The 115,343-nt window shown below is 56.0% G+C and carries 77 protein-coding genes and 1 tRNA gene (2 of these 78 cut by a window edge); 38 read left to right on the plus strand and 40 right to left on the minus strand.

All coding sequences use genetic code 11. The features are described from left to right. On the minus strand, positions 1 to 1,034 hold the 5' portion of the coding sequence (locus GSQ80_RS14625) for a family 43 glycosylhydrolase (RefSeq protein WP_158788305.1). It extends 295 nt beyond the left edge of the window; 1,034 of the gene's 1,329 nt are visible here — the first part of the coding sequence; it begins with the start codon at positions 1,032 to 1,034; the stop codon falls past the left edge of the window. A gap of 277 nt (positions 1,035 to 1,311) precedes the next feature. Here GSQ80_RS14625 and GSQ80_RS14630 point away from each other — a divergent pair, with 277 nt between their 5' ends. Next, positions 1,312 to 3,624 (plus strand): glycoside hydrolase family 2 protein, encoded by a 2,313-nt coding sequence (locus GSQ80_RS14630; protein ID WP_158788306.1) that lies wholly within the window; start codon positions 1,312 to 1,314, stop codon positions 3,622 to 3,624. A 396-nt stretch (positions 3,625 to 4,020) separates the two neighbouring features. Here the strand turns inward: GSQ80_RS14630 and GSQ80_RS14635 are convergent, their stop codons facing one another. Then, complete coding sequence (locus GSQ80_RS14635; RefSeq protein ID WP_158788307.1) at positions 4,021 to 4,215, minus strand: hypothetical protein; 195 nt, start codon at positions 4,213 to 4,215, stop codon at positions 4,021 to 4,023. A gap of 256 nt (positions 4,216 to 4,471) precedes the next feature. Here GSQ80_RS14635 and GSQ80_RS14640 point away from each other — a divergent pair, with 256 nt between their 5' ends. Beyond that, positions 4,472 to 6,505 carry a twin-arginine translocation signal domain-containing protein gene (locus GSQ80_RS14640; RefSeq protein ID WP_158788736.1) on the plus strand — a complete coding sequence of 678 codons (2,034 nt, stop codon included), beginning with the start codon at positions 4,472 to 4,474 and terminating at the stop codon, positions 6,503 to 6,505. Positions 6,506 to 6,535: 30 nt separating this feature from the next. Here GSQ80_RS14640 and GSQ80_RS14645 read toward each other — a convergent pair whose 3' ends face one another. The 7 genes from GSQ80_RS14645 to GSQ80_RS14675 form a co-directional block, all read right to left on the minus strand. Further along, positions 6,536 to 9,442, minus strand: coding sequence for a TIM-barrel domain-containing protein (locus GSQ80_RS14645; RefSeq protein ID WP_158788308.1), 2,907 nt, complete (start codon positions 9,440 to 9,442; stop codon positions 6,536 to 6,538). Positions 9,443 to 9,722: 280 nt separating this feature from the next. After that, positions 9,723 to 11,189, minus strand: coding sequence for a rhamnulokinase family protein (locus tag GSQ80_RS14650; RefSeq protein WP_158788309.1), 1,467 nt, complete (start codon positions 11,187 to 11,189; stop codon positions 9,723 to 9,725). A gap of 41 nt (positions 11,190 to 11,230) precedes the next feature. Continuing rightward, the gene (locus GSQ80_RS14655) at positions 11,231 to 13,438 is read right to left on the minus strand and encodes a bifunctional rhamnulose-1-phosphate aldolase/short-chain dehydrogenase (protein ID WP_158788310.1); all 2,208 of its coding nucleotides are present in this window, start codon (positions 13,436 to 13,438) and stop codon (positions 11,231 to 11,233) included. Between the two features lie 161 nt (positions 13,439 to 13,599). Continuing rightward, entirely contained in the window at positions 13,600 to 14,793 is a 1,194-nt protein-coding gene (locus GSQ80_RS14660) for a TIM barrel protein (protein WP_158788311.1), read from the minus strand. Between the two features lie 96 nt (positions 14,794 to 14,889). Continuing rightward, entirely contained in the window at positions 14,890 to 15,543 is a 654-nt protein-coding gene (locus tag GSQ80_RS14665; protein WP_158788312.1) for an LUD domain-containing protein, read from the minus strand. Beyond that, positions 15,533 to 16,978 (minus strand): LutB/LldF family L-lactate oxidation iron-sulfur protein, encoded by a 1,446-nt coding sequence (locus GSQ80_RS14670; RefSeq protein ID WP_158788313.1) that lies wholly within the window; start codon positions 16,976 to 16,978, stop codon positions 15,533 to 15,535. Before GSQ80_RS14670 ends, GSQ80_RS14665 begins: the two co-directional genes overlap by 11 nt. Continuing rightward, positions 16,975 to 17,715: a (Fe-S)-binding protein gene (locus tag GSQ80_RS14675; protein ID WP_158788737.1), complete on the minus strand. Its 741-nt coding sequence runs from the start codon at positions 17,713 to 17,715 to the stop codon at positions 16,975 to 16,977. Before GSQ80_RS14675 ends, GSQ80_RS14670 begins: the two co-directional genes overlap by 4 nt. 119 nt (positions 17,716 to 17,834) lie before the next feature. Here GSQ80_RS14675 and GSQ80_RS14680 point away from each other — a divergent pair, with 119 nt between their 5' ends. Beyond that, positions 17,835 to 19,028 (plus strand): L-rhamnose/proton symporter RhaT, encoded by a 1,194-nt coding sequence (locus GSQ80_RS14680; protein WP_158788314.1) that lies wholly within the window; start codon positions 17,835 to 17,837, stop codon positions 19,026 to 19,028. Positions 19,029 to 19,588: 560 nt separating this feature from the next. After that, positions 19,589 to 21,085: a hypothetical protein gene (locus GSQ80_RS14685; RefSeq protein WP_158788315.1), complete on the plus strand. Its 1,497-nt coding sequence runs from the start codon at positions 19,589 to 19,591 to the stop codon at positions 21,083 to 21,085. 447 nt (positions 21,086 to 21,532) lie between these two features. On the opposite strand, the gene GSQ80_RS14690 is transcribed toward GSQ80_RS14685, so the two are convergent. Both GSQ80_RS14690 and GSQ80_RS14695 read right to left on the minus strand, forming a co-directional pair. After that, complete coding sequence (locus GSQ80_RS14690; protein ID WP_254059652.1) at positions 21,533 to 22,864, minus strand: MFS transporter; 1,332 nt, start codon at positions 22,862 to 22,864, stop codon at positions 21,533 to 21,535. A 55-nt stretch (positions 22,865 to 22,919) separates the two neighbouring features. Continuing rightward, positions 22,920 to 26,414, minus strand: a complete 3,495-nt coding sequence (locus GSQ80_RS14695; RefSeq protein WP_254059653.1) for a carboxypeptidase-like regulatory domain-containing protein — start codon at positions 26,412 to 26,414, stop codon at positions 22,920 to 22,922. 751 nt (positions 26,415 to 27,165) lie between these two features. Here GSQ80_RS14695 and GSQ80_RS14700 point away from each other — a divergent pair. From GSQ80_RS14700 to GSQ80_RS14710, 3 genes are all read left to right on the plus strand, one after another. After that, positions 27,166 to 28,797: a glycoside hydrolase family 28 protein gene (locus GSQ80_RS14700; RefSeq protein ID WP_158788316.1), complete on the plus strand. Its 1,632-nt coding sequence runs from the start codon at positions 27,166 to 27,168 to the stop codon at positions 28,795 to 28,797. Between the two features lie 18 nt (positions 28,798 to 28,815). Beyond that, complete coding sequence (locus GSQ80_RS14705; RefSeq protein ID WP_158788317.1) at positions 28,816 to 30,510, plus strand: glycoside hydrolase family 28 protein; 1,695 nt, start codon at positions 28,816 to 28,818, stop codon at positions 30,508 to 30,510. A gap of 94 nt (positions 30,511 to 30,604) precedes the next feature. Further along, a complete protein-coding gene (locus GSQ80_RS14710; protein ID WP_158788318.1) occupies positions 30,605 to 32,284 on the plus strand; it encodes a glycoside hydrolase family 28 protein in 1,680 nt (559 codons plus the stop codon). Between the two features lie 345 nt (positions 32,285 to 32,629). On the opposite strand, the gene GSQ80_RS14715 is transcribed toward GSQ80_RS14710, so the two are convergent. Continuing rightward, positions 32,630 to 33,898 (minus strand): tagaturonate epimerase family protein, encoded by a 1,269-nt coding sequence (locus GSQ80_RS14715; RefSeq protein WP_158788319.1) that lies wholly within the window; start codon positions 33,896 to 33,898, stop codon positions 32,630 to 32,632. 476 nt (positions 33,899 to 34,374) lie between these two features. On the opposite strand from GSQ80_RS14715, the gene GSQ80_RS14720 reads away from it, so the two are divergent. From GSQ80_RS14720 to GSQ80_RS14740, 5 genes are all read left to right on the plus strand, one after another. After that, positions 34,375 to 35,466, plus strand: a complete 1,092-nt coding sequence (locus GSQ80_RS14720) for a hypothetical protein (RefSeq protein ID WP_158788320.1) — start codon at positions 34,375 to 34,377, stop codon at positions 35,464 to 35,466. Between the two features lie 86 nt (positions 35,467 to 35,552). Next, on the plus strand, positions 35,553 to 37,961 hold the full coding sequence (locus GSQ80_RS14725) for a glycoside hydrolase family 2 protein (protein ID WP_158788321.1): 2,409 nt from the start codon (positions 35,553 to 35,555) through the stop codon (positions 37,959 to 37,961). A 178-nt stretch (positions 37,962 to 38,139) separates the two neighbouring features. Beyond that, positions 38,140 to 39,837 (plus strand): hypothetical protein, encoded by a 1,698-nt coding sequence (locus GSQ80_RS14730; protein ID WP_158788322.1) that lies wholly within the window; start codon positions 38,140 to 38,142, stop codon positions 39,835 to 39,837. A 253-nt stretch (positions 39,838 to 40,090) separates the two neighbouring features. Then, positions 40,091 to 41,371: an MFS transporter gene (locus tag GSQ80_RS14735; protein WP_254059704.1), complete on the plus strand. Its 1,281-nt coding sequence runs from the start codon at positions 40,091 to 40,093 to the stop codon at positions 41,369 to 41,371. Between the two features lie 25 nt (positions 41,372 to 41,396). After that, positions 41,397 to 42,416 carry a LacI family DNA-binding transcriptional regulator gene (locus GSQ80_RS14740; RefSeq protein ID WP_158788323.1) on the plus strand — a complete coding sequence of 340 codons (1,020 nt, stop codon included), beginning with the start codon at positions 41,397 to 41,399 and terminating at the stop codon, positions 42,414 to 42,416. A 384-nt stretch (positions 42,417 to 42,800) separates the two neighbouring features. Here GSQ80_RS14740 and GSQ80_RS14745 read toward each other — a convergent pair whose 3' ends face one another. Further along, complete coding sequence (locus tag GSQ80_RS14745; protein ID WP_158788324.1) at positions 42,801 to 43,685, minus strand: alpha/beta fold hydrolase; 885 nt, start codon at positions 43,683 to 43,685, stop codon at positions 42,801 to 42,803. A gap of 455 nt (positions 43,686 to 44,140) precedes the next feature. Here GSQ80_RS14745 and GSQ80_RS14750 point away from each other — a divergent pair, with 455 nt between their 5' ends. After that, positions 44,141 to 46,003: a PQQ-binding-like beta-propeller repeat protein gene (locus GSQ80_RS14750; RefSeq protein WP_158788325.1), complete on the plus strand. Its 1,863-nt coding sequence runs from the start codon at positions 44,141 to 44,143 to the stop codon at positions 46,001 to 46,003. A 49-nt stretch (positions 46,004 to 46,052) separates the two neighbouring features. Here GSQ80_RS14750 and GSQ80_RS14755 read toward each other — a convergent pair whose 3' ends face one another. Beyond that, positions 46,053 to 47,555 carry a glycoside hydrolase family 125 protein gene (locus GSQ80_RS14755; protein WP_254059654.1) on the minus strand — a complete coding sequence of 501 codons (1,503 nt, stop codon included), beginning with the start codon at positions 47,553 to 47,555 and terminating at the stop codon, positions 46,053 to 46,055. A 256-nt stretch (positions 47,556 to 47,811) separates the two neighbouring features. Between GSQ80_RS14755 and GSQ80_RS14760 the strand changes: the two genes are divergently transcribed. The 7 genes from GSQ80_RS14760 (at position 47,812) to GSQ80_RS14790 (ending at position 62,399) form a co-directional block, all read left to right on the plus strand. Further along, entirely contained in the window at positions 47,812 to 48,822 is a 1,011-nt protein-coding gene (locus GSQ80_RS14760; RefSeq protein WP_158788326.1) for an ROK family protein, read from the plus strand. Next, positions 48,812 to 50,197 carry a sugar porter family MFS transporter gene (locus GSQ80_RS14765; RefSeq protein ID WP_158788327.1) on the plus strand — a complete coding sequence of 462 codons (1,386 nt, stop codon included), beginning with the start codon at positions 48,812 to 48,814 and terminating at the stop codon, positions 50,195 to 50,197. Before GSQ80_RS14760 ends, GSQ80_RS14765 begins: the two co-directional genes overlap by 11 nt. Positions 50,198 to 50,280: 83 nt before the next feature. Further along, a complete protein-coding gene (locus GSQ80_RS14770; protein WP_158788328.1) occupies positions 50,281 to 51,426 on the plus strand; it encodes a glycoside hydrolase family 76 protein in 1,146 nt (381 codons plus the stop codon). A 258-nt stretch (positions 51,427 to 51,684) separates the two neighbouring features. After that, the gene (locus tag GSQ80_RS14775; protein ID WP_158788329.1) at positions 51,685 to 55,236 is read left to right on the plus strand and encodes a glycoside hydrolase family 38 C-terminal domain-containing protein; all 3,552 of its coding nucleotides are present in this window, start codon (positions 51,685 to 51,687) and stop codon (positions 55,234 to 55,236) included. Positions 55,237 to 55,380: 144 nt separating this feature from the next. Continuing rightward, on the plus strand, positions 55,381 to 58,305 hold the full coding sequence (locus GSQ80_RS14780; protein ID WP_158788330.1) for a glycoside hydrolase family 2 protein: 2,925 nt from the start codon (positions 55,381 to 55,383) through the stop codon (positions 58,303 to 58,305). Positions 58,306 to 58,440: 135 nt separating this feature from the next. Further along, positions 58,441 to 60,579 carry a GH92 family glycosyl hydrolase gene (locus tag GSQ80_RS14785; RefSeq protein ID WP_158788331.1) on the plus strand — a complete coding sequence of 713 codons (2,139 nt, stop codon included), beginning with the start codon at positions 58,441 to 58,443 and terminating at the stop codon, positions 60,577 to 60,579. Positions 60,580 to 60,617: 38 nt separating this feature from the next. Continuing rightward, the gene (locus GSQ80_RS14790) at positions 60,618 to 62,399 is read left to right on the plus strand and encodes a hypothetical protein (RefSeq protein WP_158788332.1); all 1,782 of its coding nucleotides are present in this window, start codon (positions 60,618 to 60,620) and stop codon (positions 62,397 to 62,399) included. Between the two features lie 203 nt (positions 62,400 to 62,602). Here GSQ80_RS14790 and GSQ80_RS14795 read toward each other — a convergent pair whose 3' ends face one another. Beyond that, the gene (locus GSQ80_RS14795) at positions 62,603 to 64,240 is read right to left on the minus strand and encodes a glycoside hydrolase family 28 protein (RefSeq protein ID WP_158788333.1); all 1,638 of its coding nucleotides are present in this window, start codon (positions 64,238 to 64,240) and stop codon (positions 62,603 to 62,605) included. Between the two features lie 364 nt (positions 64,241 to 64,604). On the opposite strand from GSQ80_RS14795, the gene GSQ80_RS14800 reads away from it, so the two are divergent. The 4 genes from GSQ80_RS14800 (at position 64,605) to GSQ80_RS23925 (ending at position 72,853) form a co-directional block, all read left to right on the plus strand. Further along, positions 64,605 to 68,312 carry a carboxypeptidase-like regulatory domain-containing protein gene (locus GSQ80_RS14800; protein ID WP_158788334.1) on the plus strand — a complete coding sequence of 1,236 codons (3,708 nt, stop codon included), beginning with the start codon at positions 64,605 to 64,607 and terminating at the stop codon, positions 68,310 to 68,312. Between the two features lie 2,494 nt (positions 68,313 to 70,806). Continuing rightward, a complete protein-coding gene (locus GSQ80_RS14805) occupies positions 70,807 to 71,082 on the plus strand; it encodes a PqqD family protein (RefSeq protein ID WP_158788335.1) in 276 nt (91 codons plus the stop codon). Between the two features lie 638 nt (positions 71,083 to 71,720). Then, the gene (locus GSQ80_RS23425) at positions 71,721 to 72,461 is read left to right on the plus strand and encodes a phosphotransferase (protein ID WP_254059705.1); all 741 of its coding nucleotides are present in this window, start codon (positions 71,721 to 71,723) and stop codon (positions 72,459 to 72,461) included. 41 nt (positions 72,462 to 72,502) lie between these two features. Beyond that, complete coding sequence (locus tag GSQ80_RS23925; protein ID WP_158788337.1) at positions 72,503 to 72,853, plus strand: lasso peptide biosynthesis B2 protein; 351 nt, start codon at positions 72,503 to 72,505, stop codon at positions 72,851 to 72,853. Here GSQ80_RS23925 and GSQ80_RS14820 read toward each other — a convergent pair. Together GSQ80_RS14820 and GSQ80_RS14825 are read right to left on the minus strand one after the other, a co-directional pair. Beyond that, the gene (locus tag GSQ80_RS14820; protein WP_158788338.1) at positions 72,833 to 73,183 is read right to left on the minus strand and encodes a hypothetical protein; all 351 of its coding nucleotides are present in this window, start codon (positions 73,181 to 73,183) and stop codon (positions 72,833 to 72,835) included. The genes GSQ80_RS23925 and GSQ80_RS14820 overlap by 21 nt on opposite strands. Before the next feature lie 139 nt (positions 73,184 to 73,322). Beyond that, on the minus strand, positions 73,323 to 74,333 hold the full coding sequence (locus GSQ80_RS14825) for a LysR family transcriptional regulator (protein WP_158788339.1): 1,011 nt from the start codon (positions 74,331 to 74,333) through the stop codon (positions 73,323 to 73,325). A gap of 373 nt (positions 74,334 to 74,706) precedes the next feature. Here GSQ80_RS14825 and GSQ80_RS23930 point away from each other — a divergent pair, with 373 nt between their 5' ends. Together GSQ80_RS23930 and GSQ80_RS14835 are read left to right on the plus strand one after the other, a co-directional pair. Then, a complete protein-coding gene (locus GSQ80_RS23930) occupies positions 74,707 to 74,943 on the plus strand; it encodes a helix-turn-helix domain-containing protein (RefSeq protein ID WP_158788340.1) in 237 nt (78 codons plus the stop codon). Positions 74,944 to 74,961: 18 nt separating this feature from the next. After that, positions 74,962 to 76,131, plus strand: coding sequence for a site-specific integrase (locus GSQ80_RS14835; RefSeq protein ID WP_158788341.1), 1,170 nt, complete (start codon positions 74,962 to 74,964; stop codon positions 76,129 to 76,131). A 76-nt stretch (positions 76,132 to 76,207) separates the two neighbouring features. On the opposite strand, the gene GSQ80_RS14840 is transcribed toward GSQ80_RS14835, so the two are convergent. The 10 genes from GSQ80_RS14840 to GSQ80_RS14885 form a co-directional block, all read right to left on the minus strand. Beyond that, positions 76,208 to 76,283, minus strand: a tRNA-Ala gene (locus tag GSQ80_RS14840). A gap of 128 nt (positions 76,284 to 76,411) precedes the next feature. Further along, positions 76,412 to 77,050, minus strand: a complete 639-nt coding sequence (locus GSQ80_RS14845) for a uracil-DNA glycosylase family protein (RefSeq protein WP_371315719.1) — start codon at positions 77,048 to 77,050, stop codon at positions 76,412 to 76,414. A 266-nt stretch (positions 77,051 to 77,316) separates the two neighbouring features. Next, on the minus strand, positions 77,317 to 77,718 hold the full coding sequence (gene rpoZ, locus GSQ80_RS23935; RefSeq protein ID WP_371315720.1) for a DNA-directed RNA polymerase subunit omega: 402 nt from the start codon (positions 77,716 to 77,718) through the stop codon (positions 77,317 to 77,319). Further along, positions 77,609 to 78,286, minus strand: a complete 678-nt coding sequence (gene gmk / locus GSQ80_RS14855; RefSeq protein WP_158788344.1) for a guanylate kinase — start codon at positions 78,284 to 78,286, stop codon at positions 77,609 to 77,611. The genes rpoZ and gmk overlap by 110 nt, the downstream gene beginning before the upstream one ends. A gap of 47 nt (positions 78,287 to 78,333) precedes the next feature. Next, entirely contained in the window at positions 78,334 to 80,181 is a 1,848-nt protein-coding gene (locus GSQ80_RS14860; protein WP_158788345.1) for an ABC transporter ATP-binding protein, read from the minus strand. Positions 80,182 to 80,263: 82 nt separating this feature from the next. After that, positions 80,264 to 81,235 carry an RNase adapter RapZ gene (rapZ, locus tag GSQ80_RS14865; protein WP_158788346.1) on the minus strand — a complete coding sequence of 324 codons (972 nt, stop codon included), beginning with the start codon at positions 81,233 to 81,235 and terminating at the stop codon, positions 80,264 to 80,266. Between the two features lie 68 nt (positions 81,236 to 81,303). After that, on the minus strand, positions 81,304 to 81,624 hold the full coding sequence (locus tag GSQ80_RS14870) for an HPF/RaiA family ribosome-associated protein (RefSeq protein WP_158788347.1): 321 nt from the start codon (positions 81,622 to 81,624) through the stop codon (positions 81,304 to 81,306). A gap of 77 nt (positions 81,625 to 81,701) precedes the next feature. Further along, entirely contained in the window at positions 81,702 to 83,246 is a 1,545-nt protein-coding gene (rpoN, locus tag GSQ80_RS14875; protein WP_158788348.1) for an RNA polymerase factor sigma-54, read from the minus strand. A 149-nt stretch (positions 83,247 to 83,395) separates the two neighbouring features. Next, the gene (gene lptB / locus GSQ80_RS14880; RefSeq protein ID WP_158788349.1) at positions 83,396 to 84,124 is read right to left on the minus strand and encodes an LPS export ABC transporter ATP-binding protein; all 729 of its coding nucleotides are present in this window, start codon (positions 84,122 to 84,124) and stop codon (positions 83,396 to 83,398) included. A gap of 4 nt (positions 84,125 to 84,128) precedes the next feature. Then, entirely contained in the window at positions 84,129 to 86,642 is a 2,514-nt protein-coding gene (locus tag GSQ80_RS14885; RefSeq protein ID WP_158788350.1) for an LptA/OstA family protein, read from the minus strand. Positions 86,643 to 86,775: 133 nt separating this feature from the next. On the opposite strand from GSQ80_RS14885, the gene GSQ80_RS14890 reads away from it, so the two are divergent. Further along, entirely contained in the window at positions 86,776 to 87,435 is a 660-nt protein-coding gene (locus tag GSQ80_RS14890) for a hypothetical protein (protein WP_158788351.1), read from the plus strand. 106 nt (positions 87,436 to 87,541) lie between these two features. Here GSQ80_RS14890 and glyS read toward each other — a convergent pair whose 3' ends face one another. The 10 genes from glyS to GSQ80_RS14940 form a co-directional block, all read right to left on the minus strand. Then, a complete protein-coding gene (glyS, locus tag GSQ80_RS14895) occupies positions 87,542 to 89,635 on the minus strand; it encodes a glycine--tRNA ligase subunit beta (protein WP_158788352.1) in 2,094 nt (697 codons plus the stop codon). 21 nt (positions 89,636 to 89,656) lie between these two features. Further along, entirely contained in the window at positions 89,657 to 90,613 is a 957-nt protein-coding gene (locus GSQ80_RS14900) for a glycine--tRNA ligase subunit alpha (protein WP_158788353.1), read from the minus strand. A gap of 9 nt (positions 90,614 to 90,622) precedes the next feature. Further along, positions 90,623 to 91,174, minus strand: a complete 552-nt coding sequence (locus tag GSQ80_RS14905; protein ID WP_158788354.1) for a pyridoxamine 5'-phosphate oxidase family protein — start codon at positions 91,172 to 91,174, stop codon at positions 90,623 to 90,625. A gap of 49 nt (positions 91,175 to 91,223) precedes the next feature. Next, the gene (gene recO / locus GSQ80_RS14910; protein ID WP_158788355.1) at positions 91,224 to 91,973 is read right to left on the minus strand and encodes a DNA repair protein RecO; all 750 of its coding nucleotides are present in this window, start codon (positions 91,971 to 91,973) and stop codon (positions 91,224 to 91,226) included. A 46-nt stretch (positions 91,974 to 92,019) separates the two neighbouring features. Continuing rightward, the gene (locus GSQ80_RS14915) at positions 92,020 to 92,472 is read right to left on the minus strand and encodes a DUF1569 domain-containing protein (RefSeq protein WP_158788356.1); all 453 of its coding nucleotides are present in this window, start codon (positions 92,470 to 92,472) and stop codon (positions 92,020 to 92,022) included. A gap of 128 nt (positions 92,473 to 92,600) precedes the next feature. Continuing rightward, positions 92,601 to 92,861: a 4Fe-4S binding protein gene (locus GSQ80_RS14920; protein WP_158788357.1), complete on the minus strand. Its 261-nt coding sequence runs from the start codon at positions 92,859 to 92,861 to the stop codon at positions 92,601 to 92,603. Between the two features lie 138 nt (positions 92,862 to 92,999). Further along, positions 93,000 to 93,869, minus strand: a complete 870-nt coding sequence (locus tag GSQ80_RS14925) for an inositol monophosphatase family protein (RefSeq protein WP_158788358.1) — start codon at positions 93,867 to 93,869, stop codon at positions 93,000 to 93,002. Position 93,870: 1 nt separating this feature from the next. Then, entirely contained in the window at positions 93,871 to 94,155 is a 285-nt protein-coding gene (locus tag GSQ80_RS14930; RefSeq protein ID WP_158788359.1) for an RNA chaperone Hfq, read from the minus strand. Positions 94,156 to 94,189: 34 nt separating this feature from the next. Then, positions 94,190 to 95,128, minus strand: coding sequence for a VWA domain-containing protein (locus GSQ80_RS14935; RefSeq protein WP_174241329.1), 939 nt, complete (start codon positions 95,126 to 95,128; stop codon positions 94,190 to 94,192). Beyond that, positions 95,125 to 95,829 carry a molybdenum cofactor biosynthesis protein MoaE gene (locus GSQ80_RS14940; RefSeq protein WP_254059656.1) on the minus strand — a complete coding sequence of 235 codons (705 nt, stop codon included), beginning with the start codon at positions 95,827 to 95,829 and terminating at the stop codon, positions 95,125 to 95,127. Before GSQ80_RS14940 ends, GSQ80_RS14935 begins: the two co-directional genes overlap by 4 nt. A 139-nt stretch (positions 95,830 to 95,968) precedes the next feature. On the opposite strand from GSQ80_RS14940, the gene mscL reads away from it, so the two are divergent. The 3 genes from mscL (at position 95,969) to GSQ80_RS14955 (ending at position 99,328) form a co-directional block, all read left to right on the plus strand. Beyond that, complete coding sequence (mscL, locus tag GSQ80_RS14945; protein WP_158788362.1) at positions 95,969 to 96,367, plus strand: large conductance mechanosensitive channel protein MscL; 399 nt, start codon at positions 95,969 to 95,971, stop codon at positions 96,365 to 96,367. Positions 96,368 to 96,431: 64 nt separating this feature from the next. Further along, the gene (locus tag GSQ80_RS14950; RefSeq protein ID WP_158788363.1) at positions 96,432 to 98,597 is read left to right on the plus strand and encodes a M28 family metallopeptidase; all 2,166 of its coding nucleotides are present in this window, start codon (positions 96,432 to 96,434) and stop codon (positions 98,595 to 98,597) included. 80 nt (positions 98,598 to 98,677) lie between these two features. Beyond that, entirely contained in the window at positions 98,678 to 99,328 is a 651-nt protein-coding gene (locus tag GSQ80_RS14955; protein ID WP_158788364.1) for an energy transducer TonB, read from the plus strand. A 61-nt stretch (positions 99,329 to 99,389) separates the two neighbouring features. Here the strand turns inward: GSQ80_RS14955 and thiC are convergent, their stop codons facing one another. Further along, the gene (thiC, locus tag GSQ80_RS14960; RefSeq protein ID WP_158788365.1) at positions 99,390 to 100,859 is read right to left on the minus strand and encodes a phosphomethylpyrimidine synthase ThiC; all 1,470 of its coding nucleotides are present in this window, start codon (positions 100,857 to 100,859) and stop codon (positions 99,390 to 99,392) included. Positions 100,860 to 100,958: 99 nt separating this feature from the next. Between thiC and argJ the strand changes: the two genes are divergently transcribed. The 4 genes from argJ (at position 100,959) to GSQ80_RS14980 (ending at position 107,962) form a co-directional block, all read left to right on the plus strand. Further along, complete coding sequence (gene argJ, locus GSQ80_RS14965) at positions 100,959 to 102,185, plus strand: bifunctional glutamate N-acetyltransferase/amino-acid acetyltransferase ArgJ (protein ID WP_371315721.1); 1,227 nt, start codon at positions 100,959 to 100,961, stop codon at positions 102,183 to 102,185. A 93-nt stretch (positions 102,186 to 102,278) separates the two neighbouring features. After that, complete coding sequence (gene aceE, locus GSQ80_RS14970; RefSeq protein ID WP_158788366.1) at positions 102,279 to 104,963, plus strand: pyruvate dehydrogenase (acetyl-transferring), homodimeric type; 2,685 nt, start codon at positions 102,279 to 102,281, stop codon at positions 104,961 to 104,963. 115 nt (positions 104,964 to 105,078) lie between these two features. Next, positions 105,079 to 105,801, plus strand: a complete 723-nt coding sequence (locus tag GSQ80_RS14975) for a thiamine pyrophosphate-dependent enzyme (protein ID WP_158788367.1) — start codon at positions 105,079 to 105,081, stop codon at positions 105,799 to 105,801. Between the two features lie 184 nt (positions 105,802 to 105,985). Next, positions 105,986 to 107,962 (plus strand): capsule assembly Wzi family protein, encoded by a 1,977-nt coding sequence (locus GSQ80_RS14980; protein ID WP_254059657.1) that lies wholly within the window; start codon positions 105,986 to 105,988, stop codon positions 107,960 to 107,962. 35 nt (positions 107,963 to 107,997) lie between these two features. Here the strand turns inward: GSQ80_RS14980 and GSQ80_RS14985 are convergent, their stop codons facing one another. Together GSQ80_RS14985 and GSQ80_RS14990 are read right to left on the minus strand one after the other, a co-directional pair. Further along, positions 107,998 to 108,954 carry a UDP-glucuronic acid decarboxylase family protein gene (locus tag GSQ80_RS14985; RefSeq protein ID WP_158788369.1) on the minus strand — a complete coding sequence of 319 codons (957 nt, stop codon included), beginning with the start codon at positions 108,952 to 108,954 and terminating at the stop codon, positions 107,998 to 108,000. 54 nt (positions 108,955 to 109,008) lie between these two features. Continuing rightward, entirely contained in the window at positions 109,009 to 110,418 is a 1,410-nt protein-coding gene (locus GSQ80_RS14990; RefSeq protein ID WP_158788370.1) for a UDP-glucose/GDP-mannose dehydrogenase family protein, read from the minus strand. 170 nt (positions 110,419 to 110,588) lie between these two features. On the opposite strand from GSQ80_RS14990, the gene GSQ80_RS14995 reads away from it, so the two are divergent. The 4 genes in view from GSQ80_RS14995 to GSQ80_RS15010 are tightly spaced (at most 57 nt apart) and all read left to right on the plus strand, a layout consistent with a single transcriptional unit that may run on beyond the window. Continuing rightward, the gene (locus GSQ80_RS14995) at positions 110,589 to 112,850 is read left to right on the plus strand and encodes a polysaccharide biosynthesis tyrosine autokinase (RefSeq protein WP_158788371.1); all 2,262 of its coding nucleotides are present in this window, start codon (positions 110,589 to 110,591) and stop codon (positions 112,848 to 112,850) included. Positions 112,851 to 112,900: 50 nt separating this feature from the next. Next, positions 112,901 to 113,863, plus strand: coding sequence for a polysaccharide biosynthesis/export family protein (locus GSQ80_RS15000; protein ID WP_254059658.1), 963 nt, complete (start codon positions 112,901 to 112,903; stop codon positions 113,861 to 113,863). A 17-nt stretch (positions 113,864 to 113,880) separates the two neighbouring features. Continuing rightward, entirely contained in the window at positions 113,881 to 115,140 is a 1,260-nt protein-coding gene (locus GSQ80_RS15005; RefSeq protein WP_158788373.1) for a glycosyltransferase family 4 protein, read from the plus strand. A 57-nt stretch (positions 115,141 to 115,197) separates the two neighbouring features. After that, on the plus strand, positions 115,198 to 115,343 hold the beginning of the coding sequence (locus GSQ80_RS15010; RefSeq protein WP_158788374.1) for a glycosyltransferase. Its footprint extends 1,045 nt past the window's final position; only the first 146 of its 1,191 coding nucleotides appear in the window; the start codon lies at positions 115,198 to 115,200; its stop codon lies off the right edge, out of view.

A 115,343-nucleotide genomic window follows, 5' to 3' on the forward strand; every position in this document is an offset into this window, starting at 1 on the left:
GCTGGTCCAAGATACACCACACCCGAGCTATCACCGCTTGTTGTGATCGCGTGATCTCCCTCCGGAACGTCCGTCCGGTTCATCGTCTCAGCCTCAATTCGCGAATAAGCATCAATAGGATGGAGCATTACGGGCCCGGACGTCGTCCATTGAAGTGGCCGGATCAGACCATCGGGGCTGAAGTCCATCAAATCCATTTTCACCGCTCGTTTATAGCCCTGATTTTCGTGACCAACAGATGTGGAGAAGTCGTGATAAAAGCAGTACCACTTTCCTTTCCACTCCACCTGAGAGCCATGAATGTTATCTCCGCCTGGGCCACTCTGTGTAAATGGTCCCTCATAGACATAGGGCCCTTCGGGGTGTTCTGAGATTGCATAATCGTAATTCTGGCCGTGTCCCCCACGACCGACACCGCCAGCCTTGAACGCAGGATATGTGAGATAGTAATGACCATTGCGGTGAAAGATCCACGGCCCCTCGAAAAAGTCCGTCGCACCGTCGATCATATGAGGACTTTCGGCGAGCTCTTTCATGGAAGGTTTCAGCCTAGCAATTTTTGCACCACCGTCCGCCCAGATGAGATACGGCGTACCGTCGTCGTCAACGAACAGAGCAGGATCAATGCCGTGTACCCGTGCTATCGGGCCCTTCGTATCGACGAACGGTCCTGAAGGTGAATGACTTATGGCCACACCGATGAGAGGCCTACCACTGGCGTCCTGGGCAGGATAGTACAGATAGTAGTTGCCATTCTTGTAAGCACAGTCAGGAGCCCATAGATGGGACTTTGCCCAGGTGCTGTCAGCAAGCCGGAATGCAATACCGTGATCTCGCCAGTTCCGCAAGTCGCTACTGGAGTAGACGTGATAATCAATCATGTCGAACTCCTGTGCATCGTTGCGGTCATGTGACGCATAGACGTACATGCGGTCATTGAAGACGTGCGCTGAAGGATCTGCGGAATATGCCGTATTGATGATCGGATTGGAAGCGAATGCACTGGACAGAAAGCACAGCATGCTTCCAAACATCGCGGCGACATTCCGGTCGATACCATTCCTTCTAATCACACGAAGCCCTGCAATTCATAGGTTTAAAGTCGATTCTAGGAACCCGGATAGGAACATCCCCCTCATAAACGACAGCTATCGAACCAACTCTCCATTCATCGAACGACCTTTTCATCTGCCTTACGAACCACAGATTGACATATGCCCGACGGCCCGACTAGCAATCGATAAATCATTAGATAACTTATTTCCATTTCATACTACTTTTGGACAAACGCAAAGCAGCTTCTGGAGACCAATGAAACGCCGAGACTTCCTCAAAGCGGCAGCCACTACGGGAGCAGCCGCTGCGCTTCGTCCACCCAAACAAATCAAGTACGTCGAGGATTTCTTTGCTGTTTTGTGTGTCATGGCGATTTGCCTCAGGATCTCCTGTCTCGCCGCACAAACCCCGCAGCAAGCCTCGCTAATGACAAAGTGGGCAAAGGATGTAGTTCCGGCGCACCCGCTTCCGGAATATCCTCGGCCGCAGATGGTGCGGCGAGACTGGCTCAATCTGAATGGCATATGGGAGCTACAAAGTGGCCTACAGGGGGATACGGTTCCACTAGGAAAGAAGCTGGGCGGTGAAATTATTGTTCCCTACCCCGTGGAATCGGCGTTGTCCGGTGTGATGCTACACTTCGACCGGCTGTGGTATCACCGCACTTTCACAGTGCCTAATGATTGGACGGGCAGTCAAATCATTCTGCACTTCGGTGCGGTCGACTACGAGTCTGAGGTATATATCAACGGCGTGAGTCTCGGTATACATCGGGGCGGATACGATCCTTTTGATTACAACATCACTCCGTACCTACGCAAAAACGGGCCACAGGATATTATTGTTCGCGTCTACGATCCTACCGAGTTAGGCGGTCAGCCACGCGGTAAGCAGACGGACGATGTTGGCGGAATCATGTATACCCCAACAACAGGAATATGGCAGACCGTATGGCTTGAACCAGTTGCAAGTCACTCGATTCATGATCTGAAAATAGTGCCCGATATCGACCGTAGCGAGCTACATTTGACCGTCGAGACAACAGATTTGGCTAAGCCAGCAACAGTTAGTATCCAGGTGAAAGACGGTGAAAGGGTTGTCACGAAGTTCGATGGGAAGGCCGACACCGAACTGAAGATTCCTATCTCTGACCTCAAACTGTGGTCCCCCGACGATCCATTTCTTTACAATTTGGAGATTTCCCTCAAGGAAAGCGGTGCAATAACCGACAGAGTCTTCAGCTACTTTGGAATGCGCAAGATCCAGATTGGCAAGATCGGCAACTTCAATAGGATACTGCTGAATAACAAGTTTGTCTTTGAGAGGGGAATCTTAGATCAGGGCTTCTGGCCCGATGGTATTTACACTGCGCCTACCGACGACGCCCTGAAAAGCGATATCCAAGCCATGAAGGCCATGGGGTTTAATATGGTGCGGAAACACATCAAGGTAGAACCGGCCCGTTGGTATTATTGGACAGACAAACTTGGAATGCTGGTCTGGCAAGATATGCCTTCTGCCGACTCCTACCCTTGGCCCATGGAAGCAGTTCCACCCGTCGACAAAGCCGAGTTCGAATCCGAATTGCAGCGCATGGTGGAAACGCATTGGAACTCGCCATCCATTATCTCTTGGACTCTATTCAATGAAGCCCAGGGGCAGCACGACACAGCACAGCTCGCAGTCATTGTCAAAACGCTCGATGCTTCACGTCTTGTGAACGAAGCTAGCGGTGGTAACTACACTGGATCCGGCGACCTCAACGATCTCCATCAATATCCCGAACCCGGGATTCGCTCTCCGACCCCGAATCAGGCATCAGTCAATGGTGAATATGGAGGTATCGGCTATCAGGTGCCGGGGCATGCGTGGCACAACAGCGGTGATACATATACCAATGTAGCTACAGGAAACGACCTGCTCTATCTGTATGCGGAATATATCAACAAGACCAACAAGCTTAACGTAGAAAAGGGGCTCTCCGCCACAGTCTATACCCAGTTGACCGATGTTATGACGGAGATCAACGGACTTTTGACATATGATCGAAACCCCAAAGTTCCTGTCGAAAAGGTCTATGAAGCGAACTATTCGACTCTCCTAATGCCCCGCTACCGGGTCGCCGTACCCACCTCAGAAAAGAAACGTCAACGATGGAAGTTCACGAGCACTCACCCTCCAGAAAACTGGGCAAGTCTCCAATTTGATGACCTCGAATGGAACGAAGGCAGGGGAGGTTTTGGCAACATTCAGGACGTCCATCGCTCGTATTGGACAACTCACGATCTCTGGATGCGCCGCCACTTTAATCCCGGATCACTCTCGTCAGATCAGCTGACCAATCTCGTTGCAAAAGACTTTCACGACGGCGATATACAGATATATATCAATGGGGTACTGGCCTATGCACAGGGGGGAGACAGCGACTCATGGGAGCATCGAGGCCTTTCAACGGCAGCACGGGAGAGCGTCCATGTGAACGGAGATAACGTATTGGCAATTCATTGCGTGCGAGGAGAACATGATCAATTCGTTGATGCTGGACTAGACCTTCGCATTCTCCCCTAAGCCGCAGTGTATTCGCGAAACCCAATCAGAATTCAGAACGCCGTTGAAGAATCGATTGCAGCAAACCGCTCCGAGGCGATAACGATTGCTCTAATTTCCGCAGTAAGTTCTCTTGGATGCACATGTGACGCTATCGAGAGAACATACGGCCGACGTTAATCTTTGGCAATGGTCTCCGCTTTTAGAAGGCTGACAGCACCAAGTGATACTGGCGGCACAAATTGGTCTTGGGGTTGATGTGAATTTCTGGTCGTCCACGTTAGCCGTTGATCTTGCGGCAAGCCGCCGTCGGAAATCAGACGATTGATGCGCAGGCTAGCTACCTTTACCTGCAAGGAATTGCTTCATGCCTTCAGCAATATCGTGATCTTGTCAATTCCGCAAATTATTGCTGGACTAGACGTGGTAATCGATCATGTCGAACCTCAATGCATCGCTGCGGTCGTGTGACGCATAGACATACATGTGGTCGTTGAAGACGTGCACTGAAGGATCGGCGCAATATATTGTATTCATGATCAGATTGGAAGCGAATGCAGTGGACAGAAAGCGCAGCATGCTCCATACATCGAGGCGACTTCCGATAGACATCAGTTTTTCTGATCAGAAGAAGTGCTGCAATTCATAGGTGTAAAGTCAAGTCTGGAAGCCCGATACCAATCAATGCCCTCGTAAGCGACAAGCCATCGAACCAAATATTCCACTTGCGATCGGCCTTTCGTCTGCTTTACGAACCACAGATTGACGCCTGCTACGGCACCCATCGAGTCACGTCAAAGATTCATTAGACAACTTATTTCCAAGTTATAATTCATTTACGTAAGCGCGAAGCAGCTTCTGGAGACCCATGAAACGCCGAGACTTCCTCAAAGCGGCAGCCGCTACCGGAGCTGCCGCTGCACTTGGTCCAACTGCCGAATCACATGCGTTGAATATTCTGCACTTAGAATCCCGTGATGCAACCGATCGCAATAAAGGCGCCTTACAGCCTTCGACAAAGTTCAGTGTACAAACTGCCAGCGGGCACTGGAGCGTCTCTTCTCGCTCGCACAGTTTGACAAATGTTATATCCCGGTTAAATGGCCAATCGATTTTGCTAAATTCTGAAAGGAAAAACTCGACATTCCATAAGACCATCGATCTGCTAGAAGTCACCGCCGAATTCGCAATTGTGAATGACAAATGGGTGCTGGTGTCTTTCCGAGCCCTAAATCCTACGTCGTCTGAAGTGCACATAAATTCCTTTGAACCTCTGGTGACCCAATGTGACGGAATCCTCCGTGGCTCTGCCGCGGAAGATCTACGCATCATGTGGGAGAGCGCCACATACGAGGTCGGCAGGGCAAGAGATCATGAAAGTCACTACTACGCCGTGGTCTATTCTGATAAAGAGAGATCCGGCTCTGCGTGGACGTTTACGTACCGTCCCCCGCAATTATGGACGTCCATGATTAGCAAGCGTGGCCAGGAGCTCACTGCATTCGTAAACTTACGGGGGAGATCTCTTCCCGTCGATCCCGGCGAGACCATTACTTTCGATCCGATCCTGTTGAGTGCGGAATTTGGCGCCATGGAAGGGTGGCAGGCAATCGGTCGAATGTACAGGCCGACCGTACCTTCTTCCGAGGCGGTTATGAATTCTGGATTCAATAGTTGGGACTACTTTCGAGGGGAAATCTCTTCGAAGGATCTGGCACCGGTATTGAGTTCTCTGCACACTTTTAACAAAGAATATCCGAGGAAGCTTCGATACTTTACGCTAGACGATGGATGGTTTCCGCAACGCGGCAGCTGGGAGTTTGATCGAAAGAAATTTCCGGAGGGCGAGAACGGATGGGCCGCGGTTGTAAACCGTGCCGGGATGGAGCCCGGGGTGTGGATATCGCCATTCTGGTCCAACAAAGACATCATAGATACCTACGAGATGACCGTGCAGGAGGAGGTACCCGATAACGTCATTCGTTACCGCGTAGATCCGAGCGATCCGAACGTAAGCCGATACGTTATTCAGCGCTTCCATGAATTGCGTCAGTCAGGGTACAAATTTTTCAAGATTGATTTTCTGGCGCTCGCTTACACGGACCGGCCCTATGCATACTCAAAGTTTGCTCCCGAGCGCGTGATTCGAGAATTTTTGCAACAGATCCGGCAGGCAATTGGAACGGATGCATTCTTGCTGGGGTGCAGTACAGTCATCGCTCCGTGTTCCGGAATATGTGACGGCGCCAGGATCATGGCCGACATCACGGAAAACTGGAGTGTCGCAAAAGATATCTATGTGAGAGTCGCCTACAGGTACTGGATGAATGGCAATTTATTCATTACAGACCCTGACTTCTTCGTTGGAAGAGGGCCCGACACGCTCAGAGAAGGCGCGTCGCCAGGGTACGCATTGGAGACGGGCGACAGAAAATATGAAGGGTTCAGCTTCACAAAAGCGAAGACGTGGGCAACGATGTCATTCGCTTTGGGTGGCCTTGTCAACTGGGCAGACCGGCCTGACGGGGTGAAGGCAGAAATATGGAATTTAGTTGCGACACTTGCTGACTTGGGACCAGGCAAGCCAGGCGTGCCATTGGATCTTATGGACACAGAGCAGCCGACCAAATGGCTGAGGAACTCTAACGGCAACACATATATCATCCTCATCAATACGGCTGATTCGCCAATCTCAATCACTCTGACCACGACAGAAGCCACTCAACTAGAGGACCCGGTGTCATTGGAAGATATTTTCACAAAGGAACTCATTGAGCATCCCGGCGGAGATTTCAGAACCAAACTGAATGCTTTTGATTCGAGGTGTTTCCGAGTTCAGAAGTTCCGCCATACGAAAGGGGAGGGTAGACAGAGCAGCGCTCCCGCAAGAACGACGCCGTAGATCTGGTCTCGTCTCCTACGTTCTACTGCTCTACAAATCATTGATACGGACCTCCGAGCCCGTGTAAGTAATTCGCTGGGGAGATGGACTTGCACCCGCCCCGATTCCACGACCAAGCCGAACGCGCACGACATGAAAAGACCGGCTTGCCAGCATACCCTTGAATATCCCCTGACGTTGTCCGATGCGCAATGTCCCGCTAGCATCATGCCAGTCCAGCCGAATAGAGCTACAGTGGCCGCGCTGATAGTCGTATGTACTGCCATCATCTTCATAAAAAGTAAAAGTTCCGTCGGCACCAGGGTACACGCGTATTTCAATGGGATCATTTGGCTTTTCGCCCGTGTACTGTAAAGAAGGCCCGATCGGGAGAATGGCGCCGGCTCGAATAAAGATGGGTATTCTGGAGAGAGGCGCTTCCGCAATCACGGTACGGCTGCCTATCTGGCTGTCCCCCGTCCAGAAATCGTACCATTTGCCCGCGGGCAAATAGACCTTTCGCCGCATAGCCTTGAGTTCGGTGATGGGATTGATAAGCATGCTAGGTCCGAACATAAACTGATCAGTAATCTTGCGAACGGCCTTATCCTGCATGAAATCCATAGGAAGAGCTCGCATCATCGTATAGCCCTCGTTCGTTACCCGCCACGCCACCGAATAGATGTAAGGCATCAGTCGGTAGCGAAGCTTGATGAAATCCGTAACGATTCCTTCCGCCTCCGTTCCAAAGTACCAAGGCGCATCGGTAGAACCGGCGCTGTGAACCCTAAACAAAGGGCAGAAGCACCCGAACTGAAACCATCGGACGTAGGTTTCAACGTAACGCGGATCTTTTGGATTGTTATTCGTAGAGAACTCGGGATTCTCCGCAAAGCCGCCACCAAACCCTCCGATGTCAGTAGTCCAATAGGGCAGGCCTGCCATGCATACACCCAATCCATTGGGAATTTGTCGCGACAACGTCCACATATCTGTGCCGATATCACCTGACCACAGCGCCACTCCGTAGCGTTGTATACCGGGAAAGATGGAGCGTCCGAGGATAATTACTCGTCCGTCCGGCTCAGCCTCTAGCCATCCTTCAAAGACTGCCTGAGCGGCCTTCAGAGGAAACTCGTTCGCCCGCCATATGTCGCCTCCGCCCTCAATGCTGTCCATCCAAAATCCGTCAGCTTGCACTGCTTCGGGGTTGAATAGAGCTGCTCGAACCTGGCGCCAGTACGTCGCGCGTGCACTCCTCTCCCAAGGGTTATACCAGGAGGGTGCGGGACTGGGTCCTCCATCCCAGTCAGCTCCGCTAAGCGGATACAGCAGGTAGTTTTTGTCCCGCATCTCCGCCTCATTCGGAGAGCCGACATCGAAGATGCACCAGATCGAAATGATTAACTTCAGATTCAGTGCATGAAGCCGCCGCACCATGCCGACTGGGTCCGGGTGGGTATCGGACTTGAAGTCATGAGCACCCCACCTAGTCCAGTACTTGAAATCCTGAACGATATTGTCCAGAGGAATTCCACGGCGACGGTATTCTTCGGCCACCGCGATCATGTTGGCCTGAGTATTGGGAATCGTATCTATATGGGTCCCGTTTGGCCCCGGCTTCCCCCATGACGCCTGCGAGTGCCAGAGCCCGTACGATGACAGAGGAAATAGCGGTGCAGTACCCGTGATTCGGCGGTAGTCGGCGATCGCTGCATCTGGTGTTTCAGCGCGTAAAACATAGTAGTCGATTCCCTGCGCGGCTTCCGCGGCCCATGTATAACGATCAGTGGCCGGCCCCGGAGGGACCCACTTCAATTGCAGTTCGGAGTTTCGCTCCGGGTTACCGTAAAACTCTACATCCACTTCATGCTCGCCAACGGTCAACGAGACATGACCTGTATCAAAATTATCGTCATGGGCAATCCAATTTTCTATGACCAGCTTTCGATCAATGGCGAAGCGCGCTCCCAAATTAGCAGACCGAAGCAAAAAAAGGTAATCGCCTGCAACCGTGATCTTCAGCCTTCCAGTCCACGTTGCATAGAATCGCTGGCCGATGTTGCCCGCGATGGCGGGGTTCGTCGGACCCCAAGAAACGTTGATCTGCGATTGCGTATGCTTCAGCGGATGACCTTCGCCACCTTCCTCGTGAAGACTGCAGGCGAGACCCGGTCCGGAACCATCAGGCAGCCCGAACACGGAGGATGGGACCAGCACCGGTTCGCGACACGCACGGAATTCGCCCCGCGAAGCGTTGTCCCACAACATCGCATATCCTTCGCTACTCAGTAGAAAGGGGCTGACATCACATGGATTTGTCTGCACAAGCTGAATCATGTCTCCTTTGTGATCCAAGAAGCCATGCCACAGCCCTCCCAATCCATAGAGCGATTCGTCGACAGGGCTAAGAAACGTCTGCTCTGCCTGATAGAAGGGCTTCCCGTTTACTTGGACAGGGTCCATGCGTTTTCCACCAGCACTCGGCTCTTGGAGCAGAACCTTGCCCGACTCATCTTCAAAGGAGAGTGTCCCGGAGCTGCGATCTACCCGAGCTGTGAGCCTCGGCGTTGATAGGACGATCGGCCCTAAGCCCTCTAGTTCGGCGCTCCATGCCATCACCTCTTGCTTCCCCGGCAATACGGAGTCGGTAGACGGTGGAAGCAGTACCTCACCTGGGCAATACTGAACTCGAATAACACCGTCGTCCCATGGCTCCAAACGCAGGATGCCAGTTTGCATCTGCATCTGCACACCGCCCGCGTCCTTACGGGCGGAAAGAACTGCCAATTCACCATCGATCTGTTTTCTAGTGCCATCCGAAATGATCTTGGAACGTTCCTGCTCCGCTTCGAACGGATGGGGCGGAAGCTGTATTTGCGGCCTTCCGAAAAGAGCAAGGGACGCGCTGGCAGTCTTTAGCATTTCGCGTCGTGTGAATTGAGTCGTCTTCATCATTGCTACCCTTCCAAACGCTTTTCATTTAATTCCGAAACTACTGATCGCAATATTCGATAAACTAACGCAGCCGCCTACCGGCACTGCTCCTGTGTCTTTGGCCCGCTTCCTTGAGTTCCGCCCTGAACATTTCCGAGTCCATGGAAATGATTCCAATAGGCCTCAAGTGGCACGCGGGCCCTAAACGCTGATGCTCGTGGGTAACATTTACTCGCGGCTCCTCCACATTGGGCCAACAATTACGTGTGGTGACTACAGACTGGGGTGGTGCGTTGGAGACTCAGGGATTTATAGGACCCATAGAAGTCCGATTCACCAATAAGCGCGCCCATCGCGAGACTTGTTCCGCGGAAACACCTGTGACAGGATCAACAGGACTCTCGAGCGATGCCATTTGCGTAGCGAAATTCCCCACCGTTGAACTCTCAACAGAACCGCGGAAGACCTTCAGCCCGGTAACCTCCTCCGTCAAGCGATTGAGGAACTCATTCTGGCTTGCTCCGCCCACGACGAAGAGTCGCTTTAGGTCTTTCCCGCTATGAAACGCCACTCGTTGTAAGACCTGTGCATAGCGTGCCGCCATACTGTGAAAGATAAGATTGGCAACCACTGGAGCGTTCTCTGGGTCGGTATTCAGCGCATAGTGGTCATTGTTATGAAGGTGCTTCTTGATTCTTTCAGTTATTCGGCCAGCGAGCAGAAAATCTGGATGGTCAATCTCCAGCAATCGCCGCGGCGGAGATAGTTTCTCTGCGGCCTTGACCAAATCTTGTACCGCCCAGGTTACGCCGTCCTCAGACCAATTCTTAATACATTGGCCAAGCATCCACATCCCGTTCACATTTTTATGAAAGCAAATGCGGTTTCCGATGGCTCCAAGGTTTGTGAAGTTTTCAACGCGCGCTTCCGGCCCGTTCCTAGGGTGCTCCAGTAGTGTTCCGACTAATGACCATGTCCCGGCGCTGATATAAGCCCAATCATCACCCTCTGCGGGAATTCCTGCGATCGCGGATGCAGTGTCGTGACATGCCGGCACCATTAGTATTGTGTCGCGGAATGCCGATAGTTCTGCAAGTGGCCCGCTCAACCTTCCAAGGACCGTTCCCGGAGGGACAATTTGTGGAGCACAAGCCGGATCGAGCGTTGCCGCATCGAAGATCTCTTTGCACCATTTGCGGTCGCGGAGCCCAACCATCTGGGTATGCGTCGCATTCGTCAGTTCGGCAACTTGAGTACCGCCCAATCGAGAAAGAATGTATTCCGGTACATTAAGCCATTGTTGCCCTGATGGTGAGCCTTCCGCTATATCGGCAAACAGTTGATACAACGTATTGATCCTGAGCAATTGAACGCCCGTTAGTTCGCGCAATCGCTCTGGGCTAATTCTTCGATGAAGCAAGCGTTCTGATTGAATTGTCCGTTCATCGCGATAGCAGTATGGATCATGGAGTGCCCTGCCATTTGCTCCAATGCGAACATAATCCACGGCCCAGCCATCCACTGCGATCGAGCGCACTCCCTCTATAGCCGTGCTTGCGCATCGGCGTAGGCCGTAGTCGAGACCGGCTTCAATCAGACCGAGATCCCAACGAAGACCATCCCCCGTTTCACGTGGTGCGTTAGCGAAGCGGTGGATCAGCGTGATCACCGCGTCGTCTTCTTTCCAACGCAGAAGCGAAACCCGGCAGCTCTCCGCTCCCAGATCGATCGCGATCAGCGCTCTCTTATCCTTTGGGATCTGCGCCATGGCCGGCGTCCCCTCCATCGTCGCATCTCTTGTCTTTGCCGCTAGCGTAGGTATGCTTCAGTCAACCCACCGTCAACAGGGATCAGATGTCCGGTCGTGCATCGAGTGAGAGGACTTGCGAGGAATAAGATCGCTTGCGCGCAGTCCCTAGGATCTATGGGCTGATGCGTGAGAGTCCGCGAAGCATAAAATCGCGCCAGTACATCCCGCAAGCCGTCATCCGTAGCCGCCTCGTCAAAGGGTAGTTTGTACTTTTTCAGGGAAGCGATCACGCGATCTCGCGGGAACATCGTCGACCCTTTCACGACTGTAGCCGGGCTAATTCCATTGACTCGCACCTTCGGCGCAAGCGTTACAGCCAGCTCGCGCACGAGGTGACTCAAGGCTGCTTTGCTAACGTCGTAGGCCTCGCTTCCACGTTTCGCAACAACAGCATTCGCGGAGCTAGTGAGGACTACGCTGGCATCGATGCCTTGTTCGGCAAAGATCTTCGATGTCTCGTCGGCCAACAGATAGTTTGCCGTGACGTTAACCTCCAGCGTTAATCCCCATTGGGCATCGCTGATGATTCCGTCTGCTGAAGACGGGAAAAGAGCCGCTGTGTTGACGAGAATATCGAGTCCGCCGAACTCCCTGACCGTTGCTTCCAACGCTGCCTTGATGGTCTTCCGATCACGGATATCGATTGCGGTCCAGCTCGCAGCTTCCTTCCCTACGATGGCTTTCACTTCTTCCGCGACGGCCTCAGCACCCTTCACGTCGCGATCGGCGATCAGGATATGCGCTCCACGCTCGGCTGCAAGCAGCGCGACTTCACGCCCAATTCCACTACCTCCACCGACGATCAGTGCGATCCTGCGGCTGAGCTCCTTCTCGGCGGGTTGGCGGCGTATTTTCGCCTCTTCTAGCTTCCAATACTCGATCCGAAAGGCTTCGCTTGGCGGGAGCGCAACGTAGTTATCATGTACCGTAAACTCGCTTGCGGAAGCAGCTGGCCCGGCTTGCGGAATATCCTTGCATTGGCTTCCGGCACCGAGTGATCCCGCCCCTTGCATGACATGAATCGCATTTATGTAGAATTCACCGGTAATCCGCGACTCGATTTTGCTCTTGCCAAAGCTGAACAATCCTATGCCAGGAATCAAAACGACCGTTGGGCTTGCATCGCGTATGGCCGGCGAATCACTGACAGCATGCTTCTTGTAATATTCGGCATATTCGACTCGATAGGTTTCGAGAGCCGTCTCGATCAACTCTTTCAACTCAGCAGGATCACCCGCTGGATTCCACTTGATGAACATCGGACGAATTTTCGTGCGGATGAAGTGGTCGGGACAGCTTGTCCCGAGATGCGCAAGCTTTTCTGCGCTCTCCGAGTTCACGAAATCAAGAACCTGCGGCAAGCTCGAGTAAGTCCCTATCCAACGTTGCTTGCGCGACATTGCTCCACGCAAATACGGCATGATTGCTGTGGCAATCGTTTCCCGATCTTCGCGTGTCTCAACCTTCGCTCCGCCGAAGTGCTTGTGCCCCGCAACTGAAGCATGGCGTTCGATAAATTGACCAAGCTGATCGATGATCGTCAGCGTGTTCAAGTAGCTCTCGTGTTGTGTGTTTCCCCAGGTAAAGAGCCCATGGCCGCCAAGGACAACGCCGTCACAATCGGGCGTGTCTTCGACAATCTTCTTGAGCATCATGCCAAGTTCAAATCCGGGCCGCTGCCAGGGTAGCCACGCTAGCTTATGTCCGAACTCAGTATTGAATTCTTCCATCTTGATCTTCCCGTTGGCCGAAGCAGCCAGCGCGATCCCCCAGTCCGGGTGAAGATGGTCTACGTGAGGAAACGGCAGAAATCCGTGCAACGGGGTATCGATAGAGGCTGCAACAGGATTGTTACCGAAGGCGCATAGTGGGTACATCTCCACCATGTCGTCTTCTAGATGGACACCGCGATAAGCGGTCGCTAAGGCCTTCAATTTATCCAAATAGAGTGTCGCAAACCCAGCGCGCTTGATACTTCCGAGATCGCCCCCACTTCCCTTTACCCACAAAATTTCCTTGGGTCTTCCGTCCAGCGGATCAATCTGCTGCAGCTTAGAGCTTGTATTCCCACCGCCAAAGTTCGTGATGCGCAAGTCAGAGCCGAGCAAATTCGATCGATATCTTAGCAGCTCGGGCCCATCCAATTTCGCCGCAAGCGATTCATCCCAACGATCCTCCAAAAACCGAAGGTCATTATGCGCTGTCATCTAAAGTCGAGTTCCTTTCGGCCATGTTTGGCCCCAAACATCATTCCACACCTTGAACCAATACCGCAACTATTCTTCCACAGAAATATAATCAGTCCCGACATGCCCCAATTCTGTTGCGAATCGCATGTGCTTGCGACCAAAGCAACCAAGGGGCTTATTCATGCATAAGTAGGTACATTACTGGCGCTTCTTCCTTTGCGGTCGCGGGTGATCGCTTCAACGTAACCATTCTCCGATAAGGCCTTCAGCGCATCCGCAGGCAATCCCCGTGCTATGCGCCATTCGCGAATAATCGGCCGCACATCTTGCCAGAACGCATCGCGAAAACACTGCTCCGCCTCTACCAGGTTGCAGGATTGTTGCAACTCGGCCAATCGCTCAGCATCAATCAGGGATGCTTTCGCATATAGTTCCTGAGCCGACACCACAGTCTGAACCATCGCTTCCACCTTTCCCTTCAAGTTGTGGCTCTGGTCGATCATGAAGGCGATGCTTTCGCGGTCTTCTGGTTTTGCATTGAGAATCTCGTGGAAGATCCGGAAGACCTGATAGGGATCAATCGAACCCAACGTTAGATCGTCGTCTGCGTACTTGCGGTCATTGAAATGGAATCCGCCTAGAGCTCCGAGATGCAGGAGCCATGCCACAATCTGCTCAATATTCGTCCCTTGGTAATGATGCCCCGTGTCCACGAGGACCTTCGCGTTCGGCCCGGCGCGTCGGGCCAACTCGAGGGCCATGCCCCAGTCAGCCACATCGGTATGGTAGAAGTATGGTTCGAAAGGCTTGTATTCCACGAGAAGTCTTTGATCATCGCTGAGGGCCGCGTGCGTTGAAGCCAATGCCTCCTCTACCCAACCGATACGCTTCCGAATGTTCTGAGTGCCAGGGTAGTTTGAGCCGTCCGCGATCCAGAGCGAAATATCTCTTGATTGCAACTCCTGTCCTATTTCCACCGATATCAAAAGATGGTCTAACGCACGCTGGCGGATTTCGGCGCTCGGGTTCGCTATCGATCCGAACTTGTACTCCTGGTCCTGAAAAAGATTCGGATTAATCGATCCCGCTTTTATCCCATACTTCTTCTCGAGTGCCTGAATGGCAGGCACATCTGCCGTGCCATTTGGCAAGTCCCACAGAACGTGGAGGGCCACTCTTGGGCTGGCTCCAGTCAGTGCGTTCACCTGGGCCGCATCGGAGAACTTCTCTTCGATCGTAGATGCTGCCCCATCTTGTAAGAACTTCCCAAATCGTGTCCCTGTGTTGGAAAAACCCCAGGACGGCACTTCAATGCGGAACCCATCCAATGCAGCCCAAACTCTCTGCGACGCACCTTCGTCCTTGCTCGACATGACTCTACCTCCCCTTTGAAGCGCTATCCTATGGAAATATACTACCTATTGAAACTTTACAAATCTGGGCAGGTAGTTTTTTATTCCGAAGATGACTCACGCGAACAGAATGACATCCAAAGTACGCGGTCCGTGAACTCCTTTAATGCGTGTCATCTCGATATCCGCGGTGGCGGAAGGCCCAGAGATGAACGTGGTGGCGAGTGTCGCCGTGTTTTGTAGACGCCTCATTGCTTCCGGCACTGTCTCCACAACATCCTCCGTGCACACTAAGCACAAATGATAATCAGGTATCAACGAGATGGCTCGACGCCCCTGACCGGGCAGGTTCTGAAGGACAATCGTTCCAGTTTCAGCAATAGCTAAGGTGGAACCAGTTAGCACCCCACCCAACATGTCTAACTCTTTGAATGTCAGGCCGTCATCGCGGACGAACTCGAACCCAACCGATAGCCAGCTGGCGGGGATACCGGCGGGAATCACCAGGCCGTTCTTCCCACGTTCTTCTAACCTGAGTGCGACATGGTGGGCAATACGATCGTGGTCGCTTCGAATAACCGTGGCATCGTACTCTCGCAGTCGATCGACCAGAAGGTCCAACATCACCTCCTGCGGGTGTACCCTCGCGCGTTTGTAATTTCTAGGCACTCCCCTCCAGCCGTTTCGCGCCGCCTCTTCCCCCGACGATGTGTGATTTGCTTCTCGAATCCGGCGCAGAATCTCTAGTTTCGAACTCGTTTCAACGGTCATCTTTTTCTCTTTTCTGCCACCAGTCGCGAAACGTCTCTTGCGGCATCTCCTCTAGATCTCTCATCTGCGTCCAGCCTCCTAACATCCCGGGGAGCCACGTTATCCAACCATCTTTGCGCGGAAGTAGTTTTGCAGCTGCCCGGCCCATACGCTGCGCCGCGCGGAATCTGCGCTCGTTTCGGAAGGTCACGGCCATCGCCTTCATCCCAAGAGCCTCGATATCAAACGAGCTGCTAACTTGAGCGGCATTCTGCTCAACCACCTTTTGACGCAAGTGGATTAGTACTTCAGGAATGTTAATCTTGACCGGACAAACTTCGTAGCAAGCTCCGCATAACGATGAAGCATAAGGTAAACTTTGCGCGTAATGCATTTCTTGTAGCTGCGGGGTGAGAATGGCCCCAATGGGGCCGGCATACACGCTGCCGTATGCATGGCCACCGGTCTGGCGGTAGACGGGGCAAGCGTTCTGACACGCCGCGCAGCGAATGCAATGCAGCGTCTGCCGGGACTCCCAATCTGCCAGAATGCCGGTGCGGCCATTATCCAGCAACACGACATGAAAGGTTTGCGGTCCGTCTCCCGCGTGCACTCCGGTCCACACCGAGTTGTATGGGTTCATTCGTTCCCCTGTGGCTGATCGCGGCAGCAACTGCAACATTACCTCCAAGTCTTCGAATCGTGGCAAGATCTTATCTATTCCTGCGATCGTGATCAGGGTCTCCGGAAGCGTCAGGCACATCCGCCCATTGCCTTCACTTTCCACGACACAAACCCCGCCCGTCTCAGCGATCAGGAAGTTCGCCCCGCTGACGCCGGTTCTCACGTGCAGAAATTTCTCGCGCAGAAACGAACGGGCCGCATCTGCAAGGTCTTCGGGACGGTCTCCGAGGTCAGCAAGATGCATCTCACGCTGAAAGATTTCCTTAATTTGCTTTCGGTTTTTGTGCAGCGCTGGCACTACGATGTGCGACGGCTGATCACGGCCCAATTGGATAATGAGCTCGGCCAGATCCGTTTCGAAAGGGTGTATATCCTCGCTCTCTAGCGCCTGATTCAGAGCAATCTCTTCGGTTGTCATCGACTTGATCTTGATGACTTCGTCCGACCCGGATGCCTTCACAAGTCCAACGACGATCTGCCGCGCTTCCTCTGCATCGGTTGCCCAATGAACAATCCCACCTGCACGCGCGCAGTTGACCTCAAACTCCTGCAAGTAGAAGTCCAGGTGCTCCATTGTGTGTCGGCGGATATGCTCCCCTGCTTCGCGGAGTTCCTGCCAGTCGGCCATCTCAGCGACCACTCGCGCACGTTTTGTTTGGATCACCTGTGTCGCATGATGGACATTGCGTTGAAGCTGGGAATCCTTCATCGCAGCTCTGGCTGCAATCGGGAACGCGGGTGCGGTCTTCGGGTCCAGCGCCGTTCCACTCATGACCCGGCCCCTTCTTCCCCGGCCAAGATCTCCGCTAGATGAAGAGTTTTCACGCCGGTTTTCTGCCGATGCAGGGCTCCTTGAATATGCATCAAACAGCTGTTGTCGCAAGCCGTACACACTTCGGCCTTCGTATCTAAAACGGCTGCCGTCTTTTCCGCCAACATAGCGCCGGAGACGTCCGCATTCTTGACAGCGAACGTCCCTCCGAAGCCGCAGCACTCCGCAAGTCCTGCAAGTTCTACGAGTTCAATTCCGCGGACTGCTTTGAGCAAGCGCATCGGCCCGTCCCCCAGGCTGAGATTCCGTAATCCGTGACAGCTGGCATGATATGTCACTCGCCGAGGGTAATACGCGCCGACATCCTCGAGCCCAAGCCGCTTCGTCAAGAATTCGGAAAATTCAAATACTCTTGGCAACAGTCTCTCTACCCCTGTCACCAGATCGGGCTTACCCATCCGAGCGGCCATTTTGGGGTAGTGGTCGCGCATCATGGCAACGCAGGAGGAGGACGGTATCACGACAGCCTCAGCGTCCTGGAATTGCGTAACAAACCGCTCCAGTAACGGGGCAGCTTCCGCTTGATAGCCGGTGTTGTAATGCATCTGTCCGCAGCAGGTCTGCCCTCTTGGGAATTCCACCGTGTGCCCAAGCCGCTCAAGCACGCGTACGACTGCCTTACCCGTGCCTGGAAACAACGTGTCGTTATAACAGGTAATAAAAAGTGAAGTGCGCAGAAGGATGCCTCGATCCATTGTCTCAGAACTTCAATAGAGATTATATTTCTTTAAATCGCATGGAGTCGGATACGATAGTAGGCGGCGTGAAGAGTCATCTTGGACTAGATTGAGGACATGTGGGACCGAATCCGTTCATCGGCGTTATCTATCACTGGATCGGTGGCTTCGCATCCGCCACAAATTTTATTCCGTTTCGCGGTATCAAACGCTGGTCATGGGAGGTCTATTGGCTGATTCAAGGCTTTGCCGCGTGGATTATAGCGCCGATCGTTTTTGCCGCCCTCTTCGTGCCGAACCTTTCGGTAATCCTTACGAGCGCACCACGTTCCAGCATTTGTTATGCGCTCTTGTGGGGAGCTCTTTGGGGAGTTGGTGGTCTAACCTTCGGTCTTGCCATTCGCTATCTTGGTATCGCATTGGGATACGCGATCGCGCTCGGCCTTTGCACCGCTTTCGGGACCTTAATTCCACCCATCTATGATGGGTCCATACACACGATTCTGCATGAAACTTCCGGACAAATTATCCTCGCAGGCGTGCTCCTCTGCGTGATCGCCGTCGCCGTCAACGGCCTTGCCGGTCTTTCAAAAGAAAGCGAAGTCACCCCTGAGGAGAAGGCAGAAGCCGGTGAAGCCGACTTCTCATTCGGCAAAGGAATTGCGGTCGCCATCTTCGCCGGAATCATGAGTTCCTTTTTCGCCTTTGGCCTGAAGGCGGGGGCGCCTATCGGAGCAATCGCGAGATCCGTACTGATAGCCCATCGCCGCCTCGATCTCTGGCAGAATCTCCCTGTCCTCGTGGTAGTTCTATGGGGGGGATTCATCACGAACTTCATCTGGTCCGTGATCTTGATTGTCAAAAATCGCTCGGAACGCCAGTTTCTGGGAGCGCCTGGAAACAATCCAATGCGAGCCGGTGCAGTCTCTGGAAAGACCTTAGCCGAATTCGATCCTCTAGATCGAGCTCAGCACCGGATAACAACGAAGACGCTTCTGGCGAACTATCTCTTTGCAGCTCTTGCCGGCGTCATTTGGTACTTTCAGTTCTTCTTTTACTCCATGGGCCAAACGAAGATGGGAAAGTATGACTTCTCCAGCTGGACGCTCCATATGGCATCCATCATCATCTTTGCCACTCTCTGGGGCCTTGCTCTCAAGGAGTGGCGCGGTACTAGTCGCCGAACCAAACTGCTAGTTGCGACCGGCCTCTTCCTGCTCGTGAGCTCTACGGTTATAGTTGGTTACGGTAATTACCTCAAGGCAACTGAACCAATGACCCACGCAAGCTGGCAACACAGGCCGGCGCGCTGATAGTCCATTCTTCTGAATAGACTCATTGCCCCCGACCTACCGACCTTGATCGATAGAACGGGCCGCGCAGATCCGCGTTGGTTATCGACGATCGTGCCTCGCGGTATTCAGCAACCCAAACGAATTGGCACATGAGTTGCACTGACTAGATCCGGCAGACGTGCATAGTAAGGCGATACGTTTTCGCGTCGGGGATTCCTTCTTTAGGTTAGGCATCGGAACATGCGTCTCGGCGCTCCCCTAAATCCCCCAGAACAATCTTCGCGATCGATGTGCCCATACTCGGGCGACCCCGCATGCGCCCAAGAGATTGACACTGCGCCTGTTCCACCGCCGATTTGGAAGCCGTACTCAATGCGTCTAACGATAGCAATTCTGACTAGGCAACAGTGGCTCGAACCTATCGAGGTGTATTTCGAATGGAGCGCATAGGTCACGCGTTCCATCAACTCTTGAAATATGTTTTCTATTGACAGTTATATGTTTGCGATGGTACACCGTCTACCTCATATGAACTAGTTACATATGAGAAATGAACAAATGGGAATATGGAGGAAATCATGGACCAGAAATCTCTCGTCCGGCAGTCAATTCTGTTTTTGTCTGCCGCGTCTTTGCTAGTCCTGTTCAGTGGTATCGCGCACGCCTCAACGGCGTCTGGCCCCAGAGTGGTGGGCAACGCGGGAGTCTACAACTATTCTCCGTCCGTTATCCAGAACGGAAATGTGCAGCAGTTCTGGTGGTGTGGCGAGGGGCAGAATCCCCAAAATCCAACGCAAACCTCGGACACCATCCAATACGAATCGATCAATTTGAGCACCGGGGCCACGGTCGGCCCGGAGTCCGTATTGGGAGAAACTCCCGGCGGGTGGGATTCTGTTTATACCTGCAATGCGCAGGTGGTGGAAGGTGTGTTCACCAATCCCCTGGGCAACGGCACCAATTACACGTATGCGATGTATTACACGGGAACGGCCCAGGCAAACGGCACCCTCAATTCGATTGGGGTTGCGTTCTCCAATGACGGTATCAACTGGGCCAAGTATCCGAACCCAGTGATCTCGTATAACCCAAACGACACCGCATACGGCGTTGGCCAACCCGCTGCTTATAACGCAAACGGCGCCGCTGCCATCACGGTGTTGTACGAGGACACCTATCCGACCGAGAGCCATGTTGAGGCAACCTCTACCGATGGCATTCACTTTACGACGCAGGGAACGATTACCACCAACGGTTTGAGCCAGGTGCAAATCGCCGGACAAAGCTCGGCCGGCGCTGTTACCTGGGGCAACGCAGCGTACGACGACGTGTCGGGAGACTGGTATGCCGTCTACAACATGGCAGGCACCCGCCCTCCTTCGACTGTCGGCGGAGTGACGGAACGTGGCGGAGCGGGTGTGATCGTGTACCGGATTCCGGCGACATCGTTGCTGACCGGTTCGACGCCTTGGCAGCAGATATTTACCGTCGACACCAACCTCACCGGATACGAGGCGAATTTCATATCCGGATTTCTCCGGGATATCTACGGAAACGTAAATGTCAAAAACGCATACCCCGATATCGAGATCTATACGTCTGCGTCGATCCCTCAACCGGCCTGGGATGCAACTCCGGCGGATCGAGGGAACTCGGGCAACACGAACCAGTGGAACATTGCTTGGGAGCTCTGGACGCCTAATCAGCTGCTCGTTCCGTTCAAGCGCTTTTACAACAACACAGTGCACGAAGTGACGACGGGATGGATCGATCCGAACGGAGGATTTTCTCTGCAATCGACGCTGGCATATTTGTATGAAAGCCCGCAAGGCTCGTCAACGCTCCCCCTCTATGGTTGCGTCGCCGGCAATGACGACTATTTTGTGTCTCCATCCTCTAACTGCGAAGGTCAGATTTTTCTTGGGATCGAGGGCTATGTTTCGTCCAGTTCAGGCTCGGGTCTAGTCCCACTCTACCGCTGCTTTACAGGGACGGATCATTTTGTGAGCCTCGAAGCAAATTGTGAAGGCTATACAACTGAATCTCTACTCGGCTACGCAAATTCGCAACAATAAACTGAACCGTCGAAAGGTCCGGCAGACCACGTTGGGCCTTTCAATTGTTGTTTTTTTGGCATTGGAGAGCAAAGAGGGGAGTTGTCGCGTCCGCCTCCCGATCTATCTCCGTTGTAAAGTTGCGTCGCTCGGCCTTGTCCCGGATCTCGTGTGCCGTGCAGTTTCGCCCCAATTCTGCAAAACATGCACAGAGATGATCGCCGTATAAATGCCTTTCGTCCAATTTTTCTTCTTTTTCGTGTTGATGAGAGGCAGTCACACGGGAACAGCGAACGTCTTGACTGCATCAAGAAGAGACCAAGTTGGCTTCAGTAGCTCCGCTCGAAGCTTCGCCATGTTCCATGGGGAAATCACCCAAGAAGAAGAGAAACTCAGTGCCACCATTAAAAATGCGGGTCAAACGGACGTTCGGGCTTGCGTCTTCCAGTGCCTCGGGGCGGCGCTCATCTACGAACTCGCGGATATACCTAAATCATTCTGGATTCGTTCCCCAACATTCATATGGTCTTTGAGCCCAGCCGCGTGGACTATTGCTGCCAACGCCGTAAAGCTTAGCGCAAGGGAAAATACCCCGCTACACTGCCAGTGCGTCCAAGCCTTCGTGGCGAGCCAAGATCCGATTGCTCCCCCTAAGAAGTAGACCGTCATATAGACAGTATTGATACGACTCTTGGCCGAAGGCATCAGCCCGAAGATACGGGTCTGATTTGCAACCTGTGTGATTTGAGCTCCGACGTCAAGGATCACGACGCCTACGATGAGAACCGCAATATGCGCGATTCGCGGTATCACGACTTCTTCTCCGCCCCAGAGAATCATATAAGAGGCTGCTAGAATCGCAATCCCTCTCGTCAAACCATATCGCGATCCAAAGTCATCGCACTTTCGTCCTGCAAACGGCGCAATGAACGCGCCGGCGGCGCCGACCAGCCCAAACGTACCGGCGGTTCCGGAACCAAGCTTATAGTGGCTCTGCAATAAAAAGATAAACGTTGTCCAAAAGCAGCTGAACGAAGCAAATACTAACGCCCCGATCACGCAACTCTCGCGCAGCAGCACTTGCTTGCGAAACAAAGTCCACAGCGACACCATGACTCTGCCGTAATTCAGACGTTCCCTGGGGGGCAGCACTGGCATGAAAGCGCGCAATATGGGGACAAACGCTAGATTGATAACGGCAGCGAGTAGAAAAACGGACCGCCACCCATAGATCTTGCTTACCCAACCAGCGAAAGTACGCGCAAGCAAAATGCCGAGGAGCAAACCGGTCATTACGGTACCTATTGCCTTGCCCCGGTCGCCTTGGGAAGCGACCTCCGATGCCAGTGGAAGGACAACGTGGGTCACCGAGGCCATAGCCCCAACCAGCGCACTGGCAATAATCAAAAGCTGAAATGTAGGGGCGAGAGCCGCTAGGAGCAGTGCGAGGGCTACGCCGCCGAAGAGTCGCGTTACCAGCTTTCGGCGTTCGCGGACATCTCCGAGCGGAACGAAGAAAAGTAATCCTCCTGAATATCCGATTTGGGTTGCCATCGCAACCAAGCCGATATGTGCAGGAGTAGTGAGAAAGGTTTCTCGCATCTCCAGAAGGAGCGGCTGATTGTAATAAATAGAAGAGACGCCGATGGCGCAAGCCACTCCTAAGAAAGGAATGAGGCGTGTCTCAGAAGCAACGGATTGACGTGCCGTACATGTTCCCACGAAAACCTCGCTGTTAAGTCTGAAAAGGCAGGCTGCTGCATTGTCGGGGCGCATATCTGCTAAAAAAATGCTCCGCAAGCTTGCGCCAACGGAGCAGATCAGGAGGCAACTTGCTGGTACGGCGATCGTCCAACTAGAAGGTCAGTTTGACAACGCCCTGGAAGATTCGAGCTGCCGAACTGCCGGAGATCTGGCCGAACGTTGAGGAAGTTAATGATGTTTGCGGGGTGTTGAAGTTTGGGTGATTCAGAACATTGAACGCTTCCAGACGCAAGGTTAGATTTAGGCGGTCATGGATGGGAAAGATTCGGGAAACCTGAGCATCGAACTGATACGACGGGATACCGCGAAGGGAGTTTCTAGACTCGGTGCCGTAGCCTCCTTGCGGAACCGGATTTGTACAGGGATTGCTTTTGGTGGGCTGCGAACAGAAAGCGAGGGGATTGAGATAGGCGTGTGTGCTTGGATTAACCAGGATCTGTTGTTTGATATAGATGGGGACGCCCGGGACCACATTCGGCCTATCCTGGCCGATATCCGTAAGGGAATTGTCCACGCCTGCCCCAACGCTGAAGGGTGCCCCACTTAGGATATGGGTCAGAGGTGCGACCTCCCATCCATTAACAACGGCTTTGGTGAAGCGGTTGGTTATAGCAAAGTTGCTCTTGACGACCAGAACGATGTTTACGATGTGGCGATAGTCGGACCCGCAGGGGCCGTAGTCCAGGTGGGGGTTGAGTGGATCCGACACGGACGTCGTCGACACATCGCCTGACGCATCATTCTCATTGAGACACTTCGACCAAGTGTAGTTGGCAAGAAGGCTGAAGGTTGAGGAGAGGCGATGCTGCACCGTGGCAATCATGCCATTGTAGTTAGCAATACCCCCATCGCCCACCAGGGTTGCACCGCTTCCCCCACCAGCATATTTGGGACCCGATACGGGATTCTGTTGGGTGAGAAAAAAGCGTGCCGCTTGATTAGCAACGGTGGAACATGGTGTTCCCGCGGCTCCAGGGGCCACGCCCGCCGGACCTGTCCGAACTACTCCGGCGCAACCCGCCCCACCCGATCCCCAGATGCCAGGAACATAGGTGGCGGGGCTAAGCGCGATACCTTGTGCAATGTGATTGGTCTTGTTTCCGATGTAATCAAGTTGAAATTCCCATCCCCGGCCAAGTTTCTGCTGGAGGCTAAGCGTCCACTGCATCGTTCTTGCAACCTTGAAGTGGCTGGGTAAAACCTCATAGTCCGACTGCAGTGGGAATACAGCATCCGCAGGGCTCGCGTTATCGGGCAACGGGAAGGGGTCTCCGACAATGGTGCCCACCGCCCACGGGTTGGCAAACGTAAGGGGACCGGACGATGAGGTAGGAGCCTGGGCGATTGACGTAGCAAAGGGCGGATTCTGGGTGGTGCGCTCGTTAGTGAACCAGTTTGCCTCGTCATAGATATACTCGGCCCCAGCGCGGACTACGGTATCGCCCTTGCCTGTCACGTCATAGGCAATTCCCACGTTGGGAGAAAACTGGAAAGGCGCGTTTTGGGTGAATTGCCGGGTCACTCCAGGGTCACCGTAGAAGAAGGTACCCGCCGGGGCGGTGGGATACACCACGCTTACCTGGTTTGCTTGAAGAGCGGCCAGGCTGAAAGTTGTGCCCCGGTTGAAGACGTCGACGGGAAAGTAGTCCGGCGACCATCGGATGCCAGCGATCGCAGTGAGTTGTGGCGTCGCGTGAAACGTATCCTGCACGTAAAGGCTTGGGATGTTCCCGCGCAACGCGTTGCCTTGGGTCTTGCTCTGAGCGAAGGCGCTCATTGCCCCCATAAGGAAGTCCAGATTGTTGTCTCCGGTCTTCTGTGGGCCGCTGGGGTGTGGCCCATTAATGCTGTAGTTGCCGCTGAAGGTGAATTGGCCGTTACCGCTGGCAATATTCGTAACGTTGAGCTGATTGTGGACGATCTCTCCGCCGAAGACGATCTGGTGCTTACCTCGCACCATTGTGACTTCGTCCTCCACTGCAAGGAAGTTGTCGTTGAACTGCGCGACCGCGCAGGTGCCGCAGCCCAAAGTAAATTTGCTGCCTACTGAGAGATAGAGGCCCGCATCCGCGGCTTGGTAAGCGGTCACGCCTAGATCGGTGGCGTTGATGTCGTTTTGGTTATAGCCGCGGTCATTGCGTCTGCGCGCAAGGGTAATGTGAGCTGAATTGACGGTGCTGGAGCTGAAGGTATAGTTCTCGCCGAGGACGAAGCTCTGCACCCGTTCTGAGTTGCCGGATTGCGTAGTGATAAGGATATTAGTGGGAGAATAGAACGCTGGCGATTGGTACCCATCGATAAAGTAGCGCCCGTAGAGGTTATTTTTGGCGTTGATCGTGTAGTCGACGCGGGTGACGAACTGGTTATCGGAGGTTTGCGAGGGAATGGCATAGAGGACGAGACCGTTAGCGGCAGTAGAGGTCGGAAGCATCTTGACTAGCGCAAGCGCCTGGGGACTAAACAACGTGGGACTGATCTGATTGCCGGGTAAGGGAGCTCCGGTCAGAGGATTTACTAGTTGGACGGTGGGATCGCTTTGGGAAAAGTTCCCCAAGAGATTCGCCTGGCTTGGAACATAGGCGGTCGTGCTCGCCTGACTCTGATCGGCCTTGGTACGCTGATATCCCGCGAAAGCGAAGAGTTTATCGCGTAGGATCTTTCCGCCGAATGTACCGCCGTATTGATTCTGGTGCAAAGAATCTTTGGGGCTACAGGTCGTCTGGGGAGCGACCGGAGTACAACTGGAGAAAAAATTCGTGGCGTCGAGATAGTTGTTGCGAATGAACTCGAACGCCGATCCGTGGTAGGTGTTGGAACCGGAGTGCGTGACGACATTGACCAGACCGCCCGAGTGCTCACCGTTCTGCGCGCCAAGAGCGGTAGATTCGACTGAGAACTGGCTGACAGCATCCGGAAAGGGGAAGGGCAGGTTGCCATTCGACATGTAATCGTTATTGTCGCCGCCGTCGAGTTTCCACTGGGTTGTGTTTCCTTGGCCGCCGGCGATTGAGATAGCGATCGCAGCGTAGCTGGCTTTGCTCCCGGTGATAGAGTCCCCTCCGGAAGCCGGCGTGGCACCACCCGAGAGCACGATGAGCCCGGTCATCTGGCGACCGTTGAGAGGCATCTCGGTAATCGCGGTTGAATCGATGGTCTGCTTGAACGAAACGTCCTCGGTCTGGAGCGCCAGACCATCGGCAGCCACCTGCACCGTCTGTTCCTGGCTGCCAACGGTCAGTGTGGCGTTGATGGCGATATTGCTACCCACTTCGAGCACGTTGCCGCTCTTGACATACGTCTGGAATCCCTTTGCTGATATCGAGGCGTCATAGGTGCCGATGCTGATGTTGGGGAAGGTGTAGGTGCCGCTGCTATCACTTTGGGCTACGCGTTTCACGTGGGTGGCGACGTCCGTCAAGGTGACGATAGCGTTGGGAATCAAGGCTCCTGTCGGGTCCTGCACAGTGCCCTGGATGGTTCCGGTTCCGGCAACCTGGGCTTGTCCGGAGATGGTCAGCAAGAAAAAAAGCACGCCCGAGAGCGCTTGCAGCATATAACCGAGCCGCGGTACGCGCGCTGTTTTCATGTACCCACGTATCTTCACGAACTTGATAAGCTGTTTGCCTCGGCCAAGCCGTTGCCGATAGAGCTCTGACTCCGGTCCGAGGGACAGTGGTGCACTCTTGGATCCATAGGCAATTGGTGTTACGAGTTGCATTGTGAAACCTCCTGAAGAAGGCTGGGTCCGCCAAATGGATCCGTTACCTTCCAGTGCGGCAGCTTTTTTTTGGCAATGACAACGATGTCATCATGCTTGATGGCAACCTGTATACAAAGAACGATCAACCATTGTCAAGCAACGCGAAGTCTCGACCGAAATACGGTGAAGAGTCTTGGCCGGTTAGGTCATTGGAGGGTGTCTTTCGGCACACGCTTTCTTCGATCCACCACCGGCAGATTTATCCCCACGAGAGATGTCGGCCTCTCGCAGCGTGAGCTTTAGCGCTCTATGGGTGCTCACGCATTCACATGACTGATATACCTTCCTCGAATGAGAACGCGCCAGTGTGGCACCGTGCAGTGCAGCAGTCGTACGAGGGGTTTAACCATTCCGCGCACTCCTATAGGAACGAGAGAATGTCCGAACCACAAGATAACGGAACACCTATCATTTTGACTGATTGACTCTTTCCATGAATTCACTGTAGATTTTGACGTATTGCTTGACAGCGTTGTCACAGCCGCGAGGCAACTGACAAGACCTTCTGCTCCGTCTACCTTTACAAAAACCGAACAGGGCTCGCTTTTATGGTTCATTGTATAAACCGAGGTACTTGATGTTCCGACGTGATCTTCTCAAACTCTCGCCACTTGCCATAGTATCTGCCGCAGTTGGTCATATAGCCCTCGCCCAGACACCAGAGACATCTGCGACCGACGCTCTTTACGATGTGCGGCGCTACGGCGCCACAGGCGACGGCAAGACGGTGGACACGCCCGCAATCAACAGAGCTATCGAAGCTGTGGCTTCCGCCGGCGGGGGCACCCTCCTCTTCCCTGCTGGGACGTACGTCTGCTTCACCATCCAGCTCAAATCGAAGGTCGATCTCTATCTCTCTCCTGGATGTACGATCCTCGCCGCCGACTCACCCAAACCCGGCGAAGCTACTGGCTACAACGGGGGGGTCTACGATCCCGGCGGCCCAGCCCAACCCTGGGAGGGCTACCAGGACTACGGCCACAATCACTGGGCCAACTCCCTCTTCTACGGCGAGGGAATTAACAACTTCTCCATCACCGGCCCGGGGCTCATCCACGGCAAGGGCCTCTCGCGCGGAGGATACGGCAGCGCTACGGGCCCTGTCTTCATGGCTGAGCAGCCCGGCGCCGGCAACAAGACCATCGCACTGAAAAATTGTCGCAACGTCCTGCTACGTGACTTCTCCGTCCTCAAAGGCGGCCACTTCGCTTTGCTAGCCACCGGCGTCGACACGCTCACCATCGATAATGTCCTCGTCGACACCGACCGCGACGGCTTCGACATCGACTGCTGCCACAACGTTCGCGTCTCCAACTGCACCGTCAACTCGCCGTACGACGACGGCATCTGCCCGAAATCCAGCTACGCCCTCGGCTACGTCCGCACCACCGAAAACGTCACGATCGCCAACTGCTTCGTCACTGGCGCGTACGTCATGGGTAGCGTCGTCGACGGGACGTGGAAGAAGTCCGTCCGCGGCCACGGCAACGGCCGGATCAAGTGCGGCACCGAATCGAACGGCGGCTTCCGCAATATCTCCATCTCCAACTGCGTACTCGAAGGCTCGAAAGGCATCGCCATCGAGACCGCCGATGGAGCGTTCGCCGAGGATATCGCCATCTCGAACATCACCCTCCGCGACACCGACGATGCCCCTATTTTCCTTCGCCTCAACCGCCGCAACCGCGGCCCCGCCGAGACCATGCGCCCCGGCACCCTGCGACGCGTCCTCATCTCGAATATCGTCAGCTACAACTCCGCTTCAATCGCCGCCCCCATCCTCTCCGGAATCGCGTCCAACTTCATCGAAGACGTCAAGATCAACAACTGCTACTTCGCTAACGCCGGCCTGCCCACGACCGTGGGCTCAGGTGACCGCGCCAAGCCCTTCCCCGACTGGCACACCCTTCAGGTTCCCGAGATCGAAGATGCCTATCCCGACCCCAATCGTTTCGGCCCCACACCCTCCAAGGGATTCTTCATCCGTCATCTCAAGAACCTCGAAATGTCGCACGTAGAGATCGCGTCGTCCGCTCCCGATCCCCGGCCTGCGTTCTGGCTCGAGGATGTGCATCGCGCTGACTTCTTCGCAATCACCGCCCCCGCGCAGCCCAACTTCGTCCTCCGCAACGTCAGCGATTTACGCATCTTTTGGTCGCGGGCCGCCAAGGATACGACCTTCGACCAGGTAGCCAGTCAAACCATTTAGACAGAATTGGGACTCCTAATGAATCGTCGCGCAGTCCTACAGCTTCTGAGCGCAGCCGGGATCGCTCAGGCCGGTGTGGTATTTGGGGCCGCCCCCCCGGTAGAGCCCAATATTTTATTGCTTCGGCCGCAGAACTTCGGCGCAAAGGTTGACGGCACGTCACTTGATTCTCCGGCCATCAACGCAGCGATCGATCGCGCATACGGCCAGGGCGGAGGTCTGGTCTACCTCAGTCCCGGCGTCTACCTATGCGGCACGGTAGTCCTCAAGAGTAACGTCACACTGTACCTCGAAGCCGGAGCTACCATCCTCGGCAGCAAGGATGTCAAGCAATACAGTGCGCAGGCGGGGCCCCCGGAAAACGCCGATGCAAGCACTCGCCACCTGATCTTTGCGAAAGATGCCGACAATATTACCGTTTGCGGTACCGGTCTGATCGACGGGCAAGGTCCTTCGTTTTGGATTCCATCGGGCCGTCACAAGTACAGTCCCGATGAGCAGTGGGCCGATGTCGCGTCACTCTACTTCAAGCCGAAGCCACGCGTTTCGCCCATGCTCGAGTTCGTAAACTGCCGTCATCTTCACGTAGAGCAGGTGCGGATCGAGAACGCTTCCGGCTGGACGATGCGCCTAATGTCCTGCGTCGGTGTCGTGGTCGACGGCGTCTCCATCAAGAACCCAGTTTTCGGACCCAACACCGACGGCATTGATATCTCAAACTCGAGCGATGTGCGCATCGCGAACTGCTCTATAGACACCGGTGACGACGCCATCTGCCTCAAGAGCGAGAATCCTTATGGCGATAGTGTCCCCGTGATGCGCAACGTGACAGTGACCAACTGCACGCTTTCCTCGTGCTGCAACGGTTTCAAATTCGGTACGCGCACCTACTCGGGCTGCGAAAATATCGTCTTCTCGAACTCCACGATCCACAATGCGGCAGAAAGCCCGCTCAACTCGAGGGTCATCGCTGGTATCTGTCTTGAGATGGTTGACGGGGGATGGCTCGAAAATGTTGTGATCACCGGTATCTCAATGCAACGCACACGCACACCAATTTTTCTGCGGCTTGGCGCGCGGACAGCCCCACGCGTAGGAGGCCGTACGTATATGCGGGGACTGATGATCAGCGACATTTATGCGACCGGGGCGGTACTTACTAGCTCAATCACCGGCCTACCCGGCATGCACGTTGAGGATGTGACCCTATCGAACATCCATATTGAGACCCAAGAGCCAGGGAAACGCGAGTGGACCGAGCGCGCCATCCCGGAGGTTCCGCGCGACTATCCGGAATCACGCATGTTCGGCAGGCTGCCGGCGTACGGCATGTACGTGCGACACGCTACCGGGATTCGCATGCAGAACCTCAAGTTTATGTCACTTGCGACCGAGCAGCGGCCAGCGGTGGTCTGCGATGACGTTATCTCTTTGGAGATCGCCGGGCTGCGTGTTGCCTTGCAGGGAAACGAATCTCCCGTGATCGATTTGCGGCAGACAACGGACGCATGGATTCGCGATGGTCGCGCCCCTATTGATTCGCCTAGTTTGGTTCACGTGACTGGTAAAGATTCAGCACAAATCCTAGTAACGGGCTGTGACCTAATAAGAGCAAATCAACCTGTAACGATAGGTGCGGATGCCACCTCGGCCAGCGTGACGCTGGCCAACAACATCCTGCGCACGCAGAAGACCCAAAATGTCAATGGATGATGGTTGGAATCTGTAGGCTCGAAGATCCTTTTAGCTACCGCGGCATTGTCTAGCCGCTCAACACAACGCCTGCAACTGGCAGTGAAAGGCACCGATGAATCGCAGAGAAGCGCTCGCCCTAATTGCCACGTCAGCCGCTTTCTCAACTGGCGTTGCGTACGGAGGCGACCAGAGAAATGGCCAAGTAGACGCTTCCCCCGGCAACGTCTTTACTCCGCGCCAGTTCGGAGCTATCGGCGACGGTAAGGTGCTTGATTCGGTTGCGATCAATTCGGCGATTAACGCTTGCAACAAGGCAGGCGGGGGGGTTGTTTATTGTTCTCCGGGTAAATACCTCTGCGGTACGGTGGAGCTAAAGAGCAATGTAACCCTGTACCTGGAGGCGGGAGCGGTCATTCTGGGCAGTACGGATGTCAAGCAATACACGCCGAAATCTGGACCGGATCCGAACTCGGACGCCGGGCAGGGTCACCTCATCTATGCTCGGGACGTTGAGAACGTAAGCATAGTCGGCCCCGGCAAGATCGATGGCCAGGGACACAGCTTTTGGACTCCGTCGAATCGAACGCCCGTACCGGACAATGAGAGGTGGTCGGACGCGAGGCATCTGGATTGGAAGCCCAACGCCAGAATCTCTCCAATGGTTGAGCTAGTGAACTGCACCAACCTGCGGCTAGAATCCATTGAACTCACCGGTGCATCGGGTTGGACGCTCCGTCCGATCAACTGCACTAGGGTGTTCATCCAAGGGATAATCATCACGAACCCGGCCATTGGTCCCAATACTGATGGCATCGACTTGACGGGGTGCCAACATGTCCTCATCTCGGACTGTTTTATTGACACAGGCGATGATGCGATCTGTCTCAAGAGTGAGAACCCGTACGGCAACACGCCGCGACTCTCCAAAAATATCTCGGTGACCAACTGCATTATTACCAGCAGTACAAACGGCTTCAAAATCGGCACCGCAACTCAGGGCGGGTTCGAGAACATCACCTTCTCCAATTCGACAATCGTGAGCAGCGCCCCAGACATTGCTTCTCGCATGATTGCCGGAATCGCGATCGAGGTGGTCGATGGAGGATGGATCGACGGTGTCGTAATTAGCGGCATTCAGATCCAGGACGCGCGAGCTCCTCTTCTGATCCGACGAGGAGATCGCGCCAATCCCTTCCCTGCCGCCAAGGCTGGACTTCGAGGGGTCTTGATCGATGGAATCCACGCAACCGGCGCCATTTTGACTAGTTCCATCACAGGAATTCCAGGAATGGACGTCGAGGATGTACGACTCTCTGACATTCACATCGACACCGTCATGCCAGGCAGCAAGGAATGGCTTCATTCGACTATACCCGACGTACCTGGGGACTACCCGCAGTCGCGCATGTTTGGCTGGTTGCCCGCATCCGGCCTTTACTGCCGGCACGTGCGAGGCTTGAGCTTGCGAGACGTCAGCTTCACTGCGCCCGCGGAGGAGTGGAGGAACACCATGATTTTCGATGACGTTAGTAAGCTCAACATCAATGGCTTTATGACCACGCCGGCAAGCGGGGGTGTGCCGCCGCTTGCATTGACCGACGTACAGGACGCATGGATCACCGGTGCATCCGCACCTACAAATTCCAGTTCTTTGGCGAGAATCGATGGACGCGACACGAGGAGCATCTTGTTCACAGGTTGCGACGCTCGAGCAGCGGAACAACTGGCAGTCATTTCAAGCGTTGTAAGAGCTGCTGCCGTTCGTGGCGAGTTCAACGTCGCGCGTGAGTGAGGCTAGCTACCGCAGTAACTGGACTCTCCGCCCCTCTACGCTGAAGGCCGCAACATTCATCGCTCTTCCCGCGGCTTTGAGGATTGGAACTCCAAACATCCACGCTCGCGCGGCACTCGCAACCAAGTCCCCTACACTGCAAGACGAGGATGACAGCCGGATGTATGGGTTTGGTCGGTCGGGAATAGTCTCTAGCTAAACGGACACGACGCGGACCTGAACTACGGCGCGCGAGCTGCCGTGTTGAGGATTATGATGACCGAACCGCATCCAGACCGTCGTGAGCAAGCCGAACAAGCCCACCGGGATGTTCGCCGACTACCGTCCTAACTCCAAAGATCTGATTCATTTTTCGCCAATGAATACCGGAACGATATGGCGGTCATACAGATTGCTGGTGACATTCCTTGAAATCACAGGTTCGTTTTGTTTGATTAGATCTATATATTGCGCTTTTAGGTCTGCGGCAACCTTGAACCCGACATGCAGAAGTTGGCGCAGGTTGACGTCGTACGAAGCGGAGTCCTCGTCGTGACGAAGCGCGGATGCGAACTGCTCGGAACTCCATCCGGCTACCGTTGACGGCTTCGGCAACTTCGACTCATCGATGTCGATAACAGTGGCATACGGTAGACATAGCTTAGCGCGAAGCGACCAGGCACTCGAGTAGATCTCCTTCGCGAGATCAAGCCCCTGGCCGCCAGACTCAGCCAGACCGATCAGCTCTTCAAGCCACGTCGTTCCAGCAGTTTTCAGATGTATCCCTGAGTCGAACTTCTGCATAGCTGTGTGAATCATGGGGTAGATCGAGAATTTGTCGCTGCCAGAGTGCACGCTCAGCTTCAAATTACTGGGAAGACCGAACTGGTCAATTGCAAACGCGATCGCGGCGAAATCAAGGTCTAACTCGCGTTTGAAGACTGCGGCATCGCCTATGTAATCCACACCTTTATGAAATTGCCCGCTGAACTTCGGAGCAATTGTCTGAACGGGTATATTCTCATCCTTGATCGCAGCCAGGATCAGGAGTAACTCGACTGGTGATTGCGACGAATCCGTTTCGTCCATGGAGATCTCGGAGATGAAATTGCCAGGACCTTTCGCTGATTCGATCTTGCGGTAGACAAGCCCCGCTTGTTGCACGGCAGCGAGAAACTTTTCAGCCACTTGTCGCAAAAGTAGCTCCGTGATTTCGAAGGTTTCGTTCACGCCGGGCAACGAGATGTTGCCAACAAGGCGTTTGTGGCGCTGAACGAACGCATCAATTTCACCCTCTTCGCTTTTTTTGCCGATGAAATCGGCCACATCGATAGTATAAAAATCGCAAGCTGCGAGAAATCCGCCTACTGTCTCGAGGTTGATGTGGTCGGCGTCACAAAAGTATGACTTGGTCCATTTCAATTCGCGAACCGCTTCATCTGCTGACTTGCGAGTTTCAGCCGGCTGCGATCCAATAATCACGTGTTCGCGATTCGACTTATTCCACACCGGAACGACTTCGATACCTGCATCCGCTGCCAACACGCATGCTTGAAGCTGAGCCTTGGCTTGATGGGCGAAGCGATCGCCCATCCCAATAGAGAATTTGCCTAGTATTCGCGCGGTTCTATTCATTTACTTCCCTTCTGCGGCTTTTGGATACTGAAACCATAAGCACTCCGCGGCACGTGGGCGCGCAGCTTCGTCAGAGCGAAAAACCCGGAATCTTGCTCTAATCGCCGAACGATCCCTTCCGCCGTCACTGCTCCTGCCATGAAGCCTCCGCCACCATTGCTCGCTGGAAATAGCCCGAGATGTATTTGTCCCGACACTTAAACGTTAGTTTCCAACCGATGTTGACGAACGGACTGGTAGCCGCGTAACCTTCTGCCTGAACCTTTTGACATCGTTGTCAACAGAACGAAGTGTAACAAAGAACGGTATTGCTGACTCCGAAAATCGTCTGATACGAGCCGTTACAGGTGGCTAATAAACGCACATGCTCGGATTGGCGGCCGAAGAAAGCGATGTTTCGGCGACAACACCGAACGATCCGAAAGTCTCCCCAAGCTGTTTCGGAGGCGACAAGAATCCAATACTTCTGGAGATATATGCAACACCTGTACCGAATTAAGCAGACTGGGACCGTCCTCGTGTTTGGACTCGCTCTTATTACTTCACTTGCTCTGGGGCAAACTCTCCGAAGCGACAACGACACAAACAATGGTCCACTGATAAAGGTTCTTCCTCGTTTCGAGTCGCCCTCTGTACCAGGGATGAGCCCGGAAGAGGTAGAACCACCGAATTTTCATCCTGGGACGCCCCAAACTGACGATCTTCCGGGAAAAGGAATGGCTCAACATCCGATGCTTTACATCGGTGAGGGCTATAACAAGATGTTCCTGGTGAACCATGGCAAGGTCGTGTGGACCTATTCCACTGGCCCCGGGAATGAGTACGACGATGTTTGGATGCTATCGAACGGAAACATCTTATTCACACGGATGCAATACATCGCCGAGATTACTCCAGAAAAGAAAGTGGTCTGGCGTTACGATGCGGTGCCCGGCACCGAGATTCACGCCTGTCAACCGATCGGCAAGGACAAGGTTCTCTTTATCGTGAACGGTCTCCCTCCCCGGCTCATGGTAGTGAATATCAAGACGCATGCGGTGGAGGTCGACCATGTGCTACCTGCAATGAGTGCGACCGACCCGAAAAGTGTGCATGCACAGTTCCGTCGTGTACGCTACACGGCCCAAGGCACATACCTGCTGCCATTCTTGGAAATGAACCGAGTCGTCGAGTACGACAAGAATTTCAAAGAGATATGGTCCTACGACATCGCGAAACCATGGGCGGCCATTCGCCTGAAGAACGGCAATACACTGATCACAGATGAAAGTGACGTGACGACACAGGAAGTGAATCCAAAGAAGGAGACTGTCTGGGAGGTTTCGAAGGCTGATATTCCAGCTCAATATTGGTATGGCAATTCCCAATCCGTCACGCGACTTGCGAATGGAAACACCATCATCTGCTCGCGCGGTGGAGACCACCACGGTCCGCAGCTGGTGGAAATAACTCCAGACAAAAAGGTGGTGTGGGTTCTGCAGGATTGGCAAGACTTCGGACCTGCAACCGCGGTTCAGGTGCTTGATGAACCTGGCATTCCCGAACAGCCAGGGGACTCGTTGCACTAGAGGCAACGATCGGATTGGGAGGACCGGTACGCACCGCAATAACACTGATCAGCTGGTATCTGAGACAGACCATTCTGGAGAGACAATTGCTAAGACGGGACTTCATCAAGACCACCGCCTGTATTCTTGCTGCATCCAAGTTGTCGGCCAACGACGCCCTTCCACATACTCACGACCCAGAGTCTCGGGCCGTGTTCCCTATCAATCGCAACTGGCGCTTTCATCCTTCAAGGGTCGAAGGAGCGCACTTGCCCGACTTCAACGATTCTGCGTTCGAAAAAGTCGTAATTCCTCACACGAATGTGAAGCTGCCTTGGCATAACTTTGATGACAAAGAGTATCAATTCATCTCCACCTACCGTCGTCGCTTTCAGTATCCAGCGGCTGCGAGGGGTATGCGCGTGTTTGTCGACTTTGAGGGCGCAATGACGGCCTCTACAGTCTGGATCAATGGTGTACCGCTGGGAGAATACAAAGGAGGTTTTACTCCCTTCTCCTTTGAACTGACACCTCATTTGCGCGTAAATGGGGAAAACGTCCTTGTCGTTCAGGTCGACTCCACGGAACGTGCAGACATTCCGCCATTCGGCCACGACATCGACTACATGACGTTCGGTGGCATTTATCGCGAGGTCTCGTTGCGCATTGTTCCGCATACTTATATCGACAACATTTTCGCGCGCCCGACCGATGTTCTCAGCGATGAACCGTCGCTCAAAGTGGACTGCATGCTCGCGGGTGCGCCTGGGAGTGAAGCGCTTACACTCGAGGTTGAATTACGCGATGGAACTATGCTCATCGCGAAGAGGTCACAATCTGCGAAGATATCAGACGCCGCAGATCCAAACGCTTCGCTGAATCCAATAACCAGCGCACCAGTCCATGCTGGCGCAGAGACCGTGACAGACCCCGGACGAAACGTCGTTTCCCTCGACCGGCTAGAAACGATTAGACTTTGGAATTTGCAGCAGCCGACGCTGTACACGGTCCATGTGCGTTTATTGCAGGATGGTAAGGAAATCGATAGCGACGTGCGGCGGATCGGTTTCCGGGAAGCCAGATTCACGGATGGCGGTTTCTCACTTAACGGGAAGATCGTAAAGCTGCGGGGTCTAAACCGGCATCAAACTTTCCCTTTTGCGGGACAGGCGATGCCGGCGCGCGTACAGCGCAAGGACGCCGATATTTTGCGCAAGGACCTGCATTGCAATATCGTCCGGACATCACACTATCCCCAATCCCGTCATTTCCTTGATCGATGCGATGAGATCGGTTTGCTGGTTTTTGAAGAGATTCCCGGCTGGCAACACGTCGGTCCGGAAGCATGGAAATCGGCGTCCATTGACAACGTCGGCCGCATGATTCGCAGGGACTGGAACCATCCCTCAATTATTCTCTGGGGGGTTCGAATCAATGAGTCTTCCGATGACCACGACTTTTATACTCAAACGAACGCGCTTGCGCACGCGCTCGACCCGACGCGCCAGACCGGCGGTGTTCGTAACCACGGCGATTCGGAGTTACTCGAAGATGTCTTTACGATAAACGATTTCGGGTTTCCACTTCGGAAGCCAAATCATCCTCTGTACCTCAACACAGAGTTCATCGGCCACACATACCCCACGAAGACCACTGATGATGACGAGCGTCAACGCGAACACACGTTACGCCACGCGCGCGTACATGATCAGCTGGCCTCCGACCCGCGGTACGCCGGCGGCATCGGCTGGTGCGCCTTCGACTACAATACGCACGCGAATTTTGGGGCCGGCGACAGAATTTGTTACCACGGCGTCACGGATATCTTCCGCGAGCCGAAAGCCGCTGCCGGGTTCTACAAATCACAGTGCGATCCGTCGGAAGAGATCGTCCTCGAGCCTGCATTTCACTGGGCCAGCAGTGACGAGTCCGTGGGCCTCACAAAGGCTGTTATTTGTTCGAACTGCGATCATCTTAAGATCTATATGCGGGAGATCGGTCTTGAACCAAATCCCTGGAAACTGGTCGCCGAGCTCGACCCCGAACGAACGGAGTTTAATCATTTGGCCTATGCTCCCTTTGTCTGGAGCTACGACAAGACCGACTTCGAGCAACTCGGGTTCCGCTGGGGTGATCTTCGCATCGACGGCTTTATCAGGGGCCGCCAGATGATCTCGAAGTCTCTCTCGGGCCGGGAGGTCGACCTCAAATTCTCGTTTCGCCCCGACGATACTGTGCTTCTTGCCGACGGTGCAGACTCAACCCGCGTGGTTCTGCGAGTAACGGACGAGTTTGACGCCATCCGCACTTACGCCAACGATCCTGTTGTCTTTACTCTCGAAGGACCAGCGGAGATCATTGGGGACAATCCTTTTGCTTTGATCGGCGGGACGGGTGCTATCTGGATCCGCGCAAGAGAACAGGCGGGATCGATTCACCTAACGGCCAAGCACCCACGGCTTGGATCGCAATCGATTGCTTTCGCTTTGCATGCGGTGCCAAGCGAGGTCGTATAGCGCTGTCAGGTTAGTTTCGCTGATGCGGTTATGTTGGACTTGTTTCGTGCCGCATTTGAATTCCCTCATTGGACATGTGGCCAGTCCGCCCGTTCCCAAAGCTGTTCGAGAATAGCTTTGGGGAGTACCGGACCTCTTTGGCAAACACGCATGTGGCTGGGAAATGTACCGGAGGACAATGGCAAACCGCAGGGATTTCTTGAAAACGGCTGTAGCAGCGACAGTATCGGCGATACCAACGACCGCATCTGGACTCCATGCCATCTCCGGAGCCGGTACGAAGAGCCGAGGAATTGATCTCTTGCGTGCCCCGAATCATGTGAGCGCCAGATTCGGGACGATGGACGTGGTGCGAATGCAATATGCTGCCCGTGCTTGGACCTGTCTTGGGGTTCGAGTCTCGGCGGAGCCGATACAGGCAGGCCAAGGTATCGAGCTGCCCGTCCGTGTGATCAATGAGGGGAAAAATCTTACTTATCTTCATCTCCGCTGGGAAGGTACTGAGGGCGACGCACCGCTCTTGCTCGGCGACGCCTGGGAGAGAAGCTACGGCGATCTCGAGTGGCGAGGGATCGTCCCGGAGCGGGTCATGCCGTGGTACTTCCTTACCTTTGATGGAGCACATGTCAATGGGTACGGGGTGAAGACGCAACCCTCGGCATTTTGCTTTTGGCAGAGTGATCCCGAAGGAATAACCTTGTCCATCGACCTGCGTAACGGGGGAGAAGCTACCGAATTGGGTGACAGAGAGCTCAATGCGTGCACTGTGGTCACGCGCATGGGGACGAAGGGTGAGACTATTTGGCGTGCCGGGAAAGAATTCTGCGGACTCATGTGCCGAACACCCCGCTTACCCGAGCGGCCTCTATTCGGGGTCAACGACTGGAATTACGCCTATGGTAAAAACACCGCTTCGGGCATCCTCAGGGACGCGGATTTGATCGCTTCGCTCGCGCCATCAGGCAAAGCGCGTCCCTATGTAGTTATTGATGACGGGTGGCAGGATACGGCCCGCTTTCCAAGCATGCCCGATCTTGCGGCTCAGATTCGCAGCCGTGATCTGCTCGCAGGCCTTTGGATTCGACCGCTGAGACCAGGCAGCGAAGTAGATTCCTTATGGCTGCTTCCCGACAATCGCTTTGGGAAAGCTTCGCCCCATAATAATTTGGCGCTCGATCCGACCATTCCTGAGGCTCTTGGTGAGGCTATGAAGAGTGTCCTTCAGGCCACCGAGTGGGGATATAGCTTCATCAAACACGACTTTTCGACCTACGAATTGTTCGGACGCTGGGGATCGGTGATGCAGGCCCAGGTGACCACCCCGGGTTGGCATTTTCACGACAGGTCGCGCACGAATGCAGAAATCGTGCGGGACCTTTATCAGGCTATCCGCGCCGCAGGCGGGGAACAGGCAACGATCCTAGGGTGCAACACGATCGGTCACATCGCCGCCGGAATCTTCGAGTCACAACGCATAGGCGATGATACGAGCGGACGGGATTGGGAGAGGACCCGACGCTTCGGTGTCAACACTCTGGCACATAGAATGGTCCAGCATCGCACCTTCTCACATATCGATCCGGACATTGTTGCAATGACTTTGGCCGTAGATTGGAGGGAGACCAGCCAGTGGATGGATGTGGTAGCAAGGAGTGGCACTTCCCTCTTCCTCTCGCCCGATCCGTCCGCGATCACATCAGAGATCAAATCAGCGATGAAAGACGCGATGGCGCTTTCGGCCCAAGCGGGACAAGGATTTCCACTTTATCCAACGACCGGCACAACTCCGACTCAATGGCAGTTTCCGAATCCGAGTCGTGTCGATAAGACATATGACTGGTGTGGTCGGCAGGGTGCAACCCCGTTTGACGTCTAGGCTCGCGCCGAGCGATCTAGACAATATGCTCTACCGTCGCGAAAAGTATCAGAGACGTCGGTTTATCCGCCTGTAGATGGGGATCATATACAGGAAATCAGCAAGATAACGTTGTCTATTCCGGTTGAAACTTATACGATCCAATTCGAGCGAGTGAAGGCGAGAAGTGTCGGTCGCAGGCATCGCCATTTCTGTGAAGCCCGGACGTACATAAAATGGGGCAACTGGGGCATTTCTGCTAGATAAACGCCTGATCGCTGCAGCATTCGTTGGCTCGCTCGGCGGGCTCGTCTTTGGATGCGATCTCGGAGCCCTTTCTGCCGCGACCGCGGGTCTTCGGGCCTTCTTCAATCTTTCCCCGTGGGCCTTCGGTTTTACGGTTTCAGCGTCTGTCTGGGGTACTGTAGGCGGTTCCGCGTTTGCAGGGAGATTCGCAGATAAGATCGATCGGCGAAGTCTTATTGCGTCGTGTTCTGTTCTCTACGCGCTCGCCGCAATCGCCATTATGTCGTCGGCGTCGTTGGGATGGTTATTTGTCGTTGGCATGCGGATCGTGTGCGGGATTGCGGTCGGCGGATTCACCGTCGGATGTCCACTTTACCTTTCTGAAATCGCTCCAGCCAAAATGAGGGGGCGAGTAGTAGGGTTCTTTCAGGTTCAGGTTGGCGCGGGCGTGATCGCGGCGTTCTCGGGAGGCGCATTGATTGCGCACACGGCAGCTGCGAGTGCGGCGTGGAGGTGGATTCTCGGATTGGGGGCTTTGCCGGCCGTGGCGTTGCTCGTTCTGGTTCGCTTTATGCCGCAGATTGAACACAACTTTTCCAGCAATATAATAGGCCTGAAACCATTATTAGCTGAGCCTCCTTTCCATTGCCGCCCACCTGCTATCGATCAAAAGCTCTTTCGAAGGAGGAACACGCGTCTCATCTTGGTGGCGACGAGCATCGCGGTATTCAATCAGCTGTCTGGCGTTAACATCCTTCTTGTTTATATCCTGGAAATTCTAGCTAGTGCGGGCATGAGCCTTTCTTTAGGTCACACGTATACTGTCCTGATTTCGTTTCTCAGTCTGTTTACAACCTTGGCCGGCATGGCTTTTGTTGACCGCTTGGGACGTAAGCCTCTTTTGTATATCGGTTCCGCCGGAATGGCCGGTTGCCTACTCATGCTGGCTGTAGCAATACCACATCACTTAGTTTCTTTGGTGTATGTATCTATCCTTGTTGCCTACAATGCCTTTTTCGCGTTTTCTCAAGGAACCGTCGTATGGGTCTACCTCAGTGAATTGTTTCCACCGGGCCTCAGAGGCGTGGGTCAAGGGTACGGATCTTCGGTTCACTGGGTCGCTAATGCTGTGCTGATCTCCATATTCCCGAGCGTGCAGCATGCTTCGAATGTCCGAATCTTCTACATCTTCGCTCTCATGATGGCCTTTCAGATCGTTGTCATTTGGCTTTGGTATCCCGAAACAAAGGGAACCGCTCTGGGATCGGTCCTAGCAGCAGGCGGCGAGGGAGACCATAGACTTCGTTAGAGTTTGCGAATAGATTGGCTGAGAGATGGCTATCAAGAAGACCCAGGTTCCCACGCTTGTGGACGTTGCTCGAGAGGCGGCCGTCTCCTTGAAGACGGCTTCGCGCGTGCTCAATAACTCTAAGAACGTCAGCGAGGAAAAGGCTAACGCGGTACGGGCTGTTATAGAGCGGCTCGGCTATCGTCCGAACGAACTGGCCCGTGGGCTAAAAGCGCAAAGATCTGCAGCCATTGGAATGATCGTACCGAATCTCTCTGATCCATTCACTGCCAACGCGGTGCATGCTGTTCAGGAAGTGGCCCGGGCGAACGGATATGTCGTGATTTTAGCCAGCTCAGGTGGCGACCCGGAATTGGAACGATCTGAGATTGTGAGTCTGGTGGGTCGGCAGATAGATGGTCTGGTAGTTGCTCCAGCGGACAGCCGGAAAGACTCATTCGGCGATATCATCCCCAACGGTGTTCATGTTGTCACATTCGACCAGTTGCTCCGGCGTGCTGATTTCGATTCTGTGACCGTGACGAATCGTCGCAGTGCGCGGGAGGCGACTGAGCATTTGGCACTCCACGGCTACCGTAGGATCGTCGCGATCGGTGCTCGACCCCACCTTTATACCTGTCAGGAGCGAGTGGCTGGCTACCGCGCGGGAATGAAGGCCGCGTCTCTTGAGGCCAGAGTCTGTCTGGTCGAGCACGAAAGCATACTAACTCCTGCATGGCTGCGCGGGCAGGTTCTTGGGGCTCAACGGGCTGATGCCATCTTTACCTTGAACTGGGTCTGCACTATGCTGACCCTGCGAGGCCTGCGCAAATTGGGGATAACGGCAGGGCGAGACATCCCCATGCTTTCCTTTGACGACTTCGATCTTGCGGACATGTTGACCCCCGGGCTCTCGGCTGTTCTTCAACCTGCTGAGATGCTCGGACGAGAAGCTGCAATGTTACTCTTTGAGCGTTTGAAGGGCCGGCCAGGACCATCCCGATCGGTGGTATTGCCGACGACATTGAATCTTCGCGAGTCCTGCGGGTGTGACCAACAACACTAGCGCTCGGCGTCTATGCCGGTCCTGGATGGCGAAGTATCCCTCACATAACTCGATGCTTGACCTCTCGCGCTTGACCGACGTAAAGATTGCGTCCCGGCAAAATGCGAGTCGGCAAGAGGTCACGACTCACCTATTACACTGAGGCCGTCCTTTGCCCGACCGGGCGGAAGTCGCATGCTCGGGCGCTAACAGCGATGGCTGGATTGTGCTGGGTACAACCGATTTCGCCACCCGAAACACTGTTATGCCGCCACCTGCTACAACGTTATGCCGTCGGTGCGAACGCACCATCCGCGCTGAAGACGAGCACACGAAATCGCAATTGGTCGAAACCCCGTTCATAGGACAAAGTCTACGGCCAGCGTTGTAGCGGCAGATTGAGGCTTATCTCTGGAGGGCCTCGAGAATGTCACGGATGTGATTGCAGGGAGCAGACAAATGCCCTTCATCCGGCCATATCTCCAGTGTGGCGTCGGGGATTTGAGCGATGTACCGTTTGACGAGAGCGAGGGGAACGTTACGATCCAGCCCGCCATGGAACGCTCTAAAAGGCACGCGGATCTGAGTGTGATCAAAGCCGAATGGACGCACATACATGCGTGCATCCCATGCTGCGCCCCTAGTCCCGGAGCTCAAGGCCTCGGCGATCCCCGCTGATGTTGCCTTCATTCGCCCTGGGGCTGAAAGGGCTGCAACATCCGGCAGCGGCAGCATGGCATGAAGCCTCTTGAGGTCACTTTCGGATGGCGATTCTGATTGAGCGGCAGCGCCTGATGTCCGCATGGTCGTGAGCAGCAGCCGTAGTCCCAAAGGAAAGAATCGAGCCAGAATCCAGAAGAGCCGGTTGACGAACGGCAGGTTCGCTTTCACCTCTGGTGCGTCCATTCGCCATGCCCCCGAAACAACTGCGGCGACGGTGACTCTCTGCGGCAGCAATGCTGCGCAAGCCGCTACATACGGTCCTCCGCCGGAGTTACCTAGGAGCGCGAAGTTCGGCCAGCCCAGATGATCGGCGAGATGCGCAATGTCTTCCGCCCAGTCTGTGAAGCTGCGCTCGTTCTGCCATGCAGAACCACCTATTCCGGGCCGATCCGGCGCGATGATACGAAAGCCCGTAGATGCTAGCTCATCGCCGAACATCCCAGGTTCGAGGCGGGACGATGGCGAGCCATGGAAGTAGAACATCGGCAAGCCATCCGGAATTCCGTACTCTGCGTAGCAGAGCTTCCGGCCAACGGGAAGGGTTAGTTCTGCATTTGTACCGCTCATGTTCTGGTAGTTTACCCTCCGGTTGGAGCCAATTGAGGTTCCTCGACCCTCTACGAGTGCGCCCGATCAATGATCGTGTTCAGCTACCCATGAACCGAACAGCCCGAAGAGCAAAGTCCCGCGAAAGTCGGCTTTTGATCAACTTCGAATTGCGCTAGTCGATGGCTAGCGGGATTTGGGCGAAACGGCCGGCGCGATAACTGTGCAGTGTCCGGCCGCGGGTGGCGGCATAACAGTGCGGCCAGCAGATTGAACATTCCTACAGCCTCCCTCCGGAGAACGATACGAGATCAAATTCTTGGATGCGTTCACCCACGCGAGACAGCGTTGTCATTTTAGGTTACCCTATCCACGGAGAGAAGCTGCCCTAAACGGTCAAACAGGAACATCGACGTGAAAGAGAAGATCGAACCAGTTCGCAGTCAAACGTTGCATGAAGGCAAGAGATCTAAGCGATGGAAGAGCCTGTGAAATCAACTTTACGTGTTTTATTTCTTTGCGCCTGTCAAATTACAGTGCCTTGCATCTCCTCCCTCGCGCAAGTCGATGTTTTGACGCAGCACAATGACAATTTCAGGACGGGCGTGAACTCCCTGGAGACAACGCTGACTCCTGCCGACGTAAATAGAACCCAGTTTGGGATGCTGTTCAAGCGCGTTGTAGACGATCAGCTATACACTCAACCGCTGGTGGTAACTGGGGTTGTCGTGGGTGGCGGAACTCGCGATCTCGTGTATGTGACAACGGTCAACAATAGCGTCTACGCTTTCGATGCGAACGACGCCGAAGCCTCGCTGCCCGTATGGCATGTGAACTTTGGGATGCCGGCCGATTTGCACAGCACGGATTTCGGGTGCCTAGACATCAACGGGAAGATGGGGATCATCGGTACGCCGGTGATCGACAAAGCTCACGGAGTCCTTTATGTAGTGGCGTTGACTCGGGCGGGCGCCCCGGCCGGGCCGCTGACCGGTTTCACGCAACGGTTACACGCGTTGGACCTGGCTACAGGTGCAGATCTTCCCGAGAGCCCAGTGATGATCAAGGCCGCAGGCTTCAATGCGTTGATGCAGAACCAGCGGCCGGCGCTCATGTTAGCCAATGGCATGGTGTACGTCGGATATGCGTCTCATTGCGACAAGGACCCATATCACGGATTTTTAATCGCATATGATGCAACGACGTTGGCTCGAGTGAGCGTGTTGAATACTTCACCGACGGGCTCCGAGGCCAGCATATGGCAATCCGGTCAAGGTCCAGCCGCAGATACTGACGGGAACGTATATGTGGTGACCGGCAATGGAAGCTGGGATGGTGTGAGAAACTTCAGCGAAAGTTTCATGAAACTTACGCCGCATTTGAAACTGCTCGACTGGTTTACACCGACAAACCATTTCGCCTTGGACAAGCGAGACGATGACCTCGATTCATCTGGGGCGACATTGATCCCCGGAACGCACCTGGTCGTGGGCGGAGGCAAACAAGGAGTACTTTATACGCTGGATACGCGCAATTTAGGACACTTGGGCGACGAGCATGCCGTCCAGCACTTCCAGGCGACAGCTTCTCATTTACACAGCCTCGTTTTTTGGCACAGTGCAAAAAACGGTGACCTTCTGTACGTGTGGGGACAAAAGGACAAGGCGAAGGTATACAAATTCCAAGAAAACAGATTCGGCGAGACACCGCTCATGATGAGGGACATACCAAACGAAGGACATCCAGGCGCGATGTTGTCGCTTTCTGCGAATGGTGACAAGGATGGCATCCTGTGGGCAGCGATTCACGCAACCGGTGACTCGTGGCATGAATCGCGCCCAGGAGTGCTGCACGCCTATGATGCAGACGATATTCGCCACGAGCTCTGGAACTCGCTGCAAAATCCATCGAGGGATGATTGCGGCGAATACTCGAAGATGGCACCACCTACGATCGTGAATGGAAGAGTTTATCTAGCGAGTTTTGGTTCGGAGAATGTGGGGTCAGGTCAGTTCTGCGTCTATGGATTGTTGCCAAGCAAGAGTGGAGTCAAACTGCCGCCGGCCACCGGTGTAAAAGCATCCGTTCTAAATGATCAACTCACGCTCATCTGGAATCCCGTTCCGGGGGCACGCATATATCGTGTAGTGCGAACAAGTACTCTGGAGCCCGAAAGCGTGGCGGCGATGGGACTAACTAGCCCTCAGTTCGCGGAGCCAGCGCCTGAACGGGGAGAGACTACCTCCTACAGGGTCATTGCGGTCGGGTCAGATGGGAGCCTCTCTGTTTCCGAGTCTGTAACTGTAACCTCTCCGAAGCGGAAATCGATGGAGCATTAAGGCGTCGCTTCTACGGATTATTCAAATCGTAGTTGCAGTGCGAACAGTATTAACTTAGAAGAGCAGGATCATGCTTGGCGGTTCTTGCGATCAGCTCTCCGAACAAAGTATTTGCCCAGGCGAACCACGCTCTCGTAAAGAGTGCTGAATTATTCTTATTGTATGACTCATGCACGAACCCGGTGGCGACGGCGCAGTTCGTCAACAGCTGAATCATATTCTTGATCTCAACGTCGGTTTCGCTCGTGAGTGCATAGATGATTTGCGACATTGGCCAGATACTGTCACGGCCGACGTGCGGCCCACCGACACCTTCTCCCGCGCTACCGCTGAAGAACCACGGGTTTTGCTTGCTCCAGACGAAGGCCCGGGTGCGACCATAAAGCGCAGCGTCCGGTGAACTGTTGAGATAAGGCAGGCTCAGCAGACTGGGCGCGTTGGCATCGTCCATGAGGATCGTTCCGCCGTACCCATCGATCTCGTAGGCCCATATCGTACCTGCTGACGCCGGCACGATCGCGTGTTGCCGTAGTGCGACCTCCACTTCATTCGCGAGATCAAACGCCTCGGTTGCCATCTTCGTATCTTGGAGAATAGCGTTTGACATGGTTGCGAGCTGCCGTAGAGACGTAACCGCAAAGAGATTGGCTGGTACCAGAAATGGCAAAATGCAAGCATCGTCGGAGGGTCGAAAAGCTGAAGCGATCAGTCCGATTGGCCTCAGTGGATTTCCTATCCCGTTAACGAGTGAGTCTGTGGGGTTCAGCGCCGGCCGTTGAAAGCGGTAAGGGCTCTTACCATCCTTGCGTTGCTCTACCCGCATCGTCTTGAGAATGGTCTGCATGGCGAGCTTCCATGATGAGTCGAAAGGCGCTGTGTCGCCTGTCACTTTCCAATAGCCATGAGCGAGCCGTATGGGATAGCACAAAGAGTCCAACTCGTACTTTCGTTCTCCAACACCCTGTTTCATCACTGTCTCATCCTCGCGGCTTCCGATCAGGGGTGGTGCATTCAAATCCGCCATGAAGCAATTTGCATAAGAATCAATCAGCAAACACCGGACCTGGCGACGGATGACGCCTTCAAGAAGCTCACGTAGAGATCGATCTTTCAAAGCGAAAGGGAGATACGGCCAAACTTGGGCGGAGGAGTCGCGAAGCCACATCGCGGCAATGTCGCCCGTCACCACCGCGGTGTCCGGTTTCCCTTCGAAAGTACCGGGCTGCACGGTGGTGTCGAGAGTATTGGGGAAGCAATTTGCAAACAGCTCGGACACCGTCGAATTGGGGATGAGTCGACAGATAGATTGGATATAGACTTCAATCACTTCACTATGGAACTTGCGATCGCCCGGAAGCGGTCGCTTCGAGCCCATCGTGACCTTCTCCTGCGAATACAGCGGAATAGGCAAGAGCGACAACGCACCAGCGCTCGTTATGAATTTGCCAAGTTGCGATACAAAAACCCTTCTCGTCAAATCCATTGTTTTAAACTTACCTGTCTTTCCATTGAACAATGCTGCAAAATCCTTGCCATGAGCACGATCACTCACCTGGGGCGTGTTCGGTTGGCGCGGCGGGGTCGCCGTGCAGTTTATGCAAGAGGAAGCAGGCAGATGACTTCATGGCCGAAAACATTTCATGGAAATATTCAACTTGAGGAATCCTCTGAGGCTGATGTTTGACTTTTTGCAACGAGATAATATACGTTTCGAGGCAGCAGAGACAACGTTGTCAATAAGATCAGAAAACATGCCGCCTCGTCAAAGTTGAAGAAGCCAGCGAATCCTAGGTCGTAAGGAGTCTCCGTTGACCAATAAGTACTCCATAGGAGTTGATCTCGGTGGAACTAACCTACGTGTTGCTGCCTACGTCGGCGGAGATGGCTTCCTCGAAACCATTAGCCTGCCAACCAGACTCTCGGCCGGCCGCGATCAAGTTGTCCGCGATATGTGTGAGGCGGTGACCGCACTCATGCGGCGCGACTACGGCGATCGGAAACTCGCGGGAGTTACTGTTGGATCTCCAGGCCCGTTGGAGTTGCCCTTGGGTATTCTACGAAACCCGCCCAATCTTCCGGGATGGGACGGGTTCAACCTGAAGGAAGCGATCACAAGTACCCTTGGCCGCGAGATCATACTGGAGAACGATGCTAATCTGGCGGCACTTGCTGAACAACAACTCGGGGCCGGAAACAGCCACCGCATCTCTGATCTTTGTGTAATCACTCTCGGTACAGGTGTGGGAAATGGGCTGATTCTGGGTGGAAAGATATGGGACGGCACCAACGGCATGGCAGGGGAAGCGGGTCACATGGTCGTTCGGGATACCGAGGATTTGCTTTGTGCATGTGGCGGAAGCGGATGCCTGGAGCAGTATGCATCGGCAACTGGCGTAATGCGGATGGCGCATGAGCGTCTCGGAGAAGCCGCTCCCTCAAGTGCTCACGATCTGGCTCTATTGGCTCGTTCAGGGAATGAACAAGCACGCGGCATTTTCGATACCGTTGGTGAAGCCTTGGCGATCGCTCTCACAGCTCTGGTCAATACGTTAAACCTTCCCCTCTATTTGCTAGGAGGAGGTGTATGCGAGGCTTGGGATCTGTTTTCGCCCGAAATGTTCCAGCAGCTCAGAAGAAGAAGCTACGTGTACCGATTGACACGGCCGCTGGTGCTCGATCCAGTGCGCCTTGAAGCCCAGAAGACTTACATTCTCAAGGCTCAGCTGGGTTCGGCAGCGGGACTTCTGGGGGCCTGTGCTCTCGGCTTGAAGTATCAGCTCTCCAGCGCTAACCCAGTGGAGGAGAAGTTTGGCGATTAATAGGTATGTTCTTCGTGGAACATTCGTCGGGGCGCTGGGAGGTCTCCTATTTGGTTTCGATACGGCGGTCATTTCCGGTACCACCGGACAGATTTCGAACGCTTACAGCCTTCACACCATCCATTTGTCGTTTCCTCTACTCCACCAATCCGTCCGTCTCTCGCAACTCGGCATCACCGTCTCGATTGCCCTCGTCGGCACAGTAATCGGAGCCCTTACCGCAGGCACGCTCGGCCAACGCTGTGGCTCACGGGAGATGCTTCGACTGACAGCGGTCCTCTATTTCCTTTCGTCTATCGCCTGCGCCTTCGCACCTAGCTGGATATTTCTTCTCGCGGCACGCTTTATCGGGGGCCTCGGAATCGGAGGGTCGTCCGTTCTCGCTCCTGTCTACATTGCCGAACTCGCTCCGCCTCGTCTGCGCGGCCGTCTTGTCGGGACTTTCCAGATCAACATTGTCGTTGGCATCCTGCTTGCCTATCTATCCAATTACCTCATCAGCCTGATGAACCTCGGCGTCGGAGAGTGGCGCTTCGAGCTTGGCGTCGCAGCCATTCCCGCCATCATCTTCTTCGCCTTGCTCTTCACCATTCCCCGCAGTGCCCGTTGGCTCACTACACAAGAGCGCTTCGATGAAGCGCTCAAAGTCCTAATTCTCCTGGGTACGCCCAACTCCGCAGCCGAACTCGCCGACATCCGCGAGTCCCTCCATGTGGAGCTCGACCAGAAGAAAGCCTCCCTTTTCGAGCGCATGAACGGACGATTTCGCTACGGCAAACCTATCTTCCTCGCAATTGCAATCGGAGCGTTCAACCAACTGAGCGGCATTAACGCTATCCTCTATTACCTCGGCGACATCTTCACCGCCGCCGGCTTTAGCCGAGTTTCGGGTAACGTGCAGTCGGTAGCAATCGGCGCCATGAACCTCGCGGCTACGCTCGTCGGCATGGCGCTCATCGACCGGTTCGGGCGTAAGACGCTTTTACTCATAGGCTCAATCGGAACCGCGGTCTGCCTCGCTTCTGTCGCTGTTATTTTTGCCACCAACCGGCACAAAGATCTGCTCGTCTGGGCTCTGATTATTTACATCGCGTTCTTCGCCGTCTCTCAGGGCACAGTCGTCTGGGTGTACCTCAGCGAGATCTTTCCTACCCGTGTTCGGGGTAAAGGCCAAAGCCTGGGTTCCGGGACACATTGGATCATGAACGCGATCCTCTCGCTGATTTTCCCCATCATCGCAGCGCGTTCCGGCGCATACCCGTTTTGGCTATTTGCTTCCATGATGCTGCTGCAATTTGTCATTGTGCTCCTGTTCTTTCCTGAGACGAAGCGGGTTTCGTTGGAAGAACTCCAGCACATGCTCAAGATCGAGTGAGATGAATGCAATCAAATTGCGTGGCTTTCCGATAAGCAAGCGCCAAGTGATGCAAACCAGTCTGTAACAAAGGAAACGAGCTTATGTTCCCACCAACCAGAATTCTTTCTCTCTTGTTCGTCCTGGGACTTTTGCAAGGGTGCGCTACTTCCCGTACCAGGAATCGCCAAAGTGCGCCTGACCTCAGTGCGCCCGCCGCTGCGTACCTGCAGGAATCAACAGATGCCGTTCGAACCCTGCAGACGTGGTACACACCGGAGACTGGTTTGTATCGGACCACGGGATGGTGGAATTCGGCGAACGCGATTACCGCATTGGTGGATTACGCGCAGTTGAGCAAGTCGAAGCAATACAATCCAACCTTCGCGAACACTTTTACTGCCGCGCAAAAGACCAACCCGGGCTTTCTGAACAAGTTCTACGACGATGAAGGCTGGTGGGCTTTGACTTGGATCGATGCTTATGATCTCACTCGAGACAGAGAGTATCTTTCTATGGCTGAATCGATCTTTGCCGATATGTCCGCGAGTTGGGATGATACGTGCGGCGGTGGAATCTGGTGGAGCAAGGACAAGAATTACAAGAACGCCATTGCCAATGAACTGTTCCTTTCCGTGGCGGCGCACTTGGCAAACCGCACTTCGGGATCTGTGCGGCGACGTTACATAGATTGGGGAAATAAGGAATGGAAATGGTTCCATGCCTCAGGCATGATCAACGGCAGGGGCCTGATCAACGATGGGTTGGATAGAGGGCCGGCACAAGGCACAGTTCATGCCTGCACGAACAATGGCCGTACCACCTGGACGTACAACCAAGGCGTTGTGTTGGGCGGCCTTGCTGAGTTGTCCGCGGCAAATCACGATCCCGCGCTACCCGCGGCCGCTGAGCAAATCGCTACGGCCGCGATTACTCAGCTCGTCGATAAGAATGGCATCCTGCACGATCCCTGTGAGCCGAAATGCGGTGACGACGGGGTACAGTTCAAAGGGATCTTCGTCCGTAACTTGGCCCTTCTGGATAGAAGACAGCCTGATAGGACCTATGAGATCTTCATCAAAAAGAATGCGGATACGCTGTGGAGAGATGCTCAAGGGCCTGACTTTCAACTGGCTGAACGCTGGTCGGGACCCTTCGAATCCGGCAATGCAGCAAGCCAGACCTCCGGGATCGATGCGCTGGTGGGTGCAGCTTCGCTTCCGACCAGAGACAAGACTAAGGGCTTATAGCGAGTCTCAAGGACACTTGCGTAAACTACTGCTTCCAACAGCTCGAGTTCTAACGGTGTCTATAGTAGACAGTTTGACAACGATGTCAGGAATAAACAAGAATCTCTTCGAACCTTCACGAAAGGACGCATTGGTACCTTGCTCAGACTCCTCGCCGCAAAAGCTTCGTCCGCTGCAGCCAGTTCACGGATCGTCCCGTTGCCTCATTATCTTGGGGCGACCGTTCTCTTTTCGATAGATGCACTTTGGGAGAATCCGATGAGAACACTGCAATCGGCATCAATTACGCTCTTGATCCTTGCCTTCGCATCTACCGGAGTGGTACAGGCGCAGACTAACGAAAAGCCGGACCTGAGCAAGCAGCCCACTCTGTACGTCGTCGGCTACGCCCATCTGGATACGGAGTGGCGGTGGGAGTATCCACAGGTCATTGATGAATATCTGCGGAAGACCATGCAGGACAACTTCAGCCTCTTCGAGAAGTACCCACACTACATCTTCAATTTCAGTGGGGCTAACCGCTATCGCCTGATGAAGGAATATTTCCCGGCCGACTTTGCAAGACTGCGAAAGTATGTAGCCGAGGGACGGTGGTTTCCGGCTGGCTCTTCCATGGAAGAGGGCGATGTGAATACGCCCAGCGGCGAAGCGATCATTCGGCAGATACTTTACGGAAATGACTGGTTCCGCAGCCAGTTCGGCAAGGCCAGTGCTGAGTACATGTTGCCAGACTGTTTTGGTTTTCCGTCTTCATTACCCAGCATTCTGGCGCACTCTGGCGTGAAGGGGTTTTCCACGCAAAAGCTCGTGTGGGGTTCGTCCGCGGACGGGGGAGGTTTGGAGTCGCTGGAGCAAACTCCTGAAGGCACACCGTTCAACGTGGGCGTGTGGGTTGGCCCCGACGGAGCGAGTGTGCTGGCAGCACTTAACCCCGGGAGCTATAACGGAAATATCGACACCGATCTGAGCACACCCCTGCCGGCTGTCCCCGCCAATCCATTGCTTGTGGAACTGGATAAAAAAATCGCTGACCTACGCGCGAAACTACAGCGGACGAAGCTGCAAGAGCAGCCGGTCGGTAGAAACGACGCACAGGAACTTAACAGCCTGCGCAGGGAGCGAGATGGGCTTGCAAAGGCGCAGGCGGAAAGTGACCTCCAGGCATATCAAGGCGATTGGGCCGCGCGCGTTGAACGCAACGGCAAGATCAGCGGGCTTTTTACTGACTACCATTATTACGGCATAGGCGATACGGGCGGCGCTCCCAGGGAAGACTCGGTGAAGAGGCTCGAGGCTATCATCACGAAAAGTAACGTAGAGCTACCGATTCGGAACGGCCCAACTGGACTGACCACGCCCGAATTACACGAGGTCAAAGTTGGCGATGGACCGGTGCATGTCATTTCAGCGACCGCCGATCAGATGTTTCTCAATATCACTCCGTCGGAAGCATCGAACCTTCCGCGCTACACGGGCGAAATGGAGTTGACGAATCACTCGGCGGGCTCTCTAACCTCTCAGGCTTACCAGAAGAGGTGGATTCGCCACCAGGAGCTGCTGGCCGATGACGCCGAGAAGTCATCGATTGCTGCGGAATGGCTAGGTGCTCGTACCTATCCGCTGCAGAGGCTGAATGGTGCGTGGACGCTCGCGATGGGCGCGCATTTTCACGACCTTGCCGCTGGGACTGCGACCCCAAGGTCGTATGAGTTTGCATGGAATGATGATGTGATCGCGCTCAATCAGTTTGCGGACGTGCTCAACAATGCTGTTGAAGGCGTTGCCGCGGCACTCGACACAGAAACTAAAGGAATCCCGCTGATCATCTTCAACCCGCTAAATATCCCTCGCGAAGATGTCGTGGAAGCCACCGTCGACTTCCCGAATGGGATTCCCAAACTGGTGCGCGTGACTGGCCCCGATGGGAAGGAGGTTCCAGCGCAGATTTCCGGTGGCAAGGTCATTTTCGTGGCCAGTGTGTCCTCGGTCGGATATGCCGTTTACGATGTTCAACCCGAATACAGCGGGGCTGTTCCTTCATCCTCTCTGAGGGTATCGAAGGAGGGATTGGAGAACGCGTACTATCGTGTTCGACTTAATCAAGATGGAGATGTTGCAAGCATCTTCGACAAGCAGAGCTCCAGAGAACTGTTGTCGGCGCCCGCCCGCCTAGCGATCTCCTATGACAATCCCGCGCAGTGGCCGGCGTGGAATATGGACTGGGAACAGGAGCAAGCAGCACCCAGGGAATACGTCTCGGGGCCGTCGCAGATTCGGATCATCGAAGATGGGCCGGCGCGCGTGGCTCTGCAAGTGACACGGAACACCGCGGGCTCCCGCTTTGTGCAGACAATTAGCCTATCCGCGGGCGATGGAGGAAAGCGCGTAGAGTTCGGAAACGTAATCGATTGGAAGACGCGAGAGTCAAATCTCAAGGCGACGTTCCCTTTGACTGCAAATAATGTGATGGCAACGTACAACTGGGATATCGGCACCATCGAGCGCCCGACAGCCGAGCCCAAAAAGTTCGAAGTGCCGTCCCATCAATGGATCGACCTCACCGATATGAGCGGCGCGTATGGGGCGACTGTGCTGACAGACAGCAAGAACGGATCCGACAAACCAAACGATCACACACTTCGCCTGACGCTGCTTCGTACGCCCGGAGTTACGGGCGGCTATCCGGATCAGGCAACCCAGGATATCGGACATCACGAGTTTGTCTATGGATTTGCGGGGCACCCCGCTGACTGGAGGACCTCGCAGACTGACTGGCAGGGGCAGCGGCTCAACGCCCCGCTCATTGCATTCGCTACGTCGAAACATGAAGGCTTTCTGGGTCGCGGCTTTTCTCTCTTGAAAGTCAACAATCCGAGAATCCGGGTTCTGGCTGTGAAGAAGGCCGAACTCAGCGACGAAGTCATTGTGCGCATGGTTGAACTTGATGGAAAGCCACAGTCTGATGTGAAGCTTTCATTTGCCTCGCCTATTGCAAGCGCGCGTGAAGTGAATGGACAGGAACAGCCCTTAGGACCAGCGACTGTGGTTGATGGCGCACTTGTCACCTCCTTTGGGGGGTACCAACCCCGTAGTTTCGCGTTACATTTGATTGGCCCACCCGCCGGCGTCGACCGAGTGAAGTCCGCCCCTGTGGCGCTCACCTATACGCTTGCAACTTCGAGCAATGACGGAGACCGCACAAGCGTTGGTTTCGATGGAATGGGCGACGCCCTGCCCGCAGAAATGCTGCCTTCGGAAATCATCTTCAACGATGTCCGTTTCCAATTGGCTTCGGCGCAGGCAGGCGTTCCCGATGCGGTTGTGGCGAAGGGCCAGACGATCCATCTTCCATCCGGTCGCTACAATCGCGTGTATCTGCTCGCAGCGTCGGCCAACGGCGACCAGAAGGCAACATTTGAGACGGGTGGCAACAAGGTCGAGCTGAACATTCAGGATTGGGGTGGCTTTATTGGTCAGTGGGATAACCGGCAGTGGAGTTCCGGCGATCCTGCGCATGGCAAGTATGGCGAGATGACCGGGTTGACGCCGGGCTTCATCAAGCGCGCGAACCTGGCCTGGTATGCCAGTCACCACCATGATGCTGCTGGAAAGAACGTTGACTATGCCTATTCCTACCTGTTCGGATACGTGATCGATCTTCCACCTGACGCAAAGACCATCACACTCCCGACCAACAAGAACATCCGCATATTAGCTATTTCGGTGGCTGATGAGAATCCGGAAGTGAAACCAGCGCAACCGCTTTACGACGAGCTTCCAAGCGAAGCGTCACGGCGTGTGCCGAATTGATTAGCCAGCTAGATAGCGTCTCGTCAGGCTTCGGCTTTGCCCTTTTGAGAAGATTCTCCATGCTAGCCCTCAAACTCTTTGTGTAAAAAATTCGGATGTCGTAATTATTTCTTACCAAGGACTATGGTTGTTCGGAGGTTTCTGATGCGCCAGACGGCTCGCTTTGCAGGCTTGTTTTTACTTCTTCTAACTTCAGTTGCAAGAGCTGCGAAGACTGAAATTCAGTATCTATCTGGTCAAGGAAAGGATGACCCGGTCAAGTGGGAGTTCAAGACCGACAATGGCCAGAACGCCAACAAGTGGTCCACCATCGGTGTGCCATCCAACTGGGAACTACAAGGCTTTGGCATCTACACCTACGGCCGAGTGACTCCGCCAGGCGGCTTCCCCCGCGTTCACGGCGTCTACCGGCGAACCTTTACTACACCCGCGAGCTGGCATGACAAGGCTGTCTTCCTTCACTTTGAGGGCGTCATGACCGATACCCAGATCACAATAAATGGTCAATCCGCTGGTCCCATGCACCAAGGCGGCTACTACGCCTTCAAGTACGACGTTACGGCACTCCTCAAACCCTCCGGTCAGAAAAACGAGATTCAAGTGGACGTTGATGATGAATCCGCGAACGCTTCAGTCAACCATGCAGAGCGCCGCGGCGATTTCTGGAACTATGGGGGGATCTTCCGGCCAGTTTATCTCGAAGCTGTCCCTAAAACATTTATTGATCGCCTGGCTATTAACGCAACCGCGGCCGGCTCCCTCGGTGTCGATGTCGCACTCTCTGATACCCGAACAGCAGCCCGCGGCCGCACTACTGGGTCTGTGGAGATGCAAGTGCTCGATCGAAACGGGAGGCCCGTTGGCGCTCCGATTGCCGCGAAGGACGTCGCGCTTAATGCCACGGTTCATCTCTCCGAAACGCTCCCCAATCCGCGTCTATGGACCGCCGAAACACCGAACCTCTACGAACTCGAAGTGCGACTGAAGGTCGGCAATACCCTCGTGCACACCGTGCGTCAGAACTTCGGATTCCGCACCATTGAACTACGGCCGGGACAAGGCTTGTTCGTCAATGGGAGTCGTGTATTCCTCAAGGGCTTCGCCCGTCACTCATTCTGGCCTGACTCCGGACGAACTCTGTCGGAACAGATCTCTAGAGATGATGTCAATCTGATCAAGGAAATGAATGGCAACGCCGTTCGTTCCAGCCACTACCCACCGGACCGCCACTTCCTCGACGCCTGCGATGAGCTTGGCCTCTACGTGCTTGATGAGCTCACCGGCTGGCAGGCGCATTATGATACCGACATCGGCGAGAAGCTTGTGAAGGAGCTGGTGGAGCATGATGTGAACCATCCTTCGATTCTTTTCTGGGACAACGGCAACGAAGGCGGGTTCAACTTTGATCTGGACGGCGACTTCGCGAAGTACGATCCACAGAAACGTGTTGTCCTGCATCCGTGGGCGGCATATCCGCCAGGGGTCGCCGATACCAAGCACTATCCGAGTTATGAGCTGTTACAGCAGAAACTGGCTGCCGATCCTGTCTTCTTCCCTACCGAGATGTTGCATGGCCTCTATGACGGTGGCGCCGGTGCGGGAATGGAAGACTACTGGGCCGCCATTCTAAAGAGCAAAGCCGGTGCGGGCGGATTCATCTGGGCGTTTTTGGACGAAGATGTAAAACGGACCGACAAGGGCGGCATTCTAGACTCTCAAGGCAACATGGCCCCCGATGGCATTGTCGGCCCATACCGCGAGCGGGAAGCAAGCTTCTACACCGTCAAGCAGCTTTGGTCTCCGATCATTGTCACGCCGGTCGACGCCACAACGCATTCCTTCACCGTTACAAATCGCTATTCCTTCCTCGACGCCGACCAATGCACCTACGAGTGGCAGACGATCGCATTTCCCCAACCCGGAGAAAGCGCATCGGGGTCAGTCGTGCTGGCGTCTCGGATCGACCATGGCCGATCCCTCGCGCCGGGGGCTTCGGCGACCTGGGACGCCTGGGGACCACCGGCTGCTACCGATCACGACGCGAATAAGACGGCCGACGCCACACGACTCATCATCAAGGACGCCTGGGGCCGCGTCATCCAGACTTATGTATGGCCAACTCACGATCTTGGGCAACAATTGACCCGGTTACAACAGGCTGGCGGAAGCGCAATGCCCGACGGCAGCGATGCGGGCGACATACTTACCGAGACTGTCGGTGATCTGTCGCTGCAAATCAGCAAGACCACCGGCCTTCTGATTTCAGCCTCTCGTCAAGGCAAGACCTTCTCGCTCGCCAATGGTCCTCGTGTTGTGGCGATGGGTCCCAGGCCGGCTGCTCCGCGCAAGCAAAAACCCTCTGACCCGCCGCTGCCTCCACCGCCGCCCCCTTCTATTGCAGGGAGTTCCAAACTTACCTCTTTAACGCATGAAATCGATGGTCACGATTTGGTCTTCAACGCTACTTTCGAAGGTCCGATGAAATCGGTCACCTACCGTCTCAAGCCCAGTGGCTGGCTCTCGATCGATTATGTCTACTCCATCACCGGTCCCCAGGAATATTTCGGCATCGGGTTCGACTATCCCGAAGCTGACGTCAAAGGCATGCGATTCCTCGGCCAGGGGCCAGCGCCCGTCTATCAGAATCGCGTAGCAGGCGGGACTCTCGACGTCTGGAACAGGTCTTATAACAATACCGTTGACGGAGATCCGGACGACCTCAAGCCCGGAGAGCACTTCGATTACCCGCTGTTCAAGGGCTTCTATTCCGATGTTCGCTGGTTGCAACTCGATACCTCTGAAGGCCCGATCACAGCGATGGTGAGCCAAATTCAAGAATCTCCAATCTACGTACAGCTCTTCACTCCGAAGACGCCTCCCGCGAACCTGGCAGGGCAAACCGTTGTGCCGTTCCCGAATGCTGGGATCTCATTTCTCAATGCCATTCCGGCCGTCGGCAGCAAGTTTGGGAGCCCTATATCCACCGGTCCGATGGGGCAGCCTGCGATTGCTAAAGGGGAGTACCGAGGCCGAATCAGCCTGTATTTCGGGAAATTGCCAGCGCGGTAAGGCCGCATCTTGGCTATCGCCCAACGAGGACCGGCCTGCTCGGGCGGAAGGAGCGTAGTTGCCCATTGAGCCCAAGCCGTACGATCCACGAGAAAATGACAACGATGTCTTGAAGCCTACAGGAGATGTTAACTGATGACGAAGGGACTTGCCGCTTTACTCGTTCTGCTGACTCCGACTTCCCTGTGCCTACAAGCCCAGAAGCGGCCGGTGGACTATGTGAACACATTTCTGGGTACCGCGCCTCTAACCAACCCTGCAGACATCGGATTCACACCGCCGTGGCGGGTATGGGCCGGACTCGTCTTCCCCGGTGCATCGGTGCCCAACGCCATGGTGCAGCTGAGCCCCGTCACGAGGTTCGGTAGCGGAGCCGGATACGAGTACGAGAATCGCCAAATATATGCCTTTGCCCACACCAATAAAGGTCATTGGAATCTTTGCAATATTCCCTTGCTTCCCGTGAGCGGCGATGTAAATCCTGACGACTTCGCTTCAAACTTCAGTCACAAGCAGGAATCGGCGCATCCGGGCTATTACCAGGTCTATCTGGAGCGCTACGGTATCAACGCAGAGTTGACCTCAACTTTAAGAACTGGATACCACCGTTATACGTATACCGACAACAGCCGGCCAAAGAAGCTGATCGTGAACCTCGCCGTCTCCAACGAGCGTATCCGTGACTGGAAGTTTGAGCAGGACGGAGATAACGCCTTCAAGGGATACCAGATAGCGAGCGAGAAGGTGTTTTTCTATGCGCTGTCCAACTACAAGATTGCCGGCATTGAGAGGTTGAAGGGCGCGAAGGCGGAGCTGCCGGTCGTCGACTTTGCCGACGGTGTGAGGCCGGTTGAGATCAAAATCGGTCTGTCCTTTGTTAGTACAGCGAACGCGAAAGAGAATCTTGAGAGGGAGCTTGGGAACAAGAGCTTCGAGACGGTAAAGGCGAATGCCTCCGCGGCGTGGGAGGCTCTGTTGTCGAAGATTCAGGTATCGGGCGGTACACAACGACAGAAGGAACTCTTCTACTCCTGCCTGTATCGGTCGTTCCTTTGGCCGGCGCTGCGAAGCGATGTGAATGGCGACTACACCGACGTGAAAGGAGGAGTGGTTAAGGGAGCCTTTGAGTACTACACTCTACCCTCTCTCTGGGATGACTATCGAAACAAGCTGGTTCTGCTGGGCATGATCTCTCCCGACGTTACCGTGGATGTGATTCGGTCGCTGATTGACCGAGGTGAAAAGACTGGCTTCATCCCGACGTTCTTCCATGGGGACCACGCCTCGGCGTTCATCGCGGGCTCATATTTGCGCGGGCTGAGAGGGTACGACATCAAGAGCGCATATAACCTGTTGCTGCGCAATGCCACTCTGGAAGGCGGCACACGGCCGTATATAAGCGAGTATATGGATAAGGGGTACATCTCCGATCCGGATATTCCAGACCCTGTGGTTGAGACGAAGGGAAAGGCCGGTGTTACGAAGACGCTGGAGTACGCCTATGACGACTATTCCGTGGCACTGTTGGCGAAGGAGTTGGGAGATCAAACCAACTATGACATGTTCATGAAGCGGTCAAAGAACTATAAAAACATGTTCGATCCATCGACAGAACTGATGCGCGGCCGTTTAGACAACGGTGACTGGGTAAAGAACTTCAATCCGGAGTACCCCTACTACGAGTACATGTACCGTGAGGCCAATGCTTGGCAATCGTCCTTCTTTGCGCCCCATGACACCGAAGGGCTCATTGGCCTCTACAAGAGTAAGGCCGACTTCGAGCAGCACCTAGACTCGCTCTTCACGATTTCGTGGAACCCCAACTATATTGCCGAGAACATCAACTCTTTCATCGGGCAATACTGCCAGGGAAACCAGCCTGATCACGGCTTTGCCTATCTGTACTACTTCGTCGGGAAGCAGGCAAAGTCTCAGGCGATCTTGAACAAGATCATGAGCCGCTTCTATGGAATGGGCGACGATGGGTTGGCTCTGTCTGGAATGGACGACGCGGGGGAGATGTCGTCTTGGTACGTGTTCAATGCAATCGGCCTTTACCCATACTCTCCTGCGGATCCGAAGTACATCGTCTCGGTGCCACTGTTTCAGAGGACAACGTTCAGGTTGAATGAAGGCAAAACACTGACCATCCTGAAGAAGAACTCAGGCGAACGGATCACCAACATCACGTATGGTGGCCAAGAGATCGAGGGCTACTTCGTCAATCACAGTGACATAGAAGCAGGTAAGGAATTGGTGATCACGACGAACTAGTGGGGAATCACGTTAAGCCCCCGTTTCCAGGAGAGAGCATGAACCAGCGTCTGATAGCGGCATTTTGCATTTCAATCCTTGTTACAGGCAGCGCATTTGCGAGCGGCAACAACTACAAAAACTTCGATGTGGCGAGCTACGCGACGGTTCGCGATGTTGTGCTGATGAATGATCCTGGATATCTGGAGAGCCGTTGGGCTGCAATGTCGAAGTATGTGAAGTACGACAAGATCTATCTTGAGACAAGCAGAGATATGATCATCGCCGATCAGAAGAGCCTGGACGCAGGCAAGAAGTTTTTTCTTAGCAAAGGGCTAAAGGTATCGGGCGGCATCACTTGGACGGTAGACGAACGCAGTGGTGTGACGTTCTGCTATTCCGATCCCAGGCAATTGCAAAAGGCGATCGAAATCATTCAGTTCACGGCGAAGAACTTTGACGAGATTCTTTTTGATGATTGGGGATTTACCAACTGCAAGACCGATGACGCCATCGCCGCAAAGGGCAATCAAAGCTGGAGCCAATATCGGCTGGCACTTATGGACAAGGTTGGGCGAGAATTAGTTGCCGCAGCGAAGGCGGTCAATCCACGGGTCAAAGTCATCATCAAGTATCCGCAGTGGTACGACCATTACCAAGAGACAGGCTTCAATCTGGAGACGCAACCGAAGTACTTCGATGGAATTTATACGGGCACGGAGACGCGCGATCCAGTCAATAATCCAATGCAGATTCAGCAATACCATGGATATTCGATCGCGCGGTACCTAAGCAACCTGAACCATAACGACCGTGGCGGGTGGGTCGATGCCGGTGACAGCGAAATCCCCAATCGTTATGCCGAGCAGCTCTGGATTACACTCTTCGCCAAGCTACCCGAGATTACGCTTTGGCCCATCGGTACGCAGTACGAGCCTTCCATGCAGTCCGATGGGACGATGGCCCCAGACTCAAAGCTAGGTCGCATCGCAGGTCCGATCTTTGAGCAGGTAGACCAGTTTATCGGCAAACTGGGTAACCCTGTGGGGGTGAAGAGTTATAAGCCATTTCATTCTTCGGGGGAAGATTATCTACAGAGCTATCTCGGCATGATCGGCATTCCTATGGACATCGTCCCTGAATTCCCGACTGACGCGCAGACCGTACTGCTGACTGAACAGGCGAGCTTCGACCCCGCGATCATCTCCAAAATCAAGCATCAGCTAAGCGATGGGAAGACGGTGGTCATCACCTCGGGTTTGCTCAAAGCGTTACAGGGCAAGGGCATTGAGGACATTGCAGATCTGAAGTACACAGGCAGCACAGTGTCAACTCATGAGTTCATGTCAGAGCGCAGGTTTGTTGGGGTGAAGTCAGACTCTGAGATTTTGCTTCCGCAAATTACATTCTTCACCAACGATGCGAGCGCGGATATCATAGCGTACACGTCAGCATCGAAGACCTCAGGTGATCCCCTGTTGCTGAAGACGCGGTACTCGAAGGGAGTGCTGTATGTCCTGACGATCCCTAACGCGCAGGGCGACCTGCTGTGCTATCCACAACCCGTGTTGAGCGAAATCCGCGAAGTTCTCGCAAAGGATATGTTCGTGCGGCTCGATACTTCAAGCCAGGTTGGGCTGTACGTTTACGACAACGATACGTTCATCGTGGAATCATTCCGGCAGGAGTCAACGCGGGCGGTCGTGGTTAGCGATAAACATTTCACCAAGTTGCATGACCTGCAGAGCGGACAATATTTGACGGGAACTGAGCGAAACGCAGCGATGGCATTCGAAATTCCACTGAGTCCTGGCTCTTACAGGGTCTTCGCAGCGGAGTGATAGGATGCGTAATCAATCCAGAGGATTGGGAGTTGAGAGATACATGGAAGTGAATCGGCCCCAGCCGGCGGATCTCTGTTTTAACGAGAACCGTTGTTTGCGCGCATGCTATTTCGTAATCTCCACCTCGGAGCCTCGGAATCGAGGTGCCAGTTGAGAAGAGCAGGATGACAAATCCGTCCTTGGATCAACGCGTGCAAGCCTTAGATTATCTGATCAGTCGCGGTGGCGAGCGTCGTGTCTTTTGTTGCACGCGACCAGAAGATGCGCAGATCGGTAACGTTGTGAAGCGCGAAGTTCGGCTGCGACGGTGCGGTGATGGCGAAGAAATCCGCGCGTTGGACGTCTTCAAGCCAGAATGCTGGGCGAGGATCGGCAACGGCGGGTGCAATTTCAATATGCGACATTTCGAGGTTTTTCAAATGTCGAATAAAGAACCCTTGGCAGGGCGTAGGGCCGAAGCTCGACAACTCCGGGTAACCTTGCTCCTGCTCGGGTACCTGGATCGCGCGCCAGTCAGGCATAGGTCTCGGTCGTTGAGGATTACTCACTGTGGGTAAGCCACGATGGCCGAAGAAGCAATTGGTCAGCTTTACATCTTCAATCAGGTTGGACGGCACACCCGAGAATATTGAAGATGTGCCAGAGTTTGAGTTCGAGCTGACTATGTCTGAAATCACTACTCGACGCAACGTCCCGGGACGCATAGTGTCGCTCGGGCCCCGGTTGCGGCGATTGAGACGCAGAAACAGCGGTGCATCAAAAATGTCGCGCATGGTGTTGCCGGTGATGGCGATATCTTCGAGAAAAGCGCCGTCAGAAGTCTCAAGGGCGATGCCCTTGGAACCTTCAATCACATTGCCGCTGATGGTGATATTGCGAAAGCCGCCGTTCGATTCTGTTCCGCATTTGATGCGCCCCTGGCGAGGGTGGCCCTCCTCCGCGAACTTCTTCCAGGTACCATTGATTACCGACCCAAGTTCATAGGTGCCGGTCACGAAGTTATTGGATATGGTGACATTATCCGTCGACCGAACGAAGCCCAACGCATAGCTTGACTTGGGGCAGATACCATCGTCCCATGGCGAGTTCACCGTGCAGTTAGAAACGCGTACGTTGCGGCAGCAGTCGATATCCATCCCATCACGATCTGTGTCGATGACGAGATTATCGATGGTAATGTTGTCGACGCCGGTGGCAAGAATCCCAAAGTGGCCCCCCTTCAAAATGGAGAAGTCGCGCAATAGGGCATTCCTGCAGTTCTTGAGGGCGATGGCTTTGTTGCCGACGCCGGGCTGCTCCGCAGTGAAGTTGGTGTAGTCGCCACGGTGTCCACCTTGCCCATAAGAAAGTCCTTTGCCGTGAATCAATCCCGGGCCGGTGATGGCGAAGTCTCTGATGCCCTCACCGTAGAAGAGGGAGTTGGGCCAGTGATTGTGGCCGTAATCCTGATATTCCTCCCATGGCTGCGCTGGCCCGGCGGGGTCGTAGACCCCGCCGTTGTAGCCGGTAGCTTCGCCGGGTCTAGGCGAGTCGGCGGCCAGGATCGTGCAGCCGGGGGATAGAAAGAGGTCGACGTTCGAGCGCAGACGAATAGTGAAACAGAGGTAGGTTCCGGCCGGAAATAGCAATGTGCCGCCGCCGGCGGCAGCCACGGCCTCGATCGCTCTGTTGATTGCGGGCGTGTCTACCGTCTTCCCGTCGCCCGTCGCGCCGTAGCGCCGCACATTGTAGAGAGCCTCGGTCGCAGATGGCTCCGGCGTCTGCGCCAGGGCTATATGACCCGCTGCGGCAGATGCTAGGGCGAGAGGCGAGAGTTTGAGAAGATCACGTCGGAACATCAAGTTACCTCGATTTATAAAATGAACTACAAATGCAAGTCCTGTCCGGTTTCGTAAGGTAGACGAGAATCAGGGGTGCGGTCAGTTTCTTCGCAATAATGACAACGATGTCAATTCGCACGTCAAAATCTACAGTGAATTGGTGGAGACAGTCAATTCAGGGAGGATCTCGGTGGAGAGTCCGCCTTGTCACCCAAATTAGCCGCGATCAAATAAATCTTGACAATGGTCGTTTGTACTCTGTATACAGTTGCCCGTAAATCTTAATGACATCGTTGTCATTCCAAAAAACCAAAAGGGTTGTTCTACCGGGGAAGCAACGGACACCTATAGCGGACTCAGTTTTCTTACAGGAGGTTTCACAATGCAAGTCGTAACACCAATCGCTTCCGATCGTAAGCGAGTTCTAAAACTCCTCTGTATCGGTTTTGGAGCTTTGTTGGCAATGGCGTCTCCCAAGAAATCTGGCACGGCCGGCTTGCGGACCTTGCTTGTGTGCTTGTTGGTCGTCTTGTCTTTCCCAGTGACGAGAGCACAGACAACCGGTTCTGGCAGCATTCAGGGCACCGTCACCGACCCTTCGGGAGCCGTGATCCGCAATGCGTCGGTCACGCTGGTAGAGACATCGACCCAGGTTACGCGCACTGCCAAGACCAGTTCAGGCGGGGATTATGCATTCCCGAATATCAATGTCGGAACCTACTCGGTCACCATAACTGCGCCTGGCTTTGAAACGTATCTCTCGACGGGGAATGTTTTGGAGGTTGGCAGTAGTATCGCCGTCGATGCAAAGATGACCCTTGGCAGCGCCGATATCAAAGTCGAAGTTCGAAGCCAGGGCATGGCACTACAAACGGAAGACGCTTCGTTCAAGCAGACAGTGGACGCCACCGAGATCACGGAGATTCCGATCAACGGCCGCACCATGACTAGTCTGGTTTCACTGGTCGGGGGCACGCAGAGTGCCGTTCCCGGGGATGCCAACGGAAGTAAATACCCCACCCAGACGACCGGCTTCTCGATCGCAGGCGCGCAGGGAAATGCGATTACCTATCGACTCGATGGTGGTGACAACAACGACTACATGGGCGGCGGCAACGGCCCATTACCTTTCCCCGATGCGATTGGTCAGTTCAGCGTACAGACAGCGGCGATGGGCGCGCAAGATGGCAGCCAAGCTGGCGGCCTAATAAACATGGTTACCAAGTCGGGTACGAATACATACCATGGCTCAGCGTTTGAGTTCATGCGCAACAACTTTATTGACGCCACCAATTTCTTCTCCACATCCAAGGATACCCTGCACCAGAATCAGTACGGAGGAACCTTCGGCGGACCTGTGCGCATACCTAAGCTCTTCGACGGTCGCAACAAACTCTTTGTGTTCGCCGGTTTCCAACACACATATTCCCGTTCCTCCAGTGCGACGCAAAATGCCTATGAGCCCACAGCGGCTAACCTGGCCGGTGATTGGTCCACCACGGACCCAGCTCCCGTATCGTCGGGTGGAACTGGCGTCAAAAACGCCTGCGGACCAGTCGTGCAACTGTACGACCCGATCACTGGTCAGCTCCTGCCCGGCAACAAATACAATCAACCAGGTGGTCCCGCGCTTCCAGCGTGGAACGCATCGGCACTGGCGCTGCTCAAACAACTTCCTCCCATCAATCCGGCACTCGATCCGAACAATTGCGGTCACGTCTCCTACGCGATTCCAAGCATCAGTTCCGACAACGACTTCGATACTCGGGTCGATTACACCATCAGCAGCAAGAACAACATGTATGCCCGCTACTTCCTCGACAGCAATCAGGTTCCAACCTTCTACTCCCCCACTAATATTTACCTCACGACTCAATCTGGCAATCCCGAGATCCGGTGGCAGTCGATCACCATTGGTGAAACTTACATCTTCAGTTCCAGCCTTGTGAATACGGTTCACGTGACGGCGGTACGACGCCAACTCAGCCGAGGTTTCAATCCCGCAACCCCCAACGCGACCGCCTTCGGGATCAAAGACTTTCAGACTGTACCGAGCGGTATTTGGATCAATTGCGGAACATCGGGGGCAAATCACTGCAACACTATCGGCTCGGGTAGCAACCTGCTCGCCGTAATCAACGACAATATCCCGGTTGATATTGCGGACGATGTGACTTTGGTGCGTGGCAAGCACCAAATCGGATTCGGCGGTTCATACGTCCGGAACCAGCTCAATGTCAATAACGGATATGAGGCCAACGGTGACTTCACCTTCAATGGTAACTGGAGCGGACAGACCAAGCCCGGTGACGCCAACCTAGATTTTCTTCAAGGCGCTTTGAGTGGCTTCTCGCAAAGCAAGGCGCAGCAGAATGCGCTGCGGGGATCAATGCCTACGCTGTACGTGCAGGATACGTATCATCCAGTACCACGACTAACCCTGACGGGCGGCATTCGCTGGCTGCCGCTGTACTTTCCGCACGACTACTTCCATCGTGGAACGGTCTTCAACATGGCGGCGTTTCTGGCCGACCAGCACAGCACCGTGTATCCGAATGCTCCCGCCGGGACGTTTTACTATGGCGATCCAGGTGTTAAGCCTGCCTTCACGGGAAATACGCCCTTGGAATTCAATCCGAACTTCGCTCTTGCATACGATGTTTTTGGAGACGGCAAGACTATATTCCGCGCTGGCACAGCGTATGCCTATAATATGCCGAACTTCTTTGTCCAGCAGCGTGTGCAGCAAGATCCGCCTTTTTCGGCGCTCGTTTCGCCAAATACTGCTGCGGAGTTGTGCTTCAGTGATCCATGGTTGGTTGGGGGCACGGGGAATGCGGGATGTGGTCAAACGGGGGGCAACGACACATTCCCAGCATCCATTCTGCCAGGGACTCCGACTCCTGCAAACGCGGTCTTCTCCCAGCAGAGCCAATATATCGTGTTGCAACCTACCTACAAGATGCCCAATACCATGCAATGGACCGCCAGCATTCAACAGGCTTTTGCGCGGGGCTGGACAGTTCAGTTTTTCTACACCGGCAACCGTACACAGGATCAACTCGTCGGTATCCCACTTAACCCGGCAGTGTACACGCCCGGCGTATGGGGACCAGGTGGTACCGGTTGCGGACCTGTAGTTACAACCGGCCCCGCTGCAGTCGCGTCCCACACCGTCGGCGGCGGCGTAGTCGGTGCTCCTTGCTCGGTCAACGGTACCAACCAAAATACCAGCAAAGGCATTTACAACAACACTCAAGCACGTTACGCGCTCACTGAGGCCAACCCGACGCAGGGGAACTATTACAGTGGGGGCAGCGGTGGCTCACTCATTGAGTCCAACTCCGCGTATGGTAACTACAATGGCCTGACTGTGACCGTGCAGCATCGCTTCTCTTCAACGTTCAACTTCCAAACCAACTACACTTGGTCCAAGTGCCTTAACAACGCCGATCCTCAAGGTGACCTCAGCGGAACTCAATTCTCGAATCCCAATAATCCAGCGCTCGACTATGGTCGCTGTGGGTCAGATATTCGCCATAACTTCAACACCACCATTGTGGTTAAGAGCAATTTTCCGCTGAAAGGCATTAGTCGTTATATCCTAAATAACTGGGAACTGGGCGGCTTATTCCGCCTCGTTAGCGGCACGCCGTTCACGGTCACAGAAAACCAGGACGAATCGTTCACGGCCAATGGCGGTGACCGCCCCAATCTGGTTCCGGGGGTCCCGATCTACAACTACACGAAGATACTCTCCGATCCTGGGGGAGCTACCTATGCTACCCGCTCTTATTTGAATCAGGCTGCCTTCGTCTTAAACACCGTACCGGGAACCCAAGGAAACATCAGTAGAAACTCTTTCTCCAACCCAATCTATTTTCAGAACGACGCCCAGATTACGCGGATATTTCCACTTCACAGCAGACTCGATCTGTATCTTCGACTGGAAGCGTTCAACGTGCTTAACCACCCATCTTTTAGCAGTGGTAATAACAGTGGTCCTTCCTTTACGGGAAACTTCGGCGAGATCACAAGTACATCAGTTGGCGGCAGAGTCTTTCAAGGCGTTATCAAAGTACTCTTCTAGCTGGATCATCGCTGGATCAACAATTCACTTCAAAACAAATGCTCCGCCTGCGATAAGCTTGCGGAGCATTTCCTTCATCGAAGTTGATATCGACAATGAGGCAGCGTAGTTTTCGCTTCTATATTTACTTGTGGAGATGTTTTTGTGAACAGAACGGCATAGTAGCCGGTTGTTCACAAAAACGTCGACCTTTCCATTGATGCCTACGGATGTTTGCAGCAGAGCCTCAACTTGCGCGCGATTTATTCTCTCGCCGGACAAGGTGGTGAACGGATTTTGCTCAGGCTTGTCGGCGTTGTAATAAGACTTGTTGGGCGCGATCCAGTTCGAAGCGATGGCTTCCTACGCTATTGCTAGTTGGAGATTGCCTCGGCAGACTAATTCCTGGAGTTGGTTTTCGAGCTGGTCTTTCACTCGGGTATTCCAGGTAGACGAGTACGGGTGCCGTCCGGTGTCGCCCGGCAATGAGAGGCAATCTCTTCGCCAAGATTCTTGAAGGCAAGCAAGAGTGAGCGCCGGACGGGCCCTCCGACATCGGAGTGGTTGCATAGGCTCTGGGTGACATCGTTGCCATTTTCTAGGATCATATCTTCAGCGGGGCCGAGTTTGAGTGCGGCTGTCGCTCGGTGTCGCGCTTTCACCAGCCGACCCCGTCCTTACTGTCTCTCTGCGATTTTGCAACTCCCCGTTGAGTCGTCCTAGGAGAAGCCCTCGCTATGTATAGCCCTGTCGGCTCTGCAGACATCATTGCTCGGATTGAACATATCCGTGAGCTCCATCGGCAGATAGAGAGATCGAGGGATGGGAACCGACTCGCGCACGACCGACGCGAGCAGAAGATACGAGATTTCATCTCGAACCTAAGACGTGCGGGAAGTCGCCCGACGGCCAATATGGTACGAGGCCTCGAGGAAACCTGTTCTCTGACAACAGACGGTGCATATCGGCTTTTCGGCTACGAACTTGACGGCGTTCGAGAATTTGACCTTCTTCTCAACGGCGGCCGTACCCACGTCGTCGAATACTATGTATTCGATCGAGACCTGATGGTGGAGCTACCATTAGAACTTGCTCCCGCAGAAGCATTCCGGCGCAGCGCCATGCTCGACTCCTTGGTTCTGCGGTGGCAAGGCAATTTCCCTCTACGAGTGTTAAATGGGCCCATATGGCGTCGGTCCGGAACGTTTTACGTGCATGTGGGAACAGAGGACAGTTTGGGTTCCAGCATTCCGCCCGGAGCCACTGCACTTGTCGAGCCCATCGATCAAGAAGAGACACTCCGGCCGAATCCCCGCAACATCTATCTTCTCCAGTTTCCGAATGGGTATATTTGCAGCCGCTGCGTCGTGGCCGGAGGGAAGCTGCAGCTCTTGACGTCGGACCGATCCTATCTCGGTCGGCAGATCTTTTCCTATCCCATGTCCCTGCGCATTGTGGGACGCATCGGCGTGTTCGCGCTCGGACTACCAGCACCCGATTTTCCGTTCCAACGTCCAATTTCACACTTTGGCGGAAGCGCGAACCTGGTACTTCCGTGGGAAAACAGAACGCGTCACAACCTGTTCGCGACGAAGCACAGACGGTTTATCCGGCCACAGGAAGAGAAAGCGCACGTGGAAGAGCTCCTGCGGTTGATGTTGCATTCGAAAGTGAGTGATCGATCAAGACGGCGATATCGCCGCGAAACAGACTCGGAACCTCATATTGCGTCATTGATTCAGATGTCCATCGAGCACAACTCTCGATACAGTGACGCACTGACAGTAGGCGGATATCGGCTACGCGATTCGGGTCGATATTCTCTCGAAACGCTTCTCCGAGCCACGCATTACGAAGATCTGCCTTGGGTTCGTTCCGAACCGGCGCACCCCATTCCTCCAGAGGTATGGGAGGCAAGGCGGAAAGAGATCGTTGAGTGGCCGGCGCTGTTCTCACTGAAGTTCCCCCGACCGAGCTCGTGGAGCCATCGAGTCATTCGCATTGGAGAGGGAGACGACATTCGCGGCGTTAGCCCACCCATCCGTTCCGGGTCTTGGGTGCTGACGGAAGAACTCTCAACTGTGCCCGACACCCGAAGTGACGCCAGTAAACACGGTTGGTCCCGTCCGCTCTATGTTTTCTCGAAAGGACTGAATATGGTCTTTGGGCACCTGGAACGTGATGGAAGCAATTTCGCATTGCTGAACGACCCTGGTTCGCAATCCACAAAGTTCGTGTTTTCTCAGAGCGAGCTTCCCAACCTCCGTCGCATCTGCGGAGTTATTGCTCCCGTTTGACAACCCCGTCGTCGAATCAGGCCTCAAGATAGTTTGGCCAAACGAACGCTTCGTCTGCACAGCATAGAGAGCAATTCAGATTGCTAAGCCTCGCAGATGCAGGAGCGAAGTAAGTTTGGCCAGCAGCCCTGTTTCCGCTTGCATCCGAACGGCGACAAGACCATGCTCACTTCCACCGACCTTCGAGCCCGAATGGTTCGGTACCCGGGAGTACATGTATGGCCGATGGCAACGCTCAGCTGAAGACCATCGTCAATCAGGACGGAGCAGCAATCCTCGACGCGATGAGGGGCACGATCTCCACGCTGAATTCAACTGGGGCATACATCTGGCGCGCACTGGAGGTTGGCGAGGCGGTGGAAGACATCGTCGCCACGCTTGGACGAGAGACGGGGGAACGCCCAGACACCATCCGGCTTGATGTAGACAATTTCATCGCGGCGTTGCGAGAACACAACTTATTGCCGCAGTTGAAAGAGGGGAAACGCGCATGACTCACGTCTTGACTCCTGATGCAGTCACCTTTCGCGTTCTTGTGGTCGTCCCTTCATCACACAAGGTCTTGGTGCAAGAGGATGGTGGTCCACTTTGTGTCTTGCGGGTTTCCATAGCGCCGAGAGGCCGTCTTGCGCAAGAGCTGCGGCGCGAACTGGGTCGATTGTGGGACGCAGACGTTTTCATCCTGGACTTCCTACAGAGTGGTGAAGATCGCAGCCCGCTTGTCGTCGCGGAACTTCTGCCAAGAACGATTCCAGCCGAGCTCCCGACCGCGTATCTGGATCAGATCCCCGAGGATGAAGTCTCCGAGCTTGAACGCGCACTATTTTTTCGCATGCTCGGCCGTGACGCAAACTGCCCTGTCTCCCGTATCGGATGGAGAAACGAAGCCGTCGCCTGGGCGGAGGACGTAACAGGCGGTCGACTTCATGCCGAAGCAGCAGTCGAGCAACACAATGCTGGCGGTCTGTTCACGTTGCTTCATCTTCGTATGGAAGATGGACAAAGTTACTGGCTGAAGGCGACGGGTGAGCCAAACATTCACGAACGGGAGATCACACGGCTATTGTCCACGTTGTGCCCTCGCTCTCTTCCCCACATCGTCGCAGAAATGCCCGCATGGAACGCATGGTTGATGAAGGGAGACGGCTGTTCCCTTCCCGCGTTGCCGACGGAACCGAAGCGTTTGGTGCAACTACTACGGCGGGCCGTCGAATCGCTGGCAGAACTTCAACTCGCGTCCATCGGCGCGGAGTCTGAGTTGTTCGCTGCGGGTGCTTTCGATCAACGGCCGCATGTCCTCCGAGCGAATCTGGATGGGCTTTTTGCTTATCTTGGCGAGGCCATGTTGCTTCAGAGCTCGACCAAAGTGCCGCGTATTGGCGCGGGCAGGCTGCAAGAGATTCGAGAGTTTCTGAGCAGAGCGCTTGATCACGCGGAGCGCCTTGGCATTCCGTCGACGATCGTGCACGGCGATATGAATCTGGGCAATCTTGTATTTACAGAGGATAGTTGTCACCTCATCGACTGGTCCGAAGGTTACATTGGGCATCCACTCGTGACATTTCAACACCTTCTCCTTCTCAACCCGGTAGAGAACCCGCAAGACAAAGCTTCTGTCGAGAACGCCTTGAAGGAGATTTACCAGACCGCCTTGTACTCGGTGTGTGATTTCCGCCAGATAGAAGAAGGTTTCTCTTGCATGGCGCTCCTAGCTGCCTTCTCAACGCTCTACGGACGAGGTGACTGGCAGCACAGAGATCCCGGAAATGATCCGCAGTGGCAACGATATGCGCGCTCTATCACTCGGTATATGGACCGGTACGCTCGCGATCCGTGCCTGCTGGAATCGCTTGGCGTTCGATCTAACGGCTAATCAGACGGCCTTCTGTTCGAGGACCGGGAGAGTACGCGGCGATGAGACAAGTAACGGTTCGATATATTCTCGCAGGCTGGTTGTTGCTGCTATACCTTGACTGGCTCATGCGCTTCGCTGGCTTCACAAGCGTCTATGAAGCTGTTCGTCGGCAAACCCTCAGGAGAGAATCGGAGACCTACGCAGGTGACGGTGTCCTGTCTCATGCAGTGGATCTCGCCTGCGTCTTCTACCCCAAACGCGTGCTATGTCTCCAGCGTTCTGCCGCGCTGGCGGTTCTCTTACGACGTAACGGCAGGGCTGCGGAGATGATCATCGGAGCGCAGCTGCTTCCCTTCCTCTCTCCTCGCTTGGCCATGTCGATGCACCTCTTACATCGACTGCCCGGTTAGGCTGCCTATCCATCCGGCTCCCCAACCGAGAACTCCGGCACCGAAAAGAGCGCCGAAAAGTCCTGGTATAGCATCCTGGAAACGACCGCTCATCATGCGAATTCCAGCGAAGATTAACCCGCCAAAACAGATAATCGCACCGGCGTATATGGCGAAAGTTTTGAAGGTTGACATCAGCGTTTGCGCTCCGGAGAAGTCCATCGTTCCCTGCGCGTTTGCAACCGCGGAGAGAGAAATGGCCAGGAGAACGGGCGCGATGGCGCGCGCATGATGAAGGATTGGATTGCGTTGTATCCAACGACGAAGCTTGAAACGGGGTCTACGAGACATTGGCACCTCCATCGGCTGGGGTCAGCCGAGATATGCCGTGATCATGGGGCCGCTCGGGGCCGCTGTCTAATACTTCTTATTTATCGGGTGATAGTTGGCAATTATCGGCGTCGCATAAGACTTGGCCGTTCAAAGACTTCTAGCCAAGGAGGCGCAATTGAATCGGTCCTTCTTCAGTCGTTGAAACGCTGGCGTTCGGTCGTTTCATCGCGGTTCTGCCCGCGGTCAAAGCAATCTCACTGTCATTTTGCGAAATTTCCCTGCCGAACTGTTTCTTGAATTGGCGGACAAGGATTGGGATCGTCTTTGGATGTCGTTGCTTGTGATAAATCAGGGCAGTGTCGATAGTCCAATCAATGCCGACAACCGGACGCGTCGTCAACTGATCATCCAACGTCATGCCTTCGCGGATCAGAGCCACACCAAACCCGTCTCGGACGAGAGCCTGCATTTCGGACGGATGCGAAGCCCTTGAGTAATCCCGAATGTGGACGCCGACGGAGCTCAGCCGCTCCACCAAACGGTCATGCGCATCCGGATGTTTCTGCGGGTGATAGAAGATCCTCAGGTGCTCCTCCAGATCTCCGACGACGAGGGCGGCTTTGTTTGCGAGCGGACTATCTTTGCGCATGCAAACAACAAGTCGATCGCGCCGAAGTTCTTCTACATGGATGTCGGGATGCTCCAAGGGTAGGGTTACGAGAGCAATATCCACGACTCCCGCTTGAACCTCCTCGATGAGCTGGTGCACGTCGCCATGCGTGGGACGGACACCAGCTGACGGCACAAGTCTCTTGTGCATGGAGCAGAGTTCGCGAAAGAGCTCTTGATCGACAAGCGAACTCGAACCGGAACAGATCGACACAATCTCTCCACGTTCGATCGCCACGATCGCGTCAATGACCTCGTTTCTTACCTCCAGCACATAGCGCGCAAGGCCTATGAATGCGTCACCAGATTCGGTTGGACGAATGTGCCCTCTCTTCGTCTTGCGAAACAAACGCACGCCGGCGTTGTCCTGGAACTGCCGTGCCTGCACCGAGAGGTTGGGTTGGGAAGTGTGAAGTTCTTCTGCGGCCGCGCGAAGTCCGCGCTTTTCGAGAATAGCCAGGAGATAGCGAAAGTGACGAAACTCTGCCCAGTCGTACATGCCACGTCCTTTCGAAACGGAACTGTACGTCAATCACAACAAATGACTTCCTTTTTAGATCGTCACAAGAAGGGATGGGAACTGCAACTGGAATGGAACGCCTCGGCCAAGAATACTTCGCGCTGTCCACAGTGGTACTGAGGGGATCATCTTCACAGTGGTGGATAAAGGAGTTCGTCGACCCCGATAACTGGCAGCTATCACCCGATAGATAGGAAGTATTGGACATGCTGCGTAGAACGGAACAGGCTCGAGCATGAGTCTCTCGATGCACGGAGCGCGCCAAGAGGCATCAAGAATTGCACTGCACGCCATCGGCATTGATGCGATCTTTCTGCGTTCTGATCGAACAGATTAAAGCGAAGGAGCTGCGATGTCTTCAACATGGACCAACCCAACACCCGTTGAGCCAGTTCTTACCGAAACCTTCCTCACGGCGAAGGAGGCGGCACATATCGCGAGGTTGCACCCTGTAACTCTGTTGCGATGGGCGAGAGAAGGAAGGGTTCCACATCGTCGTCTGAGTTCCCGCAAGATCGTTTTTCCACGGGCCCAACTCGTAGCGTGGCTGGAATCCGGCTACACTGGCAGCACCGTTCGTGCCGCCTAACCCGAAAAGGATAGGTGCATGAAAATGATCCATAAGCGAAGCCGATATCAGGCTGGATGTTTGACAATTGAAAAGAGACGGACAGGAGCCGAGGTATACACCTTTCGCTGGCGAGAGCCAGCAGCAAACGGCGGAACAACGCAACGTAGAGTCGTACTCGGCTCGGTTAAAGAGCTGAGCAAGGCACAGGCGAGAAAGAAGGCCGATGAGTACCGGCAGCATGCAAACGCTGCGCCGCCGGTCGAATCTAAACCCTCCATCACCGTCGCGGAACTTGTGGAGCATTACAAGGAGCGAGAACTCGGCGAAAGCGCAGATAAAGCTGTCAAGGTTATCAAAGCCTACAAATATATCTTCGCGAATTACGTCATCCCCAAATGGGGCGCAGTTCCGCTGGTAGAGGTAAAGCCAGTCGCGGTCGAAGATTGGCTGAAGTCGCTCAAAAAAGCGAACGGGACGCGGGCCAAGATTCGGGAAGTGTTCGGCGCAGCTTTTCGCCACGGCATGCGCTACGAACTTTACGCAACCAACCCTATCGCCCATGTACGCCAGGCACGCAAGAGAGGTGCAGAACCAACAATCCTAGAACCCGAGGAGTTGGCAGCCATTCTGCACGAACTTGAGGGTGTCGAGCCGGTTCGGACAGCATTTCTGATCGGAGCGATCATGGGGATGAGACGAGGCGAGATTTTCGGCCTCAAATGGGCCGACATCGATTCCGGACGTGCGATTCTGCATGTCCGGCGATCCTTCGTCGACGGCGTGGAGGGTCAGCCCAAAACGGACTCGTCCCGCCGCCCGCTTCCGCTTCCACCACAAGCCTTGGAAGCTCTTATGGCCTGGAAGACGCAGTCGTCCTACGCTACCCCAGGTGATTGGGTGTTTGCGTCTGACCTGTCCTTCGGCAAACAGCCCCTGTGGCCAGGCACTCTATGGCGCAGAAACGTCGCTCCAGCCGTCCTTCGAGCTGAGATCAACAAACCGAAGCTGGGATGGCATACGCTGAGGCGCACGTATGCGTCCCTGCTCCTGGCGACAGGGGCAAGCCTCAGAGTGAGCATGGAGCTCATGCGGCACTCCACAGCGGAGATGACGCTGGCTACGTACGCTCAGGCTGTAGGGGATGAAAAGAGGGGCGCTGGAGAAAGAGTCGCTTCTGTGGTGCTTCCCAAGGGAAAAGTCGCTTAGTGTTCCTTTATTGTTCCTTCGTTGCTTTGGGCTTGCTTATTGTTCCCTTGGATTCAGTCTAACTATTTGATTTGATTGGTGGAGCTGAGCGGGATCGAACCGCTGACCTCCTCGTTGCGAACGAGGCGCTCTCCCAGCTGAGCTACAGCCCCACACCAGAGATCGTGACAACAGATCCATTTGGATTTTGCCACCCGGTTAGTTTAGCAGGGCATGACCCTGATAACCAAGTCGGAACTTCAATTCGAGCGCGCAGTCAGCACTCCGTTCATAACGGCGATCACGGCCGTTTCGGAGCTACCAGGTGCATCTCTGCCATCACCCGCTGCAGATCCTTCCAGGCCTCAGCTTTCTGCCGAGGATCCCGAAGTAAGAAAGCAGGATGATAGGTGACGGCAACCTTGGCACCACGGACCGAATGCCACTGCCCCCGCAACGAAGCCAGCGATTGCTTCACCCCAAGCAGATAGGTCGCAGCCGTAGCCCCGAGCGCAACAATCACCTCAGGATGCACGATATCGATCTGCCGGACTAAGAATTGCGAGCACGTGGTTGCTTCTATAAACTCCGGCGTTCTATTTCCCGGAGGACGGCATTTAACAATATTTGCGATGTAGACCTCTTCTCGCTTCAGGCCCATCGCCGCAATCATATTGTTCAATAGCTGGCCAGCCTTTCCCACGAACGGAAGGCCGCTGGCATCTTCGTCTGCACCTGGGCCTTCGCCAACGAACATAAGCCGAGCGTTGGAATCTCCATCTCCGAAGACGATCGTCTTGCGCCCGGCATAAGCAAGAGGGCAGCGCGTGCAATCGCCGATCTCCGCCCGAAGCGATTCCAGCGCCGCTAACCGATCAGCAGCAGGAACAGTACGCGTGGGCAGAGGCGCGAAAGCATCCAATGAGGGTGGTTTAGCCATCGGTGAGGGAAATTCTGATGATATATCGGGAGGGTCCAGAGGGGACGCAGCAGCAAAATGCGGCGCTGGCTCTGCAACATGTGAAGGTACATACCGCGGTTCGGCTATCTCTGATTGCGCAGTTGCGGAAGGCTTCTCTCGCAATCCCTCCGGAAACGAAACCGTCGGATGATCCCGGTAGAAAAGATCATAGACACCCATATCACGCAGGTACTCGACATACGCGCCGAGTTGTCGTTCGAGGTCTACCTCAATCATCTCCGCAATCACGCCGGTGACTGAAGTTTGGCTGACACGGTATACGTGACTTTGCCTACCCGGATCTCATCCTGTGCAACGCGGCAAGCCTTGATTGAGTTCGAAACTCCAAGGGGCGGTGCACCGGATTGCAGCTGGCGAGCACGGCGAGCTGCACCCTTCACAAGACTGTATTTATTTTGGAGCGGTTCCTTGTCTGCCATCGACGAACCTCCGGGGAGATGATTTATCTTAGCGCCGAATAAAGGAACGGAACGACACACCAGGTGGAAATCTCGACACTTTCTATTTCTGTCCAAATTAAACCTCAGCGGCGGAGATACCAAAGCTTGCAAGTGCCGCCTCCAGTCGCGCGGACCGAGCCCCCGTGATGCACCGGGCAGCGAGATCTCCTTCTGCCGGCGTCGCATCGCCGCGCGATGTAAGTACGATGGCCCGCATCTCTGATGCGGCTTGGTCCAGTGCATCATTAACCAGAGCATACCGATAGTCATCGATCATCCGTAACTCAGTTCGCGCTTCAGCAAGTCGCCCCTCAATGATCGACTCGTTGGCAACTCCCTCTGCCTGACTCCGGTTGCGCAGACGTCGCTCCAGCACCTCTGGGCTTGGTGGCAGGATGAAGATCGAGACCGCCGCTGGCAGCTCCGCCATTACCTGAAGTGCGCCTTGAACATCGATGTCAAGAAGCAGGTCGGTGCCATGGTCACGCGCAAGATCGAGCGCAACCATCGCTGTTCCGTAGTAATTTCCAAAAACCTCGGCCCACTCGAGAAATTCACCCGCAGCGATCATTTGCTCGAAGCGACTTCGATCGATGAAGTGATATTCTCGACCGTCCTCTTCAGAGCCACGCGGTTTACGAGTAGTGTAAGAGACCGAAAAATCTAAACCGGAAACAAGGCGTCGCACCTCATTAACGAGAGTCGATTTGCCCGATCCGCTCGGTGCCGAAATGATGAACAGAATACCAGCCATATACCTTGTTGTTTTCTGTAGTGTAACCCGTGCATGGCCCCCTTGCGCTAAGCGGTTCCTTCACCGGCCTCACTGAGCACCAAGTCTCCCTCTCCGAATTGCAAATGGTACAACCGACTGTACGTGCGGCCTTGCGCGAGCAGTTCGTCATGTGAGCCAAGCTCAGTGATGCTGCCATCTTCGATCACAGCGATACGGTCCGCGCTGCGAACCGTTGAAAGCCGGTGAGCAATCACCAGCACAGTGCGACCCTGCATGAGATTTCCGAGCGCAGCCTGCACAGCTGCTTCGCTTTCCGCATCGAGCGACGACGTTGCTTCATCGAGAATCAGGATCGGGGCGTCCTTCAGCAACGCTCGGGCGATTGCAAGCCGCTGGCGCTCCCCACCGGAAAGGCGTGCGCCCCGCTCACCGATGACCGTGTCATACCCATGCGGCAGACGCTCAATGAAATCATGCGCCAGCGCGGCCTGCGCAGCCGAAATGATGCGCGCCATGGGGACGTCGGGCTGGCCGTAAGCGATATTGTTACGCACAGTGTCGTTGAACAGGACTGTCTCCTGCGTAACCTTACCTATCTGCTTCCGAAGCGAGACCAGCGTGAGATCGCGAACATCGTGATCGTCCAGGTAAATAGCGCCACCCGTAACGTCGAAAAACCGTGGAAGCAAATTCACGAGCGTGGATTTTCCTGCGCCGCTTGGGCCAACGAGAGCAACCACCTCGCCGCGGCGGACGGTAAGAGAGACGCCATGCAGAATTTCTTTGGATTCTCCGTCGCGCTCGTAACCGAATCGGACGTTGCGAAATTCAATGAGGCCCCCGAAGCCCTTCAGCGTGATTGCCTTTTTTCGTTCCAACACTTCGTCCTGCGCATCGATGAATTTGAAAATATCGACACTTGCACCGACGGCCTGTTGAAAGGCGTTGTAGTATGTAGGCATCTTGCGAACCGGATCATAAAGGGCGATCACCGCAATTAGAAACGTAATGAAATTCTCCTCTTTGCCACCATGCAAGACGAATTGCCGCCCATAGAAGAGCAGCAAAGCGATAGCGACAGCTCCCAGTGCATCCATGAGAGGAGATGAGACCGATTGCACTGCTACAGATCGCATGTTAGCGGTGAGCAGTCGGTCCGCCGCCCGGCGAAACCGGTTCATCTCCCAGTTTTCCATGCCAAACGCCTTGACGATGCCATTGCCCGTGATCGTCTCCTGCACAATGTTCTGGATTTCGGCAAGCTTGTCTTGTCCGCGGCGGGTAGTTTTCCGGACGCTGCGTCCAACACGGCGTGTCGACAGGACAACGATCGGAACAAAAATCAACAGTACCCAGGACAGGCTGCCCCCCACAACAATGACTGCACCGATCATGAAGATGAGCGTGAAAACCTGCTGAAGAAAATCGCTCATCACCGTAGCCATTGCGGACTGAACACGCTCTACGTCGTTGATGAGAGTAGAGATTAATGTGCCGGATGTGTGACGTTGGAAGAAAGCGGTCGAGCGCTTCAGAAGAGAGTCATAAAGGTCATTCCGCAGATCGGTGATCATGCCAAAGCCGGCTTTATTGGCCAGCAGGGTGCCAACGTAGTCGCTCAAGTTTTTGATGATGGCCGAAGCCACAAGAGCGATCGCAACAACCGTCCAGGCGTTGTGAAAGTGACGTGGTATGAGGACCTGTAAATCGAGGTGAAGATGCGTGCCAGGAATGTTGAAGTTTAGGACCCGGTCGGGTGATGCAGCGGCGCTCAAAACATTGCCGATGATTGGCTTGATCAGCAGAATGCGAAAGGCCGCTAACGCCCCGACCACGCCCATCAGAAGTACCGAGACGCCCCAGAGAAGGACATACGGCCGCATGTACCCGAGGAGGCGCAGGACGAGCTTCATACTTGACCCCGAATCCTGCTTGTCAGATACATGCTGGCGAAGATTTTCATCAATCGTTAGTGTACTGCCCACGCGAACAGCGTCACCCCAGTTTATGGGGCATATCCCGATGGGACGACTTAGCACGATACCCTGCTGCCCCGAGTCGCTTCTTCAATTCTTCTGCAATCATCACGGATCGATGCTGCCCACCCGTGCAACCGATTCCTATCGTGAGATAGCTCTTGCCCTCGTGAATGTAGTGAGGCAGCAGAAACGTCAGCATGTCGGTAACTTTGTCCAGAAATTCCCTGGTTTGCGGAAACCGACGGACGTACTTCGCCACCTTGGGATGCTTTCCAGTCAGTGCGCGAAATTCCGGAACGAAGTGGGGGTTCGGAAGAAACCGAACGTCAAAGACCAGGTCTGCATCACTTGGGACCCCGTTTTTGAAGCCGAAACTGGTGACCGAAATGGTGAGATTGCGGTCGTTCTTCCCGACGCCGCGCGTGAACTGAGCATTGATGTGCGCTCGGAGTTCATGCACATTGAAACGCGAAGTATCAAGCAGTATATCTGCGACGTTGCGAATCGGGTCGAGCCTTCGACGTTCAGCACGTATTGACGCAGGCACCGTCTCCCCGCGACCAAGAGGGTGAGGACGGCGCGTCTCAGAAAACCGCCGGACCAGGGCGTCATCAGACGCTTCAAGAAAGACGACTCGGGTAGGTAGAACTTTTCTTACCTTCGCCAGGATCGACGGAAAGCGCTCAAGACGACTACCTTCGCGTACATCCACCACCATCGCAGCGTGCGTGATCTCAGCCGACTTCGCGACGAGGTCGGCAAAGCGTGGGATCAACTCAAGCGGGAGGTTATCGACCGAATAGAATCCGAGGTCTTCAAACGTCTTGAGCGCCGAAGCTTTGCCGGAACCAGAAAGGCCGGTAAGGATGACAAGTTCGCGCGGCTCAACGTCACCCGATCGCCTGCGCTCCCTGGAAGACGTTTTACTTCGTGCCTGCTTGGGCAGCTTCTTTGCCTTGGCGGAGACCTTCGGAGCAAGGGTCGTCATGTGGAAATCGTAGCATCATCAAAGGTCTGGCATCCTCCGAAACCAGGCCCGAAGGATGCCAGAAGGATTTAGTTGTAGGCGGGAACGGCTCTGGGGCGATCGCGCACCGTCGCGTAGCGTTCTTTATGACGAATTGCCTGCAGCTCCACCTTCTGCAAAGCATCCCGGAGGGCCGTCTCCATCTCGGCAGACTCACATGTCGCAACCAGGCTTTCATTGCGGCATTGAACTCTGACCTCAGCGATCTTCCGATATTTATCTTCCGTGAGAATGAAATGCGCGCTGCTGCAGCGATTAGCGACGAGAGCAACTCGGCCCATTCCTGCTTCAGCGATCGTTCTAAGCTTTGGTGTGACGGCGGTGTGACGTCCCGTGTATTCCATGATCATGAAAGATTCTCCTTGCAGCCGGAACGCTGCGGTTGAGACTCATGAGATGCAGCCATGCGCTACTGGATTACAGAGAACTAGCGCTGGCGCCTTTGGTGTGTGCTTGGGATTTGCATGTCTTCGCGATACTTGGCAACCGTGCGTCGAGTGACTTGGATTCCCTGACGCTGCAGCTCTGCTGCGAGATAGTCGTCGGTCCACGGTTTGCGAGGATCCTCCTCTTCAATAAGCTTCTTCACCCTTCTTTTCAGAAGAAGCAAAGGCAAATCTCCCCCCTCCGGTCCGCCAACGCCTTCGGAGAAGAAGAATCTTAGCTCATAAACACCCTGTGCGGTATGTACATATTTATTTGCGACGGCCCGGCTGACCGTGGAGGGATGGACCCCGATCTCTTCTGCAACCTCCTTAATCATCATTGGATGCAGGCTCTCCACCCCCCGCTCAAGAAACTCGTGCTGACGCCGGACGATAATTTCACAGGTGCGAACGATCGTATTCTTGCGCTGCTCGATGTTTCGAAGTAGCTGAATCGCGGACTTATAACGCTCTTTGACGTACTCTCGAACGTCCCGGTCGACTGTCTTTTCACGAAGCATGCGCCGATAGCTCTTATTGAGCCGCAAGGCGGGCAGGTCCTCTTCATTCATCACTACGACGTACTCATCGTCGCGTTTTACGAATGCCACATCTGGCTCGATCAGACGAGTCTCAACCTCGCTATAACGTTGACCTGGCCGAGGATCCAGCGTTCGGATCAAGTCAATCGCCTCATTGACCCTCTCAACTGGTCGTCGGCAGAGTCGAACAAGCTCGCGCATATCCTTCTTTTGCAATAGCGCAAGATGCTGGCTAACGATGAGACAGGCGGTATCGATGATCAATATTCGCTGGTCGTCGAATTGGCCCTCAACCAGCGTCTTTGCGCGCCGTGCTTCAGCAATTTCCAGCTCATGACGAAGCGCATCAAGTTGGCACAACAGACACTCGCGCAGGTCGCGGGTACCGACCCCCGGTGGGTCAAGGTGGATAACCACAGAGCGTGCTTGTTCAATCAATGCCAGATACTCTGCCGAAGTCTTCTGCGAGCCCGGCAAAGCGGCGCGTAATGAGGCACCAAGTTCCTCAGAACTCGCAGTCAGATAGCCGTTCTCATCCAGATTTCCAATGATCAGTTCTGCAGCAGTCTTCAGGTCGTCGCTTAGCGTCAAAGAACCAAGCTGCCACGCTAGGTGATCGGTCAACGTACTTGGTTGCGACAGAAACTGTTCGAAAGATGGTTTATCCAGCTCTTCGAAGTTCGAGGCCGTGCGATAACCAGGGTCCAAATAGTCCTGAAAATAACTTCCAAAATCAATCTCGTCGAACGGATCCTTCTCTTTGTGATCCGCCTCGCCGGCTACGTCTTCGGCACTTCGTTCGCGAGTTCCCTCTTTGCCCGACCGTTCATCGAGGGTCTCGGTCGACTCGTCGATTTCCTCAAGCACCGGATTTGCCACCAGCTCGCCATTGATCATGTCCTTTAGCTCAAGTTTATTGAGCGCCAGAACGCTGACCATCTGAACCAGCCCAGGGGTCAAAACCTGGCGTTGGGAGAGCTTGACATTTAGATGGGGCTGCAACAACGGTTCTACCTCGCGAGTAGCCTGGGAAGGTTCTACCGTGCCGCCGGCAACGTACCAGCACGCTAAGGGCCAGTTTATCGCGCAATCGTAGAAAAAGATTAAACTTCGGAACCTATTTAGCTACCCCAATGCATTCGTGGGTATTTTCGCTAAACGAGGGAGAATCCCTCTCCGAGGTACACACGCTTTACGTCAAGATCTCGTCCAAGCTCGCCTGGAGTTCCGGTCCGGAAGATGCGACCCTCGTTGATGATGTAAGCGCGGTCCGTAACGGACAGCGTCTCACGAACATTGTGGTCAGTGATAAGGACGCCGATGCCGGAGGCTTTGAGATCAAAGATGATCTGCTGAAGTTCCAGAACCGCGATCGGGTCAATTCCGGAAAACGGCTCATCGAGCAGGATGAAGGCCGGCTCAATCGCCAGGCAGCGAGCAATTTCCACTCGACGGCGCTCTCCCCCGGACAACGCGTACCCGCGGGTCTTGCGCACATGTCCCAAATTCAATTGAGAAATAAGACTTTCAGTTCGCTTGCGCCGCACCTCCCAGGTTAAGTGCTGTGTTTCAAGCACGGCCAGGATGTTTTCCTCGACGGACAAGTTTCGGAAGACCGATGGTTCTTGCGGAAGATAACTGATGCGATGCTCGCGGGCACGCAGATACATGGGGGTACGGGTGATGTCGGCTCCGTCGGTGAGAATGCGGCCCGAGTCTGGCCGCACCAGGCCGACAATCATATAGAACGAGGTCGTCTTGCCCGCTCCGTTCGGCCCGAGTAAGCCTACAACCTCGCCCTGACGGATTTGCAGGCTGACGCCGCGCACTACCTGGCGACCGCCATAGGCCTTCGTCAACTCCTCAGTCTCGAGGGTCTTCATCTGGCTATTGCCTCTCTTCTTTTTTGCCTGGATGAACGTATGTTTCTGTGTGCACACGTCCCCCTTTACCCTTTGGCGCGCCCTGTTCCCCGGCTACCACAATCGTACTACCTGCGTTGCCAAAGATGAGTGTGGCGCCGGTCACGCTCCCTTGCAGTGTGTCCGTGATGTGCGCCGGATTGGAAGGCGTGCCCGTCAAGACGTAATTTGCCTTGGCGGCCGTATAGAGCAATTGCTCGCCTGTACCGTGACGGCCAGGCTGGTCGATCTGGACGGTGCCGTAGATGACCACCCGATCGATTGACCCGTTGAACGGATTCGGTTGGCTGGGCAAATTTGATACGGGATGCATTGCGGGTGGAGCATGAGTAGGGGTGAGGAAGGCAACAGCATGTTGTCCACGCACTTCACCCATCGTGCCATCGATCGTGACGCCGTCGGAGAATGTCGCCTCCCGCTGTAGATCGTTGTAGTCCATCTTCGGACTGGCGACCCGGATCACGCTAGGCAGGTGAGGAGGCGCTCCTGACTTCGATGGAAAGGCATTCGAGGCCAGAATGGCGTGGACGAGGCCATCTGGCTTGCCGGGCCGCGCGCTGAAGGTTCGCTTGATGCCATCGAATAGGAGTGTGGCGGCCTGGACCTGCGACGCGTCCTGCCACATGCGCGCGGGCGCTGCATCTGTGCCATAGAAGGTGGCAAACCGCGTCGCATGGTCGAAGTGCGCGCTAGCGGCCAAGATGTGCGTCACCGGCTCGGGCTTGGAGCTCGAAGAGGAATTCGGTGTCTTCGGCGAGGAGTTCTGGAACGTGGCCTGCACACCGCCGCTCGCTTCCGCGTCCTGCGTGCTTTGGTTCAACGAAACGGTCGGCGCAACGACTGAGCCGTTTTCACTATCCAGGTGAACACCGCCCGTGAGCGTGAGGATCTGGGATTGGCCGTCATAGGTTGCACGCTCCGCTGTGCCATTGGTTGCAGAGCCTACCGTGGTTGACCCAGGCTTTGCAGCAGCTCGGTCATGGATGACGACATTGCCGGTCTGAACCGCTGACACGATGCTCATCGTGCCACTTTCAGATGACGCAACATCCGTATGGGGAGCTGCGAAGAGAATCACGAGAGTGTCGCCGGTACTGATCTCCTGCTCTCCGAGGGGCGCGTCCTGTTGCAGTTGCGTGTGGCCGGTTCCGTAGAGCCTCTCCGGATGCACTTTGCGGTCGGCCGTCTGCGTAAAGGTCGTACGAAGGTCATCTGCGCTTACCTGCACGTTCTTAAGCGCAGGAGGCTTGGAGCTATCTGCGGGGGCTCCCTTGGTCTGCGCGGCGAGCGACTGGCCGCTCGCATGCGCTGAGCCAATCGCATGAATCTCGGTGAGATGGGATGGCGACTTACCCTGGCCTGGAGCAAAGATGGCGATGATCTTTGCTCCGTCCATTGAGCGTGTTAAGCCGCTTGGAGTCGACTTGCGATCGACCATAGAGAGCTTGGCTGTGCCAGTGGCCATGAGCTTCGTCGGCTGACCTTGCGCATTCATAACCACATCCACAACGGCTGCCGAACCGTGTGCTGGCCTGACTGGATTGCTATCTACCATCACCACATCGCCGGTCAATTTTGCAGTCTGAGGGATCGACTGGGCGTTTAGCGTGGCATCAAGATGATTTGCCGTGATCTGCTGGGTCTTATCCGTCAGAACCACGTGATTGTTGCCCTGCACGCTTTCGATCGAACCATCGTGGCGGAGATAAATCACTGCAGCGTCCGCCGTCATCTTGCGCCCGTCGGAGGTAACGACAGGCGTTGTGAGGTTCGCGATGCTCTCATCGCGACTCATGTCGGCATGCGCAGCCGTCACATGAAGAGGCTTTCCGTGCGCCAACCCGTCCATATGAACGTTGGCCAAAAGTTTGAGCGTGTTCTCATTGGTGTTGAACTCGGCGCCAAGTGCGGTGCAGGTCATGTCGCCGTAGTTGAACTCCACTTGCTCATCGGTTGCTGCTACTCCAAGCTTGCGCATGTAAACCAATCCACTGGTGCGAACGTGGATAACGGGAGCCGAAGCTGGGCGTGGTCTGGAGGTCTGGATCTCGGTCTGGGTCTGGGTGCGGCCGCCGTTCGCCAGGCCCTGGGGCGGCTGGATGTCCATGAAGACTTCGCCTTTGGCCCGCGCCACCTGCGCATTCTCGTCGTACTCCATCTCGGACCCGTAGATGTGGTCCGCGGCATCGCCGTTGCGGTTGTAGAGCAGCAGTTCGGCGTCGTGCAAGGCGTACTTGCCACCACCCAGCGTGCTCTCGGTCTTGGCGCGGATGGTGAAAATCTTCTTGCCCTTGAGTGACTGAGAATAGGTAACGCCGTTCGAGTCGTGAGTGATAGAGACGCCGGAGCGGGCGATGATCTGTCGATACTCCTTGAGTGCTCGGTAGCGGCCGTAACCGATGAACACGGCCAGAACGAAGACCAGAAGCAAGGCTCCTGCAATCAGTACCCACCGAAGTCTTTGTATCGACAGTCGCATCGTTCTTCTGTGTTCCCTGTCTCTATCTTCTCATTGTGGCGGAGTGGTCTGGCACAACGTGGGACGCTTGTCGCAGACGGTAAGACGAACGAATCGATAGAAAAGATAGGTGTCCGATCGATAGAATAGGGATATGGCCGATCAGTTATATCTCAGTTTGTGGTATCCGAACTTCCGGTTGGAGTCGCTTCCGGCGGCTTTGGTGGGCGTGCTGCGGCAGTTTGCCGTGATTGCCAAGGATGGGCAGGCGAACAGCGCGCTTGGTCGCGTGGCAGCGGCGAGTGTGTATCCGATCGACTGGACGGAGTCGCCGACCTATCAGCGTATCTATGTGAACGACGAGCGGGCGCAGACTTCGGAGGATACCGAGGGATCGATCATCGAGAACGCCGTTGCCGAGGCCACCGAACAATTGCACGATGACATGGCCTACGAGTTCGAGATGCGCTGGATGCTGTGGCTGCCGGATCCGGCAGGAGCAGGATTGGATACGGCTTGGCGGCTCGAGCCTTGGCGAGTCAAGATTACAGGGTTTGGGCCGCAGTTCGACGCCGGAAGCTTTGAGCAGAATGGCCAGATTCGGGTGGACTTTGGGCTGGATACGCCCTGGGTGCTCGAGGACGAGTCGCTGGACGAGGACGCCGCGGAACGGATCAAGCACAATGTGGAGAAGCTGCTCGCGTTCACGCTGAGCGTGGAGAAGCACTGTGGGATCTCCAGCCGATTGCTGTGGACCGAGAGCGGCGAGCCACTGGCGGAAAAGCTGATTGCCCGCTTGCAGCGGCTAAATTGAGGCTTACCCCCCGGGGTGCTTTTTGACCCAAAGTCTTGAGAGAAGTACCGATGGGCTTGGACTTTATGGCAGCCTGACCGGTGGTGGGCACTCTTGTTCGAGGGGGTTAGCCGGCGGTGACGATCTCGGAGAAGTCGGCGATACGGGAGAGGTCCTCGAGGGTGCGATTGAGGAGCGCGAGCCGGTTGGCGCGGATGTCGTCCTCGGGAGACATGACCATGACCTTGTCAAAAAAGTCATCGATGGAGGGGCGGAGGGCGGCGATCACGCGAAGAGCCTCGCCATAGTTGCGTTCACGCTGAAGCTCCTGGATCGCGGAAGCCGCTGCACTGGCTGTGACGGCGAGAAGCTTCTCCGCGGGGTCTAGAAGAAGATCGTGGTCGACGATCGACGGGGGGACGTCCCCCTTCGCATGGGCCTGGGTGAGGATGTTCTTCATGCGTTTGAAGGCGGCGGAGACGGCGAGGAAATCTTCGCTGCCGCGGACGGCGGTGACGGCTTCGGCGCGGGCTACGAGGTCGCGGAGGTCGTCGGTGCCAGCGGCCATCGCGGCTTTGACGACGTCATAGGCTTGATCACAGCCCTCTCGTAGATAGAAATCGATGCGTTCGGCGAAGAAGGCCAGAAGCCTGACCTCTGTGTCCTGTGCTGGCGTTGTGGAGTCTATGACGTCACTCAGCAAGATGGGCAGAGACGACTCGGCCAAGATGCGCACGATGGAGTTCGCGGCCCTACGGAGGGCGAAGGGGTCCTTGGATCCAGTGGGTTCCATACCGAGCCGAAACATTCCGGCAATCGTATCGATGCGGTCGGCGGTGCCAAGAATCGCGCCTTCTGGCGAGCGTGGAATCGTATCCTTCGCGGAGGCAGGCAGATACTGGTCGTAGATCGCGTCAGCGACGGTGGCGGGAAGGCCTTGCGAGCGGGCGTACAGGCCGCCGATGATGCCCTGCAGCTCGGTAAATTCCTTAACGAGGTCGGTGGTGAGATCGGTCTTGGCGAGAAGCGCTGCCTCGGAAATTGCCTTCTCGTCCAACGCGCAACCTCGTTCAATCGCAAACGTCGCGAGACGCTGCGCAATCACAGCAACACGCTCGGATTTTTGTGCATAGCTGCCGAGGTCCTTTTGGAAGGTGACGTTTCCGAGCAGCTTCACGCGATTGGTGAGCGGGGTTCGCTGGTCGAACTCCCAGAAGAAGCGGGCATCGTTGAAGCGGGCGCGGAGGACCCGCTCGTTGCCCTGCTTGATGATCGGCGTGCTGATTTCGTCAAGAGCGATGTTGGTGACGGTGAGGAAGTGGGGGGCTAGCTTGCCGTTGCTGTCTTCTACCGCGAAGTACTTCTGGTGGTCGCGCATCACCGTGACCAGTACTTCCTCAGGAAGCTCGAGATAGGAGGCCTCGAAGTTGCCGAGGAGGACATCGGGCCATTCCGTGAGGTGGGTGACGGCGTCGACAAGTGCGTGGTCTTCGCGCCAGCGAGCGTTGGGGATCGCACGAGTTACATGGTCAAGGGCCTTGCGGATCTTTTGGCGGCGCACTTCTACGTCGGCCAGGACGTATTCGCCTTCAAGCTGAGCCAGGTAGCTGTGGGGGGTGACGATCTCAAACGGCTCGCCGGTGGAGAGGACGCGGTGGCCGTAGGTTGCGCGGCCGGCGGTCTTGCCAGCGAAAGTGAGCGGCACGATTTCATCGCCGAGCAGGCAGGCGAGCCAGAGGACGGGGCGGACGAAGCGCTCGGGTTTGCCAGCACGCCAGTACATGTTCTTGGCCCAGTAAATTGCTGCGATTTCCTTGGGAAGCTCCAAGGCGAGGACTTCGGCGGCGGTGCGGCCGCGCTTGAGGGTGGCTGCGGCCAGATAGTCGCCCTTCGACGTGGAGATGGTCTTGAGGCCGGAGACGGCAACGCCGGACTTGCGAGCAAAGGCTTCGGCGGCGGGGGTTGGGACACCGTCCTTGAAGGCGATCTTGACGGCGGGACCGGTGGTCTCTTCGGTGATGTCGGGTTGCTGGGTGAGAACGCCGCGGACAAGGACGGCGAGGCGGCGGGGGGTGGAGTAAGAATGCGCGATGGGGTCACCGACAACGAGCTGCTCGCGCGCGAGGAGGCCGAGGGTACGCTTGAGGAGCTCGGCCTGGGCGGAGGCGAGCATGCGCGCTGGGACTTCTTCTAAACCGATCTCGAGTAAAAAATCTGGCATTTGGTTCCTAATTCGTTCTGGTTACGCGGCAGCGGTGAGTCTTCCCTGCTCGGCGTAGATCTTCGCGACGCCTACGATAAGGTTGCGGATGCGGGCCATGACGCCGACGCGCTCGGTGACGGAGATAGCGCCGCGGGCGTCGAGGAGATTGAAGGTGTGCGAGCACTTGAGCGCGAGCTCGTAGGCGCCCAAGGTTGGAAAGCGAAGAACCTGTAATGGGTCGGGGCTCTCTTCGACGAGCACTTCCTTGGCGCGGGCTAGCAGGGCGAGGCACTCGGCTTCGTAGAGCTCGAGGTGTTTCCAGAGGCTGGGAACGTCCGCGTAGTCGAAGGAATAGGCGCTGAATTGCTGCTCTTCATGCAAGCGAACCTGGCCGTAAGTCAGCTCGGCACCGGTTGCGGGATCACGGGACCAGACGATGTCGTAGATGCTGTCGAGGTCCTGGAGAAACTGTGCGATGCGCTCGAGGCCGTAGGTGATCTCGCCGGAGATGGGGTCGAGGTCCATCCCTCCGCACTGCTGGAAGTAGGTGAACTGCGTAATCTCCTGGCCGTCGAGCATGACCTGCCAGCCAACGCCCCATGCGCCTCCAACGGGCCACTCCCAGTTGTCTTCTTCGAACTTGATGTCGTGCTGCGCAAGGTCAATGCCTATGGCTACCAGCGATTCCAGATATAGCTCCTGCACGCGCTCCGGCGGTGGCTTCAGGATCACTTGCAATTGCGTATGGCGAAACAGCCGGTTGGGATTTTCGCCGTAGCGACCGTCAGCGGGGCGCCGCGAGGGTTGCGCGTAGGCGATGCTGATGGGCTTAGGGCCAAGGACGCGCAGGAAGGTGTCGGGCGACATGGTGCCGGCGCCAACTTCGAGGTCGTAGGGCTGCTGGAGGACGCAGCCGTGCTCGGCCCAGAAGCGCTGCAGAGTGAAGAGCAGCTCCTGGAAGGTTAAGGCTTTCTTCTTTTCAACTACCGAAGGCATCCCATGATTCTAAATGCCGCGTGCGAATTCTTCTTCGGTGAAGCGCGGTGTGATGTGCTGGGAGCAGTTCCAGTCGTAGGCGACGATGGAGATGACGACGATGCGCTCGATCTTTGCAGGATAGGCGGTCTGGTGGAATCTAGCTTCGAGCGCAGGGTCCTGGCCGAGTTCGACGATGCGGGCGTGGCCGATAATCTTGAGCCGCGCCTGATGGGGATAGTCCATCAGGAACAGAGCGACGCGGTCGTTAGTGGCGAGGTTGCCGGCGGTGATGTACTGCTTGTTACCGGCGAAGTCGGCGAAGGCGAGGGTCCGGCCGTTGAGGACCTGCAGAACGCCGGCGGGGCCGCCGCGATGCTGGATATAGGGCCAGCCGTCCTCGGTGACGGAGCCGAGGTAGAAGCTGTCGCGAGCGGCGATGAACTGCTCCTCGAAGTCACCGAGGGATTCGTCGCGGGGGCCGAGGGCGGCGAGGCGCTCGTACTGCGCGCGGGAGTTATGTAGTTCCTGCAAACGCTTGGCGGCGGGAGAGAACATCGTTTTCGCGAACTTACTGCCCATGGGGTCCTCGTACAGTTAGAGTGCGCCCGCGCTGACGGGTTGCGGGAATTTACGGGTTCAGGGCAGCAGCGCTACGGAGGCGCCGTTCGAGGTGTCGCTCCAGCGTCGCAATGGCGAAGGCGCGGAGGTCGGCGGAGCGCGTTGAGGGCCAGGGTTCGGCGAGGAGATCGGCCAGGGGGGTCCGAAAGATGCGGTTGGTCTCCGAGACAGAAGCTGCGGTGAGGGCGCGGCTCCCGGGGCGGCGGTCGTCGTAGCAGGTGACGCCGTCCGCGGTTGGCGACCAGTAGACGGTTTGGTTGCGGAGGTCGAGACCGCAGGCAGCGCAATGGCCTAGCTCTGGCATCCAGCCCATCAAGCGGTTCATCCAGAGACAGAAGTAGAGCGTGGGGAGGTAGACATTCTCGGATCGAAGGCTGGTCAGGACGGTAACAGCCAAGCGGTAGATGTTGTCCTCGGGGGCCTGGTCGGGCATGGCTTCTTCTAGGACTTCGGTGACGAGTTGGAGGCCGGCGAGGCGCAGAGTTTCGATGGGCGCCATGAGCGGGGACCAGAGGATTTCGAACTGGTCGAGGCGGACGAGGTCCTGTTTGGGTCGCTCAGTGTAGTGGGCGCGGACCTGCGTGGCGGGCTCGAGCGCTCCGCCGAAACGCTTGCGCGACTTCATCGCGTGGCGGGCGACACCTTTGACCTTGCCTTGGTCCCGGGTGAAGAGCGAGACGAGCAGGTCGGCCTCGTGGAAGGGCCAGGTGCGGAGGACGATGGCCTCGCCGTGATGTTGGATTTGGCGGCCTTCAGGCATAGGGACAGAGTGTAGAGGAAAGAGAGTAGGGGATAGAGAAAATAGGTTAGCGGTTGAACTGGCGGAGGTGGTGGTCGGCGTGGAGATAGCCCCAGCGCATCCAGTCGGTGTGTTGCATGGAGCCGAAGAACGGGTGGTCGCGGGTGTGTTTGGTGAGGGCGCAGAAGTTGTCGAGCGCCGTGAGCAGGGTTTCGTGATCGTGCTCGAAGGTGCTGCAGGACATGCCGGGAGCGTCGAGTTTGAGCTGCGGGATGGTGGTTGTGGAGTGCGGCCAGGGCGTGGGGAGTTTGGGCGCGAATTGCTTAACCACGCCTGGAGGATAAGGGAGAGAGATGAATTCGACCGGAGTATCGGCGAGGGCATAGAGGTAGGCTTCGCGAACGTGGCAGATCATTTGATCGACGGTCATGATGCCCCACTGGGGCACGTCGGAGGGTGTGAGGCTCCGGATGCGTGTACTGATCTCGGCGGCGTCCTCGGGGTGGGCTAGCGTCTTCATAGACTCAGGAGATCAGGGTACGCGAAAGGGGAAGGCCGGGCCTTAAATGCGAAGCGCGCAACTTAAATACAAAGCGCGCAGCCATGGCTGCGCGCTCGTGTGAAGAATCAGTAGCGGGAGAGATTGGTCTAGCGGCCGAAGTGGGATGCGTTCTTTTCGCGAAACTCTTCCCACTTTTCGGGCAGGTCGTCGCTGCCGAAGATCGCGGAGACCGGGCAGACGGGAACACACGCGCCACAGTCAATGCACTCGACAGGATCGATGAAGAGCTGATCGTCGGTTTCGGCACCGTCCTCGTCAGCCTTGGGGTGAATACAATCTACCGGACAAGCGTCCACACACGCCCGATCCTTGGTGCCAATGCAGGGTTCCGCGATTACATACGCCATCTCAATTTCTCCTTGATACTGCTTTAACTCAAAACTTCACGAGTAGTGTACTCATTTTAGCAATAAAGCCGGAATGGTCTGAAGAGAGGCCATAAATTTACGGTAATCGGTTTGAGGCCTGGTTTGCTTTGGAATTGGCTAACGGCCTTCGGCGGCGCGGCGGGCGGCAAACTCGGCAGGCGTGAGGATGGGGTCTAGGTTGCGGCCGGCGAACATGTCGGCGAAGAGGTGCTCCATCGCCGGGTGGATGACGCCGTTGGAGGCCAGGATTTCGCGGCTATCGAGGGTGAACTTGCTGCCGTCAAAGTGGGTGATGCGGCCCCCGGCTTCCTCGATGAGGAGATAGCCGGCAGAGGTATCCCACGGATTGAGCTGAAACTCCCAGTAGCCGTCGAGCCGTCCGCAGGCGACGTACGCGAGGTCGAGGGCGGCCGAGCCGGCGCGACGAACGCCGTGCGAGCGCAGCGTGAACTCCTGATAGAAGTGAACGTTGGGGCTCTTGTGGCGCTTGTTGCTAGGAAAGCCTGTGGCGATCAGCGACTCGTCGAGCGAGCGCGCGCAGGAGACGTGAATGGGTTCGCCATTGAGCGTGGCGCCTTCGCCCAGGGCCGCGGAAAACATCTCGTCGCGGAGCGGATCGTAGATGACGCCGGCAATCATCTGGCCGTCTTCGTTAGCGGCGAGGCCAGGATGGCGCTGCTCGCATCCGAGAACGACGCAAAAAGCAGGAAAGCCGTGGGCGAAGTTGGTGGTGCCGTCGAGTGGATCGACATACCAGCGGAATTCGCCGTCGAGACCTTCGCGAGTTCCCTCTTCGCCGTAGATTCCGTGTTCTGGAAACGCTGCGCGTAGACGGCCGCCGATCAGGGCTTCGCTGGCGCGGTCGGCTTCGGTGACGAGGTCGACGTCGCCTTTGTACTCGGTACGCACGCCGCGGTGATAGAAGTCGCGCAGAAGGGCGCCGGCCTCGCGCGCGATGGATTCGGCGGTGGGAAGAAGCTCGGCCATGCTAGAGGCCCGCGCCGTCGTCGCGCGGCGCAGCGCGGCGCAGACCTGGGCCGCCACCTTCGGTGATGGTACGAATCTGCGCCTTGTAGATGAAGAGATTTGGCTTGCCTTCGCGGGTGAGGCGCAGCATCATGTCGTCGAAGTATTCGACCCAGCCGCTGACTGTCTCGCCGTCGCGCAGCTTGATGGTGACAGGAACCTGGCGGTCGCTGAGAGATTTGAGGTAGAGCGCTTCCTGCCCGGTTTCGCCGGCAGGCGGTCCTTTGTGACGCTTCTTTGTCGCCATGGTTAGATTGTACGGTGAGCGCTTGCAGGAAGTCTCAGGGCTGCGGCGACGCGTAGTACGACGTGCGATAGCGCAGGGTATAACGCGCTCCGAGTGCAGGGTTGGTGAGTTGAAGATGGATGTGTCGGATGGGTGATAGTGTGGTCATCGCTGTCGGGTAATAGCCAAGAGCGTACTGGGTGCGGAGATCGTCGGACACGTGTTCGAGCGCAGGTGCGAGATCGGTCTGCTGCGCAATGGTGTAGGACTTTCCACCGGTGTCCGTTGCGAGCTGCATCAGGGCATGTTCGCCGCCGGTATCGCGTCCGGCGTCGGCTGCGACCGGAACAATGACGAGCGAGTAGACTGGCGCGCCGGCGCGCCGAGCGGCTTCGAGCGCGGATTCATAGGAGCCGTGATGCGTGGTATTTTCGCCGTCGGTAATGAGGACAATCACGCGCCGGATGTTGGGTTCCAATCCCCTGTCAATGAAGCGCTGGCTAGCGAAGGAGACGGCGTCGTAGAGCGCGGTGGCGTGACCGTGATGTACGTGACCGAGCGCAACGTCGATGCGGCGGGGATTGCTGGTGAATGGGGCGAGCTCGACGATGGTGTCGGAGAAGGCAATGACGGCTATTCGATCGTGCTGATCCTGGAGCGAGTGGAGGACGGTGCGGGCGGCGCCACGCTCGAGGTGCTGGTAGGGGGCGACGCTCTCGCTGGCATCGATGGCGAGGATGATGTCGAGCGGAGTAGTGGAGGCCTGATCGAAGAAGGCGATGCGCTGAGGGTGGTTGTCTTCAGTGAGCTCGAAGTCGGCGGCCGTGAGGTTGGGGACCGGTGCTCCGTGGTCGTCGATGACGTTGACGGCCAAGGTGAGCAGGCGGGAGTTGAGTTGAAGGGTCGCAAGCTGCTGAGCTGTGACGATTGGAACGAGAGTGAGGAGTGCGAGGGCGGAGAGTCGAACAGCGGGCGACCGGGGAGCGACCTTCATGGCGCGGAGCCTGCGAGGTCCTCGGGGAAGGGTTCGCCATCGGCCCACGCAGCGCCATCGACAAATTGTTCTTTCTTCCAGATGGGGACGGTTTTCTTGAGGGTGTCGATAACCCATCGGCAGGCGTCGAAGGCGGCGTCGCGATGGGCGGAGGCGACGGCGATGAAGACGCTGGTCTCACCCACCGTTAGCCGGCCGAGGCGATGCACGATCGCGACGTCGCGGACGGCGAAGTGCTCGATCGCCTCAGTTCGAAGAAGCTGCATCCGCTGCAAGGCCATCTCGTCGTAGGCCTCGTAGTCGAGGTGCAGGGTTTGGCGGCCGCGGCTGTTGTCTCGGACGATGCCGTCAAAGACGCAGACGGCACCGTCCGCGCCGGACTTGATCGCGCGTTCGATGGCTACAGCGTCGATCGGCTCACGCACGAGCGCGATGAGCGGGATGGACGGCTTGGCCGCGTCGAGCCCTCCGCTGACCGGCGGCAGGATCGCGACCTCGTCGCCGTCGTGAAGAATGCAGGTGCGCGGACTGTACTGCTGGTTGACGGCAACGGCGGCAGAGTGAAGCGCGGCTGCGTCGGTGAGGCCCTCGCGGCACAACATCTCGAGAAGATCGCCCACCGAAACGCCGGGAGCGAGATCGCGCCAACCCCCGCCTGCAGGGATGATCGTTTTGAGGGCGCCAAAGGCAACCAAACGCACGCGGATCTCGGTCGAACTCATGTCTCTAGAATACTTCGTGTACCGATTTGGAGACGTAGAGGGTTTACCATGCGGTGCATGGGCTGGATATACTCAGCGGGCAAGTCAAGTCGATAGTGATCAATACACTGGAGGGTCCATGCTAAAGGGATTTCGCGATTTCGTCCTGCGCGGTAACGTGATGGATTTGGCCATCGCCGTAATTATCGGCGCTGCGTTCACTGCGATCATCACCGCACTGACTGCCAATATCATCAATCCGCTGTTGGGAGCGATCATCAGCAAACCAAACTTCGATTACCTCGTGGCGAATGTGCACGGTGGCGAGATCAAGTATGGGACGTTTCTCACCGCAATCATCAACTTCCTCCTGATTGCCGCCGTGGTGTACTTCTTCCTGGTGCTGCCTACGCAGTATCTGCTGAAGAAATTCAACCCTCCTGCGCCTCCACCGCCGCCGACGAAGGCCTGCCCGCAGTGCCTTGGCGACATACCCGCGGCCGCCACTCGCTGCAAGTTCTGCACACAGCCCGTCTAAGTTCTTTCGGCCGCGATTGGAATCATCGCGTACACTCCTAACAATTCCATAGGAGTTTGCTTTCATGCGTCGATCGACAGCCTGGGCCGTCATATTTTTCGCCTCAACGTTTGCATTTCAAGGTTTTGCGGGCGCACAGGCGCCAGCCACCCATGTGTTCGGCTATAAAGATTTCTCGCAGCAAGCCAAGTGGGACCATGCGTTCATGGAGGTTCCAAGTGCAAAGCTGGCGGGTGAAGAGCTGAAGACCCTGACGGCAGCGCCGCATTGGGCAAGCTCGCCCGAAGACCATGCGACAGCACTATATGTCGCCGAGAAGTTCCGCGCCGCGGGACTGCACACGGAGATCCAACCGTTCCGGGTGTGGATGAACAGGCCTGTGACGATCGAGATCGAGGCGTTTGACGCCACCGGCAAAAGGCTGATGTCGGGGCCAACACCCGAGCACGTCGATCCAAAGGCCTACGGCGGCGATCCGTTTCAGGATGATCCGCGCATTTTGCCCGCCTTCAACGGCTCGTCGCCTTCCGGTGATGTAACGGCCGATGTGGTATACGCCAACTTCGGGACGCTTGAGGATTTCAAGAAGCTGGCGTCGTTGGGCGTTAACATCAAGGGAAAGATTGTGCTGGTACGCTACGGCGGAAACTTCCGAGGCGTCAAGGTGTATATCGCGCAACAGTATGGCGCGGCCGGCGTGCTCATCTACTCGGATCCCGGGGATGATGGTTATGTGAAGGGCGATATGTACCCGCGGGGACCGTACCGTCCAGAAACGGGTGTACAGCGCGGAAGTGTACAGTTCCTTCCCCTGTATCCGGGCGATCCGGAGACGCCGGGTGTGGCGTCGACGCCGGAGCTGCCGGATTCAGCACGCATCACTGATCCGGCGAAGATGAACCAGCCGTCAATCCCGTCGAACCCCATTTCTTATCACGACGCCTCGCCTATCCTCGAGGCGCTCGATGGGCCGGTGTCGCCGCGCGACTGGCAAGGCGGTTTGCCCTTCACGTATCACCTGGGTGGAACGGGCGCGGTCAAGGCGCACATGCACCTCGTGCAGGATTACAAACTGCGTACCATCTGGGACGTGGTGGGAACCATCGATGGCACCGATGCGGACCAGAAGGAAGACTGGGTAGTCGCAGGTAATCATCGCGACGCGTGGGTCTATGGCGCGGTAGATCCAAACAGTGGGACTGCGGCAATGCTGGAGGCGGTGCACGGGCTCGGCGATCTTCTGAAGCAGGGTTGGAAGCCGAAACGGCGGATCGTGATCGGTTCGTGGGACGCCGAGGAGGAGGGCCTGATGGGCTCGACCGAGTGGGCTGAAATGCATGCTAAGGAACTCGCGCATGCGGTCGCCTACTTCAATACGGACGTAGGCGTGGCGGGGCCGGACTTCGATGCGGCGGCGGTGCCGTCGCTGAAGGAGTTTGTGCGCGACGTAACGCGACAAGTGCCGAGCCCGAAGGGCGGAACGGTATACGAGCAGTGGCAGGCAACACAACAGGCGAGCCCGCGGCGCAGGGGCCGCACGATGAGCGCCGGTGCGCCGGCGAGCGGTGAGGTGACCATCGAGAACCTGGGATCGGGTTCGGATTACACACCGTTTATTCAACATTTGGGCGTGCCCTCAACCGACATTGGTTCAGGGGGGCCGTACGGGGTGTACCACTCGGTCTTTGATAACTACAACTGGTTCATAAAATTTGCAGATCCTACGTTCGTCTATGAGCAGCAACAGGCACGCGTATTCGGCCTGGAGATTCTGCATATGGCCGATGCGGATGTCCTGCCGTATGACTATCGGCTGTACGGCAAAGACGTGGTGGGGTACGTGGCGGATGCACAGAAACAGGCATCCGACGCGAAATTGAAGGTCGACTTCACCGCGGCGAGCGCTGCTGCTCAGCGCTTTGAGGCTGCCGGACAGAAGGTCTACGCGTTGCAGGCTGCGGCGATTGCCGGCGCGAACGAGACAAAGCTGAATGCCGCGCTGCGGGACGCGGAGAGCGCGCTGCTCAACGATGCAGGGCTGCCCCGGCGTTCGTGGTACAAGCACACGATCTACGCTCCGGGCGAATACACGGGCTATGCTGCGGTAGTAATTCCGGGAGTGAGCGAAGGCATTGAGGCGAACGACGGTGCGCGCGCACAGGGCCAGCTGGATGCCCTGGCGGCGGCGCTGAATCGCTCCGCGACGATCCTGGAGGGTGCAGCGAAGTAACGCAAAAACTCGGCGAAATAGGTTACAAAGTTGCTGCACGGTGAGTCCTAATGGAAGTATGCTGAGGGACAGAGGTGCGGATGAGCGGGAACGAGGAAAAATCGACCCGGCCAGCAGGCGGTCCGCTGGTAAGCGGATCTCCGACATTGCGGCGCTGGACATCGGCGTCAATAGCGGTGCATGCGTGCGTGCTTGCGGCGCTGCTCTATGTGCGGTCGCCGCAGCTCGCGCCGGTGGAGCGGCCGGGGGATGCCAGCGGGCATCTGTTATCGCTGACCTATGCCCCGGGTATGAGCGCGCCGGCGGCGACGTTGCAGTCGGAGAAGGCGCCGCCGCGGAAGCGGGTTCCTGCTCCTAGCGTTCCCGCTCCTACGCCAGCGCAGCCTGAGGTTGCTGCGGCGCCCACGGCAGCCACTTCGAGCCCGAATGCATCGTCGGGCGTGGACGCGTTAGGCGATGGCGATACGACGGTGGCGCTGGTGGTGGCTCATCCTTCGCCGAAGCCAGACTTGTCGCAGCTTCCGTCGGGCACCAGTGGCGATGTGATCGTGGATGTGGTGATCGACAAGGATGGCAGGATCGCGAAATACACGATGATGCGCGGCCTTGGACATGGCGTCGACCAAACCGTGCTGGCTACGATTCAGCAGTGGACGTTTCAGCCGGCAACGCGCAATGGAGTTCCAGTTGCGAGCGAGCAGGAGCTGCTGTTCCATTATGTGCGCGGCTAAGGTTCCCAACAAGCAAAGAGGGTGAGGCTGAAGCCTCACCCTCTTTGCTTGCTTGCGACGATTAGCTGCGGAGCGCCATCTGCTCCGTGACGATCTGCGTGAGGTCTGGCTTCTTGAGGCCGTGGACTTCTTCATTGAACTTATCGACCTTGCTGGACCAGTTCATGGAGCAGAACTTCGGGCCGCACATGGAGCAGAAGGCCGACTCTTTGTAGTAGTCGTCAGGCAGCGTCTCGTCGTGCATGCTGCGCGCAGTGTCGGGGTCCAGCGAGAGTGCAAACTGCTTATCCCAATCGAAGGTATAGCGCGCGTGCGAGATAGCGTCGTCGCGGTCACGGGCTCCCGGCCGATGCCGGGCAATATCAGCAGCGTGCGCGGCGATCTTGTACGCGATGATGCCGTCCTTAACGTCCTTCTCGTTGGGAAGGCCAAGATGTTCTTTCGGTGTGACGTAGCAGAGCATCGCCGCACCGTGCCAGCCGATCATGGCCGCACCAATAGCAGAAGTAATGTGGTCGTAGCCCGGAGCGATATCCGTGACGAGCGGGCCGAGCACGTAGAACGGAGCGCCATCGCACAGCTCGACTTCCTTATCGACCTGCTCCTTGATCTTGTCCATCGGTACGTGGCCGGGGCCTTCGATCATAACCTGCACGTCGTCCTTCCAGGCCTGGCGGGTAAGCTCGCCGAGGGTCTTGAGCTCGGCAAACTGCGCTTCGTCGCTGGCGTCCGCAACCGAGCCGGGACGAAGGCCATCGCCAAGCGAATAGCTGACGTCGTATTTGGCCATCAGCTTGGTGATCCGATCAAAGTTTTCGTACAGAAAGTTCTGTTTGTGGTTCGCCGTCATCCACTGGGCAAGGATGGCGCCCCCGCGCGAGACGATACCGGTGATGCGTTTGGAGACGAGCGGCACATACTGGATGAGCACGCCGGCGTGGATCGTGAAGTAATCGACGCCCTGCTCCGCCTGCTCTTCGATGACCTCGAGATACACGTCGATGTTCAGATCCTCAACACGCTTCACCCGTGCCAGCGCCTCGTACAGCGGCACCGTGCCAATCGGCACAGGCGAATGGCGAAGAATGGCCTCCCTAATCGTCGGAATATCTCCGCCGGTCGACAGGTCCATGACCGTGTCCGCGCCAAAATGTACGGCGGTGTGGAGCTTGCGCAGCTCCTCGTCGATGTTCGAGGAGAGTGCGGAATTCCCAATGTTCGCGTTGATCTTGCACAACGATTCCACGCCAATCGCCATCGGCTCGAGCTCAGGATGATTGATGTTGGCCGGGATGATCATCGTCCCCTTGGCAATCTCCGAGCGCACCAGCTCAGCCGAAATCTTTTCCTTGTGCGCGACGAAGGCCATCTCTTCGGTAATCTTGCCAAGGCGCGCGAAGTGCATCTGGCTCATGTTCCAGTCGCCGGTACGCGCAGCCTCTTCCTTCCGCTTGACGATCCACTCCGCGCGAGGCGTAGGAACCGCATAGTGACCGTTGCCGTTGGAGTGTCCGTTACCGTTGGTGCTCATGATGTGTCTCTCCCGCTGGGGGGCGCGAATCGAATCACACCGCGCACGCATCCCACTCTTATCGGTCGAGTATACGCCGGGCTTGGTAAAGTGATCAGTGTGAACGACTCCGTCCCCTCCTCCATTTCGCTGCCACTTCCCCTCGGATTTCGCTGGTCCGCCGTGCGCGCAGGCATCAAAGCCAGCGGCAAGCCAGACCTCGCGTTGGCGGCCTGCGACACACCTGCCGAGGCCGGCGTGATGTACACCAGCAACCAGGTCGTAGCGGCTCCCATCACCGTGGGCCGCAAGCATCTGGCGGCTACCGGCGGCAAGGTTTCGGCCGTGATTGTGAATGCCGGCAACGCCAACTGCGCCACAGGCGAGCCAGGAATCGAGGCCTGCCACCAAAGCTGCGTGGCAGTGGCCGACGCATTCGGGTGTGTGTTCGACGAAATCTTTCCCTCGTCCACGGGAATTATTGGCGTACCGCTGCCGGTGGAAAAACTGATGGCCGCTGTGCCCATCGCGAAGGCCGCGCTGGGCAGCGGGGCGGAGAGCGCGGAGGCGTTCGCCACGGCGATCTTGACCACCGACACAAAGCTCAAGGTCGCGCAGGAAAACTTCACCATCGACGGCAAGACAGTGAACCTGTTTGGTTGCGCGAAGGGTGCCGGCATGATTGGGCCGCAACTGGTACCGCACGCCACCATGCTGGTCTATTTGTTTACCGACCTCGGAGCTTGCTCAGCGCACCTGACGGCAATGCTGTCGGCGGCAGCGAAGACGAGCTTCGATTGCATCTCGATTGACGGCGATATGTCCACCAATGACACGGTCCTGCTGCTGGCCAGCGGGAAGAGTGGCGCAGTAGCCCAGGGCGAGACGGTCCCGCTGTTTGAGGCCGCGCTGCAGCGCGTTTGCGACACGCTGGCGTACAAGATCATCGACGACGGCGAGGGCGTCACCCACGTGGTGACCCTCGAGATTTCGGGCGCCGCGAACAACGAGGATGCGACGGCAATTGCCAAGACCATCGCAACTTCCCCGCTGTGCAAGACAGCGTGGTCGAGCGCCGATCCCAACTGGGGACGGCTGCTGGCGGCCGCCGGACGCGCAGGCGTTGCATTTGACCCCGGCCAGGTGCAGATAGCGATTGGCGCCCTGCCGGTGTTTGAGTATGGTGTGCGCGCCGAGAGTTTCGACGAAGCCGCCACGCATGCGGCCATGAGCGAGCGGGAGTACACGATCGCAATCCAGATGGGGCACGGGCCGGGCCGGGCGCGCTTCGTTACCTGCGACCTGACGCACGAGTACGTAAGCATTAATGCGGATTATTCGACGTAAACACAGGCATGACGCTGGGCACAGAAGGGTCCGGCAAATTATTGTAGAAGTGGAGACCTTTGGGCGACGCCGGGTTTCCAAGGGAGCGTAGCGATGGCAACTCAGGTGGATGAAGCGACCAAGCACGATTTGTCGGCCGAGGTGGCCGAGTGGATTGAGGCGTTTGACGACGTTGTTGCGCACGACTGGGAACAGGGCGCGGCGGTGCTATCGGCGCTGCGGACACGTGCGCGCGAGGCTGGCGTGCCGGCGACAGGCACGATTACCACGCCGTTCTGCAATACGATTCCGAAGTTCGACGAGGTTCCCTACCCCGGCGACCGCAAACTGGAGCGTCGCGTGGAAGCGCTCATCCGCTGGAATGCGATGGCGATGGTACATCGACAGAATAAGAAGGACGCGGGCATCGGCGGCCACATCTCGACGTACTCGTCGCTCGCGACCCTGCTGGAAGTCGGATTCAATCATTTCTTCCACGCCAAGTATCCGAGCGCAAAGGGCGATCAGCCGGGCGACTTCATCTACTTCCAGGGACACGCTTCGCCGGGGGTGTATGCGCGCGCCTATCTTGAAGGCCGCTTTGATGACGCACGGCTGAAAAATTTCCGTCATGAGTTGCGCGGCGAGCCGGGATTGTCGAGCTACCCGCACCCTTGGCTGATGAAAGACTTCTGGCAGTTTCCGACGGTGTCCATGGGCATTGGCCCGCTAAATGCCATCTATCAGGCACGGTTCATGAGGTACCTCGAGAACCGTGGGCTGATCGAAAAGACCGATCGCAAGGTCTGGGCGTTTGTGGGCGACGGCGAGACCGACGAAGTCGACACCTTGGGCGCAATCGGCCTGGGTTCGCGTGAACATCTCGACAACTTGATCTTCGTCGTCAACTGCAATCTGCAGCGGCTCGATGGCCCGGTGCGCGGCAACAAACGCATCATCGACGAGCTGGAGAGCACGTTTCTCGGCGCTGGATGGAATGTGATCAAGGTGATCTGGGGTGCGGACTGGGACGAGCTCTTCGCGCGCGATCACCAGGGACTCCTCTTGAAGCGCATGGAAGAGTGCGTCGATGGCGACTTCCAGGCGTACAAGGCCAAGGGTGGCGCGTATCTGCGCGAGCATTTCTTCGGCAAGTATCCTGAGCTGCTGGAGTTGGTGAAAGACTATACCGACGATCAGCTGATCCGGCTCCATCGCGGCGGCCACGATCCCGCGAAGATATACAACGCCTACAAGCGGGCGCTCGAGCATAAGGGCGGACCGACAGTCATCCTCGCCATGACCGTCAAGGGGTATGGCCTGGGCTCGGCGCAGGCGCGTAACGCTACGCACTCTGAGAAGAAGCTGAGCGACGAGTCCTTGAAGTTGTTTGTCGAGACCTTCGACATCCCGCTACCGGAAAGTTCCGTGAAGGATGCAGCCTTCTATCGACCCGAGCCAGACGACCCTGCCATCCAGTACATGCAAGCGCGGCGTCAGGAACTGGGCGGCTATCTGCCCGTGCGCGAAGTGCCGGAACCGACCTTCGTCGCCCCCAAGATCGAGTTCTTCAAAGAGTGGCTGGACGGCTCGCGCGGGCGGTCGGTCTCGACGACGCTGGGCTTCGTTGGCATGCTGCGTGGCCTGCTCAAGGAGCCAAAGATCGGCAAGCTGATTGTCCCCATCGTGCCAGATGAGGGGCGTACGTTTGGGCTTGAGTCGGTGATCAAACAGGTTGGCATCTACGCGCACGAGGGACAAAAGTACACGCCGCACGACTCCGACATGCTGCTGAGCTACCGCGAAGAAAAGGGTGGCCAAATTCTCGAAGAGGGCATCACCGAAGCCGGAGCCATGGCTAGTTTCACTGCGGCCGGAACGTCGTATGCGAACTACCACATCCCCATGGTGCCGTTCTATATGTACTACTCGATGTTCGGCTTCCAACGCATCGGGGATATGGCGTGGGCGTTCGCGGACTCGCGCGGCAAGGGTTTCCTGATGGGCGGCACGGCCGGGCGCACAACAATGCTCGGCGAAGGATTACAGCATCAGGACGGGCACTCCCCGATTCTCTCAGGAACCATTCCGACCTGCATCACCTACGACCCCGCGTACGTGTTTGAGATGGCCGTGATCATCCAGGATGGTCTGCGCCGGATGTATGAAGACGGCGAAGATGCCTTCTACTACATCACCATGTACAACGAGGATTACGCGATGCCGGCGATCCCGGAGGTAGAAGGCATCCGCGAAGGCATTCTGCGCGGAATCTATAAATTCAAGGCCGCGGAGAATGGGCCGGCAAACGCGCAGTTATTTGGTAGCGGACCGATTCTGAACGAGGTGCTGCGGGCGCAGCAAATCCTTGCGGAGAAGTACAACGTGGCCGCTGATGTGTGGAGCGTTACCAGCTACAACGAGCTGCGCCGCGACTGCCTCAGTGCGGAGCGGTGGAATCGCCTGCATCCTGCAGAAACAGAGCGTACGCCGTTCCTTGTGGACGCGTTGGCCGGCGCCGCCGGGCCAATCATTGCGGCGAGTGATTACATGAAGTCGCTCCCCGATTCCCTCGCCCCGTGGCTGGGAGCGCGGCTGGTTTCCCTGGGCACGGATGGCTTTGGGCGCTCGGATAATCGTGAACACCTGCGCCGGCACTTCGAGGTCGATGCCGAGTCGATCGTCGCGGCTACACTTTCGAAGCTGGCACGCGAGGGAGTGGTCAAGCCCAGGGTTGCGGAAAAGGCGTTTGAGGAGCTTGGGCTGCCGATCGAAGGGCCTGGCGCATTCAGGGCATAGGCCGGTGCCACCAGCGCGTGAGGTCTGCGCTTTGGGGGACCGTTTTCGCGTCGTCGGCATCCACTGTCGCCACCACATCTACAAAATCCCAGTACCCTGCATGAGGTCTCCAGGTTTGTCTGAAAATCCGCTTCTTCCCCATAGCAAGCTCCGCGAACTGCATGCCTTGATGGTGCGTTGCCGCAGCTTGGAACAGAAACACACCTCCCGCGGACCCGTACGTGAGGCGCTGCTCGCGGCGACGTTGATCCATCTGCTTCCGGGCGACCTGCTGAGTGCAAGTGTCGGCGACCGAGTAGTTGAAAGGCTGGCTCCTGAAGGCAAGCAGAAGCGCCCGGCGGGCAGCCTGCTGGGCGGAGCCTCTCTCGGCGCGCGGCTACCGATTTGCGCAGCGGCTGCGCGGGGACTGCAGGCGGCCGGCGCCGACGGCGTGGTACTGGCGTTCGCCGGTGCAGGCGGGCCGGAGCGGAGTTGGATGGAAGCGCTGAAGTGGGCGCAGACGTCTCAATTGCCGCTGGTGCTGGCATGTTCGGACGCGACCAATGGCGCTCCGTCGGGCTCGCGAAAGAGCACGGAACCCGCGATCGACTTCTCCAGCATGAGCCGTTTCGCCAGGCGGCATCAACTGCCCGTCCTGACCGTGGATGGCGAGGATGCCGTGGCCGTCTACCGGGTGATGCAGGAGTCGGTTTTGCGAGCGCGACAGGGCGGTGGCCCATCGGTGTTGTGGGCGGTGATGACTCCCGTTCGAGCCATCGCGACGATGCCTCGATCCAGTCAGCCAATCGCACGTCTGCGCAGCTACCTCGCGGCTCGAAAGATCTCCGTGAGGCCTTAGAATTGCGGTGGACGTTGCTCGTCGGGTTGAATGGAGTTGTCCGTCAAGGGAATTCGAGGCCATCGCAGCCTTTTGAGCTGATGAACTTTCTAGAGCCTGGGATTGTTCCCTAGGGCCAAATCAGCCTGCTACCCAGTACACTCAAAGCATGTTCTTTCCCAGACCCCATGGGCACGCGGCCAGCTTGCTCCGGCTAAGCGCAACGGCGTTTCTTCTATTGCTGATCTTTCAGGCTACGGATGCAAAGGCACAGGAGCTACCGACTCCCTCCAATGTGCCTCCTTCGGCTCAGTCCACAGTACCCGCAGCGGTGCCGACTCAGAACAGCACACCGGCCTCGTTGCCGGCCGCTGTGCAGGTTCCTCAGGCCGGGCGACCTGCCCTGCCGCCCTACGCTCCTGAGGGGTTAGGACCGCACCACGATATTCTCGGTTCTGTCTATATTCCGGTGGACAGCATCGTGTATCCGTTGGCTCTGCGACTGTATTCCATGGGCTTTCTGGATACAGCGTTCATCAATATGCGTCCCTGGACGCGCCGCAGTCTTCTGCACATGCTGGAGCAAACCTCGCCTGCCGTCATTGCCAGTGGGAATGACCAGGCAATCGACATCCTCGCGAAGCTGGACTACTATCTCGCCGCCGAGGGCGCCGAGGATGCAACCACCGAGATCCATTTCGATCGCGGCAACGTCTACGGCGTTCAATCGGCCTACACGCGCATGATGGGCATCAGCGGGCAGACGCTGCGGGACAGCTACCACCTGGGCCAGACCATCGCACAGGACTACGGCCGCCCCTACGAGCCAGGGTTCAACAACATTACAGGCTTCGCGGTGCTCGATGAGTGGTGGCGGCTTTCCCTCTACGTGCGCGGTGAGTATCAATATGCGCCATCTTCCTACGGCTACTCCATCAACCCCGGAACCTGCAACCCGAATTCTCCAACTGGTCTCGTAGAGCGGTTATCCGCCATCGACGAGATATATTATTGCGTTCCGTATAACGCAAACCAGGCGACCATTCCTTCCGGCCCCATCCCTGCCGTAAGTACGTTCCGCCTGCAGGAGGCAACGCTCTCCTTCCACCTACTGGGTATGGAGTTCTCGGGAGGCAAGTCCGACTCGTGGGATGGCCCGGGCCTGGGCAGCGCCATGAATTGGAGTAACAACGCGGAGGATATTTATTCTTTCCGCATTAATCGCGTGGAGCCGCTCTATATTCCTTGGGTGTCGAAGGTGATGGGGCCGCTTCGCTACGACTTCTTCGTGGGATCGCTGCAGGGCCATACGTCTCCCAACGCACCATGGGTGCATTCGGAGATGTTCAGCTTTGCACCCACGTCGAACTTCCAGTTTGCCTTTTCGCGCTCCATCATCTGGGGTGGGCATGGCCATGGATGCGAGCCGATACTACCGGACGGCCAACCCACACCCTGCAACCAGCCGATTACGCTCCACACCTTCTTCCACAGTTTCTTCTCTTTCAACGACACCAACGGCGCGGAGAAGTATTCGGTTAACGATCCGGGCGCGCGCTATAGCGATTTCAGCTTCTCCTACCGGCTGCCATTTGTCCGCCACCACCTGCTGCTGTATCTCGATTCCATCTCTCACGATGACGTATCGCCAATCAGCGCGCCGCGCCGCGCATCCTACCGGCCAGGCATCTATCTCACCCAGTTCCCCGGCCTGCCGAAGCTCGATCTCAGGGTTGAAGCCGCAAACACCGACTGTTCGACTACAGCCTGCACCAATGGCAGCCTTGCCTACTGGGAGACAATCCAGAGGCAGGGATATACCAACAAGGGCTTCATCATGGGCGATTGGATCGGCCGCGAAGCCTTGGGCGGTCAAGCTTGGCTTACCTACCATCTCTCAGCAAATGAGTGGGTGCAGTTTGAGTACCTGACCAAGAGGACCCACAATGACTTCATTCCGGGGGGAGTAACGCAACGTCAGTACAAAGTTGATGTCGTAAAGCGGCTGGCGAAGGATGTCGAGCTGGATGCGTGGGCGCAGGTGGAACGCTGGAAGGCGCCAATCTACATTCAGAAAGAGAACAACGGTGCAAACTACGACAACGTAATCGCCGTTCAATTGACTTGGTATCCGAAGCTTCATAATGACGTCAGGAATCGAGCTCCGGGCACAGAGCCGTGACGCGCGGCTCCGTTGAATGGTCCAAAAAACGCCCGCTATACGCGGGCGTTTTCATTTTCGATGCATGCGGTGAAGTACTCCATAGAACGCTCTAGCCCTTCGCGCAGCCCCACCTTTGGCGACCATCCAAGCAGATCGCGCGCGCGTGTGATGTCCGGCCGACGACGCATGGGATCGTCCTGCGGCAGTGGTTTATAGACTATCTCGCTCCGTGATCCAGCCACGGCCTGCACCTCTTGAGCGCACTCGAGGATGGTAAATTCCTCGGGGTTCCCAATATTCACAGGATTGTGTTCATCGCTCTTCGCCAGCAAGAGAATCCCGTCGATGAGGTCTGAGCAGTAGCAGAAGCTGCGCGTCTGCGAGCCATCTCCGTAAATTGTCAATGGCTCTCTGCGCAGGGCCTGCATCATGAGATTTGAAATCAGGCGACCATCCCGGGGCTGCAAGCGAGGCCCATAGGTATTGAATATCCGCACAAGGTGCGTATTCACGCCGTGATAGCGCTGATAGGCCGCTACTGCCGCTTCGGAGAAACGCTTGGCTTCGTCATAGACCGATCGCGGTCCAATGGGATTTACATTGCCCCAGTAGCTCTCCACCTGTGGATGCACTAACGGATCTCCGTAGCATTCAGAAGTGGAGGCGTGCAGGTATCCGGCGCTGTGTTTCTTGGCGATCTCCAGGGTGTTGAGCGTCCCCGCAGAGCCGACCAGGAGCGTTTCGATACCCAGGCGTATGTAATCGACCGGACTCGCCGGGGAGGCGAAGTTGAACACGTAGTCGACCTTGCCGATATCGAAAGGTTGGGTAATGTCCCGCTGTTCAAAGATGAAGCGCGACTCGTTCTTTAGGTGGGCAAGGTTTTCAAGATTGCCGGTTGACAGATTATCCACTCCGACAACCTGATGCCCTTTTGCCAGGAGAGCATCGCACAAGTGTGATCCCAGAAATCCCGCGGCTCCGGTAACAAGAACCAGACTTTCAGCCATCTACCATCCACCTTTCTTCATGCAGCCTACGACAGAAAACAACCATCCGGAGGATCAGACAGCCAGCCGCGCGGCTTCGCGCAAAGGGGTTGCAGAGGGTCTTCCGATGCTCAGGTACGTAAAACCATTTTCGATCATGTGTTGTGGATCGTACAAATTTCTGCCATCGACAATAATTGGGTAGCGCATGAGCGAATGAAGTTGCACAAGATCCAGGCTTGCAAACTCCTGCCAGTCCGTGAGGATCAACAGGGCGTCAGCGTCAGCCGCTGCCTCGTCAACACCACTCGCATACTGCATCTGGCTGGAGCGCGGTATCTTCGATTCAGCCCGCCCCATTGCCGCTGGATCGTAGGCCACGACCGTACAACCCTCGGCCAGGAACATCTCTACAAGATCAATCGCGGGCGATTCACGGATGTCATCCGTGTCGCCTTTGAAGGCTAATCCGAGCACTGCGAGCCTCTTGCCGCGTAGCGTCCACAAGGCTGAGCGAACTTTGCTCAAGAACCTCTTCTTCTGGTTGCTATTGATCTTCTCGACTTCGCTCAGGAGGTTGAAATCGACACCCATCTGCTCCGCCACCGAGCGAAAGGCAGCAATATCCTTAGGGAAACAGGACCCACCATAGCCAATGCCGGGGCGCAGGAACTTCGGGCCAATCCGCGAGTCCAGCCCCATTCCACGGGCTACCTGCTCCACATTGGCGTCCGCGGCTTCGCAAAGATTCGAGACCGCATTGATAAACGAAATCTTCAGCGCAAGAAAGGCATTCGACGCGTGCTTGATGATCTCCGCACTCTTGGTCGAAGTCTGCAGGAGGATGGGGAGATTCTCAGGAGAGCAGCCCCCAGGAATCGCATTCGGCCGGCGATAGTATTCCCCTTGAGTCAAGGGCAAATAGATCTCGCTTAGAAGTTCGGAGGCTCGTTCGCTATCGGCGCCAACGACGATCCGATCCGGATGCAGAAAGTCCTCCACTGCGGTGCCCTCTCGCAAAAACTCCGGATTGGAGACGATATCGAATGCATCCCGTGGAACTCCATTGCGCTCGATCACTCGACGAATCCATTCGTTGGTGTAGACCGGGACGGTGCTCTTTTCGATGATGACCTTGTACCCATTGATGGAGCGGGCGATTTCGCTGGCGACTGCCTCTACATAGGACAGATCAGCATCTCCGGTCTCCGACTGGGGCGTTCCAACCGCGACAAATATGGCCTGACAGGTGCGCGTCGCCTCACCCAAATCGGTCATAAACCGTACACGGGTGTTGCGATATCGCTCCAGAAGTTCAGGCAGGTGGTTCTCATGAATGAGCGTGTCACCGCCTTGGAGCGCGGCTACCTTGCTTTCGTCGTTATCCACGCAGATGACGGAATGACCCATCTCCGCAAAACACACCGCGGCGACCAACCCGACATATCCTGAGCCCACGACCGCAATTTGAACCGCTTCAGCCATCAATAAATCTCTCTTATAGAAAAATGCAGGAACGTACGTGTCTGTACTAACTATTATCGCAGAGCGGCGCTGCCCGGTCCGATACCGTAACCGATATCTGGTTTGGGCCCTCGCGGAGGGCAAAAGCGCAGGTTTGCCGAAGGGCCTTGTTCGCGTAGACTAGAAATTGAATGAGCCCTGTACCATTTGAGAATTCGCCGGCAGACGCTGAGGTTCCCGCTGCCTCTTCAGGAACCCAGCAAAACGCCACCGACGCAACCTTATCGGAAGCTTGGGTCACAATCCGTTCCCGCAAGAAACTGATTATTGCGGTGGCCGCTCTTGGCGCGATTTATGGCTTCTATCAGGGCACGACGCAGCCGCGTCTCTATACCGCTGGCGGCACGATTGAAATTCGCAGCGGTTCGTCGAATGAGTATCGTATTGGCGGTGGTGGTTCGGGAGGAGACTCACGGCTTCCCACAGAAGTTGCGATCCTGAAGAGTAACTCGCTGCTGCTGTCGGTCGCGCGGGACCGCAACCTAGCCAATGATCCGGCATTTCTGGGGCCGAGCCCACGCTATCAGAACGTTGACGATCCGGTGGTCCGGCAACGTGTCGTCGGCGCACTCCAAAGAGATATCAACGTTGCCGTCATTCCGAAGACCGATCTTGTCAGCATCACCTGCACGACGGGTAAGGCCCAGCTCTCCGCCGACATTGTTAATCAGCTGGTGCAGGACTACATCGCGCACAGCTTTCAATCCCGGGCAGACGCGACCAAACGAGTGGCAACCTTCTTCTCATCCCAGCTCGATGATTTGAAGCAGCAGGTGGAGACGTCTCAGGGAGAGATGCTGGAGCTCCAAAAGAAGCTCGGCGTGCTTGGGTTCGATCCTAAAGATAACCAGATCACCGCCACGTTGGATGAATTGAACCGCGCAGCCGGGGCTGCGGAGCTTGCGCGCATCAATGCGGAGACGCGTTACCAGGTACTCTCCACCATGGATCCCAGCATTCTGGACCAAGCCGGGAATGCCTACACTCCGAGCAATGTATCCTCTCTGCGCGGTCAACTGTATGCCCAGCGCACACGTCTGGCTGACCTCGAGACAACTCAAGGACCCAATCATCCCGACATTAAGGCTATCCAGAATCAGATTGCGGAGCTGAATCGAGAGATTGGCGTTGAAGAAACCCGCATCCTCAGCGAGGCACAACAGAGCTACCTCGCGTCCAAAGCCCAGGAAACGCAGACCAACGCTGCACTGGATGCTGAAAAGGCCACTGCGTATAAGCTCCGCGATGACCTACTCCAATACACCCTGCGTGAACGAGAGTTCGAAGCGAATCGAACTCTCTACGATGGCCTGGAACAGAGACTTCGCACAGCCGGTGTGGAAGCGGGCCTTGAATCCACGGAAATCGAGCCGATTGATCCCGCGTATGCTCCCTTGGGTCCGACGCTCAGGCCACGCACCGGCATCGTGGTCATCGACACCTTTGTGATGCTGATCTTCGGCCTCATTCTGGCCTTCCTGCTCGAGAGCCTGGATACCGGCCTGCGCAGCGTCGCGGAGATTGAATCCGTGTCCGGGCTGCCTTCCCTGGCCCTCATTCCTCGCGCGCGCCGAAGTGTGTCCGACGAAACATCCTTGTCGACCGCGATGCGCAACCTGGGAACGCTCTCGAGTCCGAAGTCCCAGTTCTCCGAAGCGTTCCGCGCTCTGCGCACTTCGCTGTTGTTATCGGTTGCGGGCGGTGAGCCACAAGTTATTTTGCTCACCAGCGCCACGCCGTCCGAAGGTAAGACGACCGTATCCATCAATCTGGCGTGCGTGTTGGCGCAACGCAATGTGCGCGTGTTGATCATCGATGCGGATCTTCGCCGGCCAACAGTACATCATCGTTTCGGGCTCAACGGAAAGGTCGGCCTTACGTCGGTGTTAACTGGCAGCGTCAGCCTTGAAGAAGCGATCCAGACCATACCAGAGATCCCCCAACTGGATGTTCTGGTGAGTGGCCCGGTTCCACCATTCCCCACCGAAATGCTAAGCTCCGAGACCATGCAGCAGCTGATCCAGCGGTGCAGGGGAATGTATACGCACATCGTGATGGATTCTCCACCACTCCTGTCGGTGACAGACAGTGTGGTGCTCGCACGCGACGCGGACGCAGTCGTGATGATTGTGCGGCACGGTAAATCCAGCAAACATGCCATGCGCCGCGCCCGCGATCTTCTGGTCCGCTCCGGTGCACCAGTCACAGGTATTGTGCTCAACGCAGTCGACTTGAACAGCCCTGAGTATTACGCCTACTACGGATACTACGGCTATACCGGCTATGCAGCTGCTGGTGTTGACAGCGCCGGCTGGGAGTCGAAGAACGATAACAAGGATTCTGGCTCGAAACGAGGCCACAAGGGCGATTCCAAGAAGGGAGATAGCGAATGATACGTTTGAGCCGTCATCATCCTGCCGTTCGCTTGGCCCACGGATACTGCTTGGCTGGTCTGTGGGCTGCGGCCTACATCCTTTTCTTAATGGGCGCCTCTGAAGCCCGAGCACAATTCAGCGGTCCAGCCACTTCGAGTACCGCAACCTATAACCAGGAGCTTACTGCGACGACGGATCGAGCAATCCTCTATCCAGGAGAGCGAGATATCGTCTTGACGATTGGCGACAATATCGCCATTCACCTATTTTCCGATGGAAAGTACGCGCCGCAAGTCCGCATCAATAATGACGGCACGGTACTCCTCCCCTTGATCGGAATTGTTCATCTGGAGGGGCTATCCGTGACACAGGCGGAGGACCTGATCGCGGAAAAACTAGAGAGCGATGGGATGTATCGCAATCCTCAGGTAACACTTCAGATAGTAGAAGGCCCCAACGCGGTCGTCACGATAGTTGGTGAGGTTCATGCGGTCGTTCCGGTAGTCGGTACACGTCATCTGCTCGATGTCCTTTCCACCGCGGGCGGCCTGCCCCCAACCGCAAGTCACGTCATTACGATTAATCGCCCAGGCGTTCCAAAACCTCTTGTGGTCGATCTGGGAACTGATCCCATGCTTAGTTCCCTGGGCAACATTCCAGTCTTTCCCGGTGACACGATTGTTGTCTCGAGAATTGGAATTGTCTACATCCTCGGGTCCTTCAGCAGCCAGCTTGGAACCATTCCCCTGAATGCCTACACCCCGCTAACTCTCACCGAGGCCACTGCCCTCGCAGGTGGTTACAAATGGGAAGGAAGATTCAATGATCTCCGCATCATTCGCACGGTTGGCGATCATCGCACGGTAGCGGTGTACGACATCAAGAAAGTTCTGAATGGAAAGGTCCCGGACCCAATTCTGCAGCCAAACGACATTGTGTACCTCCCGCCCGTTCCGCTCAAGCAGTTCATCACGTCTGGTGGCTTAGGAACCACGCTGGGACTCATCAGCCTGGCGATCGCATTGCGCTAACAGGGAGCACCCACCTCATGACGGATTCTTTCGATCCATCAAGCAGTGGGACGGTGTGCCGCAAGGCGCGCCTCGCTTACCTCGTTAGCCATCCTATTCAGTACCAGGCCCCCTTGTTGCGGCGCATTGCCCTTGAGCCCGATATCGACCTTACCGTCCTGTTTGGCTCAGACTTCTCCGTACGCGGGTATAAAGATCGCGGCTTTGGCGTCGAAGTCGCTTGGGACACGCCTCTGCTCGAAGGCTATCGCTCTGAGTTCCTGCGGCCTTTCCGCGATACAGGAGAGGTTTCGCCGACCACCCCCATCAGCCGCGGCATCTTCCGCCGCCTGCAACAGAGTGATGGCAGCCCTGCGTTCGACGCCCTATGGGTGCACGGATACGCGAGCATCAACTCATTGCAGGCCATCCTTGCCGCCAACGCGCTTGGTATCCCAGTCCTCCTACGCGCAGAATCGTGGCTCGCTGACCGTGTGCGCACCCCGTGGAAGCTGGTACTCAAGAAAAAATTCTTTCGGATGCTTGGTAAAGGAATTGCCGCGGTACTGCCCATCGGAACGGTAAACGCCGAGTATTGGACCCATTACTTTGGCACCAGTGTTCCGAAGTTCATGATGCCTTACGCAGTCAATAACGAATATTTCGCGGGGCTGGCAGCGGCCGCTGTCCCTCGCGAGCAGGAACTTCGCGCCGAACTTGGGCTCTCCGCTGAACGACCGGTGATTTTGTTTGCCTCAAAGCTCCAACAGCGCAAACACGCTGATCACCTGATCGAGGCCTACAGCCGCTTTATCGCAGACAGGACGCCGGATACGAGGCCCTACCTCGTTGTCGTTGGCGACGGAGAGCAGCGTACTCAACTGGAAGCGCAGGCACAGCAGCTAAGGCTCGAGGATGTGCGCTTTGCGGGGTTTCGCAATCAATCGGAGCTTCCCCGCTTCTTTCAGCTTGCCGACGTCTTCGTTCTGCCATCGCGGCACGAGCCGTGGGGGCTGATCGTCAATGAGGCCATGGCATCGGGATGCCCCGTCATCGTGTCCACAGACGTAGGCTGCCATGCAGATCTGATCACCGACGGAGTAGAGGGCTGCGTCTTCCCTGTCGGCGATATTGGCGCACTTACCCAGGCATTGCACCGGGTCTTTTCCTCTCCTCAGACTGCTGCGAAGATGGGGGAGGCCGCCAGGAGGCGCATCAGCACCTGGACTTATGAAGAAGATGTACATGGTCTGAGACGGGCCCTCGCTGCGGTAACACGAATGACAAAGGACTGGTAATCTTAGGCTTGTGCGCTTGCTTCTCTAGAAGCGACTTGAATCTCTTTCACGCTATCCATGAGAATTCTGCACATCGTCGGTTCCATCAATCCCGCGGCCGGTGGTCCGACCGAAGCGATTCGAATGATCATTCGTTATCGCCCGCCCGGCTACGAGGCAGAGGTGGCCACCCTGGACAGCCCGGACGCTCCATTTCTTGGCGA

The organism is Granulicella sp. L46 (assembly GCF_009765785.1).
Classification (GTDB): domain Bacteria; phylum Acidobacteriota; class Terriglobia; order Terriglobales; family Acidobacteriaceae; genus Granulicella.

Coding starts and splice junctions, on each gene's coding strand:
- GSQ80_RS14665 (WP_158788312.1), bottom strand. CDS start 15,543: ATGACCGTTGAAACGAGTTCGAAACTAGAGATTCTGCGCCGGATTCGA.
- GSQ80_RS14750 (WP_158788325.1), top strand. CDS start 44,141: ATGGAAGAGCCTGTGAAATCAACTTTACGTGTTTTATTTCTTTGCGCC.
- GSQ80_RS14930 (WP_158788359.1), bottom strand. CDS start 94,155: ATGGCGACAAAGAAGCGTCACAAAGGACCGCCTGCCGGCGAAACCGGG.
- GSQ80_RS14870 (WP_158788347.1), bottom strand. CDS start 81,624: ATGATCATGGAATACACGGGACGTCACACCGCCGTCACACCAAAGCTT.
- lptB (WP_158788349.1), bottom strand. CDS start 84,124: ATGAAGACCCTCGAGACTGAGGAGTTGACGAAGGCCTATGGCGGTCGC.
- GSQ80_RS14645 (WP_158788308.1), bottom strand. CDS start 9,442: ATGATGAAGACGACTCAATTCACACGACGCGAAATGCTAAAGACTGCC.
- rapZ (WP_158788346.1), bottom strand. CDS start 81,235: ATGACGACCCTTGCTCCGAAGGTCTCCGCCAAGGCAAAGAAGCTGCCC.
- GSQ80_RS14720 (WP_158788320.1), top strand. CDS start 34,375: ATGCAACACCTGTACCGAATTAAGCAGACTGGGACCGTCCTCGTGTTT.
- GSQ80_RS14780 (WP_158788330.1), top strand. CDS start 55,381: ATGCGCCAGACGGCTCGCTTTGCAGGCTTGTTTTTACTTCTTCTAACT.
- GSQ80_RS14770 (WP_158788328.1), top strand. CDS start 50,281: ATGTTCCCACCAACCAGAATTCTTTCTCTCTTGTTCGTCCTGGGACTT.
- GSQ80_RS14685 (WP_158788315.1), top strand. CDS start 19,589: ATGGACCAGAAATCTCTCGTCCGGCAGTCAATTCTGTTTTTGTCTGCC.
- GSQ80_RS14635 (WP_158788307.1), bottom strand. CDS start 4,215: ATGTCTATCGGAAGTCGCCTCGATGTATGGAGCATGCTGCGCTTTCTG.
- GSQ80_RS14630 (WP_158788306.1), top strand. CDS start 1,312: ATGAAACGCCGAGACTTCCTCAAAGCGGCAGCCACTACGGGAGCAGCC.
- GSQ80_RS14805 (WP_158788335.1), top strand. CDS start 70,807: ATGGCCGATGGCAACGCTCAGCTGAAGACCATCGTCAATCAGGACGGA.
- GSQ80_RS14845 (WP_371315719.1), bottom strand. CDS start 77,050: ATGGCTAAACCACCCTCATTGGATGCTTTCGCGCCTCTGCCCACGCGT.
- rpoZ (WP_371315720.1), bottom strand. CDS start 77,718: ATGCGACGCCGGCAGAAGGAGATCTCGCTGCCCGGTGCATCACGGGGG.
- GSQ80_RS14715 (WP_158788319.1), bottom strand. CDS start 33,898: ATGAATAGAACCGCGCGAATACTAGGCAAATTCTCTATTGGGATGGGC.
- GSQ80_RS14955 (WP_158788364.1), top strand. CDS start 98,678: ATGAGCGGGAACGAGGAAAAATCGACCCGGCCAGCAGGCGGTCCGCTG.
- GSQ80_RS14800 (WP_158788334.1), top strand. CDS start 64,605: ATGCAAGTCGTAACACCAATCGCTTCCGATCGTAAGCGAGTTCTAAAA.
- GSQ80_RS14985 (WP_158788369.1), bottom strand. CDS start 108,954: ATGGCTGAAAGTCTGGTTCTTGTTACCGGAGCCGCGGGATTTCTGGGA.
- GSQ80_RS14885 (WP_158788350.1), bottom strand. CDS start 86,642: ATGCGACTGTCGATACAAAGACTTCGGTGGGTACTGATTGCAGGAGCC.
- GSQ80_RS14900 (WP_158788353.1), bottom strand. CDS start 90,613: ATGCCTTCGGTAGTTGAAAAGAAGAAAGCCTTAACCTTCCAGGAGCTG.
- GSQ80_RS14890 (WP_158788351.1), top strand. CDS start 86,776: ATGGCCGATCAGTTATATCTCAGTTTGTGGTATCCGAACTTCCGGTTG.
- GSQ80_RS23425 (WP_254059705.1), top strand. CDS start 71,721: ATGAAGGGAGACGGCTGTTCCCTTCCCGCGTTGCCGACGGAACCGAAG.
- GSQ80_RS14990 (WP_158788370.1), bottom strand. CDS start 110,418: ATGGCTGAAGCGGTTCAAATTGCGGTCGTGGGCTCAGGATATGTCGGG.
- aceE (WP_158788366.1), top strand. CDS start 102,279: ATGGCAACTCAGGTGGATGAAGCGACCAAGCACGATTTGTCGGCCGAG.
- GSQ80_RS14925 (WP_158788358.1), bottom strand. CDS start 93,869: ATGGCCGAGCTTCTTCCCACCGCCGAATCCATCGCGCGCGAGGCCGGC.
- recO (WP_158788355.1), bottom strand. CDS start 91,973: ATGCCTGAAGGCCGCCAAATCCAACATCACGGCGAGGCCATCGTCCTC.
- GSQ80_RS23930 (WP_158788340.1), top strand. CDS start 74,707: ATGTCTTCAACATGGACCAACCCAACACCCGTTGAGCCAGTTCTTACC.
- GSQ80_RS14835 (WP_158788341.1), top strand. CDS start 74,962: ATGAAAATGATCCATAAGCGAAGCCGATATCAGGCTGGATGTTTGACA.
- GSQ80_RS14905 (WP_158788354.1), bottom strand. CDS start 91,174: ATGGGCAGTAAGTTCGCGAAAACGATGTTCTCTCCCGCCGCCAAGCGT.
- GSQ80_RS14660 (WP_158788311.1), bottom strand. CDS start 14,793: ATGTCGAGCAAGGACGAAGGTGCGTCGCAGAGAGTTTGGGCTGCATTG.
- GSQ80_RS14695 (WP_254059653.1), bottom strand. CDS start 26,414: ATGAAAACAGCGCGCGTACCGCGGCTCGGTTATATGCTGCAAGCGCTC.
- GSQ80_RS14820 (WP_158788338.1), bottom strand. CDS start 73,183: ATGTCTCGTAGACCCCGTTTCAAGCTTCGTCGTTGGATACAACGCAAT.
- thiC (WP_158788365.1), bottom strand. CDS start 100,859: ATGAGCACCAACGGTAACGGACACTCCAACGGCAACGGTCACTATGCG.
- GSQ80_RS14710 (WP_158788318.1), top strand. CDS start 30,605: ATGAATCGCAGAGAAGCGCTCGCCCTAATTGCCACGTCAGCCGCTTTC.
- GSQ80_RS14740 (WP_158788323.1), top strand. CDS start 41,397: ATGGCTATCAAGAAGACCCAGGTTCCCACGCTTGTGGACGTTGCTCGA.
- GSQ80_RS14915 (WP_158788356.1), bottom strand. CDS start 92,472: ATGAAGACGCTAGCCCACCCCGAGGACGCCGCCGAGATCAGTACACGC.
- GSQ80_RS14745 (WP_158788324.1), bottom strand. CDS start 43,685: ATGAGCGGTACAAATGCAGAACTAACCCTTCCCGTTGGCCGGAAGCTC.
- GSQ80_RS15005 (WP_158788373.1), top strand. CDS start 113,881: ATGACGGATTCTTTCGATCCATCAAGCAGTGGGACGGTGTGCCGCAAG.
- GSQ80_RS14705 (WP_158788317.1), top strand. CDS start 28,816: ATGAATCGTCGCGCAGTCCTACAGCTTCTGAGCGCAGCCGGGATCGCT.
- GSQ80_RS14650 (WP_158788309.1), bottom strand. CDS start 11,189: ATGGCGCAGATCCCAAAGGATAAGAGAGCGCTGATCGCGATCGATCTG.
- GSQ80_RS14995 (WP_158788371.1), top strand. CDS start 110,589: ATGAGCCCTGTACCATTTGAGAATTCGCCGGCAGACGCTGAGGTTCCC.
- GSQ80_RS14640 (WP_158788736.1), top strand. CDS start 4,472: ATGAAACGCCGAGACTTCCTCAAAGCGGCAGCCGCTACCGGAGCTGCC.
- GSQ80_RS14860 (WP_158788345.1), bottom strand. CDS start 80,181: ATGAAGCTCGTCCTGCGCCTCCTCGGGTACATGCGGCCGTATGTCCTT.
- GSQ80_RS14790 (WP_158788332.1), top strand. CDS start 60,618: ATGAACCAGCGTCTGATAGCGGCATTTTGCATTTCAATCCTTGTTACA.
- GSQ80_RS14775 (WP_158788329.1), top strand. CDS start 51,685: ATGAGAACACTGCAATCGGCATCAATTACGCTCTTGATCCTTGCCTTC.
- gmk (WP_158788344.1), bottom strand. CDS start 78,286: ATGGCTGGTATTCTGTTCATCATTTCGGCACCGAGCGGATCGGGCAAA.
- glyS (WP_158788352.1), bottom strand. CDS start 89,635: ATGCCAGATTTTTTACTCGAGATCGGTTTAGAAGAAGTCCCAGCGCGC.
- GSQ80_RS14920 (WP_158788357.1), bottom strand. CDS start 92,861: ATGGCGTATGTAATCGCGGAACCCTGCATTGGCACCAAGGATCGGGCG.
- GSQ80_RS23925 (WP_158788337.1), top strand. CDS start 72,503: ATGAGACAAGTAACGGTTCGATATATTCTCGCAGGCTGGTTGTTGCTG.
- mscL (WP_158788362.1), top strand. CDS start 95,969: ATGCTAAAGGGATTTCGCGATTTCGTCCTGCGCGGTAACGTGATGGAT.
- GSQ80_RS14785 (WP_158788331.1), top strand. CDS start 58,441: ATGACGAAGGGACTTGCCGCTTTACTCGTTCTGCTGACTCCGACTTCC.
- GSQ80_RS14950 (WP_158788363.1), top strand. CDS start 96,432: ATGCGTCGATCGACAGCCTGGGCCGTCATATTTTTCGCCTCAACGTTT.
- GSQ80_RS14730 (WP_158788322.1), top strand. CDS start 38,140: ATGGCAAACCGCAGGGATTTCTTGAAAACGGCTGTAGCAGCGACAGTA.
- GSQ80_RS14700 (WP_158788316.1), top strand. CDS start 27,166: ATGTTCCGACGTGATCTTCTCAAACTCTCGCCACTTGCCATAGTATCT.
- GSQ80_RS14655 (WP_158788310.1), bottom strand. CDS start 13,438: ATGACAGCGCATAATGACCTTCGGTTTTTGGAGGATCGTTGGGATGAA.
- GSQ80_RS14825 (WP_158788339.1), bottom strand. CDS start 74,333: ATGTACGACTGGGCAGAGTTTCGTCACTTTCGCTATCTCCTGGCTATT.
- GSQ80_RS14795 (WP_158788333.1), bottom strand. CDS start 64,240: ATGTTCCGACGTGATCTTCTCAAACTCTCGCCTCTCGCCCTAGCATCT.
- GSQ80_RS14670 (WP_158788313.1), bottom strand. CDS start 16,978: ATGAGTGGAACGGCGCTGGACCCGAAGACCGCACCCGCGTTCCCGATT.
- GSQ80_RS14935 (WP_174241329.1), bottom strand. CDS start 95,128: ATGAAGGTCGCTCCCCGGTCGCCCGCTGTTCGACTCTCCGCCCTCGCA.